The sequence below is a fragment of the Brachybacterium sp. GCM10030268 genome (genome assembly GCF_042666305.1).
In the GTDB taxonomy this organism is placed as follows: Bacteria; Actinomycetota; Actinomycetes; order Actinomycetales; family Dermabacteraceae; genus Brachybacterium.
In genome coordinates this window covers 228,919-342,867 of sequence record NZ_JBHTCW010000002.1, presented here as the reverse complement: position 1 = coordinate 342,867, position 113,949 = coordinate 228,919, and the positions used below count along the sequence as shown (strand labels likewise).

Sequence of the window (113,949 nt, the reverse complement as noted above, 5' to 3'; positions counted from 1 at the left end):
AGGCGGAGCGGAAGTCGACCGGACCGGGAGGCAGGTCGAACTCCTCATGGCGGTCTCCCTCGGGGAGGGGTTCGCTGAAACCGAGGCGGATGACGTCGAGCACGCACACAGGCTACTCCGGCCCTCACCAGTGCGTTGTGGACGGCCAGCGGTCGGCACCGGAGTGACGGGGTTCACTGGACCCATGGAGGACTTCGATCAGGAGCGGTTCGAGCACGGGCCGGGCCCCCTGCACGGTGGGCTGGGACGCTCCGCCGGGGCAGGGCGCCGCCTGTTGTCCGAGCTCGGCGCCGCGCAGCGGCGAGACCGCGATCGCGAGGAGACGCAGGTCCGTGTCCGGGGTGACCGTATGGCCCTGCACGTCCAAGCGCTCACGCCGACCGGCCTGGAGAGTGTGCGCGCCGAGATGCAGCTGCTCGCTGCGCTCGAGGTCGCCGGTGCCTCGGCAGCGCCGACGGTGCTGGAGATCGGGGACGAGGGCTACGTGCGGGAGTCCGCCCGGCCGCTAGACCTTCGCGGAGGCCGGCGCTCCGCGGTCGACGGCAGCCCGGCGACCGCCGAGCGGATGGCGCAGGCCCGCGCACGCGAGGATCTCGACGCGGTGGTGGACGCCCTGCATGAGCGGGGCTGGGCGCTGGGCGCCGCGCCCGGGCAGGGGATCGGGATCCGGGCCGACGGCAGCGTGGTGCTGCTCGACCTGACCGGCTTGGCGCCCGGGACCGAGGTCTCGGCGCAGCGCGCGGACCGGGCGTGGGTCGACTCCGTGCTCCAGGATCAGGAGCGCACCTTGCGGCGCCGGATCGACGAGCCGCGGCATGAGATGCCGCGGGAGGAGACGGGACCGCCGCCCGAGGACGACCCGGGGGAGGGCGCGGGAACGCCGCCCGAGGAGGCCTCGGGGGACGACGAGGTTCCGGCGAAGGGCTCCGCGGCCACTCGCGCTGCGGCGCCGTTGCCGGCTCCGCGCCTGGTCCGGGCACGGACGCGGTATGTCGGCGATACCGCCTCCCGCGACATCGGCGGCGGCGGTGTGACCGGCTCGTCGTGGCGGACCGGTGCGCGCGGGCTGGCCACGGCCGTCCGGCAGGTGCTGGCAGGGCGCCGCACTCGTCGCACCGCCGTGCTGTCCGCCGCGGTCGTGCTGGTGGCGGGCACGGTCCTCGGCGTCGCCAGTTGGCTGATCCTGTTCCCGGACTCGGGGCCACGGACCTCCGCTGAAGGAGCCGGCCCCGCTGCTGCTCCTGCCTCGGCCGAGGCCGCAGTACCGAAGATCGAGGATCCGTGGGCACTGGCCACAGAGCTCGCAGGGACCCGCCACTCCTACGTGACCGGCATCTCGGAGGAGCCGGCCGCCCTCGAGGGCAGCGAGGCCCTGGCAGAGGACGACCAGGTGCGTGAGGCCTACGAGGGGGTGGAGGTCCGTGGCGGCGGCCCGGTGGTCCATGAGGCCGAACTCGTCCGGGAACCGACTGCGGACGGTACGGCACGTCTGCAGATCGAGACGTCCACGGCCGAGCACGAGGTGATCGAGGCCGACGGCTCCACGCGGACCGTGCCGGCCACGGAGGCGACCGTCGTCGACCTGGATCTGCGCTGGGACGGCTCCCGGTGGCTCGTGCAGCGCACCCGGACGGTGGACGACACCGACGAGAGTCCCTGACCCGCAGGCCCCGAGGAGAACACCCGTCACACAGCGCACGAGGGCGCCGGCGACGGTTCGCAGGGCGTCCGAGCGCGATCTGGCGGCGGGCACAGCAAGAGCTGGCGAGGGCACAGCAAGGGCCCGGCACCGAATCGATCGGTGCCGGGCCCTGCGGATGCCGTCCGCCGCGCGAGGACGGGCGGGCTACGGGCTCAGAGGCCGAGTTCCGCCTCGAACGCGCCGTCCTCGAGACGCTTCTTCATGAAGGTGAGGAAGCGAGCGGCGTCCGCCCCGTCGACCAGGCGGTGGTCGTAGGAGAGGAACAGGTACATCATCGAGCGGATCGCGATCGAGTCGTCGCCCTCGGCGTTCTGGACCACCGCGGGCCGCTTGGTGATGGTGCCGGTGCCGAGGATGCCGACCTGCGGGCTGGGCACGATCGGGGTGTCCCAGAGTGCGCCGCCCGAGCCGGTGTTGGTCAGCGTGAACGTCGCCCCGGAGAGGTCGTCCGGGCCGAGCTTGTTGTTCTTGGCCTTCGAGCCCAGCTCGCCGATCTGACGGGCCAGGCCCGCCAGGTTCAGGTCGCCGGCGTTCTTGATGACCGGGACGACCAGCCCGCGCTCGGTATCCGCTGCCATGCCGATGTTCTCGGCCGCGGCGTACTTCACGGTGTCTCCGTCGATGGTGGCGTTGAGCTTGGGGTAGACCTTCAGACCCTCGATCGCGGCCATCATGAGGAACGGCAGGAAGGTCAGCTTCGCGCCCTCGCGCTGAGCGAACGCATCCTTGGCGCGGCCGCGCAGCTTGGCGATCCGCGTCATGTCGACCTCGACCGCCGTGGTCAGCTGAGCCTGCTCGTGCAGGGACTCGACCATGCGCTTCGCGGTGATCTTGCGGATCCGGGACATCTTCTCCTCGGTGCCGCGCAGTGGGGAAGCCTCGACCTTGGGAGCTTCGGCGGGAGCGCCCGCGGCCGGGGCGGACGCCGCCTCGGCAGCGGCCTTCTGCTCGTCGATGGCCTGCTGGACGTCCTGCTTGCGGATCCGGCCGCCCAGGCCCGTCCCGGTCACCGTGGAGAGGTCGATGCCGGCATCGGCCGCCATCTTCCGCACCAGCGGCGTCACGTAGCCGGAGGACTCGGCGCCGGTGACGGAGTCCGCGGCCTTCGGGGTCGTCTCGGGCACGGAGGGGTCCTGCTTCTCCTGCCCCTGGGGGGCATCGGCCTTGGCCTCAGCGGGCTGCTCGCTCTGCGTCGGCGCCGCCGACTGCTCGGCCTTCTCCTCCGCCGGCTTCTCCGCGGCCTGCTCGGCCTTCCCCTCGGCCGGCTTCTCCGCGGCCTCTGCCTGCTCGGGCTCCTTCTCCTCCGCCTTCTCCTCGGCGGCCGGAGCCTGCTGCGTCGGCTCATCGCCGCCCGCGGACGCTCCGGAGGAGTCGCCGACGACTGCGAGCACGGCACCGACCTCGGCGTCGTCGTCCTCCTGGACGCGGATCTCGAGCACGGTGCCCGCGACCGGGGAAGGGATCTCGGTGTCGACCTTGTCGGTCGAGACCTCGAGCAGCGGCTCGTCGACCTCGACGCTCTCGCCGACGCTCTTGAGCCAGCGGGTCACGGTGCCCTCGGTGACGGACTCACCAAGGGCCGGCATCGTCACCTCCTCGCCGGCGGCGGCGCCACCGGCGGCACCCGAACCGGCCTCGTCCGACGCATCGGCGGGCTTCTCGGACTCTCCGGCCGGCGCCTCCTCATCGGTGGAGGGGGCGACGGTCTCGTCGGAGGCGAGATCTTCGCCCTCGCCGGAGGGCGCGGAGCCCTGGTCGGAGCCGCCATCGGACTCGGTCTGCTCGTCGGAGGCGGCAGGAGCTTCCTCGCTTTCCTGCTGCGCGCCCGAGTCGCCGGAGCCCTCGTCGGAGGAGCCGGAGCCGTCGCCGATGACGACGAGATCGGCGCCGACCTCGGCGTCGTCGTCCTCCTCGACCAGGATCTTCTCGATGGTGCCGGCGACAGGGGAGGGGATCTCTGTGTCGACCTTGTCGGTCGAGACCTCGAGCAGCGGCTCGTCGACGTCGACGGTGTCGCCGACGCCCTTGAGCCAACGGGTGACGGTGCCCTCGGTGACGGACTCACCGAGCGCCGGCATCTTCACGGTTTCAGACATGGGGGTTCTCCTCCTGGTGGGCTCAGGCGTGGGCGTGCAGGGGCTTGCCGGCGAGCGCCAGGGCGGCTTCGCCCATGGCTTCGTGCTGCGACGGGTGGCCGTGGATGAGGGAGGCGACATCCTCGGGGTAGGCCTCCCAGTTGACGATGAGCTGGGCCTCGCCCATGAGCTCGGAGACGCGCGAGCCGATCATGTGCACGCCGACGATCGCGCCGTTCTTCTCGCGCACCATCTTGATGAAGCCGGTGGTGCCGAGGATCTGGGACTTGCCGTTGCCGGCGAGGTTGTACTCGTAGGTCTCCACGGCATCCTCGCCCAGCTGCTCCTTGGCCTGCTTCTCGGTGAGGCCGACGGAGCCCAGCTGCGGCTCGCAGTAGGTGATGCGCGAGATGCCGGACTCGATGATCGGGGCGGGGTTCTGGCCGGCGATGCGCTCGGCGACGAAGATGCCCTGCTGGAAGCCGCGGTGGGCGAGCTGGAGGCCGGGGACGATGTCGCCGACGGCGTAGATGCCGGGGACGTTGGTCTCCAGGGTCTCCATGTTCGCGAGGACGAAGCCCCGGTCCATCTCGATGCCCTGCTCCTCGTAGCCCAGCCCGGAGGTCGTCGGCCCGCGGCCGACGGCGACCAGCAGGTAGTCGCCCTCGAAGACCGTGCCGTCGGTCAGAGTGACCTTCACGCCGGAGTCGGTCTGCTCGGCCTTCTCCGTGAACACGCCCAGCGAGGAGGTGATGCCGCGCTTCTTGTAGGCCCGCTCGAGAGCCTTGGACAGCGACTCGTCCTCGTTGGCCACCAGATGGGGGAGGCCCTCGACGATGGTCACGGACTCGGCGCCGAGCGACTTCCACACCGAGGCGAACTCGACGCCGATGACGCCGCCGCCGAGGATGATCGGGTTCTTGGGCACCTCCGGCAGCTGCAGCGCGGTCTCGGAGTCGAGGAACCGGCCGCCGAGGTCGATCCCCGGCAGCGTCTTGGAGTAGGAGCCGGAGGCCAGCACGATGTTCTTGCCGGTCAGCTCGCGGGTGCCGGACTCGGTCTCGACGGTCACCGTCTGCGGACCGGTGAGACGGCCGAAGCCTTCGACGTACTCGACCTTGCGCGCCTTCACGAGGCCCTGGAGGCCCTTGTAGAGGCGGCCGATGATCTTGTCCTTGTAGCCGAGCATCTTCTCGACGTCGACCGAGCCGACGGTGAGCTCGAGCCCGACCTCGGACGCCTCGGACGGGGTGTCGGCGAGCTCGCCGACGTGCAGCAGCGCCTTCGTCGGGACGCAGCCGCGGTGCAGGCAGGTGCCACCGAGCTTGTCCTTCTCCACGAGAGCGATCTTCTGGCCGAGCTGGGCTCCGCGCAGCGCGGCCGCATAGCCGCCGCTGCCACCGCCCAGGATCACGACGTCGAACTGGTCAGTGGTTGTATCCGCCACCTGTGTGCTCCTCGGTGTGTGGGTGTTCTACGCGGCGCGCTGACCGGGCTGGTCGACGGCACCGCCTGCGGGTCCCATGCTAGGCCACCAGGCGGTGCCGTTCGGCTCGCTGCGCAGGATGCCCAGCGGGGCCGGGCATCCCGGGTCAGGCGGCGGGGGCGGAGGCGCGGTCCTCGAGCACCCGCAGCACGGTGCGCACGCTCATGCCGGTGCCTCCCTTGCCCATGTATCCCAGCGGGGAGGATGCGTACCCGGGGCCGGCGATGTCCACGTGGGCCCACTCCGTCTCACCCACGAACTCGGCCAGGAAGATGCCGGCGGTCAGGGCCCCGCCCCAGCGTTCGCCGATGTTGCGCAGATCAGCCACCCGACCGGTCAGGTCCGCCCGCAGCTCCGCCGGGAAGGGGAGGGGCCAGAACGGCTCGCCGGTCAGCTCGGAGGCCTCCATCACGGCGTCGCGACCGGCCTGGGTGCCCATCACCCCGGCGGTGCGCTTGCCGAGCGCCACCACGGCGGCGCCGGTGAGCGTGGCCACATCCATGACCAGGTCGGGCTCGTCGGCGACCGCGTCGACCAGGGCGTCGGCCATGACCATGCGGCCCTCCGCGTCGGTGTTGAGCACCTCGACCGTCTTGCCGTTGCGCATCGTGACCACGTCACCGGGGCGCTGGGCGCCGCCCCCGGGCATGTTCTCGGCCAGCGCCAGGAAGGCGGTGACCTTGACGTCGAGCCCGAGCCGGGCGGCGCCTACCGTCGCGGACAGCACGGTCGCGGCGCCGGTCATGTCCGAGGTCATGTCGTCCATGCCGGCGGCGGGCTTGATCGAGATGCCGCCGGTGTCGAAAGTGATGCCCTTGCCCACCAGCGCGACGGAGCTGCGCGCGTTCTCCGGCGCGTACTCGACGCGCACCAGACGCGGGGGACGGGTCGAGCCCTGGCCGACGCCGACGATGCCGCCGTAGCCGCCCTCGGCGAGCTGCTTCTCGTCCAGCACCGTGACCGTCAGCGGCAGGTCGGCAGCGACCTCCTCGGTCCGGCGCGCGAACTCGGCGGGGTAGAGCAGGTTCGGCGGGGTGTTGACCAGATCGCGCGTGAGACCGACGACGTCGGCGAGCACACCGGCACGCTCGGCCGCGGCGGCGATGGCCGGCGCGGCGGCGTCCTCGCTCAGCAGCGTGATCGAGCCCAGAGCCGGCTTCGGGGCGGACGAGCCCGAGCCGGTCTTGTGGGCGGTGAAGGCATAGGCACCCAGGGCCGCGCCCTCCAGAGCCGCGGCCTGCTGGGCGGCAGTGCCGCCGGGCAGAGCGATCGCGGCGCCGGCGGTGCCCGTCAGGGAGCGGGTGGCGGCGCCGAACGCCAGGCGGAGGTCCTCGTCGTCGGCCTCGGAGAGATCCTCCTCACCGATGCCCACGAGCAGGAGCGAGCCGGCGGAGGTCAGGCCGTAGGAGGGGATCCGGTGGAGGTCGCCGCGGGCTGCGGAGGCGTCCAGAGGTGCGATGACCTCGGAGATCTCCGGAGCTCCGGGGACGCTCGAGGGGGCGTCGCCGGCCCCGGCGAGCAGCGGCAGGATGAGGACGTCGGTATCGACGTCGCGCAGGGAGGTGTCAGACACGGTGATGGTGGGCATGGTTCCATCGTAGAGCTGGCGCGGACCTGCCGGTCGCCCCGTGCGGCCCGCTGACGCAGAGCCGGCAGGCCGTGGCATCTCCACGGCCCGGACATGACGAGGACGGGACGGTCGATGCTGGCGCTGAGCATCCTGGTGTCGGTGGTCTGTGTGGTGACCGCGCTGCTGGGCATCTACTACGCGGTGCGCGATCTGCGGGCCGATCTGGTCCTGCTCGGTGCATGTGCGCTGGTCGCGGTGGTCTGGGTCGTCCTCGCCGTCGTGCTGGGGCTGGAGGACCTCGCCGGCGGTGCCCCGGCCGACCGGGTCACCCTCTACGGCTATCTCCTGACCGGCCTGGCCATGGCCGTCGCCGGCGTGTGGGTCGGCGTGTGGGAGCGCAGCCGCTGGGGCAGCCTCGCGATCGCCGTGGTCGCCCTGACGTCCGTGGTGCTGCTGATGCGCCTTCATCAGATCTGGCCGGGAGGCTTCGCGTGAGCGATGACATGAGGCACACGACCGACGGGGAGAAGCGCCCCACCGCTGCGCCGCGTGCGGGGGAGCAGTCTCGCTCACGCGGCTTCGAGGCCGTGCTGATCATCGTCTACGGGCTGTTCGCCCTCTCCGCGACGGCCCGCAGCCTGGTCCAGATCCTGCGGGACTTCTCCTTCGCGCCCGTCGCCTATGGCTTCTCGCTGCTGGCGGCGCTGACCTACATCGCCGTGACCCTCGCCCTGATCCGCCGCGGCCGCCGTTCGCCCCTGGCCCAGGCGCTGTGCACCCTCGAACTGGTCGGCGTGCTGGCCGTGGGCACGCTGAGCCTGCTCGATCCCGAGCTGTTCGCCGACGCCACCGTGTGGTCGGTCTATGGGCGCGGTTACGGCTTCGTGCCGCTGCTGCTGCCGGCGGTGGCGCTGATCTACATGGTGCGCGGCCGACGCACCCGGTGAGCCGCGTCGGTGCCGGCCCCTCGGCCGCGTCCCGACGACGCCCGACCGCGTACGGTATCCCCGTGACCACAGACGACACCTCCCGACGCGGGCCGTACGAGACGCTGTTCCGCCGCGGCCTCAGCCGGCTCGATGCCGAGCAGGCGCACCGCCTCACGGTCAGCTCGCTGCGGGCGGCCCAGAACCTGCCCGGCGGTCGGCGACTGCTGCGGGCAGCCTTCGCCACCCCTGACCCGCTGCACGATCACCGTCCCGCCCGCCATGTCCTGGGCGCCGACCATCACAGCCCGCTGGGGCTGGCGGCCGGCTTCGACAAGGACGGTGAGGTGCCGCTGGCGCTGCTCGACCTCGGCTTCGGCCATGTGGAGGTGGGCACGGTCACGGCCAAGCCCCAGCCCGGCAATCCCCGCCCGCGATCGTTCCGGCTGATCCCGGACCGCGCCCTCATCAACCGGATGGGCTTCAACAATCACGGCGCCGAGGCACTGGCCCGGCATCTCGCGACCGCTCGCCGTACCGAGCGCGGCCAGCGCGCCGTGATCGGTGTGAACATCGGCAAGTCGAAGGTCACCCCCCTCGAGGATGCGGCGGAGGACTACCGCTTCTCCGCCCGTCTGCTCGCGCCGTACGCCAGCTACCTCGCGATCAACGTCTCCAGCCCGAACACCCCGGGGCTGCGTGACCTCCAGAGCGTCGACATGCTCCGGCCCGTGCTCGAGGCCGTTCTCGACGAGGTCTCCCGGGCACGACGACGCCTGCGCCGTGAGCTCCCCGTGCTCGTGAAGATCTCGCCTGATCTCCACGACGAGGACCTCCGGGCCGTCGCAGCCCTCGCCACCGACGTCGGCCTCTCGGGCGTCATCGCGACCAACACCACCATTGCCCGTCCCGCATCGCTGCGCACCGAGCCCGAGCGGCTGGAGACCATCGGCGCGGGCGGGCTGTCCGGACCCGTGCTCGCCGAGCGCTCCCTGGAGGTGCTGCGACTGCTGCGCACCGAACTGCCGGGCGAGGCCGCCATCATCAGCTGCGGGGGAGTGACCACCGCTGCCGACGTCCGCGCCCGCCTGGCGGCCGGGGCCGACCTGGTCCAGGGGTACACGGCGATGATCTACGAGGGCCCGGGCTGGCCGGGGCGGCTGGCCCGCGAGCTCGGTGGCGAGGCATGGGCCTGAGCGCGTCCTGCCGCCCGGCGGCGGTGCACGGCCGCGGGCGCAGGACCTGCGGCGCCGGCGTCCCCGACCTAGGCTGAGGGTATGGACGAGGACCTGTTCTCGCTCGGTGGCGATGCGCCGACCCCGCGCACGCTGTCCGACCGCAACCGCGACCATCGCGCCCCGCTCGCGGTGCGGATGCGCCCGCGCAGCCTCGAGGAGATCGTCGGCCAGCACGACGCCCTCGAGCCCGGCAGCCCGCTGCGCCGCCTGGTGGCGGCCGACGACGCCCGGACCGCGCCCAGCTCCGTGATCCTGTGGGGCCCGCCCGGCACGGGCAAGACCACCCTGGCCTACGTCGTCGCGCAGTCGGGGGACCGCGAGTTCGTCGAGGTCTCCGCAGTGCTCGCCGGCGTCAAGGACATCCGCGAGGTGGTCGACCAGGCGCGCTCGAGGCTGCGGACCGTCGGCCGCGAGACGGTCCTGTTCATCGACGAGGTGCACCGCTTCTCGAAATCGCAGCAGGACGCCCTGCTGCCCAGCGTCGAGAACCGCTGGGTCACCCTCATCGCCGCGACCACCGAGAACCCGTACTTCTCGGTGATCTCCCCGCTGCTGTCCCGCTCGATCGTGCTCACGCTCGAGTCGCTGGAGCGCTCGGATCTCGACGAGCTGATCGATCGCGCCCTGAACGACGAGCGGGGCCTGGACGGCGCGGTGACGCTGACGTCCGAGGCCCGCGAGGCCCTGCTGCGCCTGGGTGGGGGAGATGCACGCAAGATACTGACCTCGCTCGAGGCCGCCGCGGCCGCCGCACTGATGAAGGAATCCCGGGAGATCGACGCGGCCACCCTGTCGCAGGCGGTCAACCGCGCCGCGCTGCGCTACGACCGCGCCGGGGACCAGCACTACGACGTCACCAGCGCCTTCATCAAGTCCATGCGCGGCAGCGATGTCGACGCCGCACTGCACTACCTCGCCGTGATGATCGAATCGGGGGAGGACCCGCGCTTCATCGCCCGCCGCGTCGTCATCGCCGCGAGCGAGGAGGTCGGCATGGCCGACCCCGACGCCCTGCAGGTGGCGGTCGCCGCCATGCAGGCCGTCCAGATGCTCGGCATGCCCGAGGGCCGGATCCCCCTGGCCCAGGCCGTGGTGCATATCGCGACCGCCCCGAAGTCGAACGCCTCCTACCGGGCGCTGGATGCGGCGATCGCCGACGTCCGGGCCGGCAAGGGCACCGGGGTACCGGCTCATCTGCGCGATGCGCACTACGCCGGGGCCGAGAAGCTGGGCCACGGCACCGGTTACCGGTATGCCCACGACGCGCCGCACGGCGTGGTCGCCCAGCAGTACGCCCCGGACGATCTCGTCGGGGTGGACTACTACCGGCCCACGAACCACGGCAACGAGGACCGCACCAGCCGGCGGGTCGAGGCGCTGCGCAGGATCCTGCGCTCGGACGACGCGCGCGGCAGCTGAGGGCGGCGCCCTCCGCGGCGCTGTGGGGGACTCCACAGGACTCGGGCGCTGATCGGGGCCGATGTCCGTTGAGCAGCGGTGTGCGCTGGGGTAGTGTGGGGCGCTGAATCCGCGGCTGCAAGATCAGGATTCAACCACGCGAACAGAGGTAGACCTCGTGACCAACGTCACCCGTGCGCGCCGGCAGGCGCGCCTGTCCCGAGCCCTCGGGCTCCCGCTCACCCCGAAGTCGATCAAGTACTTCGAGAAGCGCCCGTACCCCCCGGGCGAGCACGGCCGTGCTCGCCGTCGGACCGAGTCCGACTACGCCGTGCGTCTGCGCGAGAAGCAGCGTCTGCGCGCCCAGTACGCACTGCGCGAGAAGCAGATGCACCGCTCCTACCTGGACGCCAAGAAGGAGGCGGGCCTGACCGGCGAGAGCATGGTCGAGCTGCTCGAGATGCGTCTCGACGCGCTCGTGCTGCGTGCAGGCTTCGCCCGCACCATCCTCCAGGCCCGTCAGGCCGTCGTGCACCGCCACATCATGGTCGACGGCAAGGTGGTCGACCGGCCCTCCTTCCGCGTGAAGCCCGGCCAGACCATCCAGGTCAAGCCGAAGGCTCAGGCCATGGACCAGTACCAGATCGCCGCCGAGGGCGGTAACTCCGACGTCTACGCCTCCACCCCGGTGTACCTGTCGGTCGAGCTCGACCAGCTCAAGGCCAAGCTGGTCTCGCGGCCCAAGCGCGCCGAGGTCCCCGTGACCTGCGACGTGCAGATGGTCGTCGAGTACTACGCGCGCTGACATGCGCTGATCGCGACGCGAAAGGCCCCGGCAGGAGTACTCCGGTACCCTGACCGGGGCCTTCGTGTCCGCACCGCCCGCCCGGCGCCGCCGCGGGCCCGCCCCAGGTGTCTCAGGAAGGACCTCCCCAGACATGCGCACCTCAGAGATCCATCGCCGCTGGCTCGAATTCTTCGCCTCGAAGCAGCACGAGGTCGTCCCCAGCACCTCGCTGGTCTCCTCGGACCCCTCGATCCTGTTCACGATCGCCGGCATGGTTCCCTTCATCCCGTACATCGTGGGCACCGAGAAGCCTCCGTACGCGCGCGCGGTCAGCGTCCAGAAGTGCATCCGCACCAACGACATCGAGAACGTCGGCCGCACCACGCGCCACGGCACGTTCTTCCAGATGGCGGGGAACTTCTCCTTCGGCGACTACTTCAAGCAGGGTGCGATCGACCTCTCCTGGGAGTTCCTGACCTCCAGCCAGGACGCCGGCGGGCTCGGCATGGATCCCGAGCGCCTGTGGTTCACCGTCTGGGAGCACGACGAGGAGTCCTACCGCCACGTCACCGAGGTGATCGGGCTCGAGCCCCGCCGCGTGGTGCGTCTGCCGCGCGAGGAGATCTTCTGGGACACCGGCCAGCCGGGTCCCGCCGGTCCCTGCGGCGAGTGGCACTACGACCGCGGCCCGGAGTACGGACCCGAGGCCGTCACCGGCACGGTCCCCGAATGGCCGGGTGACGAGCGCGCCGAGGACCGTTACATCGAGATCTGGAACCTCGTGTTCGACCAGTACCTGCGCGGCGAGGGCACGGGCAAGGACTACCCGCTGCTCGGTGAGCTCGACCAGAAGTCCATCGACACGGGGCTCGGTGTCGAGCGCGTCGCCTATCTGCTGCAGGGCAAGCAGAACATGTACGAGATCGACCAGGTCTTCCCCGTCATCGAGAAGGCGCAGGAGCTCACCGGACGGGTCTACGGGGCCGACGAGGAGGACGACGTCCGTCTGCGCATCGTAGGCGATCACGTCCGCAGCGCGATGATGCTGGTGGCCGACGGGGTCCGGCCCGGCAACGAAGGCCGCGGCTACGTGCTGCGCCGCCTGATCCGACGCGCCGTGCGCTCGATGCGGCTGCTCGGCCACACCCAGCCGTCCATGCCGCAGCTGCTGCCCATCTCGCAGTCGGTGATGGTGGAGTCCTACCCGGAGCTCGAGGCAGACTTCGGCCGCATCTCCGAGATCGTCTACGCCGAGGAGGAGGCGTTCCGCCGCACCCTCGAGACCGGCACCACGATCTTCGATCAGCTGGTGAGCGATGTGAAGGGCAGCGGGGGCCGCTCCGTCCCCGGCGAGGACGCCTTCCGTCTCCACGACACCTACGGCTTCCCGATCGACCTCACCGTCGAGATGGCCCACGAGGTCGGCCTCACGGTCGACGAGACTGCCTTCCGCAGCGCCATGCAGGAGCAGCGCGAGCGCGCCCGCGCCGACGCCGCCGCCAAGAAGTCCGGGCACACCGACACGGCGATCTACAACCGGCTGCTCACCCAGCGCGGCGAGAGCGTGCCGTTCCTGGGCTACACGGAGTCCACCGTCGCGACCACCGTCGAGTCGGTGCTGGTCGGCGGGGAGCTCGTCAACGCGGTCGATGCCCCGGCGGATGTCGAGGTGGTCCTCGCCTCGACCCCGTTCTACGCCGAGGCCGGCGGCCAGCTCGCCGATCAGGGCCAGATCACCATCGCCGGCGGCGGCCTGATCGAGGTCGACGACGTGCAGGCCCCGGTGCGCGGGCTCATCGTCCACCGCGGCCGTCTCGTCGAAGGCTCGGTCGCCACCGGGACCGAGGCGGTCGCCGCGATCGACACCGCCCGCCGCGGCGCGATCGCCCGCGCGCACACCGCCACGCACATGGTCCACCAGTCCCTGCGCGAGGAGCTCGGTGAGGGCGCGACCCAGGCCGGTTCGGAGAACTCGCCGGGCCGCATGCGCTTCGACTTCCGCTACGGCCAGGGCGTCCCGCACAGCGCGCTCGAGCAGATCGAGGGCAGGGTGAACACCCTGCTGCAGGACGAGCTCGCGGTCACCGACCAGCAGATGCCGATCGACGAGGCTCGCGCGCTCGGTGCCCAGGCCCTGTTCGGCGAGAAGTACGGCGACATCGTCCGGGTCGTCTCCATCGGCGGGGACTGGTCCCGTGAGCTGTGCGGCGGCACCCATGTCCCCAGCACCGGCGCCATCGGCACCGTGCAGCTGATGGGGGAGTCCTCCATCGGCAGCGGCGTGCGTCGCGTCGACGCTTTGGTGGGCCTGTCCGCCTACCGCTACCAGGCCAAGGAGCACGCCCTGGTCTCCCAGCTCTCCGAGCTGCTGAAGGTGGGATCTCCTGACGACCTGCCCGACCGGGTGCGCGCCCTGACCCAGCGGACCAAGGACATGGAGAAGCAGCTGGCCGCACTGCGCGGGCAGCAGCTGCAGGCCGAGGCCGGGCGCCTGGCCGGCGAAGCGGTCGACGTCGCCGGGGTGCGGCTGCTGGCCCACGACGCCGGGGAGGGGATCGCCGCCGGCGATCTGCGGACCCTCGCGCTGGACCTGCGCTCGCGCCTGGGCGACGACGCGCCTGCCGTGGTCGCCGTGGCCGGGCACGAGAACGAGCGCGCCGCGCTCGTCGTCGCCACCAGCCCCGGAGCCCGCGATCTGGGCCTGGCCGCCGGGAAGATCCTGGCCACCGCCGCCGAGGCGATGGGCGGACGCGGCGGCGGCAAGCCCGACCTCGCCCAGGGAGGCGGCGGTGAGCCCGCCCGCATCCCCGATGCCCTCGCCGCGGTGCGCAGCACTATCGAGGCGGCCGTGACCGCATGAGGCCATCCGACGACGTCCAGGATGTCGCGGGGCTTCCCCGCGGAGTCCGTCTGGGGGTTGATGTCGGAGATGTCCGGGTCGGGCTCGCCCGCAGCGACCGCGACGGGTTGGTGGCGACCCCGGTCGAGACCGTCGAACGGCAGTCCGCGGCCGCGCGCGTGGCGCTCGAGGCGCGCGAGACGGAAGCTCGTGTCATCATGGTCGGGCTTCCGCGTTCCCTGGACGGGACCGAAGGACCTGCCGCCGCCAAGGCCCGCGACTTCGCTGCAGAACTGGCCACGGTCCTGGCACAGGGCCCGCAGGACACCACGGGAGTCGGCGACGTCGAGATCCGCCTTCTCGACGAGCGGCTGACGACGGTGACAGCACACCAGGCGCTGCACACCTCGGGTCGCAAGGGACGCAAGCACCGGCAGGTCGTCGATCAGGTCGCCGCCGTGATGATCCTGCAGCAGGCGCTGGACATCGAACGGTCGACCGCAGCACGCGCCGGCGAGCTCGTGCCTGCCGCGCAGGACGATTCCGAGCAGGCGGAACGCACCGATCAGGAGGGCACCGCATGAGCGACGACGAGCTGTCCCTGGAGGAGCTCACACAGGAGGAATCCAGCAGCGGCGATCACGGCGCGGCGCCGGCGAAGGGCAACAGCCATCGAGGCCGCCGGCGCAGTCCGCGGCGCGGAGGGTTCGTGCGCTCGGTGCTCCCTGTGCTGCTGGTGATCCTGGTGGTCGCCGGGCTCGGCGTCGGCGGCGTCCAGGGATACCGGTGGCTCACCTCCAACGTCAGCGTCGAGACCGAGGCGGCCGATTACCCGGGGCCCGGCAGCGGGGAAGCCGTCGTCGAGGTCGCCGAGGGCGACACCGGCACCGACATCGCACAGACCCTCGTCGAGCACGACGTCATCAAGACCACGGGCCCGTTCGTCAATCTCTTCGCCAACACGCCCGACGCCTCGGGCATCGAGCCGGGCGTCTACCGGCTCCAGCAGAAGATGCCCGCCGCCGACGCGCTGGAAGCCCTGATGGATCCCGCGAATCTCGCCGGACACCGGGTGATCGTGCCCGAGGGGCTGCGTCTGACCCAGATCTGGCCGCTCCTGTCCGAGGCCTCAGGGATCCCGGTGGAGGACTTCGAGGCGGCTGCCGAGGACTACACCTCCTACGGCATCCCCGAGAACCCGGCGGAGTCAATGGAGGGATACCTGTGGCCGGGCCGCTACGACATCCCCGAGGAGGCCACCGCCGAGGAGGTCATCTCGATGATGTGGGAGCGCATGGAGGAGGAGCTGACAGCTCGCGAGATCCCGGAGGAGGAGTGGCACGAGTCGCTGACCATCGCCTCCCTCGCGGAGCTCGAGGCCAGCAACGCCGAGGACTACGGAAAGGTCGTGCGCACCATCCATAATCGGCTCGAGGGCGCCGGTGATGCCGGCGGCAAACCGATGAGGCTCCAGTTCGACTCCACGGTCCACTACGTCACCGGCAAGAGCGCCAGCGTCGGCACCACCGACGAAGAGCGTGCCACCGACAGCCCGTACAACACCTACGCCCACACCGGCCTCCCCCCGGGGCCGATCGCCGCCCCCGGGGGCGCGACGCTGGATGCGACCATCGACCCGCCCGAGGGCGACTGGCTGTACTTCGTGACGGTCAACACCGACACCGGGGAGACGAAGTTCGCCGAGACCTGGGCGGAGCACGAGAAGAACGTGGCCGAATGGCAGGCCTGGGCGGAGGCGAAGGGGTGACCGCCCCCTCCCGGTTCGCGGTGGTGGGCTCGCCGGTCGCGCATTCGCTCTCGCCCGTCCTGCATGCCGCCGCCTACCGCACCCTTGGTATCGAGGACGCGACGTACGAGCGCTACGACGTCCCCGCCGGCGAGCTGGAGGCATTCGTGCAGGGCGGCGCCGGCCGCGAGCTGGACGGCCTGAGCGTGACGATGCCCGGCAAGCCGGAGGCCTTCGCGCTGGCCGCCGAGTCCGATGAGACCTCGCGCGCCCTGGGCGTCTCCAACACCCTGATCCGTCGCCCCGACGGCACGTGGCGGGCGGAGAACCACGATGTCCACGGGATCGTGGCGGCACTGGGCGATCACGGCGTCGCACCCGCCGGCTCCGGAACTGCCGGGCCCGTGCGGGGCGCGGTGATCGGGTCGGGGTCGACGGCGCTCAGCGCGGTCGCCGCCCTGGTCGCTCTCGGGACCGGCACCATCGTGCTGACGGCACGCAGCCCGGAGAAGCTGGCACCGCTGGAGGCCCTCGCCGCCCGGGCCGGTACCCCCGTCGAGCTGGTGGCGTGGGAGGACAATCACGCTGCCCTGACGGCGGAGGTCGTCGTCAGCGCCCTCGCCGTCGGCGGCGCCGAGACGGTCGCCGCCGACTGGCGCCGGCGCGAGCCGCTCGCGGTGCCGCAGGTGTTCCTCGACGTGCTCTACGACCCGTGGCCGGCCCCGCTGGCGGCCCTGGTCGCCGAGCGCGGCGGCACCGTCGCCGACGGTCTCGAGATGCTGGCCCACCAGGCCGACATGCAGGTGCGCTCCATGCTCGCGGTCACCGCGGCCCCCGTCACCGAGATGCTGGCGGCGGCGCGCGGAGAGGTCGCCCGGCGCGCCTCGGGCCCCGGGACGCCGGGCTGACGACACCGTGCTCCCTTGTCGGGTTCAGCAAAGGAGTAGTAAAGTGGCGGCGCCCGACGGGTCTCGTCGGACGCCGCTGGATCGAGCACGAGGAAGTGACTCATGGACCTGGACCAAGGGCTCGGGGGCGAGAACGACCCCATCGACCCGCAGCGAGCCGGTTCTGCCACGATCGTCCCCGCCACGTCCCCGCCCACGGCGAAGTCCACAGCCGATCCGGCCACGGACACTGCGCCCATCGGCCCGGACGTCTCGACACCGCTGCTGCGACGCTGCACAGCACTGGCCACCCGGGCCCGGGTGGACCTGCTGACCGCGACCCAGCACGCCGCCTCCGACGAGCTCGACCAGACCCTGGCCACTCTGGAGGCCTGGGATCCGGACTCGCTCATCGACCCCGACCCGACGATGGTCGTCCTGGCCGCTGCCGCCCTGCAGGACCTCGCCGAGCGCCTGCCGGACAGCTCCGCCGGCCCCTTCGTCGCCCGCGTGGAGGCGGCACTGGAGCTCCTCCGCACACTCATGCGGACCGGCCGGATCGGCGTCATGGCGTGATTGTCTTCACGTCCGTGCTGGCAGGAGGCGGATGGGGCCCATTTCGAGCGCCGGCCCGTGCTAATCTTCTTCAGTCGCTGCGGCGGCCGCCTGTCCGGGTGGCGGAATTGGTAGACGCGCTAGCTTGAGGTGCTAGTGCCCGTATTAGGGCGTAGGGGTTCAAGTCCCCTCTCGGACACCCTGTGGGACCCCGTCTCCGATCGTGGAGCGGGGTTCTTCTGCGTCACCGGCCGGCTGAGGCACCGCCGGGTCACGACCCGGGTCACCACGGAGCACCGTGGGAGAATCGTCGGCATGGTCCACGTCTTCCTCCATGAGCCCGCGATCGCCGGGAACACCGGCAACGCCATCCGGCTCTCCGCCGTGACCGGGGCCCGGCTCCACCTCATCGAGCCGCTCGGCTTCGATCTCGAGGACGCGAAACTGCGCCGGGCCGGGCTCGACTACCACGATCTCGCCGATGTGAGCATCCACCCCGATCTGGACCGCGCCCTGGCAGCCGCGCCCTCGGCGCGGGTGTTCGCCTTCACCGCGCATACCGAGACGACCTTCGACGAGATCGACTACGCCCCCGAGGATGTGCTGCTGTTCGGCACGGAGCCGACCGGCCTGCCGGCCTCGGCCCTGGAGCACCCCCGGGTGACCGCCCGGGTGCGGATCCCCATGCTCCCGGCCCGGCGCTCCCTGAATCTCGCCAATGCCGTCTCGATCGCCGTGTACGAGGCGTGGCGACAGTTCGGATACGACGGGGCGGGCGCATGACGCGGTCGCACGGAACCGGCACCAGGCTCCCGGCGCGGCTCGCCCGTCGTAACGCCCTCTTCCAGCAGTGGCAGTCCCTGCTGACCAACCGCACCAAGCGTTCCCGCAGCGGAGAGATGATCGTCCAAGGGGTCAGGCCGATCACCCGGGCCATCGCCCATGGCGTCGAGATCCGGGCGCTGCTGTCCGACGGCCGGGAGCGGCCCTCCCGGTGGGCCCGCGAGCTCCTGGCCTCGCCGCCGGCGCCGGTCGTCGAGGTCGATGCGGAGCTGATGGCCGAGCTGGGGGAGCGCGAGGAGGGGGTCCCCGAGCTGCTCGCCCTGGCCGCGGTGCCGAGCGACGACCTCGACCGGTTGACGCCGTCGTCCGATTCGTTGCTGGTCGTCTTCGACCGGCCCTCGAGTCCCGGCAACATCGGGTCCCTCGCCCGGACCGTCGACGCACTCGGTGGCGCTGGCCTGATCATCACCGGGCACAGCGCCGACCCCTGGGATCCGGCCGCCATCCGTGCCAGCACCGGGTCGATCTTCGCCCAGCCCGTGCTGCGACGGGCCTCGCACCGCGACGTGCTGGACTGGGTCGATTCCCGGCGCGGGGAGGGCGAACCTTGGACGGTGCTCGGTCTCGACGAGGCCGGTGGCCGCGCGATCTCCGACGTCGATCTCACGGGCCCCGTCGTGATCGTCGTGGGCAACGAGACGATCGGGATGAGCGCCGGCTGGCGCGAGGGATGCGACGTCGTCGCCGAGATCCCCATGACCGGCAGCGCTTCCTCGCTGAACGCCTCCATCGCAGGCTCGATCGCCCTGTACGAGGCGCGGCGCCAGCGCCAGGCCGCCGGGAAGCCGTCGCAGGGCCCCTGAGCTCAGGCCGTCCCCAGAGCGCTGCGGACCACCGGAGCGCCCAGCAGGCCCAGGAACGGCCCCGCCAGCAGCACCGGGCCCAGAGCGAAGCGCACGCCGGCGCGGCGGGTCACGGCCACCACGACGGTCCCGGCGGCGCCCGCGACCAGCGCGATCCCCAGCAGCCCGGCGATCAGCACGTCCCCGCCGAGTGCGGTGCACATCAGCACCACCACCGGTACCGTCTTCGCGTCGCCCATACCCAGCAGCGCAGGCGCCACCAGGGCGATCAGGATCGCGCCGACCCCCAGCACCAGCGCCAGCACGACAGCGGTACGCAGCCCGCCGCGCAGGGCGGGGACGGCGGCCGCCGTGATCGCCAGAGCGGCGGCCACGGCCGCCGTCATCGAGCCGACCCACGGATTGGGCAGGCGGTGTTCGCGCCCGTCGACCCAGGCCAGCACCAGCGCCGGCGGCAGGTACAGCACCAGCAGCACGACGAGCGGGATCAGCGGGGCAGCAGCAACGGGCACACGGTTATTGCACCAGAGATGCGGGACGGTTCCCGCCCGTCCGGGAGGATTGTGGACGGGCCGGCGATCTCAGATCTCGATCACGGGGGAGTACCCGAGGGTGGATTCGACACGGATGATGCGTCGCCGCATCCACACCTTCTTGCCCCCGCCCATGTACAGGCGGGTGCGGGCGTGCTCCCACCGGCCGTACTCGGCCTGCTCCGTCAGTGTGGCCCGCACCTGGGCCACGGAGCTGTTGCGCGGGACCGTGATGATCTGGAACTCGTAGTCCTCCGCGCGGCGTCCCCGCTCCAGCGGCAGATCCCTGATCCCGCGGGGATCGCGCACGTGCTCGATTCGAGCCGCGAGGGGCTGCTGGCCTCCGGACAACGGCATCCTCCTGTGTGCATAGACGCGTATCGGCCGGCTCCGGGGCCGCCGCTGCCCGACGAGCAGAGTCGTGACCCCGGCCCGGCCGGTTCCACTGTCCATTCTGCCGTCCGACGCGGTACCGTCCAACCATGAACACGGATCCTCGCTCCGCTCTCGCTGCGCTGATCGCTGCCCTGGAACGTCACTACGAGGCCGCCGCCGCGTCCCGCGGTGACGACGATCCGGCCCTGGACGCCGCGACCGAACGTCTGACCACGGCCTTCGACACCTACGACGACGCTCTGTTCGACGCCTACGACATCGCCACCCCGCTCATCGTCTTCGACGCCGAGGACGACGACGATGAGGATGACGACGACTTCGACGACCTCGATGAGTTCGAGGACGACGAGGACGATGACGATGACTACGAGGACGGCGACTACGACGAGGATGACGCCGAGCGCTGAGACCGCTCCATGAGCGGGTCGTAGAACGTGCACGCCATCTTCACCACAGGTCCCCACGCGGCGCCGGGCATCGAGCCCGGCGCCGCGTACTCTGTCCGAGGCCGATGAACATGTCGGCCCGAGTGCGCCGTCCGTCCTTCCCCGAGGAGAGTCCATGTCGTTCATCGAGGCGATCATCCTGGGGCTCGTCCAGGGACTGACCGAGTTCCTCCCGATCTCCTCGAGCGCCCATGTGCGCGTCGTCGGTGAGCTCATGGATCCCGGCCAGGACCCGGGCGCGGCCTTCACCGCCATCATCCAGCTCGGCACCGAAGCGGCCGTGGTGATGTACTTCTGGAAGGACATCACCCGCATCATCGGCAAGTGGTTCAAGGCCCTGGCCGGCAAGGTCCCCCAGTCCGATCCGGACGTGAGGATGGGCTGGCTGGTGATCGTCGGGTCGATCCCGATCGGCGTGCTCGGACTGCTGTTCGAGGACCAGATCGATCACGGCCTGCGCAACCTCTACATCACCGCGTCGATGTTGATCGGATTCGGTGTGCTGCTCGGACTGGCGGACCGCATCGCTCCTCAGCGCAAGGAGCTGGACACCCTCACCGTCCGTCACGGCATCCTCTTCGGCCTCGCCCAGGCCCTCGCCCTGATCCCCGGCGTCTCACGGTCCGGCGGGACCATCACCGCAGGCCTCCTCATGGGCTACACCCGTCAGGCCGCCGCACGCTACGCGTTCCTCCTCGCCATCCCGGCCGTCTTCGCCTCCGGCCTCTACAAGGCCGCCAAGGAGGTGCCGGCGCTGCTGTCCGCCGACGGTCGTGCCGCCGCAGCCGCGGCCGGGGAGCCCTCCTTGGTGGCGATCATCATCTCGACGGCCGTCGCCTTCGGGGTGGGATACGCCGTCATCGTGTGGTTCATGCGGCTGATCGAGAACCGCTCCTACCTGCCCTTCGTCCTCTACCGCGTGGCCGCTGGCCTGGTGCTGCTGGTTCTGCTGTGGCTCGGAGTGGTCGACCCTCTCGGCGGCGCCTGAGGCCTCGCACGGCCCGTATGATCGGACGGTGCTTTCCTGGACCTCCCCGTCGATCACGCCCCTTCCCGCCTCCGACATCCCGCTGAGGCTGCACGACACCCGGACGGGGCGGGTGGCGCCCCTCGTCCCGATCATGCCCGGTCGCGCCCGGCTGTACGTCTGCGGGATCACGCCGTACGACGCGACCCATCTGGGGCATGCGGCCACGTATCACGCCGCGGACCTGATGCGGCGTGCGCTGCTGGACACGGGGCTGGAGGTGGACGTCGCCCAGAACGTCACCGACGTCGACGACCCGCTGCTGGAGCGTGCCGCCCGCGACGGGGTCGACTGGCGCGAGCTCGCCGCCTCGCAGACCGCCCTGTTCGCCGAGGACATGGAGGCGCTGCGCATCCTCGCCCCGGACACCTATCGCTCCGTCAGCGAGAGCATGGACGGGATCATCGCTCTGGTCCAGCGCGTGCACGAGCGCGGACGCGCGTATCCCGTCCCCGCCGAGGACGCTGCGGGCCCGGACTGGTATCTCGACCTGGCTGTGGACGGGGCGCTGGGCGATGTCTCGGGCTGGAGCGAGCAGCAGATGCTCTCGGTCTTCGCCGAGCGCGGCGGTGACCCGGAGCGCGAGGGCAAGCGGGGCCGCTTCGATCCGCTGCTGTGGCGCGCCGAACGGGAGGGCGAGCCCGCGTGGGACGGCGGTGTCCTGGGCCGTGGCCGTCCCGGCTGGCACGTCGAGTGCGTCTGCATCGCCGAGGACGGCCTCGGCCTGCCCTTCGACGTCCAGGCCGGTGGCAGCGATCTGATCTTCCCCCATCACGACCTCGGCGCGGCGCATGCCGTGGCCCTGGGCCGCGGCTTCGCCGGGACCTACATGCACAGCGGCATGGTCGCCCATGAGGGCGAGAAGATGAGCAAGTCCCTGGGCAACCTGGTCTTCGTCCACCGACTGGTGCGCGATGGCATCGACCCGATGGTGGTCCGGCTGGTGCTCATGGCCCATCACTACCGCGCCGACTGGGAATGGTCCGCCGAGGAGGTCGACCTCGCCACGAGCCGTCTGCACAGCTACCGGGGCGCCGCCGAACAGGGAGGGCAGCACCCGGAGACGGTCGAGGCGCTGCGCCGCGCGCTGCGCGACGACCTGGACACGCCGTCCGCGCTGAGCGCCCTGGACGCCTGGGCCTCCGACTCGGCCGGCAGCGGTGAAGCCCCCGAGGCCGGCGACCGGGCTCCCGGCGATGTGCCCGCCGCGGCGGACGCCCTGTTCGGACTGGACCTGACTCCGCGCACGAGCTGAGCGGCCGGCAGCCGGGCGGCCCCGGGCCGACTCGACGCGCCGGCCCGTTCCCCCGGTCCGACGCGCCGGCCCGTTCCCCCGATCCGTGGCGCAGGAGACACGGATCGGGGGAACGGGCGGCACGGGTCGGCGAGCCGTCGTGGTGGGCCATGTCCTGCGCCGCGACGTCGCGCGGAAAGCAGGCCGCCCGGGAGGAAGACCACCTGGGAGGAGGCCGTGCGGGAGGGGGGCCGCGCGGGAGGGGGGCCGCGCGGGAAGGAGGGGGACTACTCCGACTCGCGTCGCCGCCGCAGGAACTGCTCGAACTCCTTCGCGATGGCGTCGCCGCTGGCCTCGGGCAGCCCGGCCGCGTCCTGCGCCTGCTCCAGTCGCCGCACGTACTCCGCGACGTCCTCGTCGGTGCGGGCCAGCTCGTCGACACCGCGCTCCCACGCCTCCGCGTCCTCGATCAGCTCCTCGATCGGGATCGGCGCGCTGACGCGCTCCTGGACCTCCCGCAGCAGACCCAGCACCGCCTTCGGCGAGGGGTTCTGCGAGACGTAGTGGGGCACCTGCACCCAGATGCTGGTGGTGCGGAGACCGGCGGAGGCGGCGCGCCGCGCCAGGATCGTCGGCACCCCGACCGGACCGGAGTACAGCTCCGAGTCCTCGACCGGCTCGGCGGACCCGGGCTCGACCGCAGAGGAGACCGGCAGCGGGCGCGAGTGCGGCGAGTCCGCCAGCAGCGCGCCCAGCGAGATGACGGAGCTCACGTCGAGGATCTGCATCTGCTCGAGCACCTCGTCACAGAAGCGCTTCCAGTGCAGGGACGGCTCCGGGCCCAGGACGGTGACGATCTCCGGTCCCCGCGGGGGCTGGAGGATGCGCAGCTCGGTGTCGGGCCAGTCGATCACGCGCAGGCCCGCCTCCGTCGTGCGGATCTCGGGCCGGTTGACCTGGAAGTCGATGTACTCCTCGGCATCGACCGCTCCGGCAGGACGCGACGGCCACACCTCGAGCAGGTGCTCGATCACCCCCGTGGCGGCCTCTCCCGCGTCGTTCCATCCGCTGAAAGCCGTGATGGCGATTCGACTCATCGCTCCATCATAGGCTCCGCCGACGGGACGGAGCCGGGGTGCAGGCGCAGCGGATATCCTCGCCCTGTCCTGGGGAGCCGCCGTCCCCGGCCCGAAGGAGACGGATGATGAAGAGCCCCACGCTGCGCCTCGGCCCGCTGCCGCCGATCCGTGTCAGCCCGGGCACGCTCGTCACCGTGCTGATCCTCGCCGTGATCATCCACCCCGGGCTCGCCCGGGGCGGCACGACGGATCCCTTGACGCCCATCCTGCTGTCCCTGGGCATAGCCCTGTTCATGATCGTCTCCGTGCTGGTGCACGAATCCGCGCACGCCCTCAGCGCCCGGGCGTTCGGCGCCACGGTCGACCACATCGCCCTGACCCTGTGGGGCGGGCACACCCAGTACCGCGGGGAGGCGCTGGGAGCGCTGCCCTCGCTGGTGATCTCCCTGTCCGGCCCGATCAGCAACGGGGTGCTCGCAGCCCTCACCGCCGGCGCCGCGTCCCTGTCCGAGCCCGGCTCGTCCGCCGCGGTGTTCTGGGGCCTGTCCTCGTGGCTGAACATCGCCCTCGCCCTGTTCAATCTGCTCCCCGGGCTGCCGATGGACGGCGGCCGCGCCCTGGAGTCCCTGCTGTCCGGCGTGCTGCGCAACCCGCTGCTGGGAACCCGCATCACCGCCTGGATCGGTCGCGGCATCGCGGTGCTGGTGGTCGTGTTTCCCCTGGTGCGGATCGTGCGGGCCGACGGGGCGGGAACACTCTCGCTGCTGACCGTGCTGTGGGCCGTCCTGATCGCGGGCATGCTGTGGCAGGGCGCCTCCCGGGCACTGGAATCGGCGAACCTCAGCCACCGCGTCGACTCCCTCGACGCGGAGAGCCTCGCCCATCCGATGCGAATCGTCCCGCCGAGCCGGCCCCTGGCCGAGCTGGGCACCACCGGCGACCTCGACGACGTGCTCATCCTCGACCCCGCCCCGCCCGGGTCCGGGCACATCGGCAGCGCCTACCGCATCGATCCCGTCGCCGCCGCCGCGGTCCCGGCGGACCGGCGCGCAGCCACCCCGGTCAGCGCGGTCGCCGGATCCGTCGGCCCGATCGGCCGACTCGACGCCTCCCTGCGCGGCAACGCGCTGGTCTCGGTGATGCTCGCCCGCCCTATGCCCGGCTACCTCGTCACCGACGCCGAGGGGGCGGTGCACGGGGTGATCATGAGCGCCGACGTCAATGCGCTTCTGCGCGGTCGGTGAACATCGCCTCCCTTCCTCCCGTCCGTCTCACCGCACGTCATATGCTGGAACGCATGACTGATCAGCCGTCGCAGCCCGCAGCCCGGACCGGGGCGCAGGGCCCCGCGCCCCGCGCGCCCCGCCGCGGCCTGGACCGCACCGGCCCCTTCGATCTCGGCGACAAGGTCCAGCTCGCCGACTCCAAGAACCGGCTGCACACCATCACCCTGAAGCCCGGCGGCGAGTTCCACACCCACCGCGGCGTGCTGCGCCACGACCAGCTGATCGGCGCCGAGGACGGCGTGGTCGTCGAGGACAACCGGGGCACCAGATACCAGGCGCTGCGCCCGCTGTACGCCGACTACATGCTCTCCATGCCGCGCGGCGCCGCCATCATCTACCCCAAGGACGCCGCCCAGATCCTCATGTGGGGCGACATCTTCCCCGGCGCCCGCGTGCTGGAGGCCGGGGTGGGCTCCGGCGGCCTGACCACGGCGCTGCTGCGCGCCGTCGGCCCCGACGGCAGCCTGCACTCGATCGAGCGCCGCGAGGACTTCGCCGAGGTGGCCCGGGAGAACGTCGAGACCTTCTTCGGCGGCCCCAACCCGTCCTGGGATCTCACCGTCGGCGACTTCCAGGACGTCGCCCCGACGCTGGCGCCCGACGGGCCCGCCGTCGACCGCGTCGTCCTGGACATGCTCGCCCCCTGGGAATGCATCGAGGCCGCCGCGGAGGTGCTCGTCTCCGGGGGCGTGTTCCTCGCCTACGTCGCCACGGTCACCCAGCTCTCCCGCACCGCCGAGGCGCTGCGCGACCATGGGGAGTTCACCGAGCCCTTCGCCTGGGAGTCCTTCGTGCGTCCCTGGCACCTCGAGGGGCTCGCGGTGCGACCGGAGCACCGCATGAACGCCCATACCGGGTTCCTGCTCACCTCGCGCCGCACGGCCCACGGCACGTCGGCCCTGTCGCGCGTGACCCGCCCGGCTCCCGGCTCGCGGGTCGAGGAGGAGATGAACGATCCCGCCAACGACGGCTTCGGCGGCTCGGACAGCGAATGGGGCCCGCAGGATCTGGGGGAGCGCGGTGTCGCCCCGCGCAAGCTCAAGCGCGCCCTGCGCGACATCCGTCAGGGCCGGGACCGCTGAGCCGACCGGCGACGACAGGGAAGGAGAGGCCGCGACGATGAAGACCTACGCGGAGATGACGGCCGAGCTGGAGCAGCTGGCCGCCCACAACGACCGCCTCACCAGCGGGCTGCGAGCCGCCCGCGCCCAGATCGTCGAGCTCAAGGCCGACCTGGAGCGGGTGGGGGATCCGCCGAACTCCTACGCCACGTTCCTGCGCCGCACCGAGGGGACCACCATCGACGTGCTCCACAACGGCCGCCGGCTGCGCGTGGCCACGGCCGCGAGCCTGGACCTGGAGAGCCTGGAACCCGGCGCCGAGCTGCGACTGAACGAGTCGCTGGCAGCCGTGGAGGCGGTGGCCCCGAGCGATGCGGGCAACGTCGTGCCCGTCGTGGAGTCCCTGCCCGACACCCGCGTGATCGTGGCGGTCGCCCCCGACGACACCCGGGTGCTGCGCCGCGCCGGCGCCCTGGCCGAGGAGGCGCTGCACCCTGGTGACCACGTGCTGGTCGACCTGAAGGCGCAGCTGGTCATGGAGCGCATCGACCGCGCCGAGATCACTGACCTCGTCCTCGAGCAGGTCCCCGACGTCACCTTCGACCAGATCGGGGGGCTCGGCGGCCAGATCGAGGCCATCCGCGACGCCGTCGAGCTGCCGTTCCTCCAGCAGGACCTCTACCGCACCTACGGTCTGCGCCCGCCCCAGGGCGTGCTGCTGTACGGCCCGCCCGGCTGCGGCAAGACGATGATCGCCAAGGCCGTCGCCCACGAGCTCGTGCTGCGATCGGCCGAGGTGCGCGGCGTCAGCGTCGCCGAAGCCCTCGAGAACTCCGCGTTCCTCAACATCAAGGGCCCGGAGCTGCTGAACAAGTACGTCGGTGAATCCGAGCGCTCCATCCGCCTCGTCTTCGAGCGTGCTCGCGAGAAGGCCGCCGCCGACCACCCCGTGGTGATCTTCTTCGATGAGATGGAGGCCCTGTTCCGCACCCGCGGCTCCGGCCTCTCCAGCGACGTCGAGACCACGATCGTGCCGCAGCTGCTGGCTGAGATCGACGGCGTCGAGGACCTCGACAACGTCATCGTCATCGGCGCCTCCAACCGTGAGGACATGATCGATCCGGCGATCCTGCGCCCCGGCCGGCTGGACGTGAAGATCCGAGTGCGCCGTCCCGATCTCGAGGCGGGCCGCGAGATCCTGGGGCTCTATCTCGACGAGTCCGTCCCGATGCGGGAGGACCGCGACCAGCTGCTGGATGTGGCGGCCCAGGACATCTACGACGACGGCCCGGCCTCGGCGTTCGTGCGCCTGGAGTACTCCGACGGCTCCGAGGAGACCCTCCACTTCCGCGACTTCGTCTCCGGGGCGACGCTGCGCAACATCACCGACCGCGCCAAGAAGCTCGCGGTCAAGGACCAGCTGGCCAGCGGGTCGGTGGGACTGACCGCACAGCATCTGCGCGAGGCGATCACCGCCGAGTTCGTCGAGAACGAGGACATGCCCTCGGCGGCGCACCCCGAGGACTGGGCTCGCGTCTCCGGCACCCGCGGCAAGCAGGGCCGCCGGATCGAGGCAGTGGTCCCGCTGCAGGGACGCTCCCGCGCGGCCGAGGCGGAGGAGCCCCTGGTCGAGGAGGTGCGGGGATGAGCACTGACACGAGCGATCAGGCCGGCGGCCCGGCGGGCCTGGCGGATGTCACCGACCTCACCACCGAGCGCGTCATGGGGATCGAGACCGAGTTCGGTGTGCTCCACACCGATCCCGAGACCCGCTCGCGCGCCGGTGCCGGCAGCGCCGTCGGACTCTCGCACCTGGTCGTCGGCGCCTACGCCCTGCTGGACCCGCACGAGGGCGAGCGCGGATCCCGCGTACGCTGGGACTACGGCGATGAGACCCCGCTGCGCGACGCGCGCGGCTTCGACCTGCAGCGCGCCGCAGCCCACCCCACCCAGCTCACCGACGAGGTGCACGAGGCGCACCTGCCCAGCGCCCCGAGCCTGCCCAGCGTCGAGCTGGATGCCCCGGCCGCCGGCCCCGAGACCGCCCCGGACGGCGATGACGCCGAGGTGCTCAGCTGGGCGGCCCAGCGTTCGATCGGCAACGCCGTGCTGGCCAACGGCGCGCGCTGGTACGTCGACCACGCGCACCCGGAGTACTCCGCCCCCGAGGTCACCCGTGCCCGCGAGGCCGTGGTCGCCGACCGTGCTGGGGAGGAGATCGCTCGCCGCGCCATGGGAATCCTCGAGGCCGCCGACGGCATCCCGGGCGTCACCCTCTACAAGAACAACACCGACGGCAAGGGCGCGTCCTACGGCACGCACGAGAACTACCTCGTCGAGCGCGAGGTGCCGTTCGAACGCCTCACCGCCGCGATGCTCCCGTTCCTGAGCACCCGCCAGGTGCTCGTGGGCGCCGGTCGTGTGGGCCTCGGTCCCCGGGGCGAGCAGCCCGGCTACCAGATCTCCTCCCGCGCTGACTTCATGGAGGCCGAGGTGGGACTGGAGACCACCTTGAACCGGCCGATCGTGAACACGCGCGACGAGCCCCATGCGGACCCCTCGCGCTTCCGCCGCCTGCACGTGATCATCGGTGACGCGAACCTGCTGGAGGAGTCGACGTTCCTCAAGCTCGGCTCCACCTCCCTGGTGCTCGCCGCGCTGGAGGCCGAGCACCGCACCGGGCATGCGATCCTTCCCGATCTGCGCCTGGCCGACCCGGTCGCGGCCGTGCACACGATCAGCCACGACCCCACGCTGAGAGCGACCGTGCCCCTGACCGACGGGCGCGAGCTCACCGCCCTCCAGATTCAGCGCGCCCACCTCGAGGCGCTCGAGCCGCTGTGCGACCCGGGCGACGAGGAGACCGCGGCGGTACTGCGCACGTGGGGCGAGCTGCTGGACCTGCTCGAGCAGGATCCCGCGCTGGCCGCCGACCGCATCGAATGGGTCGCCAAGCTGCAGCTGCTCGAACGCTACCGCGCCCGGCACGGCCTGGAGTGGGGCGATCCGCGGTTGTCCCTGATCGACCTGCAGTTCAGCGACCTCCGTCCCAGCCGGGGCCTGTTCGCGAAGCTGCGCGCAGCCGGCGCCGTGGGCACGCTCGTGGCGCAGGAGGAGGTGGACGCGGCGATCACCACCCCGCCCGCGTCGACCCGCGCCCACCTGCGCGGCCGCCTCATCGCCGCCCATCGCGAGCACGTCCCCTCGGCCGGGTGGGACGCGATCACCCTGGCCGGGCCCGACGGCGGACACCGTCTGCGCCTGGCGGATCCGCGCCTCGGCTCCGCCTCCTGGTGCCAGGCCCACGGCATCGACCTCCGCGGGGGCGTCGAACAGATCCTCGACTCGCTGCGCCGAGCCGTCGGCGAGCACTGAGGATGATGCTCGGCCCCGACGCCGGCGTCTCCGCACGACGGCCGCGCTGACACCACGATTCCGCAGACCGACCACAGCCCCCGACCACCGAGGAGAATCCCGTGTCCCAGCAGTCACTGCATGCATCCGGTCCCGAGCCGGACGACGACAACGGCAGCACCGAGAGCGCCAGCGGCGGCCAGACCTATGCCTCGGCCCAGGCTGCGGACGACCTGCTCGACGAGATCGACTCCGTGCTGGAGTCCAACGCCGAGACCTTCGTGCGCTCCTTCGTCCAGAAGGGCGGCCAGTGACCCGATGAGGCGTCGAGTCGGAGGCCTGGAGACCGAGTTCGGGCTGGTGTGCGTGCACGCCGACGGCACCCGCGCGCTCGAGCCGGAGAACGCGGCCCGCGAGCTGTTCCGGCCCGTGGTCGCCATGGGCCGTTCCTCGAACGTCTTCCTGCCCAACGCCGCCCGTCTCTACCTCGACGTCGGCTCCCATCCGGAGTACGCCACGGCCGAATGCGACGACTGGTGGGAACTGGTCGCCCAGGACCGCGCCGGCGAACGCATCTTCGCCGACCTCGCCGAGCAGGCGGGGGAGCGCCTCGCCGCCGACGGCCAGGACGCTCGGATCCACCTGCTCAAGAACAACGTCGACTCCGAGGGCAATGCTTTCGGCTCCCACGAGAACTACCTCGTCGACCGCCGCGGCGAGTTCACGCGCCTGCCGCGGTACCTCCTGCCGTTCCTGGTCACCCGGCAGATCGTCACCGGCGCCGGGGGAGTGGTGCGTGACGAGGACGGGGCCCGCTTCGTCTTCTCCCGTCGCAGCGACCACATGTGGGAGGCGGTCTCGTCGGCCACCACCCGAACCCGTCCGATCATCAACACCCGCGACGAACCCCACGGCGACCCCACCAGGTACCGCCGCCTGCACGTCATCGTCGGCGACTCGACGATGAGCGAGGTCTCCACGCACCTGCGCTTCGCCACCACCGACCTGGTCCTGCGCGCCATCGAGTCGGGTCGGGCCCTGCCCGATCTGACCCTGGCCGACGACATCGCCACCATCCGCGCCGTCGCGCGCGACCTCACCGGGCAGGCGCCGATTCCCACGGCCGGCGGCGGGACCACCTCGGCGGTCGAGATCCAGCAGCGCTGGCTGGATCTGGCCGCCGAGGTCACCGAGGAGACCGAGGGCTCCGACAGCGCCGAGCGCGACGTGCTGGAGACCTGGCAGAGAGCGATCGACGCGGTGCGCACCGGGGACCGCAGCTGGGCCGCGACCCGTCTGGACTGGGCCATCAAGGAGCGCCTGTTCTCGCAGGTCGCCGAGCGCCGTGGGGTCGAGCTCTCGGATCCGGCGCTGGAACGGCTCGACCTGGCCTACCACGACATCTCGCCGGGCCAGGGCCTCTTCGCCAGTCTCCAGGCCCGCGGGCTCGCTCCGGCGGTCCTCTCCGAGCAGCGCATCGAGGCCGCCCGCGAGGTCGCTCCCGCCACCACGCGGGCGCACCTGCGCGGGCAGGTGGTCACCGCCGCTCAGCAGCATGGCGTCGACCATGTCGTGGACTGGACCACGATGCGCCTGACCCGTCCCGGGTCCATGCCGGTACAGGTCCTCGACCCGTTCGCGACCGAGCTCCCCGCGGTCGACGAGCTCCTGGCCGAGATCCGCCGGTCCGGGACCGGATCGGCGAGCGATGATCCGCCGCCCGCCTGAGAATCCGGGGCCGCGCGCCCCGTACCCTGGTGCACGTGCCCCGCTCGGGGCTCCCGATCCGAAAGGCCTGCTCTTGATCCGCCGCCGCACCTTGTTGACCTCCGCTCTCGCTGCGACCACGGTTGCCGGCGTGGCCGCCTGCTCCGACGACGGCGCTGATGCCGAGAACACCGCGGCGGCCTCCGACGGCGGCGGCGACCCGGCCCTGTCCGCCGTGACGGTCAGCGACGACCTCGAGGCGGAGCCCACGATCGAGTTCACCCCGCCGGTGCAGATCACCGCGCCCGATTCGGCTCTGATCACCCCCGGGGACGGCGAGACGATCGCCGAGGGCGACACCATCATCTGGCGCAGCGTCTATTCGGACGCGAGCACCGGCGACGTGCTCGAATCCTGGTGGCAGGGCGCCCCGGCCAATGGCGTGCAGGTCACCGCGGAGACGCTCGGTGACGAGGCGTTCGCGTTCCTCACCACGGTCCCGATCGGCTCGCGCGTCGCGATGGCCGGCTGGCAGACCACGACGTCCGGGCAGTCCTACGCGCTCATCCAGGCCTCCGACATCGACCGTGTCGTCTCGCCGCTGCGCGCCGACGGCGAGGCGCAGGAGCCCTCCGGAACCTTCCCGGCCGTCAGCCTCGACGAGAACGGCGCACCCTCCCTGGAGTCCGCGCCCGAGGGCGAGGCACCCACCGAGACCGTCCGCGAGACCCTCATCCAGGGCGCCGGGGACGCCACCCGCGAGGGCGACTACCTGACCATGCACTACACGGGATGGAACTGGGACTCCGGTGAGCAGTTCGACTCCTCGTGGGAGCGTGGGGCGCCGTTCGGTTTCCCGCAGGGCATGCAGAAGGTGATCCCCGGCTGGGACGAGAACCTGCTGGACCTTCCCGTCGGATCCCAGGTGATGCTGGTGGTCCCCCCGGCCGAGGCCTACGGTGAGGAGGGCGAGTCCGAGCACGAGCTCGCCGGGCAGACCCTCCTGTTCGTCATCGACGTGCTCGATGCCGCGCACAAGGCAGACTGACCCCACGACACCGACACCGTCCCGGCGGAGGCGGCCGCACGACGGCCCCTTCCGCACATCCCAGGAGGACCCATGGATCGCAGCAAGCCCGAGATCGAGCACCCCGAAGGCCCCGCGCCCACCGAGCTGGTCAGCAGTGAACTGATCGTCGGGGACGGCGAGCAGGCCGCCCGCGGCGACGTCGTCGACGTGCACTATGTGGGCGTCTCCCACTCCACCGGCGAGCAGTTCGACGCCTCCTGGGATCGTGGCGAGCCGCTGCGCTTCCAGCTCGGCGTCGGCCAGGTCATCACCGGCTGGGACCAGGGCGTCCAGGGCATGAAGGTCGGCGGGCGCCGCCGCCTCGAGATCCCCGCCTCGCTCGCCTACGGCGACATGGGCGCACCGCCCGTGATCGCCCCCGGCGAGTCCCTGATCTTCGTGTGCGACCTGGTGGCGGTGCACAAGCGCTGAACACGTCCGCCACGCCGGCGGCGGTGGGACCGCTCGGGGAGCAGGAGAGCCTCTTCACAGCCCCCGTCGCCCCCGAACCTCCCGCCCCGGAACGCGGATCGGCGCCCCGGGACGGGACGCTGCGCACCACCGCAGGCTTCGACGTCGTCGACGAGCTTCCCGTGGCCAGCGTGCGCCTGGTGGGCGTGCTGCCGCATCTGGACCGTCCCTTCGAGTACGCCGTCACCCCCGATACCGCCGCAGCCGGGCCCGGTATGCGGGTACGGGTGCGCTTCTCGGGCAAGGACACCGAAGGCATCGTGCTGGGGCGGCACGCCGAGGCGTCGACCGACCGCCCCCTGGCGCCCCTGCGCCGCCTGGTCTCCGAGGACGTCGTGGTCCCGCCGGCCATGATGCGGGTCTGCGAGGAGGTCGCCCAGCGCTGCGCGGGCACGGTGGGGGATGTGCTGCGCCTGGCCCTCCCGCCGCGCCATGCCCGCGCGGAGAAGGCGGACCGCGCCGCGGAGGACAAGGCGGTCCAGCAGGAGCAGGCCTCCGAGGACGCCCACACCGAGGCCTCCGATCGCGAGGACGCCGACGGAGAGGATGCCGGCCACGGCGCCGCCGGCGATGAGGCTGCCGGCCAGGACGTCGGCGACGACGCGGACACGGGGGCTCCCGCGCCGCGCCCGGGCGATCGCTACCCCGGCCTGGCCGCTCTGATCTCCCGCGCCGGGCAGCCGACCGGCCCGGTGCCACGTGCCACCATCACCCTCGACGCCGCCGATCCCTGGACCGTCGTGGCGGCCGACGCCATCGCCGACCTCGGGCCCGATCAGGGAGCCCTCGTCATCGCCCCGGACCAGCGGGACATCGCCCGGCTCAGCCGGGTCCTGGCGGACAGGGGCATCGAGCACGAGATCCTGGCGGGCACCGAGGGCCCCGAGAAGCGCTACCGCACGTTCCGCCGGATCCTCCGGGGCGCCACCCGCGTGGTCCTGGGAAACCGCTCCGCCGCCTTCGCACCGGTGGCGAACCTCGCCCTGGCGATCTGCTGGGACGAGGCCGACGACCTGCTCGAGGAGCCCCGCGCCCCGTATCCCCACGTCCGCACCGTCCTGCAGTGCCGGTCCGCGGAGCAGCGCTGCGCCCTGCTCTTCCTGGCGGCCAGCGACTCGGTCCCGTTGCAGGCACTCGCGGAGGCGGGCTACCTGGCCCGGCTCGAGCCGCTCCCGGCGCCCGTGACCGCCGTGCGCCCGCACATCGTCGCCATGGACCAGTACCTCCGCGAACGGGAGGGCCCCTCCGGGCGCTCCCGGCTGCCCCAGGAGGCGATGCGCGTGATCCGGCGCGGACTGGAGCGCGGCCCGGTGCTCGTCCAGGTCCCGCGCAGCGGATACGTACCGGCCATCGCCTGCACCTTCTGCGGCACCCGTGCCCACTGCCCGAACTGCGCCGCCCCGCTGTCGGTCACCGGACGCAGCGGCCCGCTGCACTGCCGGGTGTGCGGGCGCCGCGAGGACGGGTATCGCTGCCCCGAATGCGACCGCACCCAGGTGCGTGCCATGGTCATCGGTTCCACCCGCACCGCCGAGGAGCTCCACCGCGGCTTTCCCGACGTCCCGCTGAAAGTCGCCGGCGGCGCCCATGGTGCGCTCGAGGACGAGAACGTCCCTGAGCACGGGATCGTGGTCGCCACCCCGGGCGCCGAGCCCGCACCCCCGGGTCGCTTTGCCGCCGCACTGCTCCTGGACGCCGACGCCATGCTCGCCCGCGCCGCCTTCGATGCCGACGTCGAGGCCGTGCGCCGCTGGCGCAACGCCATCGCACTGGTGCGCACCGCGGACGAGGGCGGGCACGTGCTGGTCGTCGGCACCGCCACACTGCCTGCGATCCGTGACCTGGTCGCCCATCGCTCGCGGGTGTTCCTCGACCGCGTCCTCGCCGACCGCCGGGAACTGGACCTGCCTCCGTTCAGCAGGGTCGCCGAGATCGTCGGTGACAAGGACGCCTGCCGCAACTACCTGGAGACCACGGATCTGCCGGACGGCACCGACGTGTTCGGCCCCGTCGACCTCGAGGAGCCGGAGTCGGCAGGCCGTGCCCGGGCCGTGGTGCGTCTGGACCCGCGCCGCTCCCGTGAGCTCGCCGATGCGCTGCGAGCGGGCGTGGCCGCGCGCTCGGCCCGCAAGGCTCGCGGGTCGCTGCGGGTGCGCCTGGATCCGCCCGACGTGTTCTGACCCCGAGGCGCGGTCCCGTCGGCGTCGCGACCGTGCCTCGGGGCGGTGCCCGCACCGGCCTGCTCGCCTCCGCCGCCGACGTCCCGTAGTGTGATCGGTCGCACCGAAGAGATCGCGACGAGGCGACGGAGGGCACAGATCATGCGCGAGGGACCGACGACGTCCAGCACTCCTGAGGGGCCCGAGGGACAGGACGCACGTGCCGGAGGGGACCGACGCGTCGAGAGCGGCACTCCCGAGAGACGCGACAGGCCCGGAGGGCGCGACGACCTCGTCGAGACCGAGCACGCCGAAGGGGACGGGAACCGGGACGATCTCTCCGAGGGGGAGCGGGCGCCGGCCGCGCCGGGCCGCACCGTTCTGGTCCGGCGCCTCGGTCTCGCCGTCGGGCTCGTGGCCGCCGTGGTCATCTACCTGATCATGCCGGCCGAGGCACCCCACGCCGCCCGGCTCACGGCCGCCACCGCCGTCCTGATGGCCGTGTGGTGGATGACGGAGGCGCTGCCGATCCCGGCGACGGCCCTGGTGCCGGTGGTGGTCTTCCCCGTCCTCAACACCGACGTCGGCTTCGACGACGTCGGCGGCTCCTACGGGAACAACATCGTCTTCCTGTTCATGGGCGGCTTCATGCTGGCGCTGGCCATGCAGCGCTGGAACCTGCACAGACGTATCGCCCTCGCGATCGTCGCCGCCATCGGCACCAGCCCGTCGCTGCTCATCCTCGGCTTCATGGTCGCGACCGGATTCATCTCCATGTGGGTCTCCAACACGGCCACCGCGGTGATGATGCTGCCCATCGGGGTCTCGGTGCTGCTGCTGGTGAACAAGCTCCGCCTCGAGGACGCCGCGACCAAGGGCGAGGAGCCGGGTGAAGGCGTCGATCCCGACCCGTCGGCCGAGGGCACGGCCAGCAAGGCCGTCCGCTCCAACTTCGGGGCCGCGCTGATGCTCGGCATCGCCTACTCCGCCTCGATCGGTTCGCTGGCCACCATCATCGGCACCCCGCCCAATGCCCTGCTCGCCGCGCACATGAGCCAGGACTTCGACGTCACCATCGGCTTCGGCCGGTGGATGGTCGTGGGAGCTCCGCTGGCGCTGGTGTTCATGGCGATCGCGTGGGTACTGCTGACCAAGGTGATCTTCCGTCCCGAGATCACGGAGATCCCCGGCGGGGCGGAGCTGATCCGGGACGAGCGCCGCAAGCTCGGCAGCATCTCCTCGGGAGAGGTCCGTGTGCTGACCATCTTCGTGCTCGCAGCCCTCAGCTGGGTGTTCGTCCCCCTGATCTGGCGACTGGTGAGCGAGGGGGACCCGCCCATCAGCGACGCGGGCATCGCCATGCTCGTCGCCCTGCTGCTGTTCCTGCTCCCGGCCGGAGCGGCCCGCGGGGTGCGCCTGCTGGACTGGGAGGCGGCGGTGAAGCTCCCGTGGGGCGTGCTGCTGCTGTTCGGCGGCGGTCTCGCCCTCAGCGCCCAGTTCACCAGCTCCGGGCTGACGGACTGGATCGGCGAAGTCACCCAGCAGCTCGGCGGACTGCCCATGGTGCTGATCGTGGTGATCGCCGCCGCCGGCATCCTCTTCCTCACCGAGCTGACCTCGAACACCGCCACCGCCGCGACATTCCTGCCGGTGGCCACCGCGGTCGCCACCGGGATCGGCATCGACCCGATGCTGCTGGCGATCCCGGTGGCGCTGGCCGCCACCTCGGCCTTCATGCTGCCGGTGGCGACCCCGCCGAACGCGATCGCCTACGGCTCGGGATACGTGCAGATCCCGCAGATGGCCAAGGCGGGAGTATGGCTGAACCTGATCGGCATCGTGCTGATCACCGCGGCGACCATGACCCTCGCGGTCTGGGTGTTCGGGCTCGTCTACTGATCTCGCGCCGGTCTCGCGCCGGTCTCCGCAGCGGCCGGCTGCGGGCGCCGCGGCCCGTCGTCCCGGCCCTCGGGCCGCAGGGCTCCGGCGTCATCCGCCCTGCGTGCGCAGCACTCCCAGCGCCAGTGCGGCGGCGAGGATCACGCCGGCTCCCACGACCGCCACGGTGGCGGGCCACCCGAAGGCCTCGTAGACGTGGCCCGTGCTCCATCCCAGCACGCTGGAGCCCGAGTAGTAGGCGAGGTTGTACAGTCCCGTCGCCTGCGAGCGCGCCCCCTCGGCCCGGGCCCCTGCCCAGCCGCTCGCGATCGAGTGCGCCGCGAAGAAGGCGCCTGTCATCACCAGCAGGCCCACCAGCACCAGGAGCAGGGGCCCGGCGATGGTCAGCAGGAGCCCGAGCAGCATCACACCCATCGCCGCGAGCATGACCGGCAGCCGGCCGTACCGGGTGGCCAGACGCCCGGCGGCGGGGGAGGAGACGGTCCCGCCGAGGTAGGCGAGGAAGACCAACCCCACCACGCCCGCCGACACCCGGTACGGCGCCGCGGTGAGGTGGAAGGCGAGGTAGTTGTAGATCGCGACGAAGCCACCCATGAGCAGGAATGCGCACGCGAACAGGACGAGCTGGCCGGGATCGCGCAGCGTGCGGGTCAGGCGCGCCGCCCGGGGAGCCCACCGCCGGGAACCCGTCCCGGAGTCCGGCGGCACGAATCGCCGTTCCCGCGGGGCCGTGAGCACAAAGGCGGCGGCAGCGGCGGCCGAGAGCAGCGCGACGGCGCTCATCCCGGCCCTCCAGGTCAGCGCATCGGCGATCGGAGTGGCGACCACGCGTCCCAGCAGCCCGCCGACGGTGGTTCCCGCCACGAACCAGCCCGCCGCGATCGCCCGGGCCTGCTCGTCCACCTCCTCGGAGAGGTACGCCATGGCCAGCGCCGGGATACCGCCCAGAGCCGCGCCTTCCAGCAGCCGCAGCACCAGGACCAGCTCGTAGCTGGGTGCCCACGCCGCGACCAGCGCCAGCGTCGTGGCCGCGGACACCGCGAGGACCATCGCCCGCAGCCTCCCGATCCGGTCTCCCGCGAAGGACCAGGGCACCACGGCCAGAGCGAGGCCGCCGGTCGCGGCCGAGACCGTCAGCGCCGCCTGTTCGGGGCCGACGCCGAGATCCGCGGAGATCAGCTGCAGCATTCCCTGCGGGGAGTAGAGCTGGGCGAAGGTGGCGATGCCCGCGCACACCAGAGCCACGAGCATGCGCCGGTACGCGGGGCTGCCGACCGGGTGTCCGGGCCGGTGCTCGTCGAGCATCACACCACGCCCCTCACAGCAGATCCATCGGGCGGCGTCCCTCAGCGGACGACGCGGACCGGGTACGACACATGCCCACTCTAAGCAGGCGCCCGCCGAGGATGCGGGCCGCTCGTCCTGCTGGGTGCACCTGTCCGGGAGGCGCATCCAGCGCTGCCGGTCCGGGGACTCGGCCCCGTAGACTCGGGGCATCATGCGTCTGCTCTTCGCCGGCACCCCCGAGGCCGCCCTTCCCTCCCTGCGCACCCTGCTCGACTCGCACCACGACGTCGTCGGGGTACTCACCCGAGCCGACGCCCCCGCGGGGCGCGGCCGCAAGCTCACTCCCAGTCCTGTGAAGTCCCTCGCCCTCGAGGCCGGGGTACCGGTGCTGACCCCTGCGACGCTCCGCGACGAGGACACCCAGCAGCAGATCCGCGAGCTCGCGCCCGACGCCGCCCCGGTGGTGGCCTACGGGAACCTGGTCCCGCCGGCAGCACTGTCCATCCCTGCCCACGGCTGGCTGAACCTCCACTTCTCCCTGCTCCCGGCCTGGCGCGGCGCCGCCCCGGCCCAGCGTGCCGTTCTGGCCGGGCAGCGCGAGACCGGTATGAGCGTCTTCCGCCTCGAGCAGGGCCTCGATACCGGCGACGTCATCGCCACCGCGCGGACCTCGATCGGCGAGTACGAGACCTCGGGAGAGCTGCTGAACCGGATGGCCGAGGAGGGAGCCGATCTGCTGCTGTCCGCGCTGGATGCCCTCGAATCCGGCACCGCGACCCTCACCCCGCAGGACGACTCGCTGGCCACGCATGCCGCGAAGCTGACCACGGCCGAGGCCCGGATCGACTGGACCCGCCCGGCCGACGAGGTCAGTGCCCATATCCGCGGCATGAGCCCGCACCCGGGAGCCTGGACGGTCCTGGCCGGATCCCGCCTGAAGGTTCTCGGTCTGGAAGCGCCGCCCGAGCACCCGCCCGTGCCGCCGGGCCTGATCGAGACCACCCGCCGCCAGGTGCTCGTGGGCACCGGCACGGACGTCGTCGCCCTGGCGACGGTCGCTCCGGCAGGGAAGCGGCCGATGCGGGCAGCGGACTGGGCCCGCGGCGCGGCCCTCGGCGAGGGCGGCAGCGCCGTCTTCGCACACGATCTGGACGACGACGAGGAGCAGGCATGAACGACCAGCGCCGCAGACGGGGGGACGCCGGTCGCGACGACCGCAGCCGCAGCCGTGACGGTCGTGGCCGAGACGCTCGTGCCCGCGACAGCGGTGGCCGCGATGACCGGGCCCGCCGGGAGGAGGGGCGCGGGACGGCCCCCTCCGGCGGTCGCGACGCGAAGGGGCGGGAGCGCTCGGGTTCCCGCGGCCAGGGCGGCCCCCGCCGTGGCTGGTCCTCCTCACGGCCCTCCGAGCGCGGTCGCCGCGCCACCGGTTCTCGGCAGGTGGCCTACGAAGGGCTGCGCCTGGTCCGCGAGGAGGACTCGTACGCGAACCTCGTCCTTCCGCGCCTGCTGCGCAGCAATCGGCTCTCCGGTCGCGATGCCGCCTTCACCACCGAGCTCTTCTACGGCTCCCTGCGCGCCCAGGGTCGCCTGGACGCGATCCTCGCCGCCTGCATCGACCGCCCGCTGGACGACGTCGACCCTGCACTGCTGGACGTGCTGCGCCTGGGCGCCTATCAGCTGCTGGACATGACCGTCGCCCCGCATGCCGCCACCTCCGAGACCGTGGCACTGGCCCGCTCGGAGGTGGGCGCCGGCGCCGCGAGCTTCGTCAACGCGATCCTGCGCCGGGTGGGGGAGAAGCCCCTGGAGGAGTGGATCGCCGAGGTCGCTCCAGATCGCGAGCGTGACCTGACCGGTCATCTCGCCATGGTCCACTCCCACCCCCGTTGGGTGGTGCGGGCGCTCACCGACGCCCTCGCGGGCAACGGTCGCGACCGGTCCGAGATCGATGAGCTGCTGGCCGCCCAGAACGCCGCTCCAGCAGTGTCCCTGGTCATGCGCCCCGGCCTCATCGATCTCGACGAACTCATCGACCACGGCGCGAGCGCCGGCGAGCTCAGCATCTTCGCCGCCTCCTGGCCGTCGGGGGACCCCGGCGGCATCGACCCGGTCAAGCAGGGCCGGGTCGCCGTCCAGGACGAGGGCAGCCAGCTCGCAGCGCTCGCCCTCGCCCTCGGTGCGGACGATCTCGTCCGTGCGGACGACGTGCACTGGCTGGACCTGTGCGCGGGCCCCGGAGGGAAGACGGCCCTGCTGGGCGGGCTGACCATCGACCACGATGCCGACCTGCTCGCGGTCGAGGTCCAGCCCCACCGCACCGAACTCGTCGACCGCTCCATCGCGCCCCTGCAGGAGGCCGGCTGCGAGATCACCACCCGCACCGCCGACGGCACTGAGATCGGTGCGGAACTGCCCGGGCACTTCTCCCGGGTCCTGGTCGACGTGCCGTGCTCGGGTCTGGGCGCCCTGCGCCGCCGCCCCGAGTCCCGCTGGCGCCGCACGCCCGGGGACATCGGCCACCTCGGCGTGCTCCAGCGCGACCTGCTGACCTCCGCGCTGGACGCCACCGCGCCCGGAGGCGTCGTCGCCTACGTGACGTGCTCCCCGCACCTCGCCGAGACCCGACTCGTGGTCACCGACGTCCTGTCCCAACGTGAGGATGTCGAGCAGCTCGATGCCCGAGACGCCGTGCGCGCCGCGATCCAACCGGCCAAGGCCCACGAGGTGGACCTCGGGGAGGGGCCCGCCGTGCAGCTCTGGCCCCACGTGCACGGCACCGACGCCATGTACATCTCCCTGCTGCGCAAGCACCCGATCCCCCTCGCGGAAGGAACCTCGCCCTCATGAACTCCCCGTACTCGACCGATGGCCAGTACATCCACCCCAGCATCCTCAACGCGGACCTGATGAGCATCGGCACCGAGCTGGACAAGATCGCCAGCGCCGACAGCGTCCACGTGGACGTGATGGACAACCACTTCGTGCCCAACCTGACCTTCGGCCCCAGCGTCGTCGAGCAGATCGTGGGACGCAGCGACATCCCCGTGGACGCTCACCTGATGATCGAGGACGCCGACCGCCAGGCTCCCGCCTTCGCCGAGGCCGGCGCAGATTCGGTCACCTTCCATCTCGAGGCCGCCAAGGCGCCGATCAAGCTGGCCCGCGAACTGCGCCGCAAGAACACCGCCGTCGGCGTGGCGCTGCGCCCGGCCACCGCGGTGGAACCGCTGCTGGACGTCATCGGCGAGTTCGACATGCTGCTGATCATGACCGTCGAACCCGGATTCGGCGGGCAGAGCTTCCTGGAGACGATGCTGCCCAAGATCCGCCGCGCCCGCGGCGCGATCAGCGAGGCCAACCTCGAGGTGTCCATCCAGGTCGACGGCGGGGTCAGCCGCGAGACCATCGAACGATGCGCCGAGGCCGGAGCGAACGTGTTCGTCGCCGGCTCCGCGATCTACAAGGCCCAGGACGCCGCCGAGGAGATCACGGCCCTGCGGGAGCTGGCGCGAGGCCACGGGGGTCACTGAGGCCCGCACGCCGCTCACCGGGGCTCATGAAGTCCGGGACATAGGAGCCCGAGCGATCGGGGGCTCAGCCCCCGAATCGTCGGGGTCGACCGGTGCCCGCTGCCCCGGCGGGAGGGCGTTCGCCACACTCGGCCACGGGCCCGCCGGGTCACGACGCGAGGCGGCTAGCATTGTCCCGTCACGACCAGTGACGTGCTCCGGGGTCGGTGAAAGTCCGAGCCGGCGGTGACAGTCCGCGACCCGCTTCGGCGGTGGAGCCGGTGGAATTCCGGCACCGACAGTACAGCCTGGATGAGAGGCGCACGTCCTGCATGTCGCCGGCGCGCCCTGGCGCCTCCCGGCGGCCTGCCGGAACCCCTTTTCCCCCGGAGCCACTGCATCGGCGGAGAAAGGACCGGCATGGATCTTCTGCAGTGGCTCTTCGACGCGCGACTCGAGTTCGCGGGCGGGCAGTTCATCCTCTGGCGCGAGGTGCTCGGCAACCTCTTCGGCCTGCTCAGCGCGCTCGGTGGCATGCGCCGCAAGGTCTGGGCCTGGCCCATCGGCATCGCCGGCAACGCGCTGCTGCTGACGGTGTTCCTGGGCTCCCTGTTCGGCAGCGCCGGGACCGTGGATCTGCTCGGCCAGGCCGGCCGCCAGGTGATGTTCATCGCCACCAGCATCTACGGCTGGGTCCGCTGGCGGCAGGCTCGGCACGAGGGCGGCACCGCCGTCGAGCCCGAGTGGGCCTCCTGGCGGACCCGCATCCTCCTGCTCGTCGCCATGGTCGGCGGCACCGCCGGGCTCACCCCGATCTTTCGCGCCCTGGGCTCCTACGAGCCCGTCTGGGCCGACGCGTGGATCTTCGTGGGCAGCCTCCTGGCCACCTTCGGGATGGCCAAGGGCTGGGTCGAGTTCTGGCTGATCTGGGTGGCCGTCGACATCGTCGGCGTCCCCCTGCTGGTCAGTGCGGGCTACTACGCCAGCGCCCTGATGTACCTCTTCTACGGCGTGTTCACGCTGACGGGGTTCTTCGTCTGGTGGCGGGTGCGCAACCGGCGCGAGCACGACGAACGGGTCACCGTCGAGACCGCCCACCTGGATCCGACGGTCCGCCAGGAATGAGCGACCTCCCCGTCATGACGCGTAAGCTACGCCCCGTGAAGGATTTCGAGGCGTTGTTCGCCGAGCTCACCGAGAAGGCCCGCACCCGACCCGAGGGGTCGGGCACCGTCCGCGAACTGGACTCGGGGGTCCATGGGATCGGCAAGAAGATCGTCGAGGAAGCGGCCGAGGTATGGATGGCCTGCGAGCATGAGACCCATGACGACGCGGCCACGGAGATCAGCCAGCTGATCTACCACCTGCAGGTGATGATGGTCGCCAAGGGCATCACCCTCGAGGACGTCTACGGCCGGCTCTGATCCGAGATCCGACGGCGAGACCGTCGGGCCCGGCGGTCGCCGGGTCCCACGCAACTCGCCCGCACGTCAGCATCGCCCCTCTCCACCCCTGACCACCATCCGTCCCCGTTCCGTGCGCCGCCCCGCGGCGGCGAAGGAGTATCCGTGCTGCGCATCGCTGTTCCCAACAAGGGCGCCCTGTCAGAGCCCGCCGCTGATCTGCTGCAGGAGGCCGGCTACCGCCGCCGCGGCATGGCCAAGGAGCTCGTCGTCCTCGACGAGGACAACGACGTCGAGCTGTTCCATCTGCGCCCCCGGGACATCGCGGTCTACGTCGGCTCCGGCACCGTGGACGTCGGCATCACCGGCCAGGACATGCTGCTGGATTCCCGCACTCCCGCGCAGGAGATCCTGCCGCTCGGCTTCGCCGGCTCCACGTTCCGCTTCGCGGCCCCGATCGGGACGCGCGAGGACGTGGCGAGCCTGGAGGGCGCCCGGATCGCCACCAGCTACGAGAACCTCGTCGGCGACTACCTGGCCGAACGGGGCATCAACGCCGAGGTGGTCCACCTCGACGGAGCCGTCGAGTCCTCGATCCGTCTGGGCGTGGCCGATGTGATCGCCGACGTCGTCGAGACCGGCACGACGCTGCGTCAGGCAGGGCTCGAACCCTTCGGAGAACCGATCATGACCAGTCAGGCGGTCCTGTTCTCCCGGCCCGGGATGGAGCTGGAGGAGACCGCGGCCCACTCCCTCGAGGTCCTCGAGCGCCGCATCCGCGGAGTGCTGGTGGCCCGAGAGCACGTGATGCTGGACTACGACATCCCCACCGCCCTGATGGAGCAGGCCGTACAGATCACCCCCGGCTTCCAATCGCCGACGGTCTCCCCGCTGCACGGGGGAGAGTGGCACGCCGTGCGGGCGATGGTCGAGCGCAAGGCCGCCCACCGGATGATGGACGACCTCTACGACGTCGGCGCCCGGGCGATCCTGGTCACGGCGATCCAGGCCTGCCGTATCTGAGAACCATGGATCCGAGGGAGCCGGAGCATCCCATCGGCCGGGAGCCGGCGACCGTCGTGATCCGGCCGCGGATGGTGCGTATCGCCGGGTACATCACGGGAGTGGTCGTGCTCGGCGGGACAGTGGCAGGTGCGGTCGTCATCCCCGGTCTCCTGCTCGGTGGCCGCCTCGGCCTGGTGGCCGTGGGCGTGCTGATCCTCCTCTTCTGCCACCTCGAGGCGTCGGTGCGGCTGATCGCCGGGCCGGACTCCCTCGAGGTGCGCAACGTCTTCCGGGCACGCACGCTGGACTGGGCCGAGATCCTCGCCATCAGGTTCCCGGTGGGGGATCCGTGGGCGCACCTCGATCTGGCCGACGGCACGACTCTGGCGCTGAACGCGATCCAGCGCTACGACGGTGAGCGCGGCATCGCGGCAGCCCGGCGGCTGCGCGACCTGGTGCGCGAACGTGGAGAGGCCCCCGACGTCGGCTGAGTGCGCCACGTCTGCGGAACCGGTCCGGGAGCCCCGGTCCGGCAGACCCCGGTTCGGAAGACCCCGGTTCGGACGGCCCCGGTGGGAGCGGCTCGGATTCCGGTGCCGTCCGCACAGCGTCCCGGCATCCGCTCCCTCGGGCTAGGGGATCAGCGAGGCGGCGCAGCGCCCTGCCATCGCCGCATAGCGGAAGGCCTCGGGGTCCTCGGCGAGCGAGCGGCCCATCGTCGACAGCCGCACCGGGACGTCCTCGAGAGCGTCCCGCAGACCTCGTGCATCGACCTCGGCGAGCTGGTGCTCGATGCCTCTGGCGCGAGCAGGCTCCATGATCGACGTTTTCACCTGTTCGCGAACCGACGCATGAAAACCGTTGTACTTGTGATACTTGCGCTCGAGCAGCGGCAGATGCACCGGGGTCAGCGTCGCCCGGCCGTACACGGTGGAGGAGTGGTGGGAGAGTCCCCGATGACGACGACGAGGGTCGGCTCCGGAGACCCGCAGCGTGGCGACGGGGGTGCCGCCCAGCACGGCGGTCGCGTGCAGCGCCTCGGCGGACTGGATCCCGGAGAAGCCCCACCCGGTGCCGGTACCGAGATTCCCGGGACCCTGGACCGCGATCACCACGTCGGCCGCGACCACGTGCCGCGCTCCGAGCAGCGCCGAATGCACCGTGACGGCCTCGAGGTCGCCCCCGAAGGACTGGCCCGTACTGATCACCGCCGCGAGCAGCCCGGCCTCGCGGAGCCTTGCCGCGGCGCGCGAGTACGCCGCCGGCAGGGCGGCCCCGTCGGTGTGGACGTACGCGATGCGCGCCGAGTGCCGCTGGGCACGGATTCCGGCGAGGATCGCGGGCAGGGACGAGTGCAGGTCCGCCACCACCACGGGCATGCCCTCGATGTCCTGCGCCGCCCGGATCGTCTCGTAGTGCTCGCTGTCCGGATCGTCGATCGCATCGACCATGGTCTGCGTCGGTGTGTACCGGGCCTTGATCATGTGCCCGGCCGGTTCCGCCGATGTCGGCAGCACGTCGAGGCGCGCCACCACCAGGGCATCTCCGCCGGTTCCGAGCTCACGACGGAGCGCATTGGTGTTCAGCAGTACGCGTTCTCCCCGCGCGGGAGTTCCGGTCAGCTCCGGATAGGCGATCGCCTCGACCGTCTCACCGCCTGCGGGCTCATCATCCTCGCCGTCGAGCTCGACGTGCAGCCGTTCGACCCCGTGCCAGGACGTTCGGACCCCGGTCACCGTTCCTCGTTCCCAACGCAGCATGGGCCCAGCTTAGGGCCGCGCGCGCCAGGGGACGGTTAGTCTGTGCAGGTGGCTGCCAAGAGTGTGGAAAGAATGCTCAACGTGATCATGACGATCGGCTCCCGCCGGCGCATCGATCGCGCGAAGCTGTTCGCCGTCATCCCCGATTACGCCCAGGCCCCGTCGGAGCAGGCCGCCGAGCGCATGTTCGAGCGCGACAAGGCGGCGATCCTCGACCTCGGTCTGCCGCTGGTGACCGACCGTGACCTGTTCGACGAGAACACCGTCTACTACCGGATCGACGCCGCGGAGTCCGGAGCCGTCCTCGACCTCACCACCGAGGAGTACACGGTGCTGCTGGCCGCGAGCCGTGCCTGGGACGATGCCGCCGCCGGCGGAGCCGCGCGCCGGGTCCGCTCCAAGCTGCTCAGCCTCGGACACGACGCGGACCCCGATCTGCTGCGACGCACCCCGCGCGGCGCAGTGGAGTCGCTCCCGGTGCTCACACCGCTGTTGGAGGCCGTGACCTCGGCCCGCTCGGTGCGATTCGTCTATCGCGGCACACATGGTGCCCCGGCAGAGCGCACCGTCGAGCCATGGGTGGTGGGTGTCCACGATGGCCACTGGTATGTCCACGGCTGGGATCTCGACCGCGCCGCCCCGCGGGTGTTCCGTGCCTCCCGCATCGAGTCCTTCCCGGCGCAGGGCGCCCCGGCCACGCAGCCCCGGCCCGAGCACACGGACCTCTCCAGCGTGCTCGAGAAGATGCACGACAGTGACGATCAGTCCGTCGCCGTGCTGGACGCGGCCCCGTACAAGGCCCTCGACCTCCGTGACCGTGCCGGAGCGGCCCTGGACGAGGAGCGCGTCGAGCTGCCCTCCCTGCCCCGCCCGGCGGCGCGCAGGCTGGTCCTCGGCGATGTGCGCTGGGTCGAGCTGGTCGAGCCCAGCGCCTGGCGCCGCGAACTGGGCGAAGTCCTCTCGGCCATCGCCGAGACGCATTCGGGTGAGCCCGATACGGCGGCCGTCGACGCCGCGACCGTGCGGCCCGCTCCGCGCATCCGGACCACTCCGACCGGGAACGATCTGCTCTCCCGGCTGATCTCCGAGGCGTCCTATGTGATGTCCCGCGGGGAGGCCGACCTCGGTGAGCTCGCCGATGCCCTCGGCATCACGGAGAAGCAGCTGGTCACCGATCTGCAGGTGCTGTTCGTCTGCGGCGACATGGGCACCGGCTGGGAGGACCTCATCGAGGCGGAGTGGGAGCACGGCACCGTCCGCGTCCGCAACGCGGAGCCGCTGCGCCGCGCTCTGCGCCTCAGCGCCGTCGAGGTCACGGCACTGCTGGCAGGCCTCGCCGCCCTCGAACCGTCGGCCGGGCAGGCGGAGAGCATCGTCGCCGGCGCCCGCCGGAAGCTGCTCGCCGGCCTCGGGGAGGTGCCCGACGCCGGGGCTATCGACGCCGACGGGACCGCGCGCGGCTCCGAGGCGCCGCCGACCCGCGCCGAACTGGCCGACGCCGCCGCGTCCGACGAGATGGCCTCGCGCACCGCCGACCGGGCGGAGACGGTGCTCGCCGCCGTCCACCACGCGCTGCGCGCGGACGAGGACTCCCAGGAGAGCCGCCTGACCATCCGCTATTCCTCGGCCGACCGCGCGGGGACCAGCGTGCGGCGCGTCCGACCGCTGCGGATCGAGACCGACGGTGCCCGCTCCTATCTGCTCGCCGAGTGCGAGCTCGCCGGCGGGGAGCGCCGATTCCGTCTGGACCGCATCGTGGAGGTCCTGCCGGACGGGACCCCGCCGCAGCGTGCCGAACCGAGCACCGGCCCTGCGCTCGAGGGGCGCGTGGACGGGGAGGTCTGGGTGCGCCTGGACCCACCGGGACGCTGGGTGGCCGAGTCGTTCGATGCCGCCGAGCTGCGCGACGGACAGGACGACGTCACCTTCGCCCGCCTGGACCGCCCGGTCCGGGCCGCGCTGGTCGACGCCGTCCTCGAATCCGCCGGCGCGGTGGAGGTCCTCTCGCCACGTGATCTGAGAGACACGATCGTGACCGTGGCGCAGGCCGCAGCCGGCCGCCACCACGAGCCGCAGCCGCTAGTCTGAGATGACCCGCCGCGCGGTGGGCCGGGCCGCCCCGGAGCGGCTCGTCGAGTGCCCAGTCCGCTGTGGGATGATGGGTGCGCCCGTGCGACATCGCGGCGCAGTTGAAAGGGAATTCCATGAACCTATTTCGCAATCCCTGGGCGATCATCCTGCTGGTCGTGCTGGTGATCCTTCTGTTCGGTGCCAACAAGCTGCCCGGACTGGCACGCAACATGGGCAAGTCCATGCGCATCTTCAAGAGCGAGGTGGAGGAGCTGCGCGGGGACGAGCGCGGCAAGGCCGAGGATGAGGACGAGGACGAGGTCGTCGACCGCCGCACCGCCTCCTCCCGGGCCGATCGCGAGCGCGAGGAGCGCCGTCCGCGCGAGGACCGCGAGTACGATCCGCGCGACGAGGCCGAGCGCGCCGATCGCGAGCCCGTCCGCGCACGTGAGGACGACGACTCCTACCGTCGCGACTGAGCACCTCGTCGCTGAACGACGTTGACGGGTCCGGGCGAGTGATCGCCCGGACCCAGAATGCTGGGAGGAAGCAGACCCGTGGCGAGTGATACGCAGGGACGTGGGCGGACGGCGGCGCGGCGGTCCAAGGATCCCGAAGGACGGATGTCCCTGGGGGAGCATCTGGTCGAACTGCGCAATCGCCTCGTGATCAGCGCTGTCGCCGTCCTGATCCTCTCGATCGTCGGCTGGTTCGTCTTCCCCTGGGTCTTCGAAGCGCTGAAACGGCCCTTCGTGCTCGCCGCCGCCCAAGGCATGCAGGCTGAGCTGAACTTCCAGGGCGTGGGCACGGGATTGAACGTCCGTCTGCAGATGTCCGCCTACACGGGCCTGCTGCTGTCCTCACCGATCATCATGCTCCAGGCCTGGCTGTTCGTCATGCCGGGCCTGCACAAGAACGAGCGCCGCTATGCCATGGGGTTCTTCGGGGCCGCGGTCCCGCTGTTCTTCCTGGGCTGCGTCGCCGGCTACTGGGCCGTGAACCAGCTGGTTCCCGTCCTGCTCAGCTTCACGCCCGACTCAGAAGAAGTCCAGCAGCTGATCAAGTACGACGAGTACCTGGCCATGCTCGTCAAGACCATGCTCGCCTTCGGCATCGCCTTCGTGATGCCGGTGGTGCTGGTGCTGCTGAACTTCCTCGGCATCCTCCGGGGACGCACCATGCTCAAGGCCTGGCGCTGGGTGATCTTCCTCAGCTTCGGCTTCACGGCGGTCATGGTGCCGACACCGGAGCCGTTCACACTGATCGCGATGTCGCTCGCGATCGCGAGCCTGTTCTTCGGTGCTGTGGCCATCGCGATCCTCCACGACCGCCGCCAGGACAAGCGCAGCGGGGACGAGGATCTCGCCGACGACGAAGCCAGCCGCCTCGATGATGAGGTGGAGCCGATCGACGGCCCCTCGGACCTCGATGATGCGGACGGCCGGTGAGCAGACTCCGGGTGGGGCTGCTCTCGAACCCGACTGCGGCCCGCGGCGCGGCACATCGGGTGGGACGGCAGGTCGGCCACCTGCTGCGCCTGGCCGGTATCTCGGTCGTCGACCTCTCCGGCCCCTCGGCCCATGTGGCCCGGGCTCGCGCTGAGGAAGTTCGGGACACTCTCACGGCGCTCGTGGTCGTCGGAGGTGACGGCACCGTCTCCCTGGGTGCGGAGATCGTCGCCGGCAGCCCGGTACGGCTCGGCATCGTCCCCGCCGGGAGCGGGAACGACTTCGCCCGCGCGCTGGGGCTGCCTGCCAATGATCCCGAGGAGTCCACGCGAGCGCTGCTGCACGCCCTGTCCCGGCCGGTGGTCGCGATCGACGCGATCGAGATCGTCGCCGCCGGGGAGCACGCGCTGCCGCATCGCTCGCTGGCTCTGGGCAACGTCAACCTCGGTTTCGACGCCCTGGTCAACGCGCGGGCCAACGGTTCCAAGCGCGGGCACACCGTGCGGTACACCACGGCCGTGATGCGCGAGTTCTCCGCGTTCAAGCCGTTCCCGTACTGGCTCGAGGTCGACGGAGGCGAGCGCACGGCTCTGGATGCCACCGTCCTCACGCTCTGCAACACGGGCGTCTACGGTGGGGGGATGCAGATGGTGCCCGAGGCCCGCGTCGACGACGGGTCCCTGGAGCTGCTCACCATCGAGGGACTCGGCCGCGCCGATCTCCTGCGCTTCTTCCCCCGCGTCTTCCGGGGCACCCACACGTCGCTCGACGGGGTGGGGATCCGCCCGGTCCGCGACGTGACGATCGGGCTCCGCCATGGGCGCGCGCTGCGCGCCTATGCCGACGGTGAGCCCCGCTCCCTGCTGCCCATCACGGCCCGGGTGCTGCCCGGTGCCGTGCGACTGCTCGCCGACCTCTCGGCCTCGCGCGCCGGGGAGGCGAGCACCGGCGAAGGAATCTCGTGACCTCACCGAATCAGCCCCACAGCCCGAGTTCACCGGCTCCGCAGGACGGGGCACCGGCTCCGGCCGGCGCGCCCACGCCGTCGCAGCAGCCCTCGCCATCGGAGCAGTACGCGAGGTGGGCGGCCGAGAAGAGGCTCGCCGCCTCCGAACTCGGTGCTTTCACCCGCCGGTACCCCTTCGACCTCGACGACTTCCAGCTAGAGGGCTGCCGGGTCCTGGAGGATGGCAGCTCTGTGCTGGTGGCCGCTCCGACCGGCGCCGGCAAGACCGTCGTCGGCGAGTTCGCCGTGCACCTCGCGATCGCCCGCGGGCGCAAGGTGTTCTACACCGCTCCGATCAAGGCGCTGTCGAACCAGAAGTTCGGCGAGCTGGTCGACTGGCTCGGCCACGAGCGGGTGGGGCTGCTCACGGGCGACACCTCGATCCGGCCCGACGCCGATGTCGTGGTGATGACGACCGAGGTGCTGCGCAACATGCTGTACGCGGACTCCTCGCTCCTGGAGGATCTGGGCTTCGTGGTGATGGACGAGGTCCACTACCTCGCCGACCGCCTGCGCGGGCCGGTGTGGGAAGAGGTGATCATCCACCTCGATCCCTCGGTGCAGCTGGTCGCCCTCTCAGCCACGGTCTCCAACGCCGAGGAGTTCGGCGCCTGGCTGCAGGAGGTCCGCGGCACCACCGAGATCGTCGTCTCCGAGACCCGGCCCGTCCCGCTGTGGCAGCACGTGGTGATCGGTGACGAACTGCTGGACCTCTTCGTCGACTCCGAGGGCAGGCCGGTCGTCTCCCACGGTCCCGGCGCTCGCGGGCAGCGCCAGGTGAACCCGGAGATCGAGCGCGTCACCTCGTTCTCGCTGCCGGTGGACGAACGCTCCGGAGGCGGCCGCGGCCGATCACCGAGCGGACGCAAGGGCACGCGCGGGAGGCATCGTCCCCGCGGGTCCGGTCAGCACCGGCCCCCGCACAAGCGCGGCGGCCGCGGCGATCGCGGCGGCCCCCGAGGCGGCGGACGCGAAGGCAACCGCGGCGGACGCGACAGCGCAGGTGGCGCTGATCGCGGGTACGGCGGCATCCCGCGTCCGCTGCGACGCCCCGAGATCATCAGCCTGCTCGACGACGCCGCACTGCTGCCGGCGATCCTGTTCATCTTCTCCCGCGCGGGCTGCGAGGGCGCGGTCCAGCAGTGCGCGAGGGCCCGGCTGCGGCTGACCGACGACGAGGAGCGCCGCGAGATCCGCGCCGTCCTCGATGAGCGGCTCGAGGGGATCGGGGTCGAGGACGAGGAGGTCCTGGGGATCGCTGCGTTCCGGCGCGCCGTCCTGGATGGCTACGCCGCCCATCATGCCGGGATCCTGCCCCTGCTGAAGACCGTGGTCGAGGAGCTGTTCGCGCGCGGCCTGGTCAAGGTCGTCTTCGCCACCGAGACCCTGGCGCTGGGCATCAACATGCCCGCCCGCTCCGTCGTCCTTGAGAAGCTGGTGAAGTTCAACGGCGTCGAGCACGCCGATCTGACACCGGGGGAGTACACGCAGCTGACCGGCCGTGCCGGCCGTCGCGGTATCGACACCGAGGGCCACGCCATCGTGGTCGCCGGACCCGGGTTCGACGCGGATGCCGTCGGCTCCCTGGCCTCACGGCGCACCTACCCGCTGCACTCCGCGTTCCGCCCCACCCCGAACATGGCGGTCAACCTGCTGGACCGGTTCGATCTCTCCCGGGCCCGCGAGAGCCTCGAGATGAGCTTCGCCCAGTTCCAGGCCGACCGTTCCGTGGTCGGGCTCGCCCGCCGCGCCCGCGAGCTCGAGGACACCGCCGAGTCGTATCGGGAGGCCATCACCTGCGATCACGGCGATCTGCTCGAGTACGCGAGCATCCAGGAGCGCATCGCCGAGCGGGAGAAGTCCCTCTCCCGCGCCCGATCCGCGGCGCAGCAGGACCGTACCCGCTCGGTGCTCGGCGGGCTGCGCCGGGGCGAGATCATCGCGCTGCCCGGCGGCAAGCGCCGCGGCTACGGCGTGGTCCTGGACGTGGACCGCTCCGTGCTCGGGGGGCCGCAGATCGATCTGCTGGACACCGAGGGCCGCCGCCGCAGCCTGCGCCCGGGAGACGTGAAGTCCCCGCCGGCGGTTATCGACAGCTTGCGTCTGCCCCGTCCCGAGGCGCTCGGCAGCGGCAAGGTCCGCAAGGACACCGCCGCGGCTCTGCGTCAGCGTCTGGCCGGGCACGATGATGACGCCCGCCGGGAAGTGCGCCGGCGGGCCGAGCGCCCGCCGTCCACCGCCGCGACCGATGAGACCCTGCTCCGGCTGCGGGAGGAGCTGGCCGCGCACCCCTGCGGCGACTGCCCGGATCTCGCCTCGCACCTGCGCTGGGTGGGTCGCTGGCGGAAGGCCCGCACCGACCTCGAGGGCGTCCAGCGGCGCATCCAGGGCCGCACCAGCTCCCTGGCCCGCCAGTTCGATCGCCTGGCCGATCTGCTGGTCGAGCTGGGCTACCTGGCACGGACGAGCGAGGGCGCGGACGGGACGGAGGACCGCGACGATCCAGCACACCCCGAGGCCGCGGACAGTCCCCCGGACCGCGGGGACGCGCACCAGTCCGGTGAGTTCGGGCAGACGCGGGAGGAGACGCTGCGGCCGACGACCAGTGGGCTGCGGCTGCGGCGGCTGTTCAGCGACCGTGACCTCCTGATCGCGGAATGCCTGGAGCACGGGGCCTGGACCGGGCTGGACCCCGCCGGTCTGGCTGCAGTGGTCTCCGCCGCGGTGCATGAGGCCCGCCGGGACGACCGGGCCCCGGAGGTCATCGACGATCCCGCGGTCGACGCCGCGCTGGCGGCCTCCGCCCGGATCGCGGCCGAGCTCCAGAGCGCGGAGTCGCGCCACGGCATCGATCCCACCCCGCCGCCGGATCCGGCGGTCGCGGCGATCGTGCACCGATGGGCCCGCGGGGCGCATCTCGCGGCCGCCCTGGACGGCAGCGATCTGCCTCCCGGGGACTTCGTGCGCCATTGCCGGCAGGTCATCGATCTGCTCGACCAGCTCACCGCCGACGAGCGCCTCGGAGCGATCGCGCGTGCCGCCATCCAGGGAGTGCGACGCGGGCTGGTCGCCCAGGAGATCGATCGATGAGCGTTCTCCCAGGTGCGCACGAGACCCTGGAGCGCGTGACCGAGAACGACCGCACCGCGACCGACCGTGCCGCTCCCGTGCTCTACACCGGGATCGTCCTCTACAGCGCCCAGGATCCCGAGGCCGCCGCGATGCTGGTGGCGGACGGACTGATCGCGTGGACGGGCCCGGAGGACACGGCGCGCCGGATCCACGACGGCGCCGACGTGGTGGACGCGACGGGCTGTCTGGTCACCCCGGGGTTCGTCGACGCCGCGGCGACCTCGGACGGCACGGCGCCGGATCCCACCGGGGACGCCGAGGCCGCTGCACGAGGGATCGTGCTGCGCCTGCCCGGTCCCACGGGGGAGCGGGACGGGGTGCGCGTCATCGCCCCGGTCGCCGAGAGCGCCGACTACCTCGACCTGCTGGCTGCGGGCGTCCCACTGGCCTTCGGCTCCGCGGGACGCAGCGATGCCGCCGACCCCTGGGACTGGGTCCGAGCCGCCGCCCGCCACAGCCCGACCGCCCAGCGCATCAGTGACCGCGCCGCCTTCCTCGCCGCCACCCGCGGCGGGCAGCGCGTCGCCGGCCGCCGGCATCCCGGATCCCTGCAGACCGGGATCGAGGCCACGTTCGTCCTCTGGGAGCCGTGGGACCTCACGGTGCAGTCGCGCGCCGAGCGCGTCGAGACCTGGTCCACGGACCCGCGCTCGCGCACCCCGCTGCTGCCGGACCTGGACCAGGGAACGCCCCGCGCCCTGCGCACGGTGGTCGGTGGCACCGTGGTCCACGACCGCCTCGAGCAGGTCCTGGGATGACGGCGACCACCCGAGCCCCCGCCGCAGCAGCGTCCCGGGGGCGCACTCGCGACGACTTCGACCCCACGCCGTGGCCGGCGGCTCTGGTGTGCGGCGTCGCCGGCGGCGGCTGCGCCCTGCTGGCTTTCCCTCCCTACGGGATGTGGATGCTGCTGCCGGTGGCGATCGCGCTGCTGTCCGCGGGCCTGCTGGTGCGTTCGATCTGGGTGGCGACGCTGGTCTCGTTCGCCTGGGGCCTCGCCTTCTTCATCCCGCTGACCGTCTGGGCGGACACCTACGCGGGCACCATGCCGTGGATCGCACTGGGCATCTTCGAGGCGCTCTACATCGTCGTCTTCGGTCTGCTCGCCCGCACGGTGATGCTCCGCCGCGGCCTGACCGTCGCCTCCGCGATCGTGGTCGCCGCGCTGTGGACGGGCGTGGAGGGCCTGCGCAGCCACGTGCCGTGGGGAGGACTTCCGTGGGGGTCCAGCGCCTTCGCGCTGCAGGACTCGCCGCTGCTGAACCTGGGGCCCTGGATCGGGGTGCCCGGGCTCGCCTTCACCGTCGCCCTGCTGGGACAGATGGTGCTGCACGGTGCGCTGTCGCTGACGGGACGTCGGCACCGGGGGCTGGTCGGATTCTCCGGCGTGTGGCCGCTCGCGGTCGCCGTCGCCGCCATCCTCTCGACCGTGGTGGTCCCGTTCCCCGTCAACCGTGCCCCTGCGGACCGCCCGACGATGGCGATCGGCGGCATCCAGGGGTCGATGGACCGGATCGACCCGGCCACGCTGGCGATGCCGGAGGACGTCTTCGACAACCACCTCTCGGTCACGCAGGACACCATCGACCAGGCGGAGGCCTCCGGGAACGAGCTCGATCTCCTCGTGTGGCCCGAGGACTCCACCGGCTACGACCCGCGGCAGGATCCGTCGCTGGCCCAGCAGCTCACCGAGGCCTCGGCGGCCGCGGACGCCCCCATCCTCATCGGTACCCAGACGGCCGTCGGCGAGACCGAGCGCCTGAACCAGTCGGTGCTCTACACGCCCGACGGCTCCTCGCCCTACGTGTACTCCAAGCGCCATCCGGTCCCCTTCGGGGAGTACATCCCGTACCGCGACTTCTTCCGGACCTTCAGCGACAAGGTCAACCTGGTCTCCCGCGACATGATCCCGGGGGAGGAGGTCGGCACGATGGACCTGGCGGCCCTCGGTCAGGGGCAGGACACCGCCGGCGTCCTGATCTGCTTCGAGATCGCCTACGACGGCCTGGTCCGGGACGTCGTCCGGGACGGCGCCGAGGTCATCGTGGTCCAGTCCAACAACGCCCTGTTCGGCGATTCCCACGAAGCGATACAGCAGCTCGCCGAGGCGAAGGTCATGGCTGTCGTCTCCGGCCGCAGCGTCGTCCACGTCTCGACCGTCGGCCACTCGGCGATCTACACGCCGGAGGGCCGCCGGCTCGACTTCGTCGACCACTGGGACCAGGGCTCCGTGGTCGCTGATGTCCCGCTGCGCACGGGCATCACCCCCGCCGTGGCGGCGGGCCCGTGGATAGCCATCGGGATCTCCGCCCTCGGCGCGGCCGGGTTCCTCGCCGCGCTCACGAGCCGTCGGCGGGCGCTGGGGCCGTCGCGCGGCCGCGGCGGGAGCCGGCGCGGGAGGGACGGATGAGCCCGCGCGGGTCGGATCCGGGCCCGCGGCCATCGACCGCACCGCTGCCGCCCACCCTCGTCGTGATCCCCACCTACGACGAGCGCACGGCGCTGCCAGGCACGCTGGCGCGGCTGCGGGAGGCGGTGCCCGCGGCCCATGTGCTGGTGGTCGATGACTCGTCCCCGGACGGCACGGGCGAATGGGCCGACGCCGTCGCTCGCGAGGACGACCACGTCCACGTGCTCCACCGAGCGGGCAAGGAGGGACTCGGCCCCGCCTATCTCGCAGGCTTCCGGTGGGGGCTGGAGCGCGGCTATCAGCAGCTGGTGGAGATGGACGCCGACGCCTCCCACCGGCCCGAACAGCTTCCGTCGCTGCTGGAGGCCGTGCGCCGGGGCGCGGATCTCGCCATCGGGTCCCGCTGGGTACCGGGGGGCCGCGTCCATGACTGGCCGCTGACCCGCCTCCTGCTCTCGCGGGGAGCGAACCGCTACGTCCGGGTGCTGATGGGACTGGGCGTGCACGACGCGACCGCCGGTTTCCGGGTCTTCCGTGCAGAGCTGCTCGAGCGGATCGTGGCGGGGCGCATCGCCTCGCAGGGGTACTGCTTCCAGGTGGACATGACCCGGCGGGCCCGGGACGAGAGGGCGGTGATCTGCGAGGTGCCCATCGATTTCGACGAGCGGATGGAGGGCGCGAGCAAGATGTCGCCGCGCATCGTCCGGGAGGCTCTGGTGCTGGTCACGCTCTGGGGGCTGTCACGGCGCACCCAGCAGCTATTCGGACGCCTGCGCTAGCCTGGATCTCTCCGGCGGACGCCGGATGGGACGAAGGAAGGGAAACCGCGTGAGCACTCCATCGAGTACGTCGCCGCGGAAGACCTCGCGGTCGTGGCTGGGTACGCTGCTGCCGATCGCGATCGTGGTACTGGGCCTTGCCGAGCTCGCCATCCTCGTCCTGATCGGGGTCAACTCGAGCCTGTGGTGGTCGGTGCTGATCATCGCCGTGGGCTGGGTCATCGCCGTCGCCCTGCTCGTGGCCGCCGGCCAGCAGTCGGCCGTGCGGCTGCGGTCCCTGGTGCGCGCTGTGCGCGGCCGGGGAGACGTCCAGGACCACCTCTCGCGTCCTGCCTTCACGATGCTCGCGGCCCTGTTCTTCTTCTTCCCCGGCATCCTCACCGATCTGCTGGGAATCGTGCTGCTGTTCACGCCTGTCCAGCGCCGGTCGGTCAAGGCGATGGGTCTGGGCAGCGGCTCCGACGGAGCTCGCAGAGTCCTCTACCGGCGCACCGGCAACGGCGTGATCGACGGGGAGATCATCCTCGAGGCCGAGAAGACGGAGCGCTCCTCACGGAACACCGCGCACGGCGCGGGCGCGGGCGATCCGGCCACCCGCCGTGACGGTCCGCCGCCCACGATCACCCAGGACTGAATTCGGCGGTTCGCGCGCCCATGCGGCGTCGGCGAGCCCTGCACCCTGGCGGGTCGAGCCGGCCACCCAGCACACTGCCGCCTCGGGTCGGCCAGCACACCGCCGCCTCGGGTCGGCCAGCGCACTGTCGGCTCGGGCCCGCCACCCGGAACCGTATGCCTGCGCCCCCGCCCCGCCGATCGGCGGGACGGGGGCGCAGGGGCGTATCGGACGGGCCTGGGACCCTCAGAGGTTGCGGCGCTGGTGGAGCTTGCCGGCACGCAGCAGCTCCAGGCGCTGGTCCAGGAGGACCTGGAGCTCCTCCTCGCTGCGACGCTCCAGGAGCATGTCCCAGTGGGTGCGCACGGGCTTGCCGGGCTTCGCCTCGGGCTTGTCGTGGTCACGGAGCACGGCCGAAGCGCCGCAACGGCACTCCCACGCGCCGGGCACATCGGCCTCGACCGAGAACGGGAGCACGATCGTGTGGCCGTTGGGGCAGTCGTAGATCGCCTCCTGGCGCGGTGCGGCGAGGACGCCCTCGTCGGTCTCCATGGAGAGGGAGCCCAGTCGGGTGCCTCGCAGGCTGCGGCTGTTCATGCGGTTCTCGCTTCCTGCCGGGGGATGGTGGTTCGGGCGGAGTGCCGCCCGGGAGGTCTGAAGGGGTCAACGCCCCGGGGGCCGGGATTGTTCCCGACCGGCACGGTTCCGGGGTGCTCGCGCCGCGATGGCTGGTGACCTGTGGTCACTCGCCGTCGAGCAGCTCCGAGAGCACGTCGACGCGATTGGTGATGATACCATCCACGCCGCTGGCCAGCAGATTCTGCATGGTCACACGGTCATTGACCGTCCACACATGCACCTCGCACCCGACGCGATGGGCCGCGGCGATGTTGGCCGGGGTGGCCACCGGCAGACCCTTGTAGCTCAGGGGGACCTGGAGAGCACCGTACGGGGCGAGCAGGCGGCGGATGACCGCGTCGGGCGCCTCGACGGCGCGTGCGGCGTAGAACGAGGCGACGGTGCGGCGGGCCGGGCTGCGCACCGGCGTCACCCCGGTGGACGCGCGCACCGTGGCCACGGCCTTGCGCGCCACGGACTCGTCGAAACCGCCCAGGCAGATCCGGTGCGCACTGCGGGTGCGGGCGATCGCCGCAACAGCGGGCCCGATCGCCGAGGACGCCTTGATGTCGACGTTGACCGGGACGTCGACGAACGTTCCCAGCACGTCCTCGAGCATCGCCAGCGGCTCATCGCCGGCCAGGCGCACGGAGCCGGCCTCGTGGGCCGTCAGCTGGTCGATCCGGCGCGGGTCACCGGCGACCCGCTGCAGATCTTCGTCGTGGACGGTGAGAGCCAGTCCGTCGGCAGTGGCCCGTACGTCGGTCTCGAGCATGTCGGCTCCCGCATCCAGCGCAGCCTCGAAGGCACGCAGGGTGTTCTCTGCGCCGTCCGGCGCGAATCCACGGTGGGCGATGCGGCGCGGGCGCCGCCCGGGCAGGAACCGGGAGCCCGTCGCCCTGCGCCGGTCAGTGCTCCTGCTGGTCGATGAGGGCATCCTCTTCCTCCTCGTCGTGGCCCCGCCGCCGGGTCCGTTGCCGGAGGCGGGCGCGGTGGTCGCGGGTACGGTCACGCTTGCTGTGGGCGGCCTCGTCGGTCCCGTCAGCCTCGTCGGCCTCGAGATCCTGCAGTGCACGCCGGGTGCGATAGATCAGGGCAGCGGGGAAGAGCAGGGCGAAGACCCACCACTGGACGGCATAGGAGAGGTGGGAGCCCAGCGAGGTATCCGGGGACGGGAGACTCTCCGGACGCGGTGCGGAGGGGCTCTCCGACACGAGCTCCCCGTAGGCCGCCCTGACCAGCGAGGTCCCGTCGTCAGGGAGGACCCCGGCGATCTGCGGCGGATTGACCGAATGCACCTGTCCCGGGGGCATCTCGCGGTCCAGGACCGGTTCGGCAGGGCGCAGCCGCACGGTGATCGTCCGCTCTCCCTCGGGCACCGGCGGCGGATCGGCCGGGCTGGACTCCTCACTGTGCGATTCGACCCAGCCGCGCACGACGAGCAGCGAGGTGCCGTCGTCGGCGCGGAACGGGACCAGCTGCCAGAAGCCGACATGCCCGGAGAGCTGGCGGTTGCGGACATACAGCACGCAGTCCGGTTCGGCGCAGTAGCTGCCGCGCATCTGCACCGGGGTCCAGTCCGCATCGGACGCCAGGGCGGCGTCGGGCTCCGGAAGCACCTGTTCGAGGGGGACCGGGGCGGCCTCGTAGTTCGTCTCGACCACGGCCGCCTGATCGCGGCGGTCCTCGAAGCGACCGTACTGCCAGAATCCCAGCGCCACACATATCGCCGCGGCGAGCACGACCACGACCAGTCCGATCAGGGTCTCGCGGCCGAGGAGCACGCGCCGGCGTGCCGACCCCCGGTTCATCCGGCCCAGGACGCGGACGCGCTGGCGCCCGCGGCTCCCTCCGCCCCGATCATGGCGTGCGACGACCCGGTCGCGCCGGGGAGATGCATCGCGCCGTCGAGATACCCGGCCGCCCCGGAGACCATCTCCGGGAGGTCCTCGATCGCGAAGTCGACCAGCAGCACGAACATGACCGCGGTCAGTGCGGCCAGCACGAAGCCGAGCGCGGTGACGGTGATCGTCACTCCGAGGCGAAGCCGCGGACGGTCCTTGACGGGCTTGGCGGGCGGGAACCCGTAATCCTCCTGTTCAAGGTGGTTCTCGGCCCACATTCCCGGATTGATCACCGAGACCGGATACGCCTCCACGCGCTGGCGCGGGCGAGCCCCGCTGGCCGGGACGTCCTCCGAGTCCTGCAGTGGAGCCTCATCCCTGCCGCTCTCCTTCCCGGTCAGCCACAAGCGCCATCCGGCCGGCACCGGCCCCCAGTCGGGCTGGGGCTGGAAGTCGGCCGGCGGGGTCCACTCCTCGTGGGGCGGCTCCGGCCAGTTCGGCGGAGGGTTGAAGCGCGTGCTCACGCAGGGACGTCCCAGGTGTACACGTCGGTGTAGTTGTTGTACTCGAGCTTCATGCCGCCGGCCCGCTTGGCATCGAAGAGGAGCTTGACGGTGTATTCCTCACCGGCCTGGAACTCGTAGGAGCTGTCGTAGTCGAGACCCGACTCATCCAGCCCGTAGCTCGCGGAGGCGGCGGAGATATTGCCGCCGTACGGCGTGGTGACCGCGAGGCCGTAGCTCGGGAATTCCATGGCCCCTTCGGTGACAGTCATCTTCGCCGTCACGACGAGGTACTCACTGTTCTCGCCCGCCTCGACAGTGCCGCCGTACATGCTGGGGAGATCTTCGGGCGGGAGCCACTCCATGTCGACAGCGACGGTTCCCGAACCGTTCTCGCCGGTGACTTCCTTCTCCTCGGCGTCGGAGCTGATGGTGGGAAGGGGAGTGGTCGGATCCGGGGATGCCGCCCCTCCGCCTTCCTCCTCCGTGGGGCTCTGCCCGTCTGTGGGGCTCTCCTGATCGGTGGCCGTCTCCTGCGACGACTCCTCGCTGGGGCTGCCGCCCGCATCTGGACCGGAGTCCCGGAGGCTGAAGAACGCGACGCCGGCGATGGCGGCGATCAGGGCGGCGATGAGGAACAGGACGATGCATCCGACCCACCAGAACCGGGCGATGACGCCCTTCTGGGGCTTCTCGCCCGGTGCTGTGGTCGCTGTCCAACCAGAGCCGGTGTCGTCGCCCGGCGCACCACTCGCGGAACTCGGACCATAGCCCTGGCTCGGCGACGGCTGGCCGAAGCCCCGGTTCGGCGAGGCCTGACCATAGCCCTGGCTCGGCGACGACTGACCGAAGCCCTGATCCGGCGAGGCCTGACCATAGCCCTGGCTCGGCGACGACTGACCGTAGCCCTGATCCGGCGAGGCCTGACCATAGCCCTGGCTCGGCGACGGCTGGCCGAAGCCATTGTCGGCACCACCCTGAGCAGGGCCGCTCTGGGCGCCGTATGCGGCGGCGCCACCGGCCGGTCCCGCTGCCGCGGCGGACCCGCCACCGTGGTCCTGCGAGGCTCCGCCCGTGCTGTCGCCGGCACCTGCGTAGGCATCATCGCCGGAGACGGGCCCGGCGCTCTCGTACGGCGTCTGCTGCGCCAGGTCCGAGTCGAGATCGGGGCCCGTGTACTCAGCGGTCTCGGAGCCCGACCCCGAGGACTCGCCCGCCTCCGGGCCCGTTCCGTCGTCCGTCGCGGATCCACCACCGGAGACGGCGTCGTCGGGCTGAGCGGAGCCCGCCACCCGCGTCGCGTCGTCGGCCGGATCCACCGGACCGCCGGCCTGGCCGGAGCCCGCCACCCGCGTCGCGTCGTCGTCTGAGCCCACCGGGCCGTACTGCGCACGGCGACCGCTCACCCGAGTGCCGTCATCGGGGGCTGTTCCCCCGGGCTGCTGGCCGGGAGCGGCGACACGAGTCGCGTCATCCTCCGCGCCAGCGCCGGTGTCGGCGGCGGGGGTGTTCTGCACGTCCTGATCGGCCGGCTCCACGGGCGGTTCCTCGAGAGACGCGGCCTCCTCCGGCTCCGGTGCGCCGGTTGCCGTCTCCGCGCCAGAAGCCTCCGGGCGCGAGTCCGCACCGGTACCGCCCCGCGCCGCATGGAGTCCCGAGCCGTCCGAGGCCGGTGCCGGCTCAGCGCCTCCGGTGGCGGGTCCCGAAGCGCCGACGCGGGTGGCGTCCTCGTCGAGCGGTGCCTCATCCTCCAGCGAGGCTCCTTCCTCGGGAGCGGATGCCTCCTGCTGGGATGCCGGAGCACCGCCGGCCGGTTCGCCCTGGCCCGAGGCCGCCTCACCCGGACCTGCTTCGATCCAGAAGTTCCACCCCTCGGGAGCGGGGCCCCACGACGGATCCGGCTGCCATCCCGGCGGTGGGGTCCAGTTCGGGTCCTCGATCGGCCAGTTGGGCGGAGGGTTGAAGCGATATGCCATCTGGTAGCACCTTCCGGAGGCTGACGTTCCTGGACGGGCTTCCCCCGAGGATCCCGACACTGTCTCGCCCCGTATCGTAGAGCACGCCCGCCCCACGAGGCCTGCTGTCTCCAGTGGACGGGCCGTGCATGCCCACGACGCCTGCGGGGCAGCACTCCGCACGTCCTCTCAGCCGATTTCGCAGCAAGGAGCCACGATGACCGACGCCACCCCCGAGCCGCGCAGTGTCCTGATCACCGGTGGGAACCGGGGCATCGGACGATCCATCGCGGAGGAGTTCCTCCGCCGCGGCGACAAGGTGGCCGTGACCAGCAGGTCCGGTGAAGGCGGTCCTGATGGTGCCCTCACCGTCGGCGCCGACGTTACCGACGGCGACAGTCTCGATGCGGCGATCAAGGCCGCTGAGGAGGCTCACGGCCCCATCGAGGTGCTGGTGGCCAACGCCGGGATCACGGATGATCAGCTGCTGATGCGGATGAGTGACGACTCCTTCGAGTCGGTGCTGGACACGAACCTCACCGGTTCATTCCGCACCGTCAAGCGCGTCATCAAGTCCATGATCCGCAAGAAGAAGGGCCGCATCGTGCTGATCAGCTCCGTGGTGGGCCTGTACGGCTCTCCCGGACAGGTCAACTACGCGGCCTCGAAGTCGGGCCTCATCGGCATCGCCCGTGCGCTGACCCGTGAGCTCGGCTCCCGGGGCATCACGGCCAACGTGGTCGCCCCCGGCTACATCGACACCGAGATGACCCAGGCGCTGTCCGAGGACCAGCAGTCCACCTACCGTGCGGCGATCCCGGCGGGACGGTTCGCCGAGCCGGACGAGGTGGCCCGCGTGGTGGCCTTCGTCGCCAGCGACGACGCCGCCTACATCTCCGGCGCCGTGATCCCGGTCGACGGTGGTCTCGGCATGGGACACTGATCCGCATCCGGATCGACTGCAGACCCTCGAACAAAGGCGTGAACGTACCCCCATGTCATCCTCCGACCCCGACTCCCGCCTGCTGCTGCTGATGCGCCACGGCAAGGCGGACAGCGGTTCCGGACAACCGGACCATGAGCGTCCGCTCGCCGAGCGGGGACGGTCCCAGGCGCGGCTGGTGGGGGAGTACCTCGAGTCGCAGAACGTCCGGGTCTCCCGCGTGCTGGTCTCGGACGCACTGCGCACGACGCAGACGTGGGACGCCGTGCGGGCCGCGATGCCCGACTTCGACGGCAAGGTCACCCTCCACGAGGACATCTACAGCGGCGGTGCGGGCGAGGTGCTCTCCCTGCTGCACGACGTCAAGGACAAGCATCCCGTGGTGATGGTCGTCGGGCATGAGCCGACGATGGCCTCGCTGGTCTCACTGCTGGCCGGCGACCACTCAGACCCGGGATCGGTCGCCCAGGCGCGCATCGGGATGCCCACCGGCGGAATGGGCGTCCTCTCGGGCGATCTGGCGCACTGGGATCAGCTCGAGGAGAAGACGCTGACGCTGCACACCATCGTGCGGCCCTGACCTTCAGCTCCGGGCGGCTGCCTCCAGGTGCGGCCACGCATCCAGCAGCGATTCGCCGTCCAGGATCACGTCGGCCACCTCGCGCAGCGCCGGCTTCGCCCGGAACGCGATCCCGGTGCCGGCCGCCCTCAGCATCTCGCGGTCGTTGGCGCCGTCGCCCATCGCCACCACGCGGGAGGCGGGGATCGCGTAGTTTTCGGCGAGCTGCTCGAGGGTGCGGCGCTTCGCGGCCCCGTCGATGATCGGCCCGGCCACGTTCCCGGTGAAGCGCCCCTGGACCGTCTCGAAGCGGTTGGCGAGCACGTGATCGACGCCAGCTGAGGCGGCCAGCTCGTCGATCACCTCGTGGAACCCGCCGGAGACGAGAGCGATCTTCCAGCCGGCGGTCTTCGCGCGGTCGACGAGCTCGAGCACTCCGGGCGTTGGCTCCAGCACGTCGCGCACCTGCGCGAGCACGGACTCGTCGAGTCCCTCGAGCAGCGCCACCCGCGCGCGCAGCGACTGGGAGAAATCGAGCTCTCCGCGCATCGCGGCGGCGGTGATCTCCTCGACCCGGTCGCGCACTCCCGCATGGTCGGCCACCAGCTCGATGACCTCCTGGGTCAGGAACGTCGAGTCGACATCGGAGACCAGGAGCCCGGCCACCTCGGTGGCCGGCGAGGCGTGCGTGGTCGGCGAGGCCTCCGCGCTCACGGCTCGATGACCGTTCCCTTGCCGATCACGGTGATCCCCGAGTCGGTGACGACCCAGCCGCGGGCGCGGTCGGCCTCCGGATCCAGCCCGATCTGCGTGCGCGGCGGGACCACGATGTTCTTGTCGAGGATCGCGCGGTGGATCTGGCTGTGGCGGCCCACGGAGACACCGTCCATGATCACCGAGTCCGAGACCGTCGACCACGAGTTCAGCCGCACCCCGGGCGAGACCACCGAGTTCGAGATCTGCGATCCGGAGACGACCACTCCGGGGGAGATGATCGAATCGACCGCGGTGCCCACGCGCCCCGGACCGGCGTGGACGAACTTCGCCGGCGGCACCGTGCGGTGACCGGTGAACGTCTGCCACGCGTCGTTGTACAGGTTGAACACCGGGTGGATAGCGATCAGGTCCATGTGGGCGTCGTAGAAGGCGTCCAGGGTCCCGACGTCGCGCCAGTAGTCGCGGTCGCGGTCGGTGGAGCCGGGGACATCGTTGTGGATGAAGTCGTAGACGCCGGCCGCCTGCTGCTGGACGAAGTAGGGCACGATGTCGCCGCCCATGTCGTGCTTGCTGGAGTCGTCCTGCGCGTCCCGGGTGACGGCCTCGACCAGCGCGTCGGCGGTGAAGATGTAGTTGCCCATCGAGGCGAGGATGGAGCCGGGATCATCGGCGAGCCCCTCGGTCTGGGTCGGCTTCTCGACGAACGCCTTGATCGCCGTCGGGTCCGACGGGTCGGTCTCGATCACGCCGAACTGGTCGGACTGGTCGATGGGCTGACGGATCGCGGCGACCGTGCAGGGCCTGCCGGATTCGATGTGAGCATCGAGCATCTGGGAGAAGTCCATGCGATAGACATGGTCGGCGCCGACGACGACCACGTAATCCGGCTTCTCCTCGTGGATGAGGTTCAGGGACTGGTAGATCGCGTCGGAGGAGCCGCGGTACCAGTGCTTGCCCATACGCTGCTGCGCGGGCACGGGAGCGACGTAGTTGCCCAGCAGGGAGCTCATGCGCCAGGTGGAGGCGATGTGCTTGTCCAGGGAGTGGGACTTGTACTGCGTCAGCACCACGATGCGCAGGTACCCGGAGTTGACGATGTTCGACAGGGCGAAGTCGATCAGACGATAGATGCCGCCGAAGGGTACGGCGGGCTTGGCCCGGTCGAGGGTCAGGGGCATCAGCCGCTTCCCCTCGCCGCCGGCGAGAACGATGGCGAGGACCTTCTTGGACGACATGGTGCGAGGATAGTCCAGACGTGGCAGCCATCACGCCGGGACCGGCACAATGGGACGCTCGAGGCGCTGGGCCCGAGCAGAGAGGGAGTCCGAGATGCGCGTGGATCTGCTCACCAAGGAGTATCCGCCGGAGGTGTACGGCGGCGCCGGGGTGCACGTGGCCGAGCTGACCCGGGTGCTGCGACCCCACATAGACGTCCGTGTGCGCGCATTCGGCGCCCAGCGGGACGAGCCCGGCACCTCCTCGTACGCCGCCCCTGTCGAGCTCGAGGGTGCCAACGCCTCCCTGACCACGCTGGGGACGGACCTGCTGATCGCAGCGGACTGCGCCGGGGCGGACCTGGTCCACTCCCACACCTGGTACGCCAACTTCGCCGGGCACATGGCCTCGCTGCTGCACGGCATGCCGCACGTGCTCTCCGCGCATTCGCTCGAGCCGCTGCGGCCGTGGAAGGCGGAGCAGCTCGGCGGCGGGTACCGGGTCAGCTCGTTCGCCGAGCGCACCGCCTACGAGGGCGCCGCCGGAGTGATCGCCGTCTCCGGCGGGATGCGCGAGGACATCCTGCGCGCCTACCCCACGGTCGACCCGGCACGGGTTCACGTTGTCCACAACGGCATCGACATCGAGCAGTGGGCGCCGAATCCGGAGACCTCCGCGCTGACCTCTCGCGGCATCGACCCGGAGGCGCCGACGATCGTGTTCGTCGGCCGCATCACCCGGCAGAAGGGGCTTCCCTACTTCCTGCGCGCGGTGCGCGGCCTGCCCGCCGATCACCAGGTGGTCCTGTGCGCCGGCGCGCCGGACACCGCGGAGATCGCCGCGGAGGTCGACGACCTGGTGAGCGAGCTCGCGGCGGAGCGGGGGAACGTCCATCTGATCTCCGAGCACCTGCCCCGCCATGAGCTCACCCAGGTCCTCACCCACGCGACCACCTTCGTGTGCCCGAGCGTGTACGAACCGCTGGGCATCGTGAATCTCGAGGCGATGGCCTGCGGCACCCCCGTGGTCGCCTCCGCCACCGGCGGGATCCCCGAGGTCGTGGCCGACGGGGAGACCGGGTACCTGGTGCCGATCGATCAGGTCAGCGACGGCACGGGCACCCCGGTCGACCCGGACCGCTTCGTCGCCGACCTCACCGAGGCACTGACCCGGATGCTCGCCGATCCTGCGCGAGCGAAGCAGATGGGGGAGGCCTCCCGCCGGCGCGCTGCGGAGCACTTCTCGTGGACCTCGATCGCCGAGCGCACGCTGGACGTCTACCGGACTGTGCTCGCACAGCGGCGCTGAGGGCTGCTCTGGGCGGAGCGGACGGAGCGGTCGGAGCGGTCGGTGTCTGTCTGGCCGCCCGACCGCCACGGCACCTCGGAGGGCGGCGACCGGTCGTGGTCAGCCCATCTCCGCGGCCACGATGCGCTCGACCGCTTCCACGAGCGCACCCCGGGCGACATCGTGGAGCTCGTCCAGCAGCCCGCGTCGTGCCAGGGCCTCCGAGAGATGCACGGTGTGGCCCGAGCCCTCGTCGATCTCCGAGCGGGTCAGGATCAGCGTGCGAGCCGCGAGCACCAGCAGGTGTGCCGCGCTGTCGTCGACATGGCGGGGGAGCGCGGTCGAGGTCCATGTCGGCGGGATCCGCGCGGACTCGACCGGTTCGTCGGGCACCAGGTCCAGGTCGATGCTCCCCTCAGCCACGCGGCGCATGGCGCGCAGCAGCTCCTCCCGGGCGTGCCCCGAGGTGGCGGCCGGGGGGACCTGCGAGCCCACGGGGGCCTCGAAACGCTCCCAGGTCACGGCGTGGACCATGCCGCCCGGATCGGTGACCGAGGGGATCAGGGTGTGATCGGCGATCCCGGCGCCGGTGACCACGATCGCCTGTTCAGATTCGAGGGCAGCCGGGAGAGCCGCCGGAGGGCCGACCAGGCCGGCGATACGGCCGGGCACGGGGAGCACCAGCCGCAGCTGCGCCAGGGGCAGCCGTCGCAGCCCGGTCATCCAGGCGAAGAGGTTCTGGCCGCCGTCCCCGGGCCCGCTGCGCCCGACGCCGTAGCTCATCTCGGCGGCGTCATCGGGGCCGAGGTCCCCGCGCAGGTAGGCGGAGGCCCACAGCATCAGCACGGCGGCGCGGGGCAGGGCGACGAGATCCCGGGCCGACGGTCCCGCCGCGCTCATGCGGCACCCTCCTGGAGGGGGACGAACACCGCGCGGCCCGCCGTCGCCTCGACGGACTCCAGCCGCACGCGGACGACCTCGCCCATCTCGGCCTCCATCGGCACCCAGTCGGTGACCGGCGGGTCGGTCAGCTGGACCTCGACCCGGGTCGGCGTCGCGGTGCCGCCGTCGCCGGATTCGCTCGCCTCTCGGCGCTCGATCACGGCGGCCTCGAACGTCTCGCCCTCGAAGGCCGCCAGCGCCGCGGTCTCGACCAGGTCGATCGCCCGCCGTTCCAGCTCGCCCGCCGTCGAGCCCGTGCAGCGCATGGCATCGGGGATCTGCCCGAGGGCGGCGAGCAGCTCCGGTTCCGGCCGGCGCCCCTGGACATGCGCGTGGCACACCAGCAGCACGAAGCGGTCCACCAGCCGGCGCAGCGGCGCCGTGGTGTGTGCGTACGGGGCGGCGATCGCGGCCTGGGCAGGATCCTCGGGGATCTCCTCCCTGCTCGTGAAGGCCGCGTAGTCGGCGCCGCGGAACAGGGAGGTGGCCTGGTTCAGCAGAGCGAGGTGGGCCGGTTCGCGCCAGTCCAGGGAGCGCAGGTACTCCCCGTAGGCCTGGTCGTGGCGCCAGGGGACGCCGAGGATCTCGCTCTGGCGTCGGAAGCGATCGATTGCCCGCTGCTGTGCCGGTGGCATGGTGCGCAGGATCCCCGCGCCGTGCTCCAGCATCAGCTGGGCAGCGGCCATCCCGGTCATCAGCGAGATCTGTGCGTTGGCGTCCTCGATGGGGCGGGGGCGGCGCCAGGTCAGTCGTACCAGGTCGCCCTCGGCGATGATCTCCTGCTCGGGCACGTTCAGACTTGCGCCTCCGCGGTCCGCCTCGCGCTGGGCGCGCAGCTCGCCGATCTCCTGCAGCAGGGTCATCGTGGGGTGGCCCGTGCCCTGGTCGAGATCGTCCTGGACCCGGTCGTAGCTGAGCTTCTCGATCGACCGCACCTGCGAACGCTCCAGGTCGATGCGCTGGATCTCGCCGTCGGCATCGAGATCGAGCACCCAGACGAAAGCCGGCGTGCTCTGCCCGGGAAGCAGCGAGGCGGCGCCCTCGGAGAGCACCTCGGGGTGCAACGGGATCCGACGATCGGGGAGATAGACGGTCTCCCCGCGGCGCCGCGCCTCGTGATCGAGCGGACTGTCGAGCTCGACGAACGCGGGCACGTCGGCGATGGCGTACAGCACCCGGAAACCCTCGCCCCGGCGTTCTAGATGCATCGCCTGGTCGAGGTCCGTGGAGCTTTCCGGATCCAGGGTCACGAACGGGACACCGGTGCGGTCGGTGCGCTCGGCGCCGGCGATGTCGCGGGCCGCTGCGCGCTCCGCGTCGGCCAGAACGTCGGCGGGGAACTCCAGGGACAGGTTCTCGCCGTAGGTGCTGAGCAGGGCGTCGATGCCCTCGCGGATCACAGCGGCCGCGACCGACCCTCGCGGGGCGTGCACAGAGACGGGGCGGTGCGGCACATCGACCTCCTGGATCGGCGGTTCGGGCGCGGTCAGTCTAGAGGTCACGCGCGCTCCATACGCGGCCGCGGATCGGGCGCGATCGTCGAGGGTGCGAGCGCGTGCACATGCCCCTGCATGAGGGGCGGCACGTGAGCACTCCGACGTCTCGAACCGGCGCCGGCGCGTCACGTGGGCACGGATCCGGACGATAGGCTCGGACCATGGCCGTCGCAGCAGCTTCACTGACCGATGTCGTCGTCCGCCGCTCGGGACACAACATTCTCGACTCCCTCTCCCTGGACATCGCCGAGGGCGAGCGCTGGGCGGTCCTGGGGCCCAACGGCGCCGGGAAGTCGACCCTGATCCTCCTGCTCGCCGCGCGCATGCACCCCACCAGCGGCACGGTGCGGATCATCGGCGAACAGCTCGGCAAGGTCGACATCTTCGAACTGCGCCCGATGATCGGACTGGCCAGCCAGGAGCTGGCCGACACCATCCCGGCGGACGAGACCGCGCAGAACGTCGTGGTCACCGCGGGATACGGGGTCGTAGGCCGGTGGCGCGAAGCCTACGACGACATCGACCTCCAGCGTGCCCGCACCCTGCTGGCCGCCTTCGGCGTCGGTGACCTCGCCGAGCGCATGTTCGGCACGCTGTCCACGGGGGAGCGCAAGCGCGTCCTGGCGGCGCGTGCCCTCATGACCGACCCCGAGCTGCTGCTGCTGGACGAGCCCGCCGCGGGCCTGGATCTCGGCGGCCGGGAATCGCTGGTGCGCACACTCGGCCGCCTGGCGAAGGACCCCGCCACGCCGGTGACCGTACTGGTCACCCACCACGTCGAGGAGATTCCGCCCGGCTACACCCACGTGGCGCTGCTCCGCGACGGCGGCCTCGTCGCCGCCGGCCCGATCGAAGAGACCCTGACGTCGGAGAACCTCACGCGCACCTTCGGGCTGCCCCTGGTGGCCGAGCAGCACGGGGACCGCTTCACCGCGCGCTCCCTGTCGCTGGACTGACCCCGCTGTGCCCGACCCGCAGCTGCACCGGATCACCGATCTCTCGGATCCGGCGCTGGATGACTACCTGCGCATGACCGACGTGCGGCTGCGCTCGCGCGTGGAGGTCGAGCGCGGCCTGTTCATGGCCGAGAGCTATGAGGTGATCTCGCGCGCGATCGAGGCAGGCATGCAGCCGCGCTCGTTCCTCATGAGCGAGAAGTGGCTGGAGCGGTTCGCCCCGCTGTACACGCGCTTCCCCGACGCTGCCGTGTTCGTGGGCGAGGAGGCGCTGATCGAGCAGCTGACCGGGTTCCATCTCCACCGCGGGGCCCTGGCCTCGATGCAGCGCCCGCAGCTGCCCCGCACCGCCGACGTGCTGGCCACGGCCCGCACCGTCGCCGTGCTCGAGGACATCGTCGACCACACCAACGTGGGAGCGATGTTCCGCTCCGCCGCCGCTCTCGGCGTCGACGCGGTGCTGGTCTCCCCGCGCTGCGCCGACCCGCTCTACCGCCGGTCCATCCGCGTCTCGATGGGCACCGTGTTCCAGGTGCCGTGGACGCGCCTGGGAGCCTGGCCGCATGCGCCGCACCCACCAGGGGAGGACGGGCCGCACGACGGCGTCGACCTGCTGCACGATGCCGGTTTCGACGTCCTCGCTCTGGCGCTCACCGACAGCGCGGTCGCGCTGGACCAGGTCGACCTGCGTGGCGGCCGCAAGGTCGCGTTCGTCCTCGGGGCAGAAGGGCACGGCCTGACGAACGCCACGCTGAAGGCGGCCGACGAGCACGTGGTGATCCCGATGGCCGGCGGCGTCGACTCACTGAACGTCGCGGCCGCCAGCGCGGTCGTGTTCTGGCAGCGGCGAGCAGCTCTCGCGGCCCCCGGAGAGAACCACGCCTCCGACACCGCGTGAATTCCGCGAAACCGTGGGAACTGGGGACGCATTCCCACGGTTCCACGGATCTTGCGTGCTGGTGATCGCTGTCCGGGCCCCTGGCGAGTTCGCGCCTCAGGGATTCGCGTCGCAGGGAATGGCGCGTCTCAGAGGGTGATCTGCAGCTTCACGTCCGTCGGCCGTCCTTCGAGGAACCGTTCGAAGGCCTGCACGGAGTCCTCGAAGGCGAAGGACTGCGAGACGAAGCGGCTGAGGTCCACGGCATCGCTCGCGGCGAGGTCGATCGCCTTCTGGTACACGTTGGCGTAGCGGAACACCGTCTCGATCGAGACGCCTCGGCTCTGCGCGGTGGCGATGTCGAAGGGCACCGGGTCGACCGGCATGCCCACCAGCACGATCCGGCCGCCGGGCGCCGGCAGGGACCAGAGGTTCTTGTAGGCAGGGGCGGCGCCGGAGGCCTCGAAGACGACCTGAGGTCCCCATCCGCCGGTCTCCGCGCGCACCCGCTCCCCGAGGTCCTCCTGGGTGGCGTCGACGGGGACGATGCCCTCCAGTCCGTCGAGCAGTTCGAGCTTCTGGGGCTGGACATCGCTGATGAACACACGGCTGGCGCCGCCGGCGCGTGCAGCCAGAGCGGTCATGATCCCGATGGTGCCGCTGCCCACGATCGCGGCGACATCACCCGGAGCGATGCCGGCCTTGGTGGCGGCGAACATTCCCACGGAGAACGGCTCGATGAGCGCGCCCTCGGCGAAGCTCAGGGATTCGGGGAGCTTGTACGTGTACGACGCGGGGTGGACGACCTCATCGGTCAGGCACCCGTCGACCGGAGGAGTGGCCCAGAACCGGACCCCGGGATCGACGTTGTAGTTGCCCTCGCGCACGGCCCGCGAGGAAGGATCCGGCACGCCGGGCTCCATCGCCACGCGATCACCGGGGGAGAGGTGGGTGACGCCCTCGCCGACCTCGACCACGGTGCCGGCGCCCTCGTGGCCCAGCACCATGGGCTCCTTGACGACGAACGGGCCGATCTTGCCGTCGGTCCAATAGTGCACGTCAGAGGCGCAGATCCCGACCGTGTGCATCGCGATGCGAACCTCACCGGGCCCCGGCGACCCGGCGGGCTCGACCTCCTCGATGGACATGCGGTTCTTCTCCTGCAGCACCAGTGCGCGCATGAGCGGTCCTCTCCGTGGGGGTACGTCGGTGGGCTTGGACTCATCATCGCAAAGAGTCCGGCCGGCGGCCGCGAGTGCCCAGCGCCGTCTGTCGGACCCTCCTGCGAGTCTTCGCACTGTTGTTCGATGTGAAGACCCCCTCTCTTGAGCACACCTCCATCCGGGCGTAGCATTCGAACTGTTGTTCGAACGACGAGGAGGGTGGCGGTACGGAGGTGACCATGAGCGCGGCAGTCCCGCAGGCGACGCAGGAGGAGCGGCTTCATCGCGCCCGCGCGGCTCTCGGCGCGGCCGAACGCAGCGCCGCCCGGTGGGGCGGACCGATCGATCGCACCGCTTTGCGCAGTCTCGAGGGCGGGAGGTCCGCTGCCCCTGCGCCCCCGGGAGCCGCTCCCGCAGGCACCTCGACCTCCGCCTCACCTGCCTCCGCCCCGGCTCCCATCGCGCCCGGTCAGGTCTCCGGGACCCTGCTGCCGGTCCCGGCCCCGCTGGCCGGCCTCTTCCCTCACGCCGGTCTGAGCGCGGGCGGCTCGGTGGCGGTCGAAGGGGCCGCCACCACGTCGCTGCTGCTCGCCCTCGCGGTCGCCGCGGCAGGGGAGGACTCCTGGTGCGCGGTGGCGGGGATGCCCGATCTCGGGCTCCGCTCCGCCCTCGATGCCGGGCTGGATCCCGAGCGTCTCGCCCTCGCCCCGGCCTCGGGGGAGCAGCGTCCGCAGGTGCTCACCGCTCTGGCCGACGGAGTGGGAGTGCTCGTGCTCGGCCCCGACCTCGAGCTCACCCCAGCGCTGTGGCGCAGTCTGCTCAGCCGGGTGCGCAGTGCGGACACCCTGGTCCTGGCCGCACGTCCCCCCGGCCGGGCAGACATCACCCTGACCTCCACCACCCGCGTCTGGCACGGGCTCGGCCAGGGCTCGGGGCGTCTGCGCCGACGCCGGCTCGCAGTCGCCTCCACCGGTCGCGGCATCGCCGGGCACCAGGAGGTCGAGGTCCTGCTCCCGCACGCCGGAGGGATGGTCGAGGCCGTCTCCGCGACGGCGGATGCACCCTCGACCGCGCCCGCCGCGCCGCGGGGGCCTGCGGGTGCCGCCTCCTCCACGGAGCGCGCGGACATCGCTCCCGTCGCCTCCCACCTCACCCTGCACGATGCGCGGAGGGCGGGATGAGCACCCTCGAGAGGAACGCCGCCACCCGGACCGTCGCCGTCATCGTCCCGGACTGGCCGCTGGTCGCGGCGCTGGACCGCCATCAGCGTCGCCTCGAGACCGACGGGGCCGACGGGACGATCGACCCCGCCCATGATCCGGTGATCCTCGTCGACCAGTATCGCCTCACCCATGCGGGAGCCGCCGCCCGGGAGGCCGGGGCGCTGCCGGGGATGAAGCTCCGGGCCGCCCGCGCGGCCTGCCCCGAGGCGCTGGTGCTGGAGGCCGACCGGGAGCATGAGTCCTCCCTGTTCGAGCTGGTCGCCGCCGCCGTGGACACCGTCGCCGCGGGGGTCGACGTGCTGCGGCCGGGCACCGTGCTGATGGCGGCCCGCGGCCCCTCTCGCCACCACGGCGGGGAGGAGGCCCTGGCCGAGGCGATCATCGATGCCGTCGCCGACCTCACCGGCTGGGACTGCAGCGTCGGGATCGCCGACGGTCCCTTCGCAGCGCTGCTGGCAGCCACGCCCGGACGCATCGTCCACCCCGGCCGCAGCGCCGACTACCTCGCCCCGCACCCGATCGCCGCGCTCGGCAGCGCCCCCGTCGGCCCCGGGTGGGGCCATCGCGGCCAGCCCGCCGCGACCCGGCCCGGACGCCGGCTGGATCTGGCCGAGACGGTGGACCTGCTCCAGCGTCTGGGGATCGCCACCCTGGGGGATCTCGCGGCCCTGCCCTCCGCCGCGGTCGCCGATCGTTTCGGTCCCGATGTCGCCACGCTGCACCTGCTGGCCCGCGGCCAGGAGCCGGCCCCGCCCGCCACGCACCATCCCACTCAGCCGATCCTGGCCGAGACCACCCTGGAGACGCCGCTGGTGCGCACCGACCAGGCGGCCTTCATCGCGCGTCCGCTGGCCGAGGAGCTGCACGGGATGCTGGTGGACCGCGGCCTGGTGTGCACGCGGCTGCGGATCGTGGCGCGCACCGAGGGCGGCGAGGAGATGGAGCGCACCTGGCGGCACGACGGCGCGCTGAGCGTCGCCGACGTCGTCGACCGCATCCGCTGGCAGTGCGACGGCTGGATCACCCGCTCGCGGCTCGGGGGACCGGCGACCGGCGCGATCACCCGGCTCGGTCTGCACCCGCTGCAGCTGGCGCCGGCGGGGGAGAGCGCCCCGGCGCTGTGGGGCAGCGCGGGGGAGGCGGCTCAGCGGGCCTCGCGGGCCTTCGCCCGTGCTCAGGGTCTGGCGGGGGAGGACGCGGTCCAGGTCCCCGCCGTGGTCGGAGGACGGCTGCTGGCCGAGGAGGTGCAGCTGGTGCCCTGGCGTGCGGAGAAGCCTGCCCGGCGTGAGGGCCCCTGGCCGGGGTCGCTGCCGCGCCCCGTGCCCGCCACGGTGTTCCGCGAGCCGCCGGCGGTCGCCCTCGAGGACGCCGAGGGGCGGCCCGTCGTGGTCACCGCCCGCGGTCTGCTCAGCGCCCCGCCCGCCCGTCTTCTGGTCGCCGCGCCCGGGACGCCTCTGCTGCAGCGGACGGGGCTGCGCGCCGGCTCCCCGCACCCGGTGCTCGCCCACGGTGCTCCCACCGTGATCGACGAGCGCTGGTGGACCCGCGACGGCAACCGCTCGGCCCGTCTGCAGCTGGTGGTGCGCGGCGCGAGCGCGGAGGAGACCGCCGTGCTGGCCCTGTCCCGCACCGGCCGCTGGTCGCTGGAAGGACTGTACGACTGATCGACGTACTGCGAGGAACGAGCGGTAGGAGACCAGTCAGAGAGCAGAGTCTGATCGACGTACTGCGAGGAACGAGCGGTAGGAGACCAGTCAGAGAGCAGAGTCGGAGGAGAAGAGCGATGGCCGGATGGTTCCTGGGGCCGCCCGCGTGGAAGGATCTCGAGGCGATCCTCTCGGACCGCCCTGCCCAGGTGACGACCCCGCCGGTCGTCGTCGAGGAGCCCGCCGCGCCGGCCGGCGACGCCTACCGCCCGACCGCGAGCGTCGATTACGCCGAGCTGCACGCCCATTCGCATTTCAGCTTCCTCGACGGGGCCTCGAGCCCGGAGGACATGGTCGAGCAGGCCGCCCGGCTGGGGCTGGGGGCCATCACCCTCGTGGATCACGATGGACTGCCCGGCGCGGTGCGCTTCGCACGCACCGCGGGGGAGCAGGGCATCGCCACGGTGTTCGGGGCCGAGCTCACCCTCGGTCTCGAACCGGGGGCCGAGGCGGCGAGCGCCACCCCGGTGACCTCTGCGCCCCGCACCGGCATCAGCGACCCGGACGGGGAGCACCTGCTGGTGCTGGTGCGCGACACGGACGGGTACCGGCAGCTGTCGGCGGCCATCGCCCGCGCCCACCTCGACAGCGGGGAGAAGGGCACCCCCCGCTACCGGCTGGCCGAGCTGAGCCGTGCGGCGCGGGAGGGGCACTGGCAGATCCTCACCGGCTGCCGCAAGGGATCGGTGACCCGCGCCGTCGCCCCGCACCTGGAGGTGGGGGATCTGGAGGGTGCGGCCCAGGCCGCGGCCGAGGCGATCGCCCGGCTGCTGGAGCTGTTCGGCGCGGGCAATGTGGCCGTCGAGCTGGTCGCCGGCGGCGGGGGAGCGGCCGACGAGCTCCACGACGCCCTGGCCCAGGGTGCTCGCCTGGTGCGGGAGTCCCACGGGCTCGACGAGATCTCCCTGCCGCTGGTGGCCACCACCAACGCCCACTACGCGCGGCCGGTCGACAAGCATGTGGCCGACACCCATGCCGCGCTGCGCGCCGGGGTGCCGCTGGCCGAGGCGGATCCCTACCTCTCCTCCCGCCCCGCTCATCTGCGCAGCGGCGAGGAGATGGTCCAGCTGCTGCCCCGCTACCCGCGCGCGATCTCGGCCGCCGCGCGGCTGGGCCGGGACTGCGCCCTGGACCTTCACCTGCTCGCTCCGAACCTGCCCCCGTTCCCGGTGCCGGCCGGGCACGACGAGACCAGCTGGCTGATCGAGCTGGTCGAGATCGAGGGCCGCGAGCGCTACGGCCCCCGGCCCACGCCCGAGACCCCGGAGCGGGTTCCCGGGGCGTGGGCGCAGATCGATCACGAGCTGGAGGTCATCACCGGCCTGGGCTTTCCCGGGTACTTCCTGATCGTCCACGACATCATCGCGTTCTGCCTGGATGAGGGGATCCTCGCGCAGGGGCGCGGCTCGGCCGCGAACTCCGCGGTCTGCTACGCGCTGGGCATCACGGCGGTCGAGCCCGTCGGCCATCAGCTGCTGTTCGAGCGGTTCCTGGCCCCGGAGCGGGACGGCCCGCCGGACATCGACATCGACATCGCCTCCGACCGCCGCGAGGAGGTCATCCAGTACGTCTACGAGCGCTACGGCCGGGAGAACGCCGCGCAGGTCGCCAACGTCATCACCTATCGCGCCAAGCTCGCGGTGCGCGATGCCGCCCGGGCACTGGGCTACGACACCGGCGCGCAGGACGGCTTCTCCCGCCGCGTCGAGCGTTCCTTCTCCTCACTGGCCGGGGCGGAGATCCCCCAGGACGTGGTCGACCTCGCCCGGTCGCTGCGCGATGCCCCGCGCCACCTGGGCATCCACTCCGGGGGGATGGTGCTGTGCGACCGCCCGGTGATCGAGGTGTGCCCCGTGCAGTGGGCGGCGATGGAGGACCGCAGCGTGCTGCAGTGGGACAAGGACGACTGCGCCGAGGCGGGCCTGGTCAAGTTCGATCTGCTGGGGCTGGGGATGCTCACCGCCCTGGATCATGCCCTGGCCCTGGTCGCCGAGCACCACGGCCAGCGCTTCGAGCTGCGCACCCTGCCGCAGGAGGACCCGGCGGTCTACGACATGCTGTGCGCCGGGGACAGCGTGGGCGTGTTCCAGGTGGAGTCCCGTGCCCAGATCTCCACCTTGCCGCGGCTGCGGCCCCGGGAGTTCTACGACCTGGTGGTGGAGGTGGCCCTGATCCGGCCCGGCCCCATCCAGGGCGGCTCCGTCCACCCCTACATCCGTCGCCGCGCCGGCGAGGAGGAGGTCACCTTCATCCATCCGCTGCTGGAGAAGTCCCTGGGCCGCACCCTGGGGATCCCGCTGTTCCAGGAGCAGCTGATGCAGATGGTGGTCGACGTCGCCGACTTCACGCCCGCCCAGGCCGACCGGCTGCGCCGCGCGATGGGCTCCAAGCGCTCCACCGAGAAGATGCTCGAGCTCTCCGACGCGCTGTTCGCGGGGATGGCGGCGCACGGGATCACGGGGGAGGACGCCGAGGCGGTCCACCGCAAGCTGCTGGCCTTCGCCAACTACGGCTTCCCCGAGTCCCACGCCTACTCCTTCGCCTACCTGGTCTATGCCAGCTCGTACCTGAAGTGCCACTATCCGGCGGCGTTCACGGCGGCGCTGCTGCGCTCCCAGCCGATGGGCTTCTATTCGCCGCAGTCGCTGGTGGCCGATGCGCGCCGGCACGGCGTGCTCACCCGGGGTCCGGACGTGCTGGCCAGCCGCGCCCGCACCGATCTGGAGACCGACGCCGATCACCACGGGTACCGGGTCGATCCGCCGCGCCAGCAGGTCCAGGGGGAGGCGGCCGCGCAGGGCCCGGCGATCCGGCTGGGGCTGGACCAGGTGCGCTCGATCAGCACCGAGACCGCGGAGGCGATCGTCGCCGAGCGCGAGGAGCACGGCCCTTTCGTCTCGGTCCCGGATCTGGCCCGACGGGTCCAGCTCAGCGCCCGCCAGCTCGAGGCGCTGGCCACCGCGGGCGCTCTCGATCAGCTGGCCAGCTCCCGCCGGCAGGCGCTGTGGTCCGCGGGGGCCGCCGCCCAGGAGTCCCCGGAGACGCTGCCGCACCTGGCGGTGGGGGCCCGGGCCCCGATGCTGCCCGGCATGAGCGATACCGAGCTGGCCTCCGCCGATGCCTGGGCCACCGGGATCACGCTGGATGAGCACCCCATGGCGCTGGTGCGGGAGCGGCTCACGGCCGAGAAGGTGCTGAGCATCGAGGGCACCCGGGCGGCGGAGGATTCCTCCCGGATCCGGGTGGCCGGGGTGATCACCCACCGCCAGCGGCCCGCGACCGCCGGGAACGTCACCTTCCTCAGCCTCGAGGACGAGACCGGGATCCTCAACGTGGTCTGCTCCCAGGGGTTCTGGCACCGTCACCGGGTGCTGCTGCGCACCTCCCGAGCGATCGTGCTGCGCGGGATTGTGGAGAACCGCAGCGGCGCGGTGAACCTGATGGCCGACGACGTGGCGTCCCTGGACCTGCCTGCGGCGGGCAGGTCCAGGGACTTCCAGTGAGCAGCGGTTCCCGGCGAGCCCGGATCGCCGGGAACCGCTCACGGACGTGCTGTGAGCCCGACCGTCCGGCGCTATCGCCTCACGCGGGGGAGGGCACGGCCCCCATCGCGACCCGCTCGGAGCGATCGGCGCGGCGCGCGGACCGGGAGGCGGCGAACGTCAGGGCGAGGGAGACCAGCGCCCAGGCGAGGATCGACAGCAGCGTGCCCGAGGTCGTCACGAGCGTCCCGCCCAGGGCGGCGTGGACCAGCCCCTGCGTGACGATCGGCAGCGGCATCAAGGAGCTGACCGAGGCGAGCAGCGGGGGAGCGCTGGCCACGGGGACGATGCCCACCAGCGTCACCACCTGCAGCACCATCACCACGATCGAGGTGATCCGTCCGATCCGGTCTCCCAGCACCGTCATCAGCGCCTGGTGCAGGGCTGCGAACATCACCGCCCCGGCGAAGGCGACCACCCCCACGGCCAGCGGGGAGACGGGGGAGACGCCGACGGCCGTGAGCACGGCGAGGACCGCGACGGTCTGGACCACGGCGATCACCACCGCGGGGGCCAGCGAGCGCAGCACCACCATGCCCATCGGCACCGCCCGGTCCAGCAGCTTCCGGGACAGGGCCGGCAGCAGCAGGAAGCTCGCGAACGCTCCCAGCCACAGCGCGAGCGCCGTGACGAACGGGAAGGTGGCCGTGGAGGCGTCGTCGGCCGCGTTCTCGCGCTCGGCGTCCGTCGCGACCGGGTTCGTGGCCATCTCGCTCATGCGGGCCCGCTCGGACTCGCTGTAGCTGGGGACCCCGTCGGCGCCCTCATGGAGGCCGTCCGCGAGCTCGTCGGTGCCGTCGGCGAGCTCTCCGGTCCCATCGGCGAGCTCCTCGGAACCATCTGCCAGGTCGCTGGTGCCGTCGGCGAGCTCTTCACTGCCGTCGGCGAGCTGGTCGGAGCCCTCGCCGAGCTCGGTGGCGCCGTCGGCCAGCTGGCCGGTGCCCTCGGCGAGCTCATCGGCGCCGTCCGCGCTCGTGCGGGTGCCTTCCGCCAGATCATCGAGCCCGTCGGCCAGCTCTCCGGAGCCGTCGGCGCTGGCGCGGGCACCGGTGGCGAGCTGGTCGGCTCCCTCGGCGAGCTGGTCGACGCCGGCGGCGTACTCGTGCAGCCCGTCCTGCAGGCCGGTGACGCCGTCGACGAGAGCGGGGGCCCCGTCGGCGGAGGCGCGGGCGCCGGTGGCGAGCTGGTCCGCGGCGGCCGTCAAGCCGGGGTTGTCCTGGGTGCCGTCGCCCTCGAAGGCAGTCTCGACGCCCTCGGCATAAGTGACCACGCCCTGGGCGCCCTGGACCAGGCCCGGCTGATCCGCGGTGCCGTTCAGGCCGGCGGCGAGCTGCTGAGCGCCCGCTGCGAGACCGGGATTCTCCTCCGAGCCGTCCCCGTTCAGCCCGGCGGCCACCTGCTCGGTGCCTGCGACCAGGCCCGGGTTCTCCGCGCTGCCATCACCGTTCAGGCCCGTCTCGACGCCCTCGGCGTAGCCGAGCATGCCCTCGGCCTGCGCTTTCAGAATCTGCGCGTTCGGATCATCGGGGTTCTCGGCCAGCATCGACTCGGCGGTGGCCAGCATCTGCTCGGCGAGCGGGACCATGCCCGGGTCCTGCTCGGTGCCCTCACCCTCGATCCCGGCGGCCAGTTCGCCCGCGCCGTCGGCGACGCTCTGAGCGCCGCTGCCGAGCTCGGTGGCGCCGTCGGCGGTCTGCTGCGCGCCGTCGGCCAGCTCCTCGGCGCCGTCGGCCACGCTCTGTGCGGTCGGCACCAGGCCCGGGTTCTCCGCGCTGCCGTCGCCGGAGACGGCCGCTCCGGCTTCCTCGACCCCGTCGGCGAAGGTCTCCACGCCGGTGGCGAGCTGCTCGGAGCCCTCGACCAGGCCCGGGTTCTCCGCGGTGCCGTCGCCCTCCACGCCGGCGGCGAGCGCGTCTGCCCCGTCGAGGATGCCGGGCTCGGAGTCGGTGCCGTTCATCCCGGCCTGCAGGTCCGAGACGCCGCCTGCGAGATCCTCGGCGCCGGTGGCGAGATCGTCCAGCCCGGTGGCGAGGTCCTCGGTGCCGTCCGCGGCCCCGTCGGCGCCGGTGGCCAGCTCGTCCAGCCCGTCGGCCAGGTCCTGGGTGCCGTCCGCGGTCTGGCCGGCGCCGTCGGCCAGGCTCCACACGCCGCCGGAGAATTCTCGCGTGCCCTCGGCGGCCTGGGTGGCGCCGTCGGAGAGCTCGCCGGCTCCGTCGGCCAGATCCTGGGTGCCGTCCTCGAGCTCGGAGGTGCCCTCGGCGAGGTCGTCGGACCCGTCGGCTGCGTCCTCGAATCCGTCCTTGATGTCGTTGAACCCGAGGTAGAGCCCGTCGAGATACTGCTCGGCCATCTGGCCGCCGACGGTGGAGGCCGAGGCCTCCGCCACGGCGGTGGCGATCATGGCGTTGATCTGTCCGCTGGCGTCGTTGGTCGTGACCTCGAGGATCGCCTGGGTGGACTCCGGCGTGCCGATCGTGGTCAGGCGCTCGGAGAAGTCCTCGGGGATGACGACGACGGCGGCGTAGGTGCCGTCCTCGAGGCCCTGTTCGGCGTCGTCCTGGGAGGTCAGCTGCCAGTCGAAGCCGGTGGTCTCCGGGGTCTGCTGGTCCTCGACGGTCTCGGGGTGGGTGAGGCCGCCGGCGAGCATGCGTCCCAGCGGCACCTGCTGGGTCTCGCCGTTCTCGTCCTGGATCTCGGCGCCCTCGTCGAGGTTGACGACGGCGGCGGGCACGGTCTCGAGCGCCTCGACGCGCCCGCTGAGCGCCCACAGGCCCAGACCGGCCACGAGCAGGGGCAGCACGAGCACGACGATCAGGGTGCGGGGGTGGGCCAGGCGGGTCATACGAGTGCTCCTTCAGGAACGGAGACGGCGGAGCCTTCGGCAACGGCGGTGCTGGAGCGCTGGATGGTCAGAGCGAGCAGGCGGCGCGGATCGCGCAGGGTGCGCGCGAGATGGTGCTCGGCCTCGACGGGGTCGGGGGAGCGGGAGCCGGTGACGATCGTGGCCCCGTGGGCCAGGAGCTCGTCGAGGCGTTCGACCAGCGTGTCGTCGGCGGTGGTGGCGGAGTGGGCCAGGTCCTCGAGCCGTTCGATGACGATCAGGGCGCGGCCGGCCCCGCGGCCGTCGACCTCCCGCAGCCGTGCGGCGACGTCCGCCCCGGAGGGGACCCAGTGGACGCGGGACTGGATGGCGGCGAGGTCGTCGGGCGCGAGGCGGTCGTGGACGGCGAGGATCCCGGAGGAGGGCTCGAGCCGGCCGGCGACCAGCGAGAGGAACGAGGCGCGGGCGGCGTCGTCGGCCGAGCGCACCACGAGCAGCGTGCCGGGGGCGACCTGACCGGTCAGCGGGCCGATCGTGCCCTCGGCGCCGAGCAGGGGCGCGACGGTGCGCTCGAGACGCAGGGCGTGGACTCCGTGCTGCTCGGTCCAGCGGCGGTGCTCGAGGACGGCCTTGAGGCCCTCGCCCTCAGCGTCGACCATGGGCAGTGCCCGGTCCAGCCAGCGGGGCAGCCACCAGGCGTGGCGGCCCAGCAGGGCGAGCACGGCGGGGACCAGGGTCATGCGGACCACGAAGGCGTCCACCAGCACGCCGGCGGCCAGTCCCACGGCGATGGGCTGGAGCATGAACTCGCCGGAGGTGACGAACCCGGCGAATACCGAGACCATGATCAGCGCGGCGGCGATCACCACGGGGGCGCTGGCGGTGAAGCCCCGCTCGATCGCCTCCTTGGCGTCGCCGGTGTGGACGAATTCCTCGCGCATGCGGGTGACCAGGAACATCTCGTAGTCCATGGCGAGCCCGAAGAGGACACCCATCACCATGATCGGCATGAAGGCGACGACGGGGCCGTTGACCGAGACGTTCAGCGGCCCGTTGAACCAGCCGTACTCGAAGACCATCGCCGTGACCCCGAAGGCGGCGCCGACGGAGAGCAGGTAGCCGACGGACGCCTTGATCGGCACCCATACGGAGCGGAAGACGAGGGCGAGCAGGATCAGGGAGAGGCCGACGACGAAGATTCCGAAGGGCAGCAGCGCTCCGGTGAGCTTCTCGGTGACGTCGATGCCGACGGCGGTGTTGCCGGTGACGGTGACCTCGGAGATCCCCAGGTCCTGCTCCCAGGAGCCGGCGTCGGCGCGGATCTCGTGGACGAGGTCCTTGGTGGACTGGGCGGTGGGCCCGCCCTCGGGGATGACGACGATGACGGCGAGGTCGGCGCCCTGGTTGGGGGTGGCCAGCTGGATCTCCTGGACCCCGTCGAGGGAGGAGATGTCGGCCTCGAGCTCGTCGACGACGCCGAGGGGGTCGGTGGTGTTGATGATGTCCGCGGTCACCAGCAGGGGCCCGTTGTGGCCGGGGCCGAATTCCGAGGCGATGAGGTCGTAGGTCTCGCGGGTCGAGGAGCCCTCGGCGTCGGTGCCCTGGTCGGGCAGGGCGAGCTGGAGGTCCTTGATCGGGATGGCCAGGGCGCCGAGGCCGAGGACGACCACCAGGATCGTCAGGGCCGGCACCTTGGTGGCCAGGCGCACCCAGGCGGTGCTGACGCGGCCGGCGGACCTCGCTCTCGATTCCGCGGCGCCGGTGGCCCGGTCGGGCATCACGCCGCCGTTCTCGGCCATCAGCCGGCGCGCCCGGCGTGGGCGCAGCCGCTCCCCGAGGATGCCCATGATCGCGGGCAGCAGCGTCAGGGCGACCACGACCGACAGGGCGACGGTCGCGGCGGCCGCGACGCCCATGATGGTCAGGAACGGGATGCCGGTGACGAACAGGCCCACCAGGGCGATGGCCACGGTCAGCCCCGCGAAGATCACCGCGCTGCCGGAGGTGGCCAGCGATTCGCCGATGGATTCGCGCACGTCCTCGCCTCGGCCCAGCTGGTCGCGGTGGCGGGAGAGGATGAACAGCGCGTAGTCGATGCCCACTGCCAGGCCCAGCATGGCGCCCAGGGACGTGGTCACCGAGGGCATGTCGATCCCGGCCGAGAGCGCCATGACGCCGGCCATGGAGGTGCCCACGCCCATGATCGCGGTGAGGATCGGGATCACGGCGGGCACGAGCGCGCGGAAGACGATCGCGAGGATGATCAGGGCGGCGATGATGCCGATGACCTCGCCGATGCTGAAGGAGACGCCGGTCTCCTGGAGGACCTGTCCGCCCAGACTGACCTCGAGCGGGCCGGCGTCGGCCTCGGCGGCGATGTCCTCGATCTGCTCGACGGACTCCTCGGGGAACTCGCCGATCTGTCCGTCCATCTGGAACTGGGCGAGGATCGCGGTGTCATCGTCGGAGCGGGTGCCGGGGGAGACGTCGTCGAACGGGGAGGGGGAGGAGGCGACGCCCTCGACCTCCCCGATCTCGGCCATGAGGTCCTCGATCTGGTCCTGGTGCTCATCGACCGTGCCGCCGTCGTCCCCCTGCAGCACCAGGGTGCCGGAGGCGCCACCCATCTCGGGGAAGCGGTTGGCGAGGTTGTCGATGCCGCTCTGGGCCTCGGTGCCGGGGATCTCGAACTCGTTGGAGAAGGTCCCGCCGAGCCCGACGGCGAGCCCGCCGACGCCGACGAGCAGGACGGTCCAGAGTGCGACGATCCTCCATCGCAGGGTGGCCATGGTGCGGCCGAGGCGGTACAGGAACGAGGACACGAGACCTCCGAAGGGGCGCAGCGGTGAAGCGGAGACAGCAGAACAGCGGGCGACTGCGGCGCAGGACGCGCTGCAGCCCCGAACGCAGGGAGGCCCCGTCCATCGAGGGGAGAACCGGCCTGTCGGTGCGTGCGGCCCGGTCAGGGCAGCGACGGGGGCCGACGGGACCAGGATCCGCATCCAGAACATTCCTGCATTCGATACAGGAGTGTATCGATGGGATACTCTGGAGTCACGCGAGCCCTCCTCCTCACCGTCGAATGTGAGGCCTTGCACACGATCCCTCCCCGACGTTCCGAGGACCCCATGACCGAACTGTTCGACCCGCTGCCCGAGTCCGCGGACACCCGGCGCAAGGAGAACACCCGCACGAAGCTGGTGCGCGCCTCGCTCGACGTCTTCGTCGAGAAGGGCATCGACGGCGCGACCGTGGACGACCTGGTCCGCGCAGCCGGCTTCACGCGAGGGGCGTTCTACTCCAACTTCTCCACCAAGGAGGAGGTCTTCGCCGCACTGTTCGCCTCGGTCACCGAAGAGATGCTGGCCATCGCGAACTCGGCGGTCGCCAATGCCCTGGTCTCGACCCGCACCGACCCCGCGGAGCCCCAGAGCATCTCCGAGATCGACGACGCGGAGGTGATGATCGCGGTCTTCGAGGGGATCCGGCCCTTCGGGCGCCAGTGGTACCTGCTGTACTCCGATGCCATCGCGCGATCGCTGCGGGATACGACCATGCGGGCCGAGCTCGCCGTCCAGCGCGAGCGGCTGCGGGACGAGATCGGCAAGCTGCTGACCACGCGCATCGAGGAGGCGGGGGACCGCCCGCTGCTGCCGCCGGAGGATCTCGCCCAGCTGCTGGTGGGCGTGTTCGTCGATCTCATGGTGCGCGAACAGATGGACGGGCGGGACATCACCTCGCTCGCCGCGACCACCATCCTGGGGACCCTGCGCGCCTTCGTCGAACCCCGCACGACGGGGCAGAGCGACACACAAGCACCCTCGCAGTGACCACAGATCGCGCGGCGTGTCCGTTTCGCCACGACACGCCGTAGTTGCGCAGGTCGCCGCGCCGGTTGCGCGCTTGCATACGGTGGAGCCGGTGTGGCATCCGTCGCACTGCGCTTCCCCGCTTCCCCAGGAGACTGACATGCCTCCCTACCGTCCCCGACACCTCGCGCCTCCCGCGAGCCCACCGGCCACCGCCTCCTCCCGCCGTTCCGTCCTGCGCGGTGGCGTGCTGGGTGCTGCCGCCCTCAGCGCCGGCACCGCCGCTGTGCTCGCACCCGCTGCCAACGCCGCCGGTATCTACGGTCAGGACGTCTCCGGCTGGCAGGGTGAGGTCGACTGGGCCGCCCAGGCCGCAGCCGGCTCCCGCTTCGCCTACGTCAAAGCCACCGAGGGCCGCTCGTACCGCAGCCCGGCGTTCAACCACCAGTACCTCGGGGCCGGCAATGCCGGCCTGGTGCGCGGCGGCTACCACTTCGCCCGCCCCGATTCCGGAGGGCCCGAGGAGCAGGTGGACTTCTTCGTCAACAACGGGGGAGGCTGGAGCGACGACGGGCGCACCCTGCCCGGCCTCGTCGACCTCGAGGAGTACACAGGCCTGCCGCGCAACTACGGCTATACCGCGCAGGAGATGCGCGAGTGGATCATGGGCTTCTCCAATCGGTACCTCGAGCACACGGGCCGCCGTCCCGTGCTGTACACCAACCTCAACTGGTGGAACGACGTGGTGGGGGACTGGACTCCCGTGAACTCGCCGCTGTTCCTGGCGGCATATCGCGAGGATCCGCCCACCGTGCTTCCGGGCCGCTGGTGGGCCTGGGAGATGTGGCAGTACTCCTCCTCGGGACCGTTCGCCGGGGACTCCAATCTCTGGCACGGCAGCGAGGAGCAGTTCGAGAGCTTCGTCGGCGATTCCGACTACGACGCGATCGGTATCTGAGAACTCCGACACCGCACCCCGCGTCCCGCTCCGGCCGGGTCGCAGTCACGTGGCTGCGACCCGGCCGGCTGTGTACTCTGCCTCGGTGAACACCACCGACAGCACTCCGCAGACCACCCCGCCCGTCCCGTCTGGAAGCCCGGCCGGCGCCGTCTACGCCGACCGGGGCAGCTCCCACTTCGACATCCTCCTCGCCGCCATGGTCACCGTGGTGATCCTCTCCGGCATCGGCGCCGCCAAGGGGGTCAGCTTCGGCACCATCCCCGGCATCGGCTTCGAGATCATCACCGACGGCGGCTTCTTCCTCTTCCCCCTCGCCTACGTCCTCGGCGACATCGTCACCGAGCTGTACGGCCCCCGCGCAGCCCGCCGCGCGGTCCTCACCTCCTTCTCCGTCAGCATCCTCGCCTCCCTCAGCTACTGGGTGATCATCGCCCTGCCGCCGCTGGGCGACGACTACGGCCAGGCCAAGCAGGAAGCCCTGGAACTGGCCCTGGGCCCTGTCTGGATCGTGGTCCTCGCCGGGCTCGCCGGGTTCCTCGCCGGCCAGTCCCTGAACTCGTTCGTGGTCAGCCGCATGAAGCGGCGCATGGGGGAGCGGGGCCTCATCGGCCGGCTGTTCACCTCGAGCGGCCTGGGAGAACTGGTCGACACCATCATCTTCTGCACCATCGCCTCGGCCGCGATCGGTATCACCACCGTCGAGCAGTGGGCCGAGTACACGATTCTCGGGTTCGTCTACAAGGTCGCCGTCCAGTACCTCATGATCCCGGTGACCTCAGCAGTGATCCGCTGGCTCAAGCGCACCGACCCCACCTACCAGGCGCGACTCGCCGATCTGGAGGGAACCGGCGGCATCGCTCCGGCGACGTCGGCCCCAGCCCGCCCCGCGCTCTGATCCCAGCTGGGACCCCGGGTCGGGACCCGGGCAGAGTGCCGAGATCTCACCCAGGGAAATCCTCTTCCAGCGCTGTACAGCCCGGTCATAGCATGGAGGGCTCGCGCCGCCTCCCCTCCACGGTCTCTCCGTGGCCGCGCGGCGCGACCCCTTCAGCGTGAAAGGACCCCCGTGGCTTCCGCCGCCCCCGACCCCCGGCGCGATGACGACCGTGACGATCATCGCGATGAACCCCTGACCTCCACAGGCTCGATCCCTACGACCACCACCGGTTCGATCCCGACCATCACCGGTGCCATCCCGGTGATGGAGGATCCGGCCGATCACGACATCGCGCATCTGCCCAGCGAAGCGGATCTGAGGCGCACGCGGGACAAGGTCACCGTGATGGTGATCGTCGTGCTGACTACTCTCAGCGCGATCGGCCCGCTGGCCACCGACATGTACATCCCGGCCTTCCCGGAGGTCGCCGACGAACTCGGCACCACGGCCTCGCGGATGCAGCTGACCATCACCGCGTTCTTCCTCGGCACTGCCAGCGGCCAGGTGGTGGCCGGCCCGCTCTCGGACCGTCTGGGCCGGCGAGCCCCGCTGCTGCTGGGCATCGTGCTGTGCCTGCTCGCCTCGCTCGGCTGCGCCTTCGCCTCCAGCGCCGAGATGCTGCTGGTGCTGCGCGTCATCCAGGGCATCGGCGGGGGATTCGGGATGGTGCTGGGTCGCGCCGTGCTGATCGACATGACCGACGGCCCCGAGCTGTTCCGCACCATGAACATCATGCAGGGCGTCGGCGGCATCGCCCCGATCGTCGCGCCGCTGCTGGGCGGCCTCATCCTGATCGTCGGTCAGTGGCGCGAGATCTTCCTGGTAATCGCGGGCATGTCCCTGCTGTCGCTGATCGGTGTGCTGGTGCGGATTCCCGAATCGCTGCCGGTCTCGCGCCGCCATTCCGGGGGATTCCATACGTTCCTGCGAAACTGCCGCACGCTGCTGGGCCGACGGATCTTCGTCGCCTACATGCTGGTCAACGCCTTCTCCGCGTTCGCGCTGATGGCCTACGTCTCCGCGTCGTCGTTCGTGGTCCAGGAGATGCTCGGGTTCACCTCCACCGAGTACTCGGTGAGCTTCGCGATCAACTCCTGCGGAATGATGGCGCTGTCCCTGCTCTCGGCGCGCCTGACGCATACGATCCATCCGCGCCGCCTGATCCGGGTGGGCCTGATCCTGGTGTCCTCGGCGAGCTTCTCTCTGCTGATCGGCAGCCTGTTCCTGGATACGCCCGCCTGGATCGTGCTGCCGGCGTTCTTCTTCACCGTGGCCCCGCAGGGGCTGATCTTCGGCAACGGCGGCGCTCTGGCCGCCGATCAGGCGCGGGAGTTCGCCGGGACCGGTTCGGCGATGCTGGGCCTGGGCTTCTCCTTCGCCGCCTCCATCGCGGCACCCCTGGTGGGCATCGCGGGCACGCATTCCTCGCTGCCGATGGCGGTGACGATGGTGATCGGCTGCACGATCTCGGTGTGCTGGTTCATCGCCGCGGGCCGGGGGAGCGGCGCGACCGCCGTGCGCGGCTGACTCATCACCCCATCCGACGGGCGGGGACGACGAAGGTCGTAGGCGGCGGCGTCGAACACCGGCCACGGGACGGAGCGCTGAGCCGCCGAAACGCCATGGCAGAGCCAGGGGAGAGGCGCCAGCCTGGGAGCATGAACATCGCATCCTCCTCCTCAGCTCGTCCCCATCCGAGCCCCGGCCCGGATCAGACCCCCGGCCCGCATACGTCGATGCCGCGGCAGCCCGTCGGAACCGCACCCGCCGTCGCCCCGGACGGCGCAGCCCCCGCGGCGCCCGGTCTGCCGACCGGCTCCGCCCACTTATCCCATCCCGCCCCGAACCGGCCGTTCGGTGCGCATGTCCGGATGAGCTGGTGGAAGCCTCTGGTGATCGTCGTCGCCGCGGTGGTCCTCATGGTCGGGACGAGCTTCGTGCTCGGCATCGCCGCGATGATCGCCGAGGTGCTGCTGTTCGACCGTGATCCGGAGAACCTGCAGATGACGCCGCTGATGCTGCTGGCGACGAATGCCAGCCTCGTCATCATGGCGGTGCCCACCCTGATCCTGACCGCCTGGCTGAGCCGCACCCCATGGCGTCGGCTGCTCCAGGCGGACGGGCGCGTCCGGTTCGGTCGTGGCGGGCTGTACCTGGTGATCTTCGGCGCCCTCGTCCTCGTGGCCACTGCCGTGATGTCGCTGGTCGACCCCTCGACGGCAGGCGTCGGCGGCTTCGCCGTCTCGGGCACGACGATCGCCCTGATCGCGGCCGTCGTGCTGACGACGCCGCTGCAGGCCGCCGCCGAGGAGATCACGTTCCGCGGGGCCATCATGCCGGCCGTGGCTTCGTGGATCCGGCCGGCCCGCGCGGCCGTCGTCGTCGGGCTGGCCGGCTCCAGCCTCGTGTTCGGCACCGTGCATCTGTCCGCCGATCCGTGGCTGTTCGCCTACTACACCTTGTTCGGCGCCAGCATGGCCGCCATGGCCGTGATCAGCAGAGGGCTCGAGGCTCCGATCGCCTTCCACGTCGCGAACAACGTGGTGATGATGCTGCTGGCGGCCCTGTTCGCCGACGGCGGCGGCTTCACCATCGATCGTTCGGTGGGCATGGGTGGGCCGTTCATGCTGTTCTTCATCGCGGTCGACGTGCTCGCCGTCGTCATCGTGTGGCTCATGGAGCGTCGGGCCCGCCGCGAGCGTCGTACGCTCGAATCATGAACCCGGTCACACAGGTCCAGGTCAGTCAGATCCAGGTGAACCTCTTCTGCGAGGACGTCGAGCAGTGCCTCGCGTTCTACACGGCGTTCGGCTTCGCTGAAGCGTTTCGCACGCCGCAGGACGGTCCGCCGACCCATGTGGAGATCGACGCCGCGGGCACGCGGATCGGGCTGACGTCGGCGGCGACAGCGAACGAGCTCGTGAGGCTGGGCGTGACGACACCGGGTACACCGTCCGCGGAGATCGCACTGTGGTGCGAGGACGTGGACGCGGCCCATGAGCGCGCGGTCTCCGTCGGCGCACGCAATCTGGTCGAGCCGACGCACTCGCCGGATGGCAGGCTTCGGTTCGCCTGGGTGCGCGATCCCGAGGGGCACCAGCTGAAGTTCGTCCAGACGCGCTGAGAGGCGTCTGCCGGCATGTGGCGCTCTGCTCATCGAGAGTGCGCAGAGCGAGCTGCACGAGATCGACCGCTCCACCCCTCCCGATGAACCGCCGATAATGTACGTTATGTAAAGTGGAGTGGAAGCAGCCGACCATAGGCCCTCTCGAGCTTCCCGACCGGCGCTCCCCTCCAGCCCAGGACCACGCTCATCGGACGCAACTCCCCAGTGACAGCAACGAGTTCCGGTACGCAGTCCCACTCCGGAGCGCAGTCTCAGTACGCCGCGACGACGCCGCTGCCGTCAGACCAGGCCGCCACGAGACGCACGGTGCCATCCAGCTCGCCGACGGTCCGCACGACGGTGAACGGCGCACCGTCCAGCAGCGTCTCGGCGCTCGGCAGCTCTTCACCCTCATCGACCTCGAGACTCAGCGTGACGGACTGGGCACGACTGCCTGCCGGCTTTCCCTCCGCGTCGACGATCTCCAGCTCGGCCTGCTGCTGCTGACCGCACAGCGCCCGCCGGAAACAATCCAGGACGACCTCGTCCTGCAGCCCGTCGTAGACGTAGCGCTGCCCGAGCACCGAGTGCTCCATGAGACCGATCAGGTGCTCCTCCGCGTCGGCGACGGGCGCGCCGCGGTACGCCAGCGGCAGGTGGAAGATCGTCTCCCCCACGCGTGCCACATGGCACTCTATGCCGACCTCGCCCTCGGGGTCATCGAAGCGGTAGGCACCCAGCACCTCGAGCTCCCCCGCCTCGCCCCACGACCGGGACTCCAGAAACGTGCGCAGCATGTCGGACTTGCTCGGGGTCAGCTCGGCCTGGTGGATCGTCGCCATGGTGCCAACCTATCGCGGCGCGGACTTCGCACCGCGGTGCCTACGCCGCGACGGGCGGTACGATCCTCCCGTCCAGCAGCTCGATCACCCGATCCGCGCCGTCAGCCATCCGCGGGTCGTGGGTCACCATGACCACCGCGGTGCCGTCGGCCGCGATGGCCTGCAGCAGGACCAGCACCTCCCCTGCGGCGCGCGAGTCCAGAGCGCCGGTGGGTTCGTCGGCGAACACGATCTCCGGTTCATTGATCAGAGCTCGGCAGATGCCCACGCGTTGCGCCTGACCTCCGGAGACCTCGCCCGCGAAGCGGCTCTCCAGGTCCGCGACCCCCATCCGTTCCAGGAGCTCACGAGCCCGCGCCGTGACCTGGGCCCGGGATGCCCGACGGGCCGCGCGGCCGGGCAGCACCACGTTCTCCAGCATCGTGAGGTCGCGCAGCAGTTCCGGTTGCTGGAAGACCACACCGATCCGGTGCAGCCGGCGCGCGGCGAGCTGCTCGTCCCCCAGCGCTGTCAGTTCCTCTCCCCCGAGCTCGATGCTGCCGGTGCTGGGCCGGGACATGCCGCTGAGGGTCTGCAGCAGCGTGGATTTGCCACTGCCGGAGGGGCCGGAGACGGCCACGAACTCCCCCGCACCGACCTCGAGATCGATCTCGTGCAGCAGCTGTGTGGTTCCGACGTGGTGGCTCACCCCTCGGGCGCGCAGCGCGTCTTCACTCATGATGGTCCTCTCCTCGTGGTGCGTTCGATGGTGGCCAGTCGGGTCGCGACGGTGACGGCAACGGCAAGCACCAGGGGTATGGCGACCAGGACGATCACGGGCGCACGGTGCAGGGTGATGCGGCTGGTGCCCTGACCGAGAGTGGCCAGTCCCCCGGTCATGGCCTCGATCATCACGTTCAGTCCGCCCTGTGCGATGAGTTGGCTGAGCAGCAGTCCCAGCGGCAGGGCCAGCAGCAGTGCGGCCAGCATGCGCACGAGGTACGGGCTGCGGCGCACGTCGCGCGGGATGCCGAGGGCACGCTGGGTGTCGAGCTGGCGCGCGTCCTCGGCCAGCACCATGCGCGTGACCAGCGCGGCGATCAGTCCCGCGAGCGCCGCCGCGACCGCGGCCGCGGCCGTCGCCGCTCGCGTCATGCCCCCAGCCATCTCGCCCAGCAGCTGCTGGTGATACATGCTCACATCCCCCACCGTGGCCTCCGGCAGGGCGGCGGCGAGGTCGGCGATCAGCGCCTCCTGGTCCGCACCGGGTGCCAGGCGCGTGGCGATCACGGACCACTGCACCTCCTCCTGCGCGGTGGGCAGCTGAGCCTTGGCGGTCAGCCCGCCCTGGGTGACGTCCTGGTAGGCGCCGACGACCCGCAGCGGCCGGGCCCCGGCCGCTGTCCGCACGGTCAGCGTGTCGCCCAGGCTCGCGCCGGTCTCGGCCAGCGCGACCAGGCTGAGGGCGATCTCCTCGTCGGCCGTCGGCGCGCGGCCTTCGGCATACTGGACGGGCAGGACCGTGTGGTCACCGGACTCGATGGGGAGATTGAGCGGAGGGCCGTCCTCGACCTCGACCAGGTGGCGGGTGCTCACTCTGGCCGCGTACTCCTCGATGCGGGGATCCGAGGCGACGGCGGCGAGGGCACGCTCGTGCATCGAGGAGTCGACCTCCCCGGCGAGCGGAACGTCGATCCGGACGTCGAACCGACCGATACCCATCGCTGTGACGATCCCCGGTGACGTGAGGGTCGATGCCACCCCGGTCGGGGCCGCCGCCAGCACGGTGCACAGCGTGAAGACCGTCAGCAGCATGAACGACGAGCCGGCGCGCCGCACGAGCGTGCGCAGTCCCAGCAGCAGCGGGACGGGCAGGGGCGAACTGTGCAGGCTCAACAGCCCGAACAGACCGTGTGCCCGGCTCGGCCCGCTCCGGCCTGCCGCGCCGCTCGCCGCTCCGCGCAGCACCTCGACGGGGTCGATCCGACGGATGCGCCTCAGCATCAGGGAGACACCGGCGAGTGCCACGATCAGCACCGCGAGCGCTGCGACCACGGGTGCCAGCAGGACCGCTGCCCCGCCGGTGGGGCCCGAGTACGCCGTGAGATCCGCGGCGAGCGCGGAACCGAGCGTGATACCTCCGAGCAGCCCGATGATCGTCGCGGCCAGTGCGATCGTTCCGTAGCGCAGCAGATAGGCGCGGCGCAGGTCAGCGCGGCGGATCCCGAGGGCACGCAGGACCCCGATCTCGCGACGCTCCCGCGCCAGCGCGGTCGCCAGCGCCAGCCGTACACAGATCAGCGCGATCGCCAGCACCACGAGGGCCGCGCCCAGCACGGCGGCGGCCACCAGGCCGTCTCCGAGCACGGCGAACAGCATGAACGCCTGGCGGTCCACCATCGGCCCGTCCTCCGGCAGATCCGCCACCTGGTAGGCGGTGCGCACGGCGGAGACCTGCGTCTGCGGATCCTGGAGCCAGAAACTGATCAGGTACTCGGTGCTGCCGGTGCGGTCGGCGATCTCGGCCAGATCCCGCTCGCTGACCAGCAACCGCTTGGAACTCGCCAGAGGCGTGTTCATGAGGGAGTCGCGGAAGAAGCCGGCGACCTCGAGGTCGCGGGCGAAGCCGTCCGGCCCTGTGATGGTCACCTCGGAACCGGTTCGCAGGCCGTCCTCGATCCGGTACATCACCGGCAGCCAGATCGTCCCCGGTCGCACCTCGGTCACGGCCTGCCCGTCCAGATCGAGCATGAGGTCGCTCTCGGCGGACGGGACCGTGAGGGAGTTCTGCTGGATGCTGCTGTCCTGGCCGACACCGTCGAAGCTGAGCTGGGAACCATCCAGACCCAGCAGCAGCTGCGTCCGGTGAGCCGTGACCTCCGGGCGCTCGGCCGCGAAAGCGTCCACCGCACCGGCGTCGAGCTCCCCGGCGTGCATCTGCGCCAGGTGCGGGGCGTCGGCCTGGTCGAGCAGAGCGGTCGACGCGCCGGCCAGGCGGGCCATCAGACCGGCCGCGGCGACGGCGCACAGCACGGCAAGGGCGAGCAGGACGGTGAGGGTCGCGGTGACCGCGGCATCGCGACGAAGACGGCGGACGGTGGCGAGGCCCGGCATGGGCTGGTCCTTCCGGCGGGTGCGCCCCGCTGAAGGCGCGGCGCCTGCCGTCAATCTAGGCGCGCCGCACCCGCGGGGGAACAGCTCGCGGGCAGGTCAGCCGAGAAATCCGGCGATCCCCCGCGAACTCTCGGGGGATATCCCGCGCGCTCCGTCGAACGGCCGGGCTCAGAGTCCGAGCAGCCCCGGCAGCTCGTCCACGCGGGTGATGCGTGGCGCGCTCCCCGCCGGCATCGGGACGCCGGGAGTCTCCAGCAGCACGCTCCGGACCCCGGCGGCCGCGGCGGCTTCGACATCGGCGGGTCGATCGCCGATGGCCAGGCACTCCCCCGGGTCGAGATCGTGCCGGCTCAGCAGCTCCCGGATCATGGCAGGGTCCGGCTTGCGTTCGAACCCGTCCGGCGCGCACACCATGTCGTCGATCCGCAGCTCCAGCGCGTCCAGGAGCGCCTGGGCGCTCGAGCGTTCACGGTGGGTGGCGACCAGGTTCATTCCCCCGGCGCGGCGAACCGCCTCGATCACCTCCGGGGCGCCCTCCATCACCGCGGGAGGGTGGTTGAGCCAGTGCTGCTTGGTCGCCTCGTACGCCACGCGCAGCCGCCGCTCGGAGACTCCGTGGCGCTCGGCGAGGGTGGCGATGGCGTGGGAGCTGGAGACGCGGGTGAGCCGGGCGACCTCGCGCAGCGCCGCGTCGTCGACCTCGGAGTGGACCGCCGAGGCGAGGGCCCGATCGACGTCGGGATACGTGTCCACCAGCGTCCCGCCGAGGTCCCAGATCACTGCTCGCATACCGGCAGTGTGACAGCCTGCGCGACGTCCCGATTGGTCGTCCCGGCCACCGCGGTGTTGACTTGCGCCGTGCCTCTCCTCGATCAGCTGCTCCAGCTCTCCGCGCTGACCCTGGTGCTGCTGATCGGAGCCGCCTTCCTCGCGGGCTGGGTGGACGCCGTGGTCGGCGGGGGCGGTCTGATCCAGCTGCCGGCGCTGCTGACGGCGCTGCCGGCCGACACCTCGACCGCGACGGTGCTGGGGACCAACAAGGTCGCCTCCGCCGCCGGGACCGCGGTGTCCTCGTGGACCTATGTGCGCCGTATCACGCCGGTCGCGGTGACCGCGATACCGCTGGTGCTGTGCGCCCTGCTGGGCAGTGCCGGCGGTGCCGGGCTGGCCACCTTCATCCCCCGACCGTGGCTCTCCCCCATCGTCCTGGTGGCCCTGATCGCCGTCGGCCTGTACACACTGCTGCGACCTGCGATGGGCCTGGTCCACGATCCGCGGCACACCGGCCGCGCCCACATCCTGCGATCCGGAGGCATCGGCGCCGTCGTCGGCCTCTACGACGGCATCCTCGGGCCCGGCACCGGCAGCTTCTTCATCATCCTGATGGTCGCCGTCCTCGGGTACGGCTTCCTCGAGGCCAGCGTGCACGCCAAGCTCGCCAACCTCACCACCAACATCGGCGCCCTGCTGGTGTTCGGGACCCAGAGCGAGGTGTGGTGGCTCCTGGGCGCCGTCATGGCCATCGCCAACGTGCTCGGCGGCTATCTCGGTGCGCGACTCGCGATCAGGTTCGGCTCCGGTTTCGTGCGGATCGTGTTCCTGATCGTCACCGGGGCCCTCGCGCTGCGACTGGCAGTGGACACAGTGGCGCTCATCACCTGAGATGGGGCTTCGGGGGGAATACTCCCCTGCCTCGTGTCGTTGTCCTTTCAGTCACCACCTGCCGCCCAGCCGGCGGCCCGTTGCCTGGAGGTCACGATGGATCCGACGACACTGTTCAGCTATGAGCGTCACGTCGACTCGCGCTCCTTGCGCGCCCGCACGCTCCTGGTCACCCTCGGCGCGTTCAGCGACGCCGGTAACGCCCAGGACCTGGTCGACGATCACCTGCTCAACACCCTGCCCAGCCGCGTCGTCGGCCGTCTGGACATGGACCAGGTCTACGACTACGCCGGTCGCCGCCCCGAGGTCACCCTGGAGCTGGACCATTTCTCGGACTACGAGAAGCCCGAGATCCTGCTGCACGAGGTCACCGACCCCGACGGTGAGCCGTTCTTCCTGCTCACCGGCCCGGAGCCGTCCTTCCAGTGGGAGCGTGTGGCCAATGCGCTGCGCATCGTCGTCGATCAGCTCGGCATCGAGCGCACCCTGCTGGTGCAGGGCTTCCCGGCACCTGTCCCCCACACGCGTGAGCTGCCGGTGACGCGCTTCGCGGGCAACCCGCAGTCCATCGCCGTGCGCCGCACCATGCCCGGCACCTTCCGTCTGCGCGCGCCGTTCACCGCGCTGCTGACGATGCGTCTGGCCGACGCCGGTCACGAGGTGGTCGGTCTGGTGGTGCACGTGCCGCAGTACCTCCACGAGATGTCCTACCCCGACGCGGCGATCGCGCTGCTGACGGCGATCGGTCAGGAGAAGGGCCCGCACGTGCCGGTCGACGCGCTCGAGGCCCAGGCCGGGCCGGTGCGCGAGGCCGTCGCCGCTCAGGTCGAGCAGGCGCCGCAGCTGCAGGAGATGGTCGAGGGGCTCGAGCAGCGCTTCGACCGGATGATCACCTCCGGCGCCGGAGCCGAGGTCCCCACGGCCGATGACATCGCCGCCGAGGTGGAGAACTACCTGGCCGGGATCGCCGAGGACCACGGGGACGACGGGACAGACGGCGACGCGCCGGCCCCGGACGATGGGCGGCCCGACGCCGACGGTTCCTCGGTCGCAGAGGATCCGCAGCTGGACGAGGATGACTCCTCCTCGGATCAGGACTCGTCCGGCTCCGGTCTCTGAGGGTCGCGCTGCGGGAGCGGCTGCTCAGCGCAGCGACAGCCGTTCCCGCGGATCCTCGCGGGGCAGCTCCGGGTCCGCGACGGCGGTGACCTGGATCCCCGTCAGCGTCACGTTGCCGGCCAGCGTGGTCATGAAGGCGGTGTCCGCCGCATCCTGCCCGGTCGCTATGCGCACCATCGAGGCACGCGGCGCCAGACGGGTCGAGTCGAGCACGAGCCAGGTCCCCTCGACCAGGGCCTCGACCACGAGATGGAAGTCCATCGGACTGAGCCCTGGGGCGTACGCCGAGGCGCACCGCGCCGGGATGCCGCTGGCACGCAGCAGCGCCACGGTCAGGTGCGCGTAGTCGCGGCACACCCCCTGTCGGGAGTCGTAGGTGGTGCGCGCGGAATCGGTGACGGTGCTGGAGCCGGGGACGTAGTCGAGCTGATCGCCTACCCAGTCGACGACGGCGTCGGCGGCCTCGATCCCGGTGCGCCCGCCGACGATCTCGCGGGCGATCCCGGTGAACTCGTCGACCTCGCAGTACCGCGAGGGGCGCAGGTGCTCGGCCGTCTCGGCGTCCACGTCCCCGGGGTGCGGGACCGGGGCGGGGATGATGCCGCGGGCGGCGTAGACGATCTCCACCTGCCCGGCCGGCAGCCCGGTGACGGTGTGGAGTCTGCTGCCGAAGCGGTCCCGGGTCTCGGTGACCGGATGCGGCCGGGACCCCGCCAGCACCGTCAGCGACTCCTGCGCCACCGGTGCCCGAGAGACGGCCACCAGCAGGGCGATGTCCGTCCCTGCCGCGACCTCCGCTGTCATCCACGCGCGCACATGTCTCTCCACGCTCTCAGTCTCTCCCATCGCAGGCTCGCTGCGGAACGGACCGTCTTTGCCCGGACGTGATCACCGACATAGTGTGGTCATCCCGGTATCGGATCGGGTCACAGTCGAACCTGAGGAGCAGTCAGTGCAGATCTCCGTCCAGCTCTACAGCGTGCGAGAAGCCTTCGCGGCCGACCCGGCCGCCACCCTGCAGCGGCTCTCCGGAATCGGATTCACCCATGTGGAGCCTTTCGGGCTGATGGAGCACGCCGAGACGCTGGGGCCGCTGCTGGCCGAGCACGGCCTCGACGCCCCCTCGGCCCACGTCTCCCTCCTGGGTGCCGAGGACCCGGCCCGGGTGCTCGCGACCGCGGCCGGCCTCGGGGTCCGCACGGTGATCGACCCGCACTGGGGCCGGGAGCACTGGACCCGCGAGGACGACATCAAGGCGACCGCCGAGCGCCTGAACGCACTCGCCCCGGTGGCCGCCGAGAACGGTGTGCGCGTGGGCTACCACAACCATGACCACGAGGCCCGGCCGGTCTTCGAGGGCCGCTGCGGACTGGAGGTGCTCGCCGATCACCTCGACCCCCGCGTCGTCCTGGAGCTGGACACGTTCTGGGCGGCCGTCGGCGGCACCGATCCGGCGGAACTGCTGGGACGTCTCGGCCAGCGCGTTCAGCTGGCACATCTCAAGGACGGCCACCTGCAGGGTGACGTCAAGGATCAGCTTCCACTCGGCGAGGGCGAGATGGACGTTCCCGCGATCCTCGCCGCCGCCCCCTGGCTCGAGACCGGCGTCATCGAGTTCGACGACCACTCCGGGGACATCTTCGAGGCCGTCAGCCGCTCCTTCGCGCAGCTGACCTCCCACCTGCAGGGCACCCAGGCATGAGCGGGACCACCGGACCCGTCGGCGTCGGCATCATCGGAGCCGGCGTCATCGCCGCCCAGTACCTCGGCCAGCTGACCACCTACCCGGACATCGACGTCCGCGCCCTCGGTGACCTGCGGCCCGAGGCCGCCGCCGCGCGCGCCGAGGAGCACGGCATCGCCGGGCACGGCCCGGTCGAGGCCGTGCTCGATGATCCTGAGATCGAGATCGTCGTGAACCTGACGATCCCCGCAGCCCACCACGCCGTCTCCCGCGACATCCTCTCCGCCGGCAAGCACGTGTGGAGCGAGAAGCCGCTGACGACGACCCGCGAGGACGCGGCCGACCTGCTGGAGCACGCCCGTCGTCAGGGCCTCCGCATCGGCGGCGCACCGGACACGGTCCTGGGCGCGGGCGTCCAATCGGCGCTGCGTGCCGTGCGGGCCGGGGAGATCGGCGAGCCGCGCTCCGCGCTCGCTCAGTTCCGCTCCCCCGGTCCCGAATCCTGGCACCCCAACCCGGACTTCCTGTTCCAGGCCGGCGCCGGGCCGCTGTACGACATGGGCCCCTACTACCTGACCACCCTGGTGCTGGCCTACGGGCCCGTGGTCTCCGTCTCCGCGGTGGGATCGCGGTCCCGGGACACCCGCACGATCGGGTCGGGCCCGCGTGCCGGTGAGTCGTTCGCCGTGGAGGTCCCCACCCGGGTCCAGGGGCTGCTGCGCTTCGCCGACGGCGCCTCCGCCGCGGTCGAGTTCTCCTTCGACGATGCGCTGGACCGTCCGCACGTGCTGGAGCTGGCCGGGTCCGCAGGCACCATCGCCCTGCCCGATCCCAACCAGTTCTCCGGCGTCTCCGGCATCGCGATGCGCGGGGAGGACGACTGGACCGAGCGCGGGCCCGTCGGCGCCGTCGGCGGGCGCGGCCTGGGAACGCTGGAGATGGCGCGGGCCCTGCGCGCCGGCCGGCCGCACCGCCTCACCGGGGAGCTGGCCGCCCACGTCCTGGACGTCATGATCAGTCTCGAGGAGGCCACCACCGTGGACGGTGCGGTGACCGTGTCCTCCACGGTGACCGCACCCGACCTGCTCGACGCGGACTTCGACCCCCACCTCTCGACTCTGTGACCGCTGACCTCGCCCGCAACCGACCGAGCACGCACTTCTCGAAGGAGACCCCTGTGTCCGACACCCCCAACCTCCCCTCCGGCCGGCCTCTCGGCGTCGCCATGATCGGCTACGCCTTCATGGGCCGCGCCCACTCCCAGGCCTGGCGCACCGTCGGCGCCGCCTTCGAGGTTCCCGAGGTCGCCCGGCGCGTCATCGTCGGCCGTGACGAGGAGGCGGTGGCGGAGTCGGCACGCCGCCTGGGGTGGGAGGAGCACGCCACCGACTGGCGCGAGGTCATCGCCCGTGACGACATCGACATCGTCGACATCTGCACCCCCGGCTTCCTCCACGCGGAGATCGCCATCGCCGCCCTCGAGGCCGGCAAGCACGTGCTGTGCGAGAAGCCCCTGGCCAACGACACCGCCGAGGCCGAGGCGATGGTCGAGGCGGCCGAGGCCGCCACTGCGCGCGGCCAGATCGCGGCGCTCGGCTTCACCTACCGTCGCGTCCCGGCACTGGCGCTGGCCAAGCAGTTCGTCCAGGACGGCAAGCTCGGACAGATCCGCCAGGCCAAGGCCGCCTACCTCCAGGACTGGCTGGTCGACGAGACCGCCCCCATGAACTGGCGGCTGCGGAAGGAGACCGCGGGCTCCGGTGCGCTCGGCGACATCGGATCCCACGCCATCGATCAGGTCCAGCACCTGACCGGACAGAAGGTCACCGCGGTGCGCGGACGACTGGCCACCGTGGTCCCCCAGCGTCCCGGGCCGGACGGCCCCGAGGACGTCACCGTCGACGACGCCGCGTGGGCCACCCTCGAGCTCGATGGCGGCGCGGTCGCCTCCGTGGAGGTCTCGCGCATGGCCAACGGCGCCAAGAACCAGCTGACCGTCGAGCTCTACGGCAGCAAGGGCGCCCTGAAGTTCAGCCTGGAGAACCCCAACGAGCTGTGGTTCCTCGACGCGACCCGGCCGATCGCCGAGCAGGGGTTCGCGCGCGTGCTGGTGACCGAGCCCGAGCACCCCTACCTCGAGGCCTGGTGGCCGCAGGGGCACGTGCTGGGCTGGGAGAACGCGTTCTCCAACCAGGCGCGCGACCTGCTGGTGGCCATCCGTGACCGCGGAGGCGAGGACGCCACCGGCTACTCCCCCGATTTCGCCGACGGGCTGGCGCTGCAGCGCGTGCTCGACGCCGTCATCTCCTCCGATGCCGCCGACGGCGCCACCATCACCCTCTGACCCCGGCCGCCGAAACGCGGCCGGCCCCCTCCACGCCGAACGCACTCGATATCGCTCACCGCAGAAGGAGCATCACCACCATGGCTCATCCGCACACCCTGTTCACCGGCCAATGGGCCGATCTCACCCTCGACGAGGTGGCCGAGCTCGCCGCCGGCTGGGGCTACGACGGCCTCGAGATCGCCGTCTCCGGCGAGCACCTCGACGCCTCCCGCTGGGATGACGACGACTACGTCGCCGACCGCCTGGGCATCCTCGACAAGCACGGGCTGAAGTGCTGGACCATCTCCAATCACCTCAAGGGCCAGGCGATCTGCGACGATCCGATCGATTTCCGCCACCAGGCGATCGTCGGCTCCGAGGTGTGGGGCGACGGTGATCCCGAGGGCGTCCGCCAGCGCGCGGCCGAGGACATGAAGAACACCGCCCGCCTGGCGCAGAAGATGGGCGTGAAGACCGTCGTCGGCTTCACCGGCTCGAAGATCTGGAAGTACGTGGCGATGTTCCCGCCGGTGGGCCAGGACGTCATCGACGACGGCTACCAGGACTTCGCCGACCGCTGGAACCCGATCCTCGACGTCTTCGACGAGTGCGGGGTGCGTTTCGCCCACGAGGTCCACCCCTCCGAGATCGCCTACGACTTCTGGACCACCCAGCGCACGCTCGAGGCGATCGGTCACCGCGAGGCCTTCGGCCTGAACTGGGACCCCTCCCACTTCATGTGGCAGGAGATCGATCCGGTCTCCTTCATCACCGATTTCGCCGACCGCATCTACCACGTCGACTGCAAGGACATCCGGGTGCGGGTCACCGGTCGCAACACCCGCCTGGGTTCCCACCTGGCCTGGGGCGATCCTCGCCGTGGCTGGGACTTCGTCTCCTTCGGCCGCGGCGACGTGCCGTGGGATGCGGCCTTCCGCGCGCTGCGTTCGATCGGCTACGAGGGTCCGATCTCCATCGAGTGGGAGGACGCGGGCATGGATCGTCTGCACGGGGCCAAGGAGGCGATCGAGGTGCTCGAGAGCCTGGACTACCCGGTCTCCGAGGTCTCCTTCGACGCCGCGTTCAGCAACCAGGGCTGATGAGCGACGATGGCGACGCCCGCGAGTGACGAGCGCAGGGCCTTCGCGGCGACCTTCGCCGACCTCGGTCCCGAGGCGCCGACGATCCTGCCGGGCTGGGGCGCTCCCGAGCTGCTCGAGCACCTGCTGCTCCGGGAGCGCTACCCGCACCTGATGGTGGGGCCGAGACTGCCGGGAGAGCTGGGCCGTCGCGCCCAGCAGGCCCGGCAGCAGCTCCGCGCCCGGACCTGGGGCGATCTCGTGGACCTGTTCCGCGCGGGCCCGGGACCGCTGTCCTTCGCGGGCACGGTCGACTCCCTCAGCGGGGAGGGCGAGCTGCTGATCCATCACGAGGACCTGCGCCGGGCACAGCCGGGATGGGAGCCGCGAGCGCTGCCCGAGGCGACGCAGGCGAAGGCGTGGCGCGCTCTCTCGCTGCTGGCCCCGGTGGCCGTACGGGTTCCGGCCGACGTCACGCTGGTTGCCCCGCACGGCGGGAGACGGCTGCGCTCCCGCCGGCCGGCCGGCAGCGTGCGCGTGCACGGCGATCCGCTCGAACTGCTGCTGTGGGTCTCGGGCCGCGACGAGGTCGCACAGGTCCGGATCGACGGCGACGACGGCGGCGTGCAGGCGCTCGAGGAGGGCCGACGCGGTCTGTGACCGCGGTGATGGCGGGGCCGACGGTGCGACCTGTCGGCCCCGCCGTCGCCGTGCCCGGCAGCTCAGCCGCGCTCGAGCAGGAACAGCCGCGGATGGTGCCCCTTCTGGAAGAAGCGGTGCTCCCCCACGGGACGCCAGGGCAGGCCCGGCCGCTCGAGCACGCGGTGCATCCGCGTGATCTCATGCGTCAGCACGCCCATCCTCGCCTCCGGTGCGGCCAGTTCGGCGCCGCGATCCAGCAGGTCGGCCAGGAGTCGCTCGTTGCTCTCGTGCTCCCCGTGCAGGGTTCCCCAGGGCGGGTTGGTCAGGAGCCTGGTGAAGCCGGGGTCGAGGTCCGTTGTGAGCACGTCCCCGGTGATCCAGTCGATCCGGCCCCGGCGGCGTGCGGCCCGTTGGTGCTGCTGGGCGGCGTCGATCGCCGCCGGGTTCAGGTCCACCCCTATCGTCCGGGCGGGAGCGGCCACGGCGAGCTGTTCGATCAGGAACGTCCCTGACCCGCAGGTCATGTCGAGCAGGTGGTCCTCGGCACCCACCTCCAGGAGGTCGAGCACCGTCGCGGCGATGGTCGCGTTCACCGCGCCGGGATAATCGACCGTCCGCCAGGCCCTGGTGGACAGCGGGCGCGGGGTGGTGCGCAGCAGCACCTGCCACGTACCGGGCCCTGCACCGCGGCGCACCCTCACCACCAGGTCGCCGTCCTCATCGACCTCGACTCCCGCGTGCTCGGCGAAGGCGTCGGCCAGGCGCCGCATGTCCGGGGTGTGCGAGCCCGCGGCCTCCAGGCGCAGCCCGGTGAAGCGCTGTCGGGGCCGCTGGCGGCCGATGTCCGCCAGCAGGTCCCCGATCCGCTGCTGGACGGAGGTGTCGAGCAGCTCACGAGGCCGGCGCGCGGGAACGGTCATGCTCGTCGAGGCGGCCACCACGCGGCGCAGGCCCCGCACCGCGTCGAGGTCTTCCGTCGTGAGCACGAGTTCCGTGGGGCCGGCCGCACGGGCCGGTCCCAGGCGCTGGGCCTCCTCGAGCGCGCTGTGCGCGCACCCCTCGAGCACCTCGAGCACGAGTTCATGGGTGACATGCGACATCGTCGGGCCCTCCTCACTGTGCTCCAGGCACGATTCACGCAGGTTACCGCCTGTCGCGTCCGCGGTGATCAGGGTCGGGTCGGTAGACTCCCTCCGTGTTCATCGTGAGTGTGTGTTCCCTGAAGGGCGGCGTCGGCAAGACGTCCGTGACCCTGGGCCTGGCTTCCGCGGCCCTGCACCAGGGGGTGAACGCCCTCGTCATCGATCTCGATCCCCAGGGCGACACCACGCTGGGTCTGCTGGGTGAACCGTCCTCCACGGTCGACATCGCCGAGGTGGTCTCCTCGCCGCGCACGGAGACGATCGACCGTTCGATCATCTCCACGCCGTGGGCGACCGATGCGGGCTCGCACCTGGACATCATTCCCGGCTCCAGCCGGTCCTCCGTGATGGACTCCCCCACTCCGCATCCCAAGGATGTGCGGCGCCTGCGGGACGCGCTGGACAAGCGCACCCACCAGTACGACATCGTGCTGATCGACTGCCCGCCCTCGCTGAACGGCCTGACGCAGATGGCCCTGGCCGCCTCGGATCGCGCCCTGGTGGTCGCCGAGCCCGGGTTCTTCGCCGTCACCGCCGCCGATCGTGCGCTCAAGCTCGCCGCGGAGATGCGTGAGGACGGGATCGCGCCGCGGCTGCTGCCGCTGGGGCTCGTGGTCAACCGTTACCGTCCGCGGTCGGTCGAGCACCAGTACCGCCTGGCCGAGCTGCGGGACCTCTTCGGCGACGCCGTGCTCGAGCCGGTCATCGAGGAACGGGTGGGGCTCCAGCAGGCACAGGGCGGCGCCGTGCCGCTGCACCGCTACGAGGGTGCCTCGGGCAGGCGACTCACCGAGGACTTCGACGCCCTGTTGAAGACCGTGCTGGATTCTCGCCAGCACTCCTGATCCGGCCCGCCCGATTGATCCCGCCCGCCCGATACGGCGTGATGGCCGGATCCGGGTGCGACCGCTTTCGAGCACGCGACCACTCGAACAGGGTCCGTACGTCCTGTCCCGGCATGCAGAAGCGGCGAGCCCCTTCCCGGGGGCTCGCCGCTTCTGTCGGAAACTGCGTTGGTCAGCCGGCCTGGCGGGATCGGCGACGCGCGGCCAGCTCGTCCTGGAGGGCGAGGGCGGCGTCGTCGGCGGGGTCCACACCGGGCAACACGGCCAGGTCGTTCTCGACCTCGCGCCAGACGCGGCCGACGGCGATGCCGAAGACTCCCTGACCACCCTGGACAAGATCGAAGACGTCCTCCGCCGAGGTGCATTCGTAGACGGAGGCGCCATCGCTCATCAGGGTGATCTGGGCGAGGTCGTCGATGCCGCGCTCGCGCAGTGCGGTCACGGCGATGCGGATCTGCTGGAGCGAGACCCCAGTGTCCAGGAGGCGCTTGACGACCTTGAGCACGAGGATGTCGCGGAATCCGTACAGACGCTGGCTGCCGGAGCCGGACGCCGCCCGCACGCCCGGCTTGACCAGGCCGGTGCGCGCCCAGTAGTCGAGCTGACGGTAGGTGATGCCGGCTGCCTTGCAGGCAGCCGGACCGCGATAGCCGAGTTCGCCTGGCGTGTCCACGACATCGTCGAACAGGACGCCCTGCGCGGGCTCGGCGGGCACGGTGGATTGCTCAGTGCGATCCTCGCCGCGAGTGGCGTTCACAGCTACCTCCGGTATCCGGCTCTCCGAGGGGAAGACGAGAGCACGCGACAACAGTAGCGCGTACTGCCCGTCGGCGAACAGCAACTCGCCGGTCGAAGATCACGGACTGGTGACGACTCTCAGCACTCTTCCGGGCGGCCCTCAGCTGTCCCGCAGCTTCGTGCGCAGCACCGCGCTGTGCAGGGAGATCATCGATTCTCCCAGGTCACGGGCGAAATCTTCGGCACCTCCGCGGGCTGCGGCATCCCCGGACCGCGACCGCGGCCTGGCGACGGACCGGATCATGTGGGCCTCGCGCTCGGCCGAGGTGCGCAGCATGACCAGGTGGCGCGGGTGCAGGCCCTCGTCGGCGAGGTCGCGGGCGGCGGTGACGATCTCGAGCTCGGCCGCACCGTAGAACATGGCGCCCTCGGCCAGCAGGCCGTACTGCTCGAGCTCGGCCAGGAACTCTTCGTCGATCGCGGCCTGACGGATCAGACCGCGCCGGTCCAGACGCACGGCCTGAATGGTGGAGCTGGGTCCGGGACGGGAGGCGATGGAGGTGACCTCGGACTCGACCCCGTGCTCGAGCAGATGTTCCTTGATGACCTTCAGCGGCCAGAACCGGTCGCGCTGGGCACGCAGGACGAACAGGAGCCGGTCGACGTCCTCGCGGGTGTACTTGCGGTAACCCGCGGAGGTGCGTTCGGGCGCGATCAACCCCTCGGACTCCAGGTAGTGGAGCTTGGAGTGGGACAGGTCCGGGAACTCGTCGCGGAGGATCTCGAGCACCTGACCGATGCTCAGCCGTGCAGCCCCGGACGAGCTCGGCCTGCGCGATGCGGAGGCCGGCATCGACTCAGTCCTTCCCGAGGAAGGGGTGGTACGTCAGGCGGTACTTGCCGATCTGGACGTCCTGGCCGGGCTGAAGACGCACCTCGTCGACGCGGTCCTTGCCCACGTACGTGCCGTTGAGCGATCCCAGATCGCGGACCAGGAACCCTTCCCCGTCGCGCACGAAGGCGGCGTGCTTGCGCGAGACGGTGACATCGTCGAGGAAGATCTCGCAGTTGGGGTGGCGACCGGCGATCGTGGTCTCCGAGTCGAGCAGGAAGCGCGCGCCGAGGTTGGGGCCCTTGCGCACGATCAGCAGAGCGCTGTGCGGGGGCAGGTTCTCGATCGCGCGGCGATCCTGGGCTGAGAGTCCGGGCTCGGCGTCGTCGACCGCGTCGCTGGGCGATATCGCGCTCAGCTTCGACGTGTGGTCGAGATTCTCGTCGTTCCAGTCGGTGTTCCCGGACACCCCGCACCCCTTCCTGGCCTGCAGCGGACCCTGTTCCGTGAGCGAACAAGATACGGCCCGCCCATCTTCGCACGCCGGATCGGTCACCAGCGCCGTTCCTGCTGGGACAGGGTCAGAATTTGACGATCACTTGACCACTCGTGAGCGTTCTGGCTCGCTGAGCTCGACGGTCGCCTCGATCCGGACGTCCTCCTCGGTCGCCACGGCGAGCGTTCCGCCGTCGCCGGCCACCGAGTCGGCCGCGCCGCCGGGGATCTGCAGCGCCGGCTCCATCACGGCGGGGTCGCCGATGGCACGGATCGTGTACGGGGCGGGCACGACGGTGCCGTCGACGACCAGAGCACCGTCGGCGTCGGTGGTGACCGCGGTGGAGGCGACCACGCGGACCTCGCCCACCTGGATCACCTCGGCGCCGGCGTTGCGCAGCTCCTGGATCACACCGAGCAGGGTCGAGGACCGCACGCCGCCGTCGGGATCCGCGATGGAGACGACGATCCCGCGGCCGTGGGCGGGAGCGGTGCCGGCGAGGATCTCGAGATCGTCCAGTCGATCCTCGGCGGCCTCCTGCGCGGCCGCGTTGTCGTCCTGTCCCGAGCGCAGGGTCTCCAGCGTGCTCTCGAGCTCGGCGTTCTCCACCTCGAGCCCGGCGACGTGTCGCCCGGATTCATCCAGCAGCCGCACCAGCTCCTGCTGGGAGGCACCCTCCAGGGAATCGTCGCTCTGGCGCACCTGGGCGGCGATGGACAGGCCCAGCAGCACGCAGAGCAGCCCGACGATCCCTTGTGACCAGGTGGCGCGGGGACGCAGCGTGCCGCGGAGCCGCCGCCAGATCAGCTTCTGCTGCTCCGGGCTCTCGGGGATGCGCGTGCCGTCGCTCATGAGCGGAAGAGCAGGCGCCTGATCGCCGCGGCGTTGGAGAAGATGCGGATGCCGAGCACCACGATCACCGCCGTCGACAGCTGAGCGCCCACGCCAAGCTGGTCCCCGAGGAACACGAGGAAGGCCGCGATCAGCACGTTGAACAGGAACGAGGTGATGAAGACGTGGGCGTCGAAGAGCCCGTCGAGGCTGGCGCGCAGCCCGCCCGCGAGGGTGTCGAGCGCGGCCACCACCGCGATCGGCAGGTAGGCCTGGAGGGCGGCGGGCACGTCGGGCTGGACGACGACGCCCAGCACGATGCCCAGGGCGAGGCCGATGATGGCGATCATTCGGAGTCCTTCCGGGACCCGCTGTCGTCAGCGGGGTCGGGGGCGGTATCGGCAGATGAATCGGCAGAGTCCGACGCAGCGCCGCCGTCGGGCCCGTCGCGCTCGGACTCGATCACGTCGGCTTCCCGCAGCGAGCCCACGGCGCGAGCGGGCACGGTGAGCTCGTCGCTGCTCTCCCAGGAGTAACGCACGCCGAAGCGGGTGGAGACCTCGGTGAGGTACTCCCCCGTCTCACCGTCCTCGACCCCGGATCGCAGCGCGTCGGGGTCCCCGAGAGCGGTGATGACGTAGGGCGGCGACAAGGGGCGGAAGTCGACGAGCACGGCGGATCCGGCCGCGCGGATCGCGCTGGTGGTGCTGAGCCGGTGCCCGTTGATGGCTACCGCTTCGGCGCCCGCCGCCCACAGTCCGTTGACCGCGATCTGCAGATCCCCGTCCGTGACCCGGTTGACGGTGCCGCTCTCGACCCCGGGACTGGCCGGCAGTGGGGCCGAGTCCTCGAGACTCAGCGTCACCCCGGGGCCCGCCATGGCCACCCCGGCGCTGGCGATCTCGTAGGAGGCCAGTCGCTGCGAGGCGCCCGAATCGGCGCTGTCCAGGACCTCCCCCTGTGCGGCGGCCACGTCGCTCTCCAGCGTCTCCTGGCGGGCCTCGAGCTCGTCGGCCTCGGTGCGGGTCTCGCGCACCTCCGCCTCGAGCAGGGTGCGGGGGCTGTCATCGGCTGCTGCGTCCCGGCGCAGGTCGGTGACCGCGACAGCGACGGCGAAGCCGAGCAGGAGGGCCAGCAGCAGGGTGATGGTGCGGGTGGCCCGGTTGTCCGGCGGGGCATCCTCCGTGTGCGTCCCGCCGTGGATCCGCAGCTCGTCGACGTCATAGGGGTTCGCGGTCAGGGCGCGCAGCAGCGACGCCGGCGAGTACGGCGTCTCGCCGTGAGGGGTCGACCGTGGGGTCGACCCCGGAGTCGACCGCTTCGGGGCACGCATATCAGCAGACTACTGGTGCTGACGGGGCCGAGAGCTCAGACCCGCGGGACCTCGAGATCATCCGCGGGGAGGTCTGCGAAGTCGGTGCGGCCGGGATCGGGCCTGCCCGGGGCGCGGGCGAGGACGAGGAACCGGCTGGAGGTCGCGGGGAGAGGACCCTCCTGCATCCGTGCGTGCAGCTCCTCGAGCTCCACGCGGTGACGGTCGACGTCGAGATCCCCCGGTTCGTGCCATGGCAGGCGGCGGAGGTAGACCAGCAGGCTCGCCATGTCGTCGAACTCGTACGTGCCGTGGAACGAGTCGGCGCGCTCGATCGTGAGGCCGGCGCGGCAGAGAGCATGCTCCATGGTCGCGAGGGTGATGTCGGGCAGCGGCGGATCGATGCCGAGGACCTCGAGGACCTCGAGGACCTCGCGGAGATCGTCTCCGCCGACCTGCTCGGTGAGCAGGACTCCGTCCGGGGCGAGGACCCTCGCGACGTCCACCGGGTCGAACGCTTGGTGGCGGCTCAGGACGAGGCCGACACTGTCGTCCTCGGCGGGAAGGCGCGACCCTGGGCTGCCGGCGTCATGCTCGAGGACGTCGATGCCCAGAGGGTCCAGCCGGGCGCGCGCGACCGGAAGGCTGGACGGCCTGCCCTCAGTGGCGACCGTGTTCTCCGGCAGGACGTCGGCCAGTGCGGCCAGCACTTCCCCGTTGCCCGTGCCGAGGTCCAGCACTGCGTCGGACATGCAGGCGAGGTTGGCGACCAGTTTCCGCCATCGCCACGGCGGCGTCTGCTCGCGGAACCCGGGCAAGGTGGTGACGTCCCATCCGGCGGGCTGCTCGCGCAGAGCATCGTGCCAGCGTTGAGTCTCGGCTGTGTCCACCATCGGGCACGTCCTTCCGTGTGCGGAGACCTCTTGCCCCACTGTCGCACGCAGAGCGACGAAGACCGCTCCGGGAGCCGTTGTCGCCCCGCCCATCTGGTCGGTCGCCGGCCTCGGACCCGGTCGGGCGGCCCGCCGCGCCGCCGGTTCGCACCGGAGGAGGCCCGACGGGCGCCGCACCCCGCACCTGCAGGTCCCCACGGGCACGGTGGACACCGCGCCGGCGAGGTGCCGCAGGTCACGCCGCTCTCGATTCGCTCTGGGGTCCGGTTCGGGGGTACTATCGTCGTCGGTCCTCCGGCAACGGAGGGTCTCGGGCTGTGGCGCAGTTTGGTAGCGCACATCACTGGGGGTGATGGGGTCGCAGGTTCAAATCCTGTCAGCCCGACCGAGATTCGCGCAGGCCACAGGCACCTTCCAGATCATGGAGGGTGCCTGTTGCTCTTCACGGGCTACGGGCCCGCCCACGGCGAGATGTTCACCGGCGACACTCCGCGCCGCCGGCACGGAGCTCCATGGCCGCCACGGTCTCACCTGCGATCCACGGCCCATACAGTGACGGCCACGCTCACGATGGTCCAGCACGTCGAGGACCTGGGGATGATGGGGTCACACAGAGCTGGGACGGGCGTAGAACGAACGCAGGCGACGGAGAGAGGCCCCACAATGATCGATCGCAAGGAGCTGGCGATCTTTCTTCGGCGGCGGCGCGAAGCCCTGCAGCCCGAAGACGTCGGACTCACTCGGGGACAGCGGCGGCGCACGCAGGGCCTTCGTCGCGAGGAGGTGGCGACGCTCTGCCACATATCGACCGACTACTACGCCCGTCTCGAGCGCGGCACAGGGCCCCAGCCCTCGGAGCAGATGATCGCCTCGGTCGCGCAGGGGCTTCATCTCTCCCTGGACGAGCGCGATCACCTCTTCCGACTGGCGGGGCGCATGCCGCCGGCCCGGGGACCGGCGAGCGAACATATCGGTCCCGGCCTCCTGCGTATCCTCGACCGGCTGCAGGACACGCCCGCCGAGATCGTCACCGAGCTCGGCGAGACCCTCCGGCAGACTCCCATGGGGCGCGCGCTCCTGGGCGATGCCGGTCGCTTCACGGGGCCCGAGCGAAGCCTCGGCTACCGCTGGTTCACCGACACTGCGGCGCGGGAGTGCTACCCCATCGACGAACAGGATCATCTGTCCCGGCTGTACGCCTCGGGCCTGCACGAGCTCGTCACGCTGCGCGGGCCCGACTCGAAGGCCGCGCAGCTCTCGACCCTCCTGTACGCGCGCAACGACGAGTTCCGGGCACTGTGGGACCAGCGCGAGATCGGCATCCGTCCGCCGGAGGTCAAACGCTTCCAGCATCCGGCAGTGGGCGCGCTCGAGCTGCACTGCCAGACCCTCTTGGACCCCGAGCAATCGCACCGCCTGCTCGTGTACACCGCAGTGCCCGGCACGGACAGCCACGAGAAGCTCGAGCTCCTCTCGATGATCAGCGCGCGAGAGATGGCGTAGCGCGTCCCGGTGCGTCCCACTGACCCGGTATCAGTGGATCACCGAGTCCTGGATCCGCTCGCGCCCGAGGTGAAACATGGAGTCACGCCCGACCAGCGGCGGACGAGAGTCACCGGACGAAGGATCTCCATGGCAAACACCCCCGACCTCCACGACGTACGCGGGAAGCTCGCGGTCGTCACCGGCGCCAGCGACGGCATCGGTCTCCACCTCGCTTCCCGCCTGGCCGCGGCCGGCGCCGACGTGGTGATGCCGGTGCGCACCCCTGCTAAAGGCGACGCGGCCGCCGATCGCATCCGCCGGGACACGGGCGCCGAGAACGTCACCACCCGCCCGCTGGACCTCTCCTCCCTGGACTCCATCGCCGCTCTGGCACAGCAGCTGACCGGCGAGGGGCGCCCGATCGCGATCCTCATCAACAACGCCGGCGTCATGACCCCGCCGACCCGGCAGGTCACCCAGGATGGTTTCGAACTGCAGCTGGGCACGAACCACCTCGGTCACTTCGCCCTCACCCTGGGGTTGCTGCCGTTGCTGAAGGAGGGCCGCGCACGCGTCACGCACCAGACCAGCATCGCAGCGCGCAGCGGCGAGATCCTCTGGGACGACCTGAATTCCGAGCGGGGCTACGACCCGATGACGGCGTACACCTCCTCCAAGATCGCGGTGGCGCTGTTCGCCCGTCAGCTCGATGCGCGCAGCCGTCAGGAGAACTGGGGACTGAGCAGCAACCTCTCCCATCCCGGGGTCTCGCCGACGAATCTGCTGGGCGCCCAGCCCGGGCTGGGCCGCGAGCGCGCCACGGGCAGCCGTCGCGTGATCCACGTGCTCTCGCGCCTCGGCATCGCCGGGACGCCCCAGTCCGCGGCGCTTCCCGCACTGCTCGCCGCGGCCGGTCCCTCGTCGAAGGGCGACGAGTTCTACGGGCCGAGACGCACCATCGCCGGCGCCCCTGCCCGGGTGCCGTTCTGGAAGCCCTTCGCCAGCATGGAATCTGCCGCGCGACTCTGGGAGGTCTCCGAGCAGCTCGTCGGTCCGCGGTTCTCCGCCTGATCCCGCATCCCGGCCCGATCCCGCGCGACCGCCCGCGCACGGCACGCGAGCAGAGGCCGCCGACCAGCGCGAACGCTCATCGGCGACCGTCGGTGCCACCGCACGCCGTGCGCGTCACCGTCCGCTCGGCGGCCGGCCTTCAGGACGCGACCGGCCCCACCCACACCTGCTGGGCGTTGACGAACTCCCGGATCCCGTGCGGGCCCAGTTCGCGGCCGTACCCGGAGCGCTTGATCCCGCCGGAGGGCAGGCGCGGGTCGGTCTTGACGATGCCGTTGACGGAGACCTGGCCGGCCTCGATCCGCCGCGCCATCTCCTCGCCCCGCTCGCTCGTGGTCCACACGCTCGCACCCAGCCCGTAGGCCGTGTCGTTGGCCAGCGCCAGGGCGTGCTCGGCGTCGTCGGCGGCGATCACCGCGGCGACAGGCCCGAAGGTCTCCTCGGCGCAGGCGGCCATGCCCGGCTCGACGCCGGTCAGGAGGGTGACGGGGTAGAAGAACCCCTCCCCCTCCGGCATGTGCCCGCCCAGGACGCACGTGGCCCCCGCCGTGACCGTGGAGGTGACCTGGCGGTGGAGGTTCTCGCGCAGGTCGCCCCGCGCAATCGGACCGACCTGTGTCGTCTCCTCGCGCGGATCGCCCACCACCAGGTTGCGCAGCCGCTCGGTCAGCAGCTCCACGAACTCATCGTGCACGGACCGCTCGACGATCACGCGCTTGGCGGCGATGCAGGACTGGCCGGCGTTGATGATCCGCGAGAGAGCGGCGACATCGGCCGCCTTCTCCAGGTCTGCGTCAGCCAGGACGATGAAGGGATCCGATCCTCCCAGCTCGAGCACGGCGGGCTTGATCTCCGAGGCGGCCGTCGCCGCCACGGCCGAGCCCGCCCGGTCGGATCCGGTGAAGGAGACCGCCCGGATCCGGGGATCGCGGATCATCGCCTCCACATCCGGGGTGGCCGCCTGGACCGCTTGGAAGACGCCCTCCGGCGCGCCCGCCGCCCGGAACGCTTCCTCGATCGCCGCCGCGCATCCCGGCACGTGCGGGTCATGCTTCATCACGGCCGTGTTGCCCGCCATCAGCGCCGGGGAGCAGAAGCGGAACGCGAGCCAGAACGGCGCATTCCACGGCAGCACCCCGAGCACCGGCCCGAGCGGCAGATACTGCACGTACGACGAGGTCGCATCCGAGGCGATGTGCTCCGTGGCGAGATACGACTCGGCGTGGGCGGCGTAGTGCTCCGCGGCCCACGCGGCCTTGGCCACCTCGCCGCGCGCCTCCGTGATGGGCTTGCCCATCTCCTCGGTCATCAGCGGAGCGAGCTGTTCGGTGTTCTCCCGCAGATACGTGGCGACCGCCGTGAGCACCTCGGCACGGCGGGCGAAGCTCGTCGAGCGCCACAGCTCGAAGGCGGTCTGGGACCGTTCGATCGCGGCGGTGAGCTCCTCGGGGCTCGCAGCGGGTACCTCGCGGACCACCTTCTCTGTGGTCGGGTCGACGACTGTCAGCACGGTCATGGCGCTGCTCCCTTCTCCCGTCACCGGGGTTCAGCTCGCACGGGCGTTCAGGTCGGGCACCGGGGCCGGCAGCTCCTCGCCGGGGACGGCGAAGTCCTCCGGCAGGGTGAACAGCGACTCGCAGCCGTCCTCGGTGACATGGAGGGTGTCGGAGATGCC

Annotated in this window: 102 protein-coding genes, 2 tRNA genes and 1 riboswitch (2 of these 105 cut by a window edge); of the genes, 68 read left to right on the top strand and 36 right to left on the bottom strand. The window is 71.5% G+C overall.

Annotated features, from left to right (window positions below):
* On the bottom strand, nt 1-103 hold the 5' end (the start) of the coding sequence (gene lipB / locus ACFQRD_RS04555; RefSeq protein ID WP_377016922.1) for a lipoyl(octanoyl) transferase LipB. 596 nt of this gene lie to the left of the window's left edge; the window shows 103 of its 699 coding nt (coding positions 1-103); it begins with the start codon at nt 101-103; its stop codon lies off the left edge, out of view.
* Between the two features lie 81 nt (nt 104-184).
* Here lipB and ACFQRD_RS04550 point away from each other — a divergent pair, with 81 nt between their 5' ends.
* On the top strand, nt 185-1,660 hold the full coding sequence (locus ACFQRD_RS04550; protein ID WP_377016924.1) for a hypothetical protein: 1,476 nt from the start codon (nt 185-187) through the stop codon (nt 1,658-1,660).
* Between the two features lie 194 nt (nt 1,661-1,854).
* Here the strand turns inward: ACFQRD_RS04550 and sucB are convergent, their stop codons facing one another.
* From sucB to ACFQRD_RS04535, 3 genes are all read right to left on the bottom strand, one after another.
* Entirely contained in the window at nt 1,855-3,798 is a 1,944-nt protein-coding gene (sucB, locus tag ACFQRD_RS04545; RefSeq protein WP_377016926.1) for a 2-oxoglutarate dehydrogenase, E2 component, dihydrolipoamide succinyltransferase, read from the bottom strand.
* Nucleotides 3,799-3,820: 22 nt separating this feature from the next.
* Nucleotides 3,821-5,224 (bottom strand): dihydrolipoyl dehydrogenase, encoded by a 1,404-nt coding sequence (lpdA, locus tag ACFQRD_RS04540; RefSeq protein WP_377016928.1) that lies wholly within the window; start codon nt 5,222-5,224, stop codon nt 3,821-3,823.
* Between the two features lie 145 nt (nt 5,225-5,369).
* On the bottom strand, nt 5,370-6,851 hold the full coding sequence (locus tag ACFQRD_RS04535) for a leucyl aminopeptidase (protein WP_377016930.1): 1,482 nt from the start codon (nt 6,849-6,851) through the stop codon (nt 5,370-5,372).
* 93 nt (nt 6,852-6,944) lie between these two features.
* Here ACFQRD_RS04535 and ACFQRD_RS04530 point away from each other — a divergent pair, with 93 nt between their 5' ends.
* From ACFQRD_RS04530 to ACFQRD_RS04470, 13 genes are all read left to right on the top strand, one after another.
* Entirely contained in the window at nt 6,945-7,328 is a 384-nt protein-coding gene (locus ACFQRD_RS04530; protein ID WP_377016932.1) for a hypothetical protein, read from the top strand.
* 8 nt (nt 7,329-7,336) lie between these two features.
* The gene (locus ACFQRD_RS04525) at nt 7,337-7,780 is read left to right on the top strand and encodes a hypothetical protein (RefSeq protein ID WP_377016934.1); all 444 of its coding nucleotides are present in this window, start codon (nt 7,337-7,339) and stop codon (nt 7,778-7,780) included.
* A 62-nt stretch (nt 7,781-7,842) separates the two neighbouring features.
* Nucleotides 7,843-8,955 carry a quinone-dependent dihydroorotate dehydrogenase gene (locus ACFQRD_RS04520; RefSeq protein ID WP_377016936.1) on the top strand — a complete coding sequence of 371 codons (1,113 nt, stop codon included), beginning with the start codon at nt 7,843-7,845 and terminating at the stop codon, nt 8,953-8,955.
* Between the two features lie 81 nt (nt 8,956-9,036).
* Nucleotides 9,037-10,416: a replication-associated recombination protein A gene (locus ACFQRD_RS04515; protein ID WP_377016938.1), complete on the top strand. Its 1,380-nt coding sequence runs from the start codon at nt 9,037-9,039 to the stop codon at nt 10,414-10,416.
* Between the two features lie 157 nt (nt 10,417-10,573).
* Nucleotides 10,574-11,200: a 30S ribosomal protein S4 gene (rpsD, locus tag ACFQRD_RS04510; protein WP_377016940.1), complete on the top strand. Its 627-nt coding sequence runs from the start codon at nt 10,574-10,576 to the stop codon at nt 11,198-11,200.
* Nucleotides 11,201-11,333: 133 nt separating this feature from the next.
* Entirely contained in the window at nt 11,334-14,042 is a 2,709-nt protein-coding gene (alaS, locus tag ACFQRD_RS04505; protein ID WP_377016942.1) for an alanine--tRNA ligase, read from the top strand.
* A complete protein-coding gene (ruvX, locus tag ACFQRD_RS04500) occupies nt 14,039-14,605 on the top strand; it encodes a Holliday junction resolvase RuvX (protein WP_377016945.1) in 567 nt (188 codons plus the stop codon). Before alaS ends, ruvX begins: the two co-directional genes overlap by 4 nt.
* Nucleotides 14,602-15,789 (top strand): endolytic transglycosylase MltG, encoded by a 1,188-nt coding sequence (gene mltG / locus ACFQRD_RS04495; protein WP_377016947.1) that lies wholly within the window; start codon nt 14,602-14,604, stop codon nt 15,787-15,789. Before ruvX ends, mltG begins: the two co-directional genes overlap by 4 nt.
* Entirely contained in the window at nt 15,786-16,676 is an 891-nt protein-coding gene (locus ACFQRD_RS04490; RefSeq protein WP_377016949.1) for a shikimate dehydrogenase, read from the top strand. The genes mltG and ACFQRD_RS04490 overlap by 4 nt, the downstream gene beginning before the upstream one ends.
* Nucleotides 16,677-16,778: 102 nt before the next feature.
* Nucleotides 16,779-17,231: a hypothetical protein gene (locus ACFQRD_RS04485; RefSeq protein WP_377016951.1), complete on the top strand. Its 453-nt coding sequence runs from the start codon at nt 16,779-16,781 to the stop codon at nt 17,229-17,231.
* Nucleotides 17,232-17,323: 92 nt separating this feature from the next.
* A tRNA-Leu gene (locus ACFQRD_RS04480) sits at nt 17,324-17,409 on the top strand.
* A gap of 116 nt (nt 17,410-17,525) precedes the next feature.
* Nucleotides 17,526-17,993, top strand: coding sequence for a tRNA (cytidine(34)-2'-O)-methyltransferase (locus ACFQRD_RS04475; RefSeq protein ID WP_377016953.1), 468 nt, complete (start codon nt 17,526-17,528; stop codon nt 17,991-17,993).
* On the top strand, nt 17,990-18,856 hold the full coding sequence (locus tag ACFQRD_RS04470; protein WP_377016955.1) for a TrmH family RNA methyltransferase: 867 nt from the start codon (nt 17,990-17,992) through the stop codon (nt 18,854-18,856). The genes ACFQRD_RS04475 and ACFQRD_RS04470 overlap by 4 nt, the downstream gene beginning before the upstream one ends.
* A 2-nt stretch (nt 18,857-18,858) precedes the next feature.
* Here the strand turns inward: ACFQRD_RS04470 and ACFQRD_RS04465 are convergent, their stop codons facing one another.
* Together ACFQRD_RS04465 and ACFQRD_RS04460 are read right to left on the bottom strand one after the other, a co-directional pair.
* Entirely contained in the window at nt 18,859-19,368 is a 510-nt protein-coding gene (locus tag ACFQRD_RS04465; RefSeq protein WP_377016957.1) for a hypothetical protein, read from the bottom strand.
* A 69-nt stretch (nt 19,369-19,437) separates the two neighbouring features.
* The gene (locus tag ACFQRD_RS04460; protein ID WP_377016959.1) at nt 19,438-19,746 is read right to left on the bottom strand and encodes a DUF5703 family protein; all 309 of its coding nucleotides are present in this window, start codon (nt 19,744-19,746) and stop codon (nt 19,438-19,440) included.
* A gap of 125 nt (nt 19,747-19,871) precedes the next feature.
* On the opposite strand from ACFQRD_RS04460, the gene ACFQRD_RS04455 reads away from it, so the two are divergent.
* From ACFQRD_RS04455 to mshC, 3 genes are all read left to right on the top strand, one after another.
* Nucleotides 19,872-20,192, top strand: coding sequence for a DNA primase (locus tag ACFQRD_RS04455; protein WP_377016961.1), 321 nt, complete (start codon nt 19,872-19,874; stop codon nt 20,190-20,192).
* Nucleotides 20,193-20,346: 154 nt separating this feature from the next.
* Nucleotides 20,347-21,219, top strand: coding sequence for an undecaprenyl-diphosphate phosphatase (locus ACFQRD_RS04450; RefSeq protein WP_377016963.1), 873 nt, complete (start codon nt 20,347-20,349; stop codon nt 21,217-21,219).
* 28 nt (nt 21,220-21,247) lie between these two features.
* Complete coding sequence (gene mshC, locus ACFQRD_RS04445) at nt 21,248-22,513, top strand: cysteine--1-D-myo-inosityl 2-amino-2-deoxy-alpha-D-glucopyranoside ligase (protein WP_377016965.1); 1,266 nt, start codon at nt 21,248-21,250, stop codon at nt 22,511-22,513.
* A 266-nt stretch (nt 22,514-22,779) separates the two neighbouring features.
* On the opposite strand, the gene ACFQRD_RS04440 is transcribed toward mshC, so the two are convergent.
* Entirely contained in the window at nt 22,780-23,589 is an 810-nt protein-coding gene (locus ACFQRD_RS04440) for a PAC2 family protein (RefSeq protein WP_377016967.1), read from the bottom strand.
* A 107-nt stretch (nt 23,590-23,696) separates the two neighbouring features.
* On the opposite strand from ACFQRD_RS04440, the gene ACFQRD_RS04435 reads away from it, so the two are divergent.
* The 10 genes from ACFQRD_RS04435 (at nt 23,697) to ACFQRD_RS04390 (ending at nt 36,577) form a co-directional block, all read left to right on the top strand.
* Nucleotides 23,697-24,815, top strand: coding sequence for a site-2 protease family protein (locus ACFQRD_RS04435; RefSeq protein ID WP_377016969.1), 1,119 nt, complete (start codon nt 23,697-23,699; stop codon nt 24,813-24,815).
* 53 nt (nt 24,816-24,868) lie between these two features.
* The gene (locus ACFQRD_RS04430) at nt 24,869-25,939 is read left to right on the top strand and encodes a tRNA (adenine-N1)-methyltransferase (RefSeq protein WP_377793942.1); all 1,071 of its coding nucleotides are present in this window, start codon (nt 24,869-24,871) and stop codon (nt 25,937-25,939) included.
* Nucleotides 25,940-25,976: 37 nt separating this feature from the next.
* Nucleotides 25,977-27,566, top strand: a complete 1,590-nt coding sequence (gene arc, locus ACFQRD_RS04425) for a proteasome ATPase (protein ID WP_377016973.1) — start codon at nt 25,977-25,979, stop codon at nt 27,564-27,566.
* Entirely contained in the window at nt 27,563-29,293 is a 1,731-nt protein-coding gene (dop, locus tag ACFQRD_RS04420; protein WP_377016975.1) for a depupylase/deamidase Dop, read from the top strand. The genes arc and dop overlap by 4 nt, the downstream gene beginning before the upstream one ends.
* Nucleotides 29,294-29,394: 101 nt before the next feature.
* The gene (locus ACFQRD_RS04415; RefSeq protein WP_377016977.1) at nt 29,395-29,586 is read left to right on the top strand and encodes a ubiquitin-like protein Pup; all 192 of its coding nucleotides are present in this window, start codon (nt 29,395-29,397) and stop codon (nt 29,584-29,586) included.
* Nucleotides 29,587-29,590: 4 nt separating this feature from the next.
* Complete coding sequence (gene pafA, locus ACFQRD_RS04410; protein WP_377803516.1) at nt 29,591-31,000, top strand: Pup--protein ligase; 1,410 nt, start codon at nt 29,591-29,593, stop codon at nt 30,998-31,000.
* Between the two features lie 130 nt (nt 31,001-31,130).
* Entirely contained in the window at nt 31,131-32,027 is an 897-nt protein-coding gene (locus ACFQRD_RS04405; RefSeq protein ID WP_377016981.1) for an FKBP-type peptidyl-prolyl cis-trans isomerase, read from the top strand.
* Between the two features lie 72 nt (nt 32,028-32,099).
* The gene (locus ACFQRD_RS04400) at nt 32,100-32,480 is read left to right on the top strand and encodes an FKBP-type peptidyl-prolyl cis-trans isomerase (RefSeq protein ID WP_377016983.1); all 381 of its coding nucleotides are present in this window, start codon (nt 32,100-32,102) and stop codon (nt 32,478-32,480) included.
* A 119-nt stretch (nt 32,481-32,599) separates the two neighbouring features.
* Nucleotides 32,600-34,699 carry a primosomal protein N' gene (locus ACFQRD_RS04395; RefSeq protein WP_377017270.1) on the top strand — a complete coding sequence of 700 codons (2,100 nt, stop codon included), beginning with the start codon at nt 32,600-32,602 and terminating at the stop codon, nt 34,697-34,699.
* 141 nt (nt 34,700-34,840) lie between these two features.
* Entirely contained in the window at nt 34,841-36,577 is a 1,737-nt protein-coding gene (locus ACFQRD_RS04390; RefSeq protein WP_377803515.1) for an SLC13 family permease, read from the top strand.
* 90 nt (nt 36,578-36,667) lie between these two features.
* On the opposite strand, the gene ACFQRD_RS04385 is transcribed toward ACFQRD_RS04390, so the two are convergent.
* Nucleotides 36,668-37,882, bottom strand: coding sequence for an MFS transporter (locus ACFQRD_RS04385; protein WP_377803514.1), 1,215 nt, complete (start codon nt 37,880-37,882; stop codon nt 36,668-36,670).
* Between the two features lie 193 nt (nt 37,883-38,075).
* Here ACFQRD_RS04385 and fmt point away from each other — a divergent pair, with 193 nt between their 5' ends.
* The 7 genes from fmt (at nt 38,076) to ACFQRD_RS04350 (ending at nt 44,275) form a co-directional block, all read left to right on the top strand.
* Complete coding sequence (gene fmt, locus ACFQRD_RS04380; protein WP_377793938.1) at nt 38,076-39,038, top strand: methionyl-tRNA formyltransferase; 963 nt, start codon at nt 38,076-38,078, stop codon at nt 39,036-39,038.
* On the top strand, nt 39,035-40,714 hold the full coding sequence (locus ACFQRD_RS04375) for an RsmB/NOP family class I SAM-dependent RNA methyltransferase (protein WP_377793937.1): 1,680 nt from the start codon (nt 39,035-39,037) through the stop codon (nt 40,712-40,714). The genes fmt and ACFQRD_RS04375 overlap by 4 nt, the downstream gene beginning before the upstream one ends.
* Nucleotides 40,711-41,397, top strand: coding sequence for a ribulose-phosphate 3-epimerase (rpe, locus tag ACFQRD_RS04370; protein WP_377016993.1), 687 nt, complete (start codon nt 40,711-40,713; stop codon nt 41,395-41,397). The genes ACFQRD_RS04375 and rpe overlap by 4 nt, the downstream gene beginning before the upstream one ends.
* A 189-nt stretch (nt 41,398-41,586) precedes the next feature.
* A riboswitch (FMN riboswitch) is annotated at nt 41,587-41,704 on the top strand.
* Between the two features lie 92 nt (nt 41,705-41,796).
* A complete protein-coding gene (gene pnuC, locus ACFQRD_RS04365; protein WP_377793936.1) occupies nt 41,797-42,501 on the top strand; it encodes a nicotinamide riboside transporter PnuC in 705 nt (234 codons plus the stop codon).
* A gap of 35 nt (nt 42,502-42,536) precedes the next feature.
* The gene (locus tag ACFQRD_RS04360) at nt 42,537-42,800 is read left to right on the top strand and encodes a phosphoribosyl-ATP diphosphatase (RefSeq protein ID WP_377017272.1); all 264 of its coding nucleotides are present in this window, start codon (nt 42,537-42,539) and stop codon (nt 42,798-42,800) included.
* Nucleotides 42,801-42,944: 144 nt separating this feature from the next.
* Nucleotides 42,945-43,802, top strand: coding sequence for an ATP phosphoribosyltransferase (gene hisG, locus ACFQRD_RS04355; protein ID WP_377016999.1), 858 nt, complete (start codon nt 42,945-42,947; stop codon nt 43,800-43,802).
* Between the two features lie 5 nt (nt 43,803-43,807).
* Entirely contained in the window at nt 43,808-44,275 is a 468-nt protein-coding gene (locus ACFQRD_RS04350; protein ID WP_377017001.1) for a PH domain-containing protein, read from the top strand.
* A 141-nt stretch (nt 44,276-44,416) separates the two neighbouring features.
* Here ACFQRD_RS04350 and ACFQRD_RS04345 read toward each other — a convergent pair whose 3' ends face one another.
* On the bottom strand, nt 44,417-45,544 hold the full coding sequence (locus tag ACFQRD_RS04345) for a DUF3866 family protein (RefSeq protein ID WP_377017002.1): 1,128 nt from the start codon (nt 45,542-45,544) through the stop codon (nt 44,417-44,419).
* Between the two features lie 48 nt (nt 45,545-45,592).
* Between ACFQRD_RS04345 and ACFQRD_RS04340 the strand changes: the two genes are divergently transcribed.
* The 9 genes from ACFQRD_RS04340 to ACFQRD_RS04300 all read left to right on the top strand — a co-directional run bounded on the left by ACFQRD_RS04340 (nt 45,593) and on the right by ACFQRD_RS04300 (nt 57,023).
* Nucleotides 45,593-47,632 carry a helix-turn-helix transcriptional regulator gene (locus ACFQRD_RS04340; protein WP_377803513.1) on the top strand — a complete coding sequence of 680 codons (2,040 nt, stop codon included), beginning with the start codon at nt 45,593-45,595 and terminating at the stop codon, nt 47,630-47,632.
* Nucleotides 47,633-47,748: 116 nt separating this feature from the next.
* Nucleotides 47,749-48,093, top strand: coding sequence for a Sec-independent protein translocase subunit TatA (gene tatA, locus ACFQRD_RS04335; protein WP_377017006.1), 345 nt, complete (start codon nt 47,749-47,751; stop codon nt 48,091-48,093).
* 144 nt (nt 48,094-48,237) lie between these two features.
* Nucleotides 48,238-49,062: a twin-arginine translocase subunit TatC gene (gene tatC / locus ACFQRD_RS04330; protein WP_377017008.1), complete on the top strand. Its 825-nt coding sequence runs from the start codon at nt 48,238-48,240 to the stop codon at nt 49,060-49,062.
* Nucleotides 49,059-50,027, top strand: coding sequence for a diacylglycerol/lipid kinase family protein (locus ACFQRD_RS04325; protein ID WP_377017010.1), 969 nt, complete (start codon nt 49,059-49,061; stop codon nt 50,025-50,027). Before tatC ends, ACFQRD_RS04325 begins: the two co-directional genes overlap by 4 nt.
* Complete coding sequence (locus tag ACFQRD_RS04320) at nt 50,024-53,158, top strand: DEAD/DEAH box helicase (RefSeq protein ID WP_377793932.1); 3,135 nt, start codon at nt 50,024-50,026, stop codon at nt 53,156-53,158. Before ACFQRD_RS04325 ends, ACFQRD_RS04320 begins: the two co-directional genes overlap by 4 nt.
* A complete protein-coding gene (locus ACFQRD_RS04315; protein ID WP_377793931.1) occupies nt 53,155-53,958 on the top strand; it encodes a hypothetical protein in 804 nt (267 codons plus the stop codon). The genes ACFQRD_RS04320 and ACFQRD_RS04315 overlap by 4 nt, the downstream gene beginning before the upstream one ends.
* Nucleotides 53,955-55,610, top strand: coding sequence for an apolipoprotein N-acyltransferase (gene lnt, locus ACFQRD_RS04310; RefSeq protein ID WP_377793930.1), 1,656 nt, complete (start codon nt 53,955-53,957; stop codon nt 55,608-55,610). The genes ACFQRD_RS04315 and lnt overlap by 4 nt, the downstream gene beginning before the upstream one ends.
* On the top strand, nt 55,607-56,389 hold the full coding sequence (locus ACFQRD_RS04305; protein ID WP_377793929.1) for a polyprenol monophosphomannose synthase: 783 nt from the start codon (nt 55,607-55,609) through the stop codon (nt 56,387-56,389). Before lnt ends, ACFQRD_RS04305 begins: the two co-directional genes overlap by 4 nt.
* A 49-nt stretch (nt 56,390-56,438) precedes the next feature.
* A complete protein-coding gene (locus tag ACFQRD_RS04300) occupies nt 56,439-57,023 on the top strand; it encodes an FxsA family protein (protein ID WP_377017020.1) in 585 nt (194 codons plus the stop codon).
* Between the two features lie 225 nt (nt 57,024-57,248).
* On the opposite strand, the gene ACFQRD_RS04295 is transcribed toward ACFQRD_RS04300, so the two are convergent.
* The 5 genes from ACFQRD_RS04295 to ACFQRD_RS04275 all read right to left on the bottom strand — a co-directional run bounded on the left by ACFQRD_RS04295 (nt 57,249) and on the right by ACFQRD_RS04275 (nt 61,943).
* Nucleotides 57,249-57,599, bottom strand: coding sequence for an RNA polymerase-binding protein RbpA (locus ACFQRD_RS04295; RefSeq protein ID WP_377017022.1), 351 nt, complete (start codon nt 57,597-57,599; stop codon nt 57,249-57,251).
* 145 nt (nt 57,600-57,744) lie between these two features.
* Complete coding sequence (locus tag ACFQRD_RS04290; protein WP_377793928.1) at nt 57,745-58,557, bottom strand: glycerophosphodiester phosphodiesterase family protein; 813 nt, start codon at nt 58,555-58,557, stop codon at nt 57,745-57,747.
* Complete coding sequence (locus tag ACFQRD_RS04285; protein ID WP_377793927.1) at nt 58,529-59,431, bottom strand: SURF1 family protein; 903 nt, start codon at nt 59,429-59,431, stop codon at nt 58,529-58,531. Before ACFQRD_RS04285 ends, ACFQRD_RS04290 begins: the two co-directional genes overlap by 29 nt.
* Entirely contained in the window at nt 59,428-59,988 is a 561-nt protein-coding gene (locus ACFQRD_RS04280; RefSeq protein WP_377803512.1) for a hypothetical protein, read from the bottom strand. The genes ACFQRD_RS04285 and ACFQRD_RS04280 overlap by 4 nt, the downstream gene beginning before the upstream one ends.
* On the bottom strand, nt 59,985-61,943 hold the full coding sequence (locus ACFQRD_RS04275) for a hypothetical protein (RefSeq protein WP_377793925.1): 1,959 nt from the start codon (nt 61,941-61,943) through the stop codon (nt 59,985-59,987). The genes ACFQRD_RS04280 and ACFQRD_RS04275 overlap by 4 nt, the downstream gene beginning before the upstream one ends.
* 196 nt (nt 61,944-62,139) lie before the next feature.
* Here ACFQRD_RS04275 and ACFQRD_RS04270 point away from each other — a divergent pair, with 196 nt between their 5' ends.
* The gene (locus tag ACFQRD_RS04270) at nt 62,140-62,865 is read left to right on the top strand and encodes a beta-ketoacyl-ACP reductase (protein WP_377017032.1); all 726 of its coding nucleotides are present in this window, start codon (nt 62,140-62,142) and stop codon (nt 62,863-62,865) included.
* A 52-nt stretch (nt 62,866-62,917) separates the two neighbouring features.
* Complete coding sequence (gene sixA / locus ACFQRD_RS04265; RefSeq protein WP_377793924.1) at nt 62,918-63,445, top strand: phosphohistidine phosphatase SixA; 528 nt, start codon at nt 62,918-62,920, stop codon at nt 63,443-63,445.
* A 3-nt stretch (nt 63,446-63,448) separates the two neighbouring features.
* Here the strand turns inward: sixA and serB are convergent, their stop codons facing one another.
* A complete protein-coding gene (gene serB / locus ACFQRD_RS04260; protein ID WP_377793923.1) occupies nt 63,449-64,138 on the bottom strand; it encodes a phosphoserine phosphatase SerB in 690 nt (229 codons plus the stop codon).
* The gene (gene glgC / locus ACFQRD_RS04255) at nt 64,135-65,376 is read right to left on the bottom strand and encodes a glucose-1-phosphate adenylyltransferase (protein WP_377017038.1); all 1,242 of its coding nucleotides are present in this window, start codon (nt 65,374-65,376) and stop codon (nt 64,135-64,137) included. The genes serB and glgC overlap by 4 nt, the downstream gene beginning before the upstream one ends.
* A gap of 49 nt (nt 65,377-65,425) precedes the next feature.
* Between glgC and glgA the strand changes: the two genes are divergently transcribed.
* Nucleotides 65,426-66,664, top strand: coding sequence for a glycogen synthase (glgA, locus tag ACFQRD_RS04250; protein ID WP_377793922.1), 1,239 nt, complete (start codon nt 65,426-65,428; stop codon nt 66,662-66,664).
* Between the two features lie 99 nt (nt 66,665-66,763).
* On the opposite strand, the gene ACFQRD_RS04245 is transcribed toward glgA, so the two are convergent.
* Nucleotides 66,764-67,543, bottom strand: coding sequence for a hypothetical protein (locus ACFQRD_RS04245; RefSeq protein WP_377803511.1), 780 nt, complete (start codon nt 67,541-67,543; stop codon nt 66,764-66,766).
* Nucleotides 67,540-69,087, bottom strand: coding sequence for an RNB domain-containing ribonuclease (locus tag ACFQRD_RS04240; protein WP_377793920.1), 1,548 nt, complete (start codon nt 69,085-69,087; stop codon nt 67,540-67,542). Before ACFQRD_RS04240 ends, ACFQRD_RS04245 begins: the two co-directional genes overlap by 4 nt.
* 155 nt (nt 69,088-69,242) lie before the next feature.
* Here ACFQRD_RS04240 and ACFQRD_RS04235 point away from each other — a divergent pair, with 155 nt between their 5' ends.
* Nucleotides 69,243-70,037 (top strand): ABC transporter ATP-binding protein, encoded by a 795-nt coding sequence (locus ACFQRD_RS04235; RefSeq protein WP_377017046.1) that lies wholly within the window; start codon nt 69,243-69,245, stop codon nt 70,035-70,037.
* 73 nt (nt 70,038-70,110) lie between these two features.
* Nucleotides 70,111-70,935 carry a TrmH family RNA methyltransferase gene (locus tag ACFQRD_RS04230; RefSeq protein WP_377017274.1) on the top strand — a complete coding sequence of 275 codons (825 nt, stop codon included), beginning with the start codon at nt 70,111-70,113 and terminating at the stop codon, nt 70,933-70,935.
* A 128-nt stretch (nt 70,936-71,063) separates the two neighbouring features.
* Here the strand turns inward: ACFQRD_RS04230 and ACFQRD_RS04225 are convergent, their stop codons facing one another.
* A complete protein-coding gene (locus ACFQRD_RS04225) occupies nt 71,064-72,095 on the bottom strand; it encodes an NAD(P)-dependent alcohol dehydrogenase (protein ID WP_377017048.1) in 1,032 nt (343 codons plus the stop codon).
* A 221-nt stretch (nt 72,096-72,316) separates the two neighbouring features.
* Here ACFQRD_RS04225 and ACFQRD_RS04220 point away from each other — a divergent pair, with 221 nt between their 5' ends.
* The 3 genes from ACFQRD_RS04220 to ACFQRD_RS04210 all read left to right on the top strand — a co-directional run bounded on the left by ACFQRD_RS04220 (nt 72,317) and on the right by ACFQRD_RS04210 (nt 78,509).
* On the top strand, nt 72,317-73,258 hold the full coding sequence (locus ACFQRD_RS04220; protein WP_377017050.1) for a hypothetical protein: 942 nt from the start codon (nt 72,317-72,319) through the stop codon (nt 73,256-73,258).
* Nucleotides 73,255-74,964 (top strand): DNA polymerase Y family protein, encoded by a 1,710-nt coding sequence (locus ACFQRD_RS04215; protein ID WP_377017052.1) that lies wholly within the window; start codon nt 73,255-73,257, stop codon nt 74,962-74,964. The genes ACFQRD_RS04220 and ACFQRD_RS04215 overlap by 4 nt, the downstream gene beginning before the upstream one ends.
* A gap of 119 nt (nt 74,965-75,083) precedes the next feature.
* Nucleotides 75,084-78,509 carry an error-prone DNA polymerase gene (locus ACFQRD_RS04210; protein WP_377803510.1) on the top strand — a complete coding sequence of 1,142 codons (3,426 nt, stop codon included), beginning with the start codon at nt 75,084-75,086 and terminating at the stop codon, nt 78,507-78,509.
* 79 nt (nt 78,510-78,588) lie between these two features.
* Here the strand turns inward: ACFQRD_RS04210 and ACFQRD_RS04205 are convergent, their stop codons facing one another.
* Nucleotides 78,589-81,390, bottom strand: a complete 2,802-nt coding sequence (locus tag ACFQRD_RS04205; RefSeq protein WP_377803509.1) for a YhgE/Pip family protein — start codon at nt 81,388-81,390, stop codon at nt 78,589-78,591.
* Nucleotides 81,387-84,191 (bottom strand): MMPL family transporter, encoded by a 2,805-nt coding sequence (locus ACFQRD_RS04200; RefSeq protein ID WP_377803508.1) that lies wholly within the window; start codon nt 84,189-84,191, stop codon nt 81,387-81,389. Before ACFQRD_RS04200 ends, ACFQRD_RS04205 begins: the two co-directional genes overlap by 4 nt.
* A 306-nt stretch (nt 84,192-84,497) precedes the next feature.
* On the opposite strand from ACFQRD_RS04200, the gene ACFQRD_RS04195 reads away from it, so the two are divergent.
* The 6 genes from ACFQRD_RS04195 (at nt 84,498) to ACFQRD_RS04170 (ending at nt 90,200) form a co-directional block, all read left to right on the top strand.
* Nucleotides 84,498-85,199: a TetR/AcrR family transcriptional regulator gene (locus tag ACFQRD_RS04195; protein ID WP_377017060.1), complete on the top strand. Its 702-nt coding sequence runs from the start codon at nt 84,498-84,500 to the stop codon at nt 85,197-85,199.
* Nucleotides 85,200-85,338: 139 nt separating this feature from the next.
* Nucleotides 85,339-86,136 carry a GH25 family lysozyme gene (locus ACFQRD_RS04190; protein ID WP_377017062.1) on the top strand — a complete coding sequence of 266 codons (798 nt, stop codon included), beginning with the start codon at nt 85,339-85,341 and terminating at the stop codon, nt 86,134-86,136.
* Nucleotides 86,137-86,221: 85 nt separating this feature from the next.
* Entirely contained in the window at nt 86,222-87,034 is an 813-nt protein-coding gene (locus tag ACFQRD_RS04185) for a queuosine precursor transporter (protein ID WP_377017064.1), read from the top strand.
* A 171-nt stretch (nt 87,035-87,205) separates the two neighbouring features.
* Nucleotides 87,206-88,603 (top strand): multidrug effflux MFS transporter, encoded by a 1,398-nt coding sequence (locus tag ACFQRD_RS04180; protein WP_377017066.1) that lies wholly within the window; start codon nt 87,206-87,208, stop codon nt 88,601-88,603.
* A gap of 344 nt (nt 88,604-88,947) precedes the next feature.
* The gene (locus tag ACFQRD_RS04175) at nt 88,948-89,796 is read left to right on the top strand and encodes a CPBP family intramembrane glutamic endopeptidase (RefSeq protein WP_377017068.1); all 849 of its coding nucleotides are present in this window, start codon (nt 88,948-88,950) and stop codon (nt 89,794-89,796) included.
* Complete coding sequence (locus ACFQRD_RS04170; RefSeq protein ID WP_377017070.1) at nt 89,793-90,200, top strand: VOC family protein; 408 nt, start codon at nt 89,793-89,795, stop codon at nt 90,198-90,200. Before ACFQRD_RS04175 ends, ACFQRD_RS04170 begins: the two co-directional genes overlap by 4 nt.
* A gap of 254 nt (nt 90,201-90,454) precedes the next feature.
* On the opposite strand, the gene ACFQRD_RS04165 is transcribed toward ACFQRD_RS04170, so the two are convergent.
* From ACFQRD_RS04165 to ACFQRD_RS04150, 4 genes are all read right to left on the bottom strand, one after another.
* Nucleotides 90,455-91,024 carry a hypothetical protein gene (locus ACFQRD_RS04165; RefSeq protein ID WP_377803507.1) on the bottom strand — a complete coding sequence of 190 codons (570 nt, stop codon included), beginning with the start codon at nt 91,022-91,024 and terminating at the stop codon, nt 90,455-90,457.
* 40 nt (nt 91,025-91,064) lie between these two features.
* Entirely contained in the window at nt 91,065-91,742 is a 678-nt protein-coding gene (locus tag ACFQRD_RS04160) for an ABC transporter ATP-binding protein (RefSeq protein ID WP_377803506.1), read from the bottom strand.
* The gene (locus ACFQRD_RS04155) at nt 91,739-94,117 is read right to left on the bottom strand and encodes an ABC transporter permease (RefSeq protein WP_377803505.1); all 2,379 of its coding nucleotides are present in this window, start codon (nt 94,115-94,117) and stop codon (nt 91,739-91,741) included. The genes ACFQRD_RS04160 and ACFQRD_RS04155 overlap by 4 nt, the downstream gene beginning before the upstream one ends.
* 168 nt (nt 94,118-94,285) lie before the next feature.
* The gene (locus tag ACFQRD_RS04150) at nt 94,286-94,906 is read right to left on the bottom strand and encodes an HAD-IA family hydrolase (protein WP_377017078.1); all 621 of its coding nucleotides are present in this window, start codon (nt 94,904-94,906) and stop codon (nt 94,286-94,288) included.
* A 69-nt stretch (nt 94,907-94,975) separates the two neighbouring features.
* On the opposite strand from ACFQRD_RS04150, the gene ACFQRD_RS04145 reads away from it, so the two are divergent.
* Both ACFQRD_RS04145 and ACFQRD_RS04140 read left to right on the top strand, forming a co-directional pair.
* Entirely contained in the window at nt 94,976-95,779 is an 804-nt protein-coding gene (locus ACFQRD_RS04145) for a TSUP family transporter (RefSeq protein ID WP_377017080.1), read from the top strand.
* A 96-nt stretch (nt 95,780-95,875) separates the two neighbouring features.
* Entirely contained in the window at nt 95,876-96,898 is a 1,023-nt protein-coding gene (locus ACFQRD_RS04140) for a PAC2 family protein (RefSeq protein WP_377017082.1), read from the top strand.
* 24 nt (nt 96,899-96,922) lie between these two features.
* On the opposite strand, the gene ACFQRD_RS04135 is transcribed toward ACFQRD_RS04140, so the two are convergent.
* Nucleotides 96,923-97,744, bottom strand: a complete 822-nt coding sequence (locus ACFQRD_RS04135) for a transglutaminase family protein (protein WP_377017084.1) — start codon at nt 97,742-97,744, stop codon at nt 96,923-96,925.
* A 106-nt stretch (nt 97,745-97,850) separates the two neighbouring features.
* On the opposite strand from ACFQRD_RS04135, the gene ACFQRD_RS04130 reads away from it, so the two are divergent.
* From ACFQRD_RS04130 to ACFQRD_RS04110, 5 genes are all read left to right on the top strand, one after another.
* The gene (locus ACFQRD_RS04130; RefSeq protein ID WP_377017086.1) at nt 97,851-98,600 is read left to right on the top strand and encodes a sugar phosphate isomerase/epimerase family protein; all 750 of its coding nucleotides are present in this window, start codon (nt 97,851-97,853) and stop codon (nt 98,598-98,600) included.
* Nucleotides 98,597-99,706, top strand: a complete 1,110-nt coding sequence (locus tag ACFQRD_RS04125) for a Gfo/Idh/MocA family protein (protein ID WP_377017088.1) — start codon at nt 98,597-98,599, stop codon at nt 99,704-99,706. The genes ACFQRD_RS04130 and ACFQRD_RS04125 overlap by 4 nt, the downstream gene beginning before the upstream one ends.
* Before the next feature lie 101 nt (nt 99,707-99,807).
* Complete coding sequence (locus tag ACFQRD_RS04120) at nt 99,808-100,926, top strand: Gfo/Idh/MocA family protein (RefSeq protein ID WP_377017276.1); 1,119 nt, start codon at nt 99,808-99,810, stop codon at nt 100,924-100,926.
* 80 nt (nt 100,927-101,006) lie between these two features.
* Nucleotides 101,007-102,008 carry a sugar phosphate isomerase/epimerase family protein gene (locus tag ACFQRD_RS04115; protein WP_377017090.1) on the top strand — a complete coding sequence of 334 codons (1,002 nt, stop codon included), beginning with the start codon at nt 101,007-101,009 and terminating at the stop codon, nt 102,006-102,008.
* 9 nt (nt 102,009-102,017) lie between these two features.
* Nucleotides 102,018-102,647, top strand: a complete 630-nt coding sequence (locus ACFQRD_RS04110; RefSeq protein WP_377017092.1) for a TIGR03085 family metal-binding protein — start codon at nt 102,018-102,020, stop codon at nt 102,645-102,647.
* A 62-nt stretch (nt 102,648-102,709) separates the two neighbouring features.
* Here ACFQRD_RS04110 and ACFQRD_RS04105 read toward each other — a convergent pair whose 3' ends face one another.
* Complete coding sequence (locus ACFQRD_RS04105; protein ID WP_377017094.1) at nt 102,710-103,729, bottom strand: methyltransferase; 1,020 nt, start codon at nt 103,727-103,729, stop codon at nt 102,710-102,712.
* A gap of 95 nt (nt 103,730-103,824) precedes the next feature.
* Between ACFQRD_RS04105 and ACFQRD_RS04100 the strand changes: the two genes are divergently transcribed.
* Nucleotides 103,825-104,616 carry a ParA family protein gene (locus ACFQRD_RS04100; protein WP_377017096.1) on the top strand — a complete coding sequence of 264 codons (792 nt, stop codon included), beginning with the start codon at nt 103,825-103,827 and terminating at the stop codon, nt 104,614-104,616.
* A gap of 172 nt (nt 104,617-104,788) precedes the next feature.
* On the opposite strand, the gene ACFQRD_RS04095 is transcribed toward ACFQRD_RS04100, so the two are convergent.
* The 7 genes from ACFQRD_RS04095 to ACFQRD_RS04065 all read right to left on the bottom strand — a co-directional run bounded on the left by ACFQRD_RS04095 (nt 104,789) and on the right by ACFQRD_RS04065 (nt 109,718).
* Nucleotides 104,789-105,373, bottom strand: a complete 585-nt coding sequence (locus ACFQRD_RS04095) for a MerR family transcriptional regulator (protein ID WP_377017098.1) — start codon at nt 105,371-105,373, stop codon at nt 104,789-104,791.
* 141 nt (nt 105,374-105,514) lie between these two features.
* Nucleotides 105,515-106,207, bottom strand: coding sequence for a MerR family transcriptional regulator (locus ACFQRD_RS04090; protein WP_377017100.1), 693 nt, complete (start codon nt 106,205-106,207; stop codon nt 105,515-105,517).
* Between the two features lie 4 nt (nt 106,208-106,211).
* Nucleotides 106,212-106,655, bottom strand: coding sequence for an FHA domain-containing protein (locus ACFQRD_RS04085; protein WP_377017102.1), 444 nt, complete (start codon nt 106,653-106,655; stop codon nt 106,212-106,214).
* Nucleotides 106,656-106,781: 126 nt separating this feature from the next.
* Nucleotides 106,782-107,534: a DUF881 domain-containing protein gene (locus tag ACFQRD_RS04080; protein ID WP_377017104.1), complete on the bottom strand. Its 753-nt coding sequence runs from the start codon at nt 107,532-107,534 to the stop codon at nt 106,782-106,784.
* The gene (locus tag ACFQRD_RS04075; RefSeq protein WP_377017106.1) at nt 107,531-107,863 is read right to left on the bottom strand and encodes a small basic family protein; all 333 of its coding nucleotides are present in this window, start codon (nt 107,861-107,863) and stop codon (nt 107,531-107,533) included. Before ACFQRD_RS04075 ends, ACFQRD_RS04080 begins: the two co-directional genes overlap by 4 nt.
* A complete protein-coding gene (locus ACFQRD_RS04070) occupies nt 107,860-108,846 on the bottom strand; it encodes a DUF881 domain-containing protein (RefSeq protein WP_377017108.1) in 987 nt (328 codons plus the stop codon). The genes ACFQRD_RS04075 and ACFQRD_RS04070 overlap by 4 nt, the downstream gene beginning before the upstream one ends.
* A gap of 35 nt (nt 108,847-108,881) precedes the next feature.
* Nucleotides 108,882-109,718, bottom strand: coding sequence for a class I SAM-dependent methyltransferase (locus ACFQRD_RS04065; protein ID WP_377017110.1), 837 nt, complete (start codon nt 109,716-109,718; stop codon nt 108,882-108,884).
* 311 nt (nt 109,719-110,029) lie between these two features.
* Here ACFQRD_RS04065 and ACFQRD_RS04060 point away from each other — a divergent pair.
* From ACFQRD_RS04060 to ACFQRD_RS04050, 3 genes are all read left to right on the top strand, one after another.
* Nucleotides 110,030-110,103, top strand: a tRNA-Pro gene (locus ACFQRD_RS04060).
* Nucleotides 110,104-110,381: 278 nt separating this feature from the next.
* Nucleotides 110,382-111,221, top strand: a complete 840-nt coding sequence (locus ACFQRD_RS04055) for a helix-turn-helix transcriptional regulator (RefSeq protein WP_377017112.1) — start codon at nt 110,382-110,384, stop codon at nt 111,219-111,221.
* A gap of 129 nt (nt 111,222-111,350) precedes the next feature.
* Nucleotides 111,351-112,274 (top strand): SDR family oxidoreductase, encoded by a 924-nt coding sequence (locus ACFQRD_RS04050; protein WP_377017114.1) that lies wholly within the window; start codon nt 111,351-111,353, stop codon nt 112,272-112,274.
* Between the two features lie 139 nt (nt 112,275-112,413).
* Here the strand turns inward: ACFQRD_RS04050 and ACFQRD_RS04045 are convergent, their stop codons facing one another.
* Together ACFQRD_RS04045 and doeA are read right to left on the bottom strand one after the other, a co-directional pair.
* Entirely contained in the window at nt 112,414-113,790 is a 1,377-nt protein-coding gene (locus tag ACFQRD_RS04045) for an NAD-dependent succinate-semialdehyde dehydrogenase (protein ID WP_377017116.1), read from the bottom strand.
* Nucleotides 113,791-113,820: 30 nt separating this feature from the next.
* Nucleotides 113,821-113,949: the end of an ectoine hydrolase gene (gene doeA, locus ACFQRD_RS04040; protein WP_377017118.1), read on the bottom strand. The gene runs 1,077 nt beyond the window's last position; 129 of the gene's 1,206 nt are visible here — the last part of the coding sequence; its start codon lies off the right edge, out of view — the gene reads right to left on this strand; it ends in the stop codon at nt 113,821-113,823.

Coding starts and splice junctions, on each gene's coding strand:
- ACFQRD_RS04550 (WP_377016924.1), top strand. CDS start 185: ATGGAGGACTTCGATCAGGAGCGGTTCGAGCACGGGCCGGGCCCCCTG.
- sucB (WP_377016926.1), bottom strand. CDS start 3,798: ATGTCTGAAACCGTGAAGATGCCGGCGCTCGGTGAGTCCGTCACCGAG.
- ACFQRD_RS04535 (WP_377016930.1), bottom strand. CDS start 6,851: ATGCCCACCATCACCGTGTCTGACACCTCCCTGCGCGACGTCGATACC.
- ACFQRD_RS04530 (WP_377016932.1), top strand. CDS start 6,945: ATGACGAGGACGGGACGGTCGATGCTGGCGCTGAGCATCCTGGTGTCG.
- ACFQRD_RS04525 (WP_377016934.1), top strand. CDS start 7,337: ATGAGGCACACGACCGACGGGGAGAAGCGCCCCACCGCTGCGCCGCGT.
- ACFQRD_RS04515 (WP_377016938.1), top strand. CDS start 9,037: ATGGACGAGGACCTGTTCTCGCTCGGTGGCGATGCGCCGACCCCGCGC.
- alaS (WP_377016942.1), top strand. CDS start 11,334: ATGCGCACCTCAGAGATCCATCGCCGCTGGCTCGAATTCTTCGCCTCG.
- ruvX (WP_377016945.1), top strand. CDS start 14,039: ATGAGGCCATCCGACGACGTCCAGGATGTCGCGGGGCTTCCCCGCGGA.
- mltG (WP_377016947.1), top strand. CDS start 14,602: ATGAGCGACGACGAGCTGTCCCTGGAGGAGCTCACACAGGAGGAATCC.
- ACFQRD_RS04485 (WP_377016951.1), top strand. CDS start 16,779: ATGGACCTGGACCAAGGGCTCGGGGGCGAGAACGACCCCATCGACCCG.
- ACFQRD_RS04475 (WP_377016953.1), top strand. CDS start 17,526: ATGGTCCACGTCTTCCTCCATGAGCCCGCGATCGCCGGGAACACCGGC.
- ACFQRD_RS04470 (WP_377016955.1), top strand. CDS start 17,990: ATGACGCGGTCGCACGGAACCGGCACCAGGCTCCCGGCGCGGCTCGCC.
- ACFQRD_RS04460 (WP_377016959.1), bottom strand. CDS start 19,746: ATGCCGTTGTCCGGAGGCCAGCAGCCCCTCGCGGCTCGAATCGAGCAC.
- ACFQRD_RS04455 (WP_377016961.1), top strand. CDS start 19,872: ATGAACACGGATCCTCGCTCCGCTCTCGCTGCGCTGATCGCTGCCCTG.
- ACFQRD_RS04450 (WP_377016963.1), top strand. CDS start 20,347: ATGTCGTTCATCGAGGCGATCATCCTGGGGCTCGTCCAGGGACTGACC.
- ACFQRD_RS04440 (WP_377016967.1), bottom strand. CDS start 23,589: ATGAGTCGAATCGCCATCACGGCTTTCAGCGGATGGAACGACGCGGGA.
- ACFQRD_RS04435 (WP_377016969.1), top strand. CDS start 23,697: ATGAAGAGCCCCACGCTGCGCCTCGGCCCGCTGCCGCCGATCCGTGTC.
- ACFQRD_RS04430 (WP_377793942.1), top strand. CDS start 24,869: ATGACTGATCAGCCGTCGCAGCCCGCAGCCCGGACCGGGGCGCAGGGC.
- arc (WP_377016973.1), top strand. CDS start 25,977: ATGAAGACCTACGCGGAGATGACGGCCGAGCTGGAGCAGCTGGCCGCC.
- dop (WP_377016975.1), top strand. CDS start 27,563: ATGAGCACTGACACGAGCGATCAGGCCGGCGGCCCGGCGGGCCTGGCG.
- pafA (WP_377803516.1), top strand. CDS start 29,591: ATGAGGCGTCGAGTCGGAGGCCTGGAGACCGAGTTCGGGCTGGTGTGC.
- ACFQRD_RS04400 (WP_377016983.1), top strand. CDS start 32,100: ATGGATCGCAGCAAGCCCGAGATCGAGCACCCCGAAGGCCCCGCGCCC.
- ACFQRD_RS04390 (WP_377803515.1), top strand. CDS start 34,841: ATGCGCGAGGGACCGACGACGTCCAGCACTCCTGAGGGGCCCGAGGGA.
- ACFQRD_RS04385 (WP_377803514.1), bottom strand. CDS start 37,882: ATGCTCGACGAGCACCGGCCCGGACACCCGGTCGGCAGCCCCGCGTAC.
- fmt (WP_377793938.1), top strand. CDS start 38,076: ATGCGTCTGCTCTTCGCCGGCACCCCCGAGGCCGCCCTTCCCTCCCTG.
- ACFQRD_RS04375 (WP_377793937.1), top strand. CDS start 39,035: ATGAACGACCAGCGCCGCAGACGGGGGGACGCCGGTCGCGACGACCGC.
- rpe (WP_377016993.1), top strand. CDS start 40,711: ATGAACTCCCCGTACTCGACCGATGGCCAGTACATCCACCCCAGCATC.
- pnuC (WP_377793936.1), top strand. CDS start 41,797: ATGGATCTTCTGCAGTGGCTCTTCGACGCGCGACTCGAGTTCGCGGGC.
- ACFQRD_RS04350 (WP_377017001.1), top strand. CDS start 43,808: ATGGATCCGAGGGAGCCGGAGCATCCCATCGGCCGGGAGCCGGCGACC.
- ACFQRD_RS04345 (WP_377017002.1), bottom strand. CDS start 45,544: ATGCTGCGTTGGGAACGAGGAACGGTGACCGGGGTCCGAACGTCCTGG.
- tatA (WP_377017006.1), top strand. CDS start 47,749: ATGAACCTATTTCGCAATCCCTGGGCGATCATCCTGCTGGTCGTGCTG.
- tatC (WP_377017008.1), top strand. CDS start 48,238: ATGTCCCTGGGGGAGCATCTGGTCGAACTGCGCAATCGCCTCGTGATC.
- ACFQRD_RS04315 (WP_377793931.1), top strand. CDS start 53,155: ATGAGCGTTCTCCCAGGTGCGCACGAGACCCTGGAGCGCGTGACCGAG.
- lnt (WP_377793930.1), top strand. CDS start 53,955: ATGACGGCGACCACCCGAGCCCCCGCCGCAGCAGCGTCCCGGGGGCGC.
- ACFQRD_RS04305 (WP_377793929.1), top strand. CDS start 55,607: ATGAGCCCGCGCGGGTCGGATCCGGGCCCGCGGCCATCGACCGCACCG.
- ACFQRD_RS04295 (WP_377017022.1), bottom strand. CDS start 57,599: ATGAACAGCCGCAGCCTGCGAGGCACCCGACTGGGCTCCCTCTCCATG.
- ACFQRD_RS04290 (WP_377793928.1), bottom strand. CDS start 58,557: ATGCCCTCATCGACCAGCAGGAGCACTGACCGGCGCAGGGCGACGGGC.
- ACFQRD_RS04285 (WP_377793927.1), bottom strand. CDS start 59,431: ATGAACCGGGGGTCGGCACGCCGGCGCGTGCTCCTCGGCCGCGAGACC.
- ACFQRD_RS04275 (WP_377793925.1), bottom strand. CDS start 61,943: ATGGCATATCGCTTCAACCCTCCGCCCAACTGGCCGATCGAGGACCCG.
- ACFQRD_RS04270 (WP_377017032.1), top strand. CDS start 62,140: ATGACCGACGCCACCCCCGAGCCGCGCAGTGTCCTGATCACCGGTGGG.
- sixA (WP_377793924.1), top strand. CDS start 62,918: ATGTCATCCTCCGACCCCGACTCCCGCCTGCTGCTGCTGATGCGCCAC.
- glgC (WP_377017038.1), bottom strand. CDS start 65,376: ATGTCGTCCAAGAAGGTCCTCGCCATCGTTCTCGCCGGCGGCGAGGGG.
- glgA (WP_377793922.1), top strand. CDS start 65,426: ATGGGACGCTCGAGGCGCTGGGCCCGAGCAGAGAGGGAGTCCGAGATG.
- ACFQRD_RS04245 (WP_377803511.1), bottom strand. CDS start 67,543: ATGAGCGCGGCGGGACCGTCGGCCCGGGATCTCGTCGCCCTGCCCCGC.
- ACFQRD_RS04235 (WP_377017046.1), top strand. CDS start 69,243: ATGGCCGTCGCAGCAGCTTCACTGACCGATGTCGTCGTCCGCCGCTCG.
- ACFQRD_RS04230 (WP_377017274.1), top strand. CDS start 70,111: ATGACCGACGTGCGGCTGCGCTCGCGCGTGGAGGTCGAGCGCGGCCTG.
- ACFQRD_RS04225 (WP_377017048.1), bottom strand. CDS start 72,095: ATGCGCGCACTGGTGCTGCAGGAGAAGAACCGCATGTCCATCGAGGAG.
- ACFQRD_RS04220 (WP_377017050.1), top strand. CDS start 72,317: ATGAGCGCGGCAGTCCCGCAGGCGACGCAGGAGGAGCGGCTTCATCGC.
- ACFQRD_RS04215 (WP_377017052.1), top strand. CDS start 73,255: ATGAGCACCCTCGAGAGGAACGCCGCCACCCGGACCGTCGCCGTCATC.
- ACFQRD_RS04210 (WP_377803510.1), top strand. CDS start 75,084: ATGGCCGGATGGTTCCTGGGGCCGCCCGCGTGGAAGGATCTCGAGGCG.
- ACFQRD_RS04205 (WP_377803509.1), bottom strand. CDS start 81,390: ATGACCCGCCTGGCCCACCCCCGCACCCTGATCGTCGTGCTCGTGCTG.
- ACFQRD_RS04195 (WP_377017060.1), top strand. CDS start 84,498: ATGACCGAACTGTTCGACCCGCTGCCCGAGTCCGCGGACACCCGGCGC.
- ACFQRD_RS04190 (WP_377017062.1), top strand. CDS start 85,339: ATGCCTCCCTACCGTCCCCGACACCTCGCGCCTCCCGCGAGCCCACCG.
- ACFQRD_RS04175 (WP_377017068.1), top strand. CDS start 88,948: ATGAGCTGGTGGAAGCCTCTGGTGATCGTCGTCGCCGCGGTGGTCCTC.
- ACFQRD_RS04170 (WP_377017070.1), top strand. CDS start 89,793: ATGAACCCGGTCACACAGGTCCAGGTCAGTCAGATCCAGGTGAACCTC.
- ACFQRD_RS04165 (WP_377803507.1), bottom strand. CDS start 91,024: ATGGCGACGATCCACCAGGCCGAGCTGACCCCGAGCAAGTCCGACATG.
- ACFQRD_RS04160 (WP_377803506.1), bottom strand. CDS start 91,742: ATGAGTGAAGACGCGCTGCGCGCCCGAGGGGTGAGCCACCACGTCGGA.
- ACFQRD_RS04155 (WP_377803505.1), bottom strand. CDS start 94,117: ATGCCGGGCCTCGCCACCGTCCGCCGTCTTCGTCGCGATGCCGCGGTC.
- ACFQRD_RS04150 (WP_377017078.1), bottom strand. CDS start 94,906: ATGCGAGCAGTGATCTGGGACCTCGGCGGGACGCTGGTGGACACGTAT.
- ACFQRD_RS04140 (WP_377017082.1), top strand. CDS start 95,876: ATGGATCCGACGACACTGTTCAGCTATGAGCGTCACGTCGACTCGCGC.
- ACFQRD_RS04135 (WP_377017084.1), bottom strand. CDS start 97,744: ATGGGAGAGACTGAGAGCGTGGAGAGACATGTGCGCGCGTGGATGACA.
- ACFQRD_RS04125 (WP_377017088.1), top strand. CDS start 98,597: ATGAGCGGGACCACCGGACCCGTCGGCGTCGGCATCATCGGAGCCGGC.
- ACFQRD_RS04120 (WP_377017276.1), top strand. CDS start 99,808: ATGATCGGCTACGCCTTCATGGGCCGCGCCCACTCCCAGGCCTGGCGC.
- ACFQRD_RS04115 (WP_377017090.1), top strand. CDS start 101,007: ATGGCTCATCCGCACACCCTGTTCACCGGCCAATGGGCCGATCTCACC.
- ACFQRD_RS04110 (WP_377017092.1), top strand. CDS start 102,018: ATGGCGACGCCCGCGAGTGACGAGCGCAGGGCCTTCGCGGCGACCTTC.
- ACFQRD_RS04105 (WP_377017094.1), bottom strand. CDS start 103,729: ATGTCGCATGTCACCCATGAACTCGTGCTCGAGGTGCTCGAGGGGTGC.
- ACFQRD_RS04090 (WP_377017100.1), bottom strand. CDS start 106,207: ATGCCGGCCTCCGCATCGCGCAGGCCGAGCTCGTCCGGGGCTGCACGG.
- ACFQRD_RS04080 (WP_377017104.1), bottom strand. CDS start 107,534: ATGAGCGACGGCACGCGCATCCCCGAGAGCCCGGAGCAGCAGAAGCTG.
- ACFQRD_RS04075 (WP_377017106.1), bottom strand. CDS start 107,863: ATGATCGCCATCATCGGCCTCGCCCTGGGCATCGTGCTGGGCGTCGTC.
- ACFQRD_RS04070 (WP_377017108.1), bottom strand. CDS start 108,846: ATGCGTGCCCCGAAGCGGTCGACTCCGGGGTCGACCCCACGGTCGACC.
- ACFQRD_RS04065 (WP_377017110.1), bottom strand. CDS start 109,718: ATGGTGGACACAGCCGAGACTCAACGCTGGCACGATGCTCTGCGCGAG.
- ACFQRD_RS04055 (WP_377017112.1), top strand. CDS start 110,382: ATGATCGATCGCAAGGAGCTGGCGATCTTTCTTCGGCGGCGGCGCGAA.
- ACFQRD_RS04050 (WP_377017114.1), top strand. CDS start 111,351: ATGGCAAACACCCCCGACCTCCACGACGTACGCGGGAAGCTCGCGGTC.
- ACFQRD_RS04045 (WP_377017116.1), bottom strand. CDS start 113,790: ATGACCGTGCTGACAGTCGTCGACCCGACCACAGAGAAGGTGGTCCGC.